Here is a 115343-nt window from a genome sequence, read left to right as displayed (position 1 = left end):
TATTTTGGGATAATCGAGTGCCACTAACACGAAGTTTTTTTCACTTCTTCGAGGGGTCAATTCTTGTTTTCAAAATGACAAACTGGAAATTAGGGTTGAACAGCTCGTCAGCTCGCGCCAGTCTTTTGTCGATTTCAGAAAATTTCAGGTTTTCACGGGAGACTAAGTGGGATGTCGCAAGCAATAGAGTATGAGAAGATAGGTGATGTTGCCGTCCTTGCTGCCAACAATCCTCCGGTCAACGCGCTCGGCTTAGAAATACGTAAGGGGATTATCAACGGTTTAGAGAGCGCCGAGGTGGATGGAGCAAAGGCAGTATTGATCTATGGCAAGGGCCGTACGTATTTTTCCGGCGCAGACATACGTGAATTCGGTAAGCCACCAGTTCGGCCATTTCTGCCGGATGTGTGCGACCGCATTGAATCCTCACCGTTGCTGGTGGTATCCGCCCTGCACGGCGCAGCGCTGGGCGGGGGGCTTGAAGTTGCGCTATCCAGCCACTACCGCATAGCCATTCCCACAACCAGAATTGGTTTCCCCGAAGTCAATTTGGGGCTTATCCCAGGTGCAGGTGGCAGTCAGCGCCTACCGCGTATCTCAGGTGTCAGCGCTGCGTTGGAAATCATTACATCCGGACGCCACGTACTTGCGCCCGAAGCATTAGAATTGGGTATTTTGGACGAAGTTCAGGATGGTGATCCTTGCGAGATCGGTCTGAGTTACGTGCAGGCCCTTTTGCAAAGATCAGCGCCGCGTCGGCCAATTTCGGAGCTGCCTTCGCCTGCCGGGATCGACTTTGACGCAGCCTACGAAGCAATGCTGAAAAAAGGTCGGGGGCAGTTATCCGGGGCGGTGGCCGTGCGGGCGGTGCAAGCCGCTTGCGAAGCCGATAGTTTTGCGGCGGGGCTGGCACGCGAGCGCGAGCTGTTTCTGGAGCTTATGGGCACAGACCAGCGCAAGGGTCTGATCCACGCCTTTTTTGCCGAGCGAGCAGTTGCCAAGCTACCCGAATTGAAAGGTGTCGAACCGCGGATCCTGCATCAGGTTGGTGTTGTCGGCGGCGGCACGATGGGGGCCGGAATTGCATCTGCGGTACTATTGGCAGGCTTACCAGTTGTGATGCTTGAGATGTCGCACGAAGCGGCCCACGCTGCAAAGAACCGAATTGCCTCCAACCTAAACGGCGCGGTTAAACGAGGTAAGCTGAGCCAAAGCGATTTTGACGAAATTCTCCAAGACCGGCTTGTTCTGGCTATAGACTATGGTGCACTCAGCAACGTCGATCTGGTGGTCGAGGCCGTTTTCGAGGACATGGAGGTAAAGAAGCAAGTGTTCTCGTCATTGGATGCGGTTTGTAAGCCAGGTGCGGTTTTGGCGACAAACACGTCCTATCTGGATATTAACGAGATAGGGGCGACCACTTCACGGCCCCAAGATGTAATTGGGTTGCATTTCTTTTCCCCCGCCCACGTGATGAAGTTGCTTGAGGTCGTTGTGGCGGATGAGACGTCTTCGGAGGTTATGGCCACTGGGTTTGCTTTGGGGCGTCGATTAGGCAAAGTTTCCGTTCGCGCAGGCGTTTGCGACGGTTTCATTGGGAACCGCATTCTCAATACCTACAGAGCTTGTGCCGATCATATGGTTTTGGATGGGGCGACCCCTTATCAGATTGACAAGGCGCTGACTGATTTCGGTTTTGCCATGGGACCATTTGCTGTGTCCGACCTTTCTGGTCTGGATATCGGTTGGGCGATGCGCAAAAGGAAAAGAGCAGAAGGGCTGAACCCTCAAGCCCGCGACAGCTCATATGCCGACAAGCTGTGCGAGGCAGGGCATTTCGGTCAAAAGACGGGCAGGGGGTATTACGTCTACGAACCAGGTAAACGGACTGGCACGCCAAATCCTGACGTCATGTCTTTGGTTGAGGCAGATCGTGATGCACGGGGTATCGTTGCGCGCTCATTTTCAGACGAAGAGATTTTACGCCGTTACATGGCCTCGATGGTTAACGAAGCCGCCAAAGTCGTTGGCGAAGGCATCGCAAGTCGTCCGCTGGATGTCGACGTAACATTGCTGTTTGGCTACGGTTTTCCGCGTTTTTTTGGGGGGCCATTGAAATGGGCGGACTTGCAGGGTTTGCCCGGAATACTAGAAGACATTCGGAAATGGTCGAACGAAGACTCGTTTTCCTGGCAACCAGCGCCGTTGCTGGAACAACTCGTATCTGAAGGGAAAACCTTCGAGGATCTGAACGCGCATAACTGAAACTTGCTACGAGCGATAAGTTTCTACTATCAACCCATCTGAAAATTCAGTTTTCACGGGGCTGCAGATAGAAAGAAGTGCACTTTATGACAATGCGCGTTCCGCTGCGGTTCGGATGGCTTGGATATTCTCTCCGTAGATATTCGGGTTTTCTACTGATCCACCTTTGAATACTGCCGATCCCGCAACAAGCACATCAGCACCTGCCTCTGCGACCAGAGGTGCGGTACTAGGATCGACGCCGCCGTCAATTTCGATGTGTATTGGCCGATCCCCAATCATTTCGCGCAGACGGCGCACTTTGTCGGTCATGTCGATGAATTTCTGGCCACCAAAACCGGGGTTTACTGTCATCACGCAAACCAAATCCGCCAAATCCAGCAGGTGTTCTACGGATTCCGCCGACGTGCCAGGGTTCAGCGCAACGCCTGCTTTCATTCCCGCCGCCCGGATCGCCTGCAATGTACGATGAATGTGCGGGCCAGCTTCGATGTGCGCCGTCAGGATGTCCGCTCCTGCATCAGCATAGGCCTGAATGTATGGATCGACCGGCGTGATCATTAGGTGTACGTCCATTACCGTTTTCACATGCGGACGAAATGCTTTGACTGCCGGGGGTCCAAAAGTGAGATTGGGAACGAAATGACCGTCCATGACATCAACATGAACCCAATCTGCCCCCTGTGCTTCGATGGCCTGAATTTCCTGCCCAAAATTTGCGAAATCGGCAGAAAGGATCGAAGGGGCGATCTTGATCTTACGGTCAAAGCTCATTTTGGCCTCATGCAATACATGGATTTATCAGCGCGTATATCCGCGATTTTTAACAAAGTGTAGAGCTTGCGGCGCAATACCGGCATTTACAAAACTTTCATCAAACCGACACATATTCGTTGGCCGCCGTCTATAGCTGACCTCCAAAGTCAATTGGGGGTGGCACGTGCTGCGGATCGAGAAACTGACCAAACGCTTTGGCGGCAATATCGCCGTAGATTCTGCAACGCTGGACGTCGACAAGCCCTGCATGATTGGAATTATCGGTCGGTCAGGCGCAGGGAAATCAACGCTTCTGCGGATGGTCAATCGACTTACGGATGCCAGCGATGGCAAAATTGTTTTTGAAGGCCGCGATGTTACAACATTGAAGGGCCGCGAAAAAAGGGCATGGCAAGCCGATTGCGCAATGATCTTCCAGCAGTTCAATCTGGTTCCGCGCATGGACGTCGTGTCAAACGTGCTGCATGGAACGCTGAATCGGCACTCGACGCTGGCGACAATGTTCAATCTATTTCCTATGGAGGAAATTCATCGGGCAATCGATATTCTTGATCGTCTTGGTATTGCCGAGCACGCGCCGAAAAGGGCCGAAGCCCTTTCGGGAGGTCAGCAACAAAGGGTCGCCATTGCCCGCGCCCTGATGCAGGACCCGAGGATTATTCTGGCAGATGAGCCCATTGCCTCGTTGGACCCAATGAACGCTCAGGTCGTGATGCAGGCGCTGCGTCGTATCCACGAGGAAGACGGTCGCACTGTAATTGCCAATCTGCACACACTGGATACCGCGCGTCGGTATTGTGATCGCGTCGTTGGAATGCGGGATGGTCGCATAGTATTCGACGGGTTGCCTGAGCAGCTCACGACAGGAGTCGCACGCGAAATCTACGGTGCCGATACAAGCTTTTCAGAAGAAGCGACATCAACCGAGATCGATACGCTCGACGCCACGCAAAAGGCTCTTATGGAAGCTGAAGCAACCATTTAAGCCGACAAAAACCTTTCATCACCTGGTCTGATGAGAGGCCGGGGACATCAACCTGGAGAGAGACAGATGAAAAAAATAGTTGCTGCCCTTGTTGCGACCACGGTTATGGCCACACCGGCCATTGCTCAGGAAATCAGCGAGTTTCGCATCGGCCTTTTGGGCGGCGAAAACGCGCAGGATCGCCTAAACAACAATGAGTGTTTGCGTAAGTACACCGAAGAAGAGCTGGGCGTTGAAACCAAACTGTTCGCCCCTGCGGACTATGATGGTGTCATTCAGGGTTTGCTGGGTGGTACAATCGACATGGCATGGCTTGGCGCGTCGGGCTATGCAAAGACGTATCTGAGCGATCCCGAAGCGGTCGAGCCGGTACTGGTTAAAGTCAATGTCGATGGCGGCTATGGTTATTATTCGATCGGTTTTGCCCGTAAGGATAGCGGCATAACCTCGCTGGAAGACATGAAGGGCAAGACCTTTGGTTTCGGTGACCCGAACTCGACATCCGGTTATTTGATCCCGTCGATTGAAATCCCTCAAGCCACTGGCGCGACCATGGACTCTGGTGACTACTTTGGTGAAGTTAAATTCACAGGAGGACACGAGCAGACCATCGTTGCCGTCAACAATGGGGACGTTGATGGCGGCGTGACCTGGGCCGATGGTCTGGGCGATTGGGAAGACGGCTTTAACTCGGGCGCATTGCGTCGCGCGGTTGATGCGGGCTTGGTCGATATGAACGACATGGTCATGATCTGGCAATCAAAGCCGATCCCAGAAGGCCCGATTGTTCTGCGTACGGCCCTTCCAGCTGACGTCAAAGAGAAAATGACAACCCTGATGGCGGGGCTGGCCGTGAAAGATCGTGATTGCTTTTACGGCGTAGCGGCAGGTGAAGCCAAAGCGTTCGAGCCGATCACACATGATGCTTATGAAATCATAATCGAAGCACGCAAGCTGAAGTCAAACTAAGCTAGCAGTTCAATATATTGGGGTCTGGTGTCTCATCAGGCCCCGATTTCCGCGCGGGAGCATTCCATGACAGACCAGACCGCTGGGTTCCTCAGCGTTTCGCAAATCCGCGATGAATATACTTCACTGACGCGACGCAAACGGGTCTATGGTGGCATTCTTCTGATAGTCTTCATAGCCGTTATGGCTTCGGGGTTTCGTATTGCCGACAATCGAAATGCCGGGAGCTTTTTCGATGGCTGGCATCGGATATTAGATTATCCAACTGTGGTGCTCTCAGAAGCATGGGAGAAAATCGCTGAGATGCCTTCGCATCTTGTAGCCTTTTTCCCCGCTTTGGTAGAGACCATCAACATAGCCGCAGCCTCAACTTTGATCGGAACCATCGCAGGTACATTTCTGGCGCTGATGTCAACGCGTGGAATGGCGCTTTGGCCATCTCTGATCCCGCTTTTCAGACGTATCTCGGACATCTGCCGCGCAATACCCGAGATCGTTATCGCCTTGGTTTTGATCTTTGTTCTTGGTGGGGGTCCTGTTCCGGCAATGATTGCAATTGCCATACACACTGCGGGTGCATTGGGAAAATTGTTTTCCGAAGTAAACGAAAACGCGTCACTTAAGCCGGTCGAAGGGTTGCATTCCGTCGGAGCCAATTGGTCTCAGCGGATGTATTTGGGCGTGATTCCTCAGGTGGGCCCGAACTACGTGAGTTATGCTCTGCTGCGGTTTGAGATCAACATTCGAGCTTCGGCCATTCTTGGATTCGTCGGTGCAGGTGGACTTGGTTATGAACTGCGCAACGCGATGTCCTGGGGGCAGGGTCGCTATGACGAAGCTGCGGCAATCTTCATTTTGCTATTCGTGACTATCGTAGTCGTAGATCAACTCTCGGGTTTGCTGCGGGAACGACTGACTCATGGTTCCAATAAAGGGGCACGGGCATGAGCACTTTTGCAACCGATCTGAGCGTCGATGACCTGAAGAACGAAGCGAGCCGATTATTCAATCGCAAGCGCCTGACAAATTTCGGCCTGCCTGCACTGTTGCTTGCTTACCTGACATATGTGTTCTTTGCGTTCGATGTGCCTGGCCTTACCTCACGCGCTGATTGGGAAAACGGTAAAACTCTGGTTTCTGACAGCTACAGCTACAAAACGCACGTTGAAAGGGATAACCGCAACGCCGAGATCGCGATAGCGATCGAGGGCGAACGCAAGGGCACCTATCCGGAAGGAATGACACCTGATTGGGTTACATTGGGCGAAACGACTGTGATCGATCTTGAGGACGGCCACGTCGTACGTTTCGGCCCTGAGACGGTCGAGTATGACATTCCAGGCTATGGAACGGTTCGTGCAACGCCGACGCGGACAGCAGGGGTACAAGCCGAACTGCCTGACGGAGAAATTCCAGAGTGGATAAATTTGTCCAAAAACCGTTTGGCCGTAACAACAGATGCCGGGCGATTAACCGTAACACGAAACAGGTCCGAAGTTTTTCGTTATTTCACCGGATGGGAGCTGTTCTGGTTCACGCTGGATAGCCCTTATTATGGTCAATCCTTTACCGAGCTTGCCGGGCGGGCCGTATCCGGTGAAGCAGGCGAGATATTTAGCGATTTCTGGACAAACAAGATGTGGCGGCATCAGGACGTCGCCTGGGCAATTTTCGAAACAATTCTCATGGCCTTTTTAGGCACATTTGGTGCGGCGATGGTCGCGCTTCCGTTGGCCTTTCTGGCAACGCGTAACTTTAACCCGCTAAAATCAGTACGTTTTTTTACGCGCCGGGTTTTTGATTTCGTGCGTGGGGTGGATGCCTTGATCTGGACAGTAGTGCTGGCCCGCGCTTTTGGTCCGGGACCGCTGACCGGCGCGTTGGCGATATTGATTACGGACACTGGAACCTTCGGAAAAATCTTTTCGGAAGCGTTGGAGAACGTTGATCAAAAACAGATTGAAGGTGTGCAATCCACAGGGGCAAATGCGCCCCAGCGGTACAGGTTCGGCGTGATCCCTCAGGTAACTCCGGTTCTACTCAGTCAGCTACTTTATTTTCTGGAATCCAATACCCGCAGTGCCACGGTAATTGGTGCAATTACGGGCGGCGGCATTGGCTTGCTGTTGACGCAGGCAATCATCACGCAAAAAGATTGGGAGGAAGTAGCATACTACATAATGCTTATTATCCTGATGGTGATGTTGATGGACTGGTTTTCGGGTTGGCTGCGTAAACGCCTGATCCAAGGTAAGACGTAACAAAGCATTAACCGCAAAAACGAAAACGCGGCTGGCGACAGCTAGTTCGCGTTCAGATATCAGAATTGAAAAACAGACAATGACACGCCTCCGTTCCGACAAACCTTTCCTCCATCCCGATTGCCAGATTTCCAACAGTAGTTTTGGGGCTTTTGTAGAAATCGGAGCCGGGACACGGGTCGTAAATTCGGAGTTCGGGGACTATTCGTACTGTGACCGAACTTGTGATATCGCGAATACGAGGATTGGCAAGTTCTCGAATATCGCCAGCTTCACGCGAATAGGTGCAACTGATCATCCCATGGACAAGGCCTCGTTGCACCACTTTCATTATCGGTCGACCAGCTATTGGGACGATGCAGAAGATGATGCGGAGTGGTTTGAATACCGCGCGAGCCGAAGGACCGAAATTGGGCACGACACCTGGATCGGACATGCTGCGATAATCAAGCCCGAAGTCACTATCGGTCACGGGGCAGTTGTCGCATCCGGAGCAATAGTCACCAAGGACGTAGCACCATATACAATCGTTGCAGGCGTCACGGCCGAACCTATACGTCGGCGTTTTTCAATGGATATTTCCGAGCGTATGACAGCGTTGGCTTGGTGGGATTGGAGCCATGACCGCCTTAGAGAAGCTTTATCGGATTTCCGAACTCTGAAAGCCGAGGCATTTCTGGAAAAGTATGAATGAAGCCCCAAAACACATCATCAGACTAGCGCTTTCGTCTAAATCGAGCCTGTGGTTCAGTCCTTGCTTTACCTTCTCAATGATGATCGAAGTGCTCAGCCGTTGCCTGTCTTCATTCCTCGCTCAGCGTTAACGTCACGCGCTCGCCAGCAAAAACTGTCTTGCCGAACTCTACTGGTTGTCCGCTGGAATCCGCGTTGATGCCTAGTGAATGAAGAACCGGGGCGCCTTCGGGTAACTTCAGGTGTAACCCTTGCGTTGCGCTGGCTGCTCTGGCCGTCAATCGCGTCGACACTCGAGTGTAGTCGTCCACGCCGCAGAGCTGTAGTGCGCGCGTGACTGAACCCGTCTGTGTTAGGGCATCCAGAATGCCGGGCAGGCGCTCTGCCGGAAAAAGGCTTTGAAACATAGCGATTGGTTGACCATCGGCTAAGGACAACCCATCGTATACATGCACCGCGTCCCCAGCGGTAAGATTCAGTGCATCAGCTTCAGTTTCGTCAGCAGCTCGAGTAGTCAGTGCAAGGATCTTTTTCCCGGGAATTTTGCCGCTAGCGGAAATACTTTTGTGATACCGGACGCGCTTTCCGATTGGGTAGTCCGTGGGTCGCGCGGCGACAAAAACTCCCGCACCTCGTCGAGGGTGGACCAATCCCTGTTCGGCCAAATCCGAAAGCGCGCGTCTTACGGTGTGTCGATTGACCCCGTGCTTGGCTGCTAATTGCGCTTCGGTCGGCAGGCGGTCTCCGGTTCCGTAACGGCCCTCTGCAATGTCAGAGGTCAGATTCAGGGCGATGCTTTTCCAAATCGGCGTTTTTTTCATGTCACCAAAAATTCACACGGTAGAGGATTGCGCGCACGAAAGCGCAACTGTATTATTTGTCTAGTTGTATAGTATAGGCAGACAACCTGGCCAAGAGGCTTTGATGGCGGAAAATTCGGATATTTCAGCAGAGGCGCGTCGTACGTGGATGGGGCTTTTGGCCCGCGTGCCCCACGATGCGTTAGAGGATGCTTGGACAAAAGCTGCGCTAAGCCCAAAGTTTGAGTGGCTGCGCAGACCCGAGGTGGGCGGTGTTATGATCCAAGGGCGCACAGGAGGCACGGGTGCGCCGTTCAACCTAGGTGAAATGACGGTCACTCGATGTTCGCTGGCGTTGCAGAGCGGACCGATTGGTCATGGATACGTTCAGGGCCGATCGAAGTCCGCAGCTGAAATAGCGGCGCTTGTTGATGCTCTCATGCAAACGGGATCGGCGGATCAGGTGAAAGATCGGGTGATCGATCCGTTAATGCGGCAAATGAATGACACTAAATCTGCCCGAGCAGCAAAGGCCGCTGCCACCAAAGTCGAGTTTTTCACGATGGTGCGTGGAGAAGACACATGACCCAACACGCACAATTTTCTGGCGGATTTCAAAACGCGCCGGTCGACGCCGCCCATGCGTTTCGCGCCGCCATGACCGTCATGGCGCGCCCGGGAAAAATTCGGGAGTTGAAGGGGGTCTTGCCTCCTGGGCCGTTGTCGGTCGCCACAGGCACTTTGCTGCTGACGCTTTGCGATCAGGAAACATCAGTTCACTTAGCAGGCCGAATAAACACGTCGGAAGTTCGGAATTGGCTTGTTTTTCATACGGGTGCCCCGATCACCTCAGCGGCAGAAGCGGATTTTGCGGTGGGAACTTGGGATGAGTTGATGCCCTTAGGTTCATACCGGATTGGAACTCCGGAATACCCTGATCGATCGGCGACACTGATAGTGGAATGCGACGAATTGCTTCCGCAAGGAAGCACTCTGCGTGGACCTGGCATCAAACAAGCCAGTCACCTTTCACTGCCGGACGTCGGGGTGCTGCAGGATAATGCTCGGCTTTACCCACTTGGATGCGACTTTTTCTTTACCAGCAAAGATAAGATCGCGGCGCTGCCGCGAAGCACACAGATTGGGGCGGGGGATTAGACAATGTATGTTGCCGTAAAAGGTGGCGAGAAAGCCATCGAAAATGCCCATGCCTGGTTGGCCGAAGAAAGGCGCGGGGCGATCGATGTAGCTGAGCTGAGTCTGGCACAGATACGCGAGCAACTTAGCCTGGCCGTCAATCGAGTTATGGCCGAGGGATCACTGTTTGACCCTGATCTCGCAGCATTAGCAATCAAGCAGGCTCGGGGTGATTTGATAGAAGCGATCTTTCTGATCCGCGCCTATCGCACGACGCTGCCGCGCTTTGGATACTCAGTTCCGGTAGAGACCGGTAAGATGGCTTGTGACCGACGAATATCGGCAACATTCAAGGACGCCCCAGGTGGGCAGGTTCTTGGCCCAACATTCGACTATACGCACCGATTGTTGGACTTCAAACTGGCAGCTGAGGGCGAGGTTGCTTCGGCGCCAGAGGCCTTACCTAGAACAAATCCAACGCCGCATATTACCGAGTTTCTGACGGGCGAAGGTATCATTCAGGACGAACCGCCAAGCGATGCTACACCCGGTGACCTGACACGCGAGCCAATGGAGTTTCCGTCAAACCGTCCGCTTCGTTTGCAATCCTTGACGCGCGGGGATGAGGGGTTTGTGCTGGGTATGGCCTATTCGACCCAGCGCGGTTACGCACGCAACCATGCGTTTGTCGGTGAGTTGCGGATCGGCAAGGTCGAGGTCCAGATGGACATTCCCGAACTTGGATTTGCAATTGATATTGGGGAAATCGAACTGACTGAATGCGAGACGGTAAATCAGTTCAAAGGCTCAAAAACGGAACCTCCCCAATTCACGCGGGGCTATGGGCTGGTATTCGGGCAATCAGAGAGAAAATCTATTGCAATGGCTCTGGTGGACCGCGCCTTGCGTTGGAAAGAACTAGGCGAGGACAATATGGGCGCTCCTGCGCAGGACGAGGAGTTTGTGCTTAGCCATGCGGACAATATTCAGGCGACCGGCTTTCTAGAGCACATCAAACTCCCGCATTACGTTGATTTTCAATCTGAACTGGAACTGGTGCGCAAACTGCGCCGAGAGGCTGAAGAACGGGTTACAATGAAGGAGGCGGCAGAATGAGGGCAGTCGTCTTCGATATCGGCGGTGTTTTGATAGATTGGCAACCGCATTTGGCATGGACCGAGATCCTTGGTTCAGAAGATGCTGCGCGTGCATTCCTTGAAAGGACTGATTTCAAGGTCCTCAATGCACGTGGAGACAACGGGGAAAGCTTTGTCGATCTGGCACAGGAAATAGACGATCCGCAGGACAGTAACCTGTTCGCTGAATACGTCGCGCTATACACGCGAACTGTTGAAAATCCGATACAAGGAACATGGGACCTTTTGGGCCGGCTCAAAGAGGTGGGAACGCCAGTTCATGCTATAACCAACTGGTCAGCGGAGACTTGGCCCGAGGGATTGAAGGTTCATCCACGATTGGCTGAGGTGTTCGGTACCGTCATTGTTTCCGGACAAGAAGGCGTCATGAAGCCAGACGCGCGAATTTTCCAGCTGCTTTGCGAAAGGGCAGGAATTGCCCCTGAGGACTGCACCTTTGTCGATGATGGGTTGCACAATGTCGAAGGCGCTCGTGCCGTCGGCATGGATGGCATCCATTTCACAACACCGAAGGCGTTGGAGATCGCGTTGATCGAAAGAGGTTTCCTATGAGCGAGTACAATTTTGCATACTTAGATGAGCAGACCAAGCGCATGATACGTCGCGCGATCCTCAAAGGTTTGGCAGTACCGGGTTATCAGGTGCCTTTTGCCAGTCGAGAGATGCCGATGCCCTATGGCTGGGGCACAGGAGGCGTGCAAGTCTCGGCCGCGACGCTCACCCCGGATGACACTTTAAAGGTTATCGATCAGGGCGCTGATGACACGACGAATGCGGTATCAATCCGCAAGTTTTTTGAAAAAACAGCCGGTGTCGAAACGACCGAAGAGACGGAAAAAGCAACGATCATTCAAACCCGTCATCGAATTCCGGAAGCGGCTTTGCGAGAAGATCAGATTCTTGTTTACCAGGTGCCGATCCCTGAACCTTTGCGTTTTCTAGAGCCCCGAGAGACCGAGACGCGCAAGATGCACAGCCTAGAGGAATACGGGCTGATGCATGTGAAATTATATGAGGATATCAGCCAGCACGGCGCTATTTCGACCTCTTACGCTTACCCGGTAAAGGTGTCGGAACGGTATGTGATGGATCCATCGCCTATCCCAAAATTCGATAATCCCAAGTTGGAAATGGACGCGATACAGCTTTTTGGTGCCGGGCGTGAACAACGAATTTACGCTGTGCCGCCGCATACCAAAGCCGTCAGTCTAGACTTTGAGGACTATCCGTTCGAAGCGACCAAGGCTGATCATCCATGTGATTTGTGCGGTGCGGAGAACAGTTATCTGGACGAGGTAATTACAGATGATGCAGGCAACCGCATGTTTGTCTGCTCGGACACAGATTATTGCCGGTCCCGGCGTGAGGCGGGTCACGCAGGCCGATTAGCTAAGGAGGACGCGGCGTGACCCCCCTGTTGCAGGTGAAAGGCATCGAGAAGCGTTATGGAACCCGGATCGGATGCGCTGAAGTGAGTTTTGACCTCTACCCGGGCGAGGTTATGGGCATTGTAGGCGAGAGCGGTTCGGGCAAGTCGACGTTGCTGAACTGCTTGGCAGGCCATCTGGAACCTGATGCAGGGCAGGTGGTCTTTGATACAAAAACCGATGGCCCGATGGACACAGTTACCATGTCCGAACCTGAACGCCGGATGCTGGGGCGGACCGACTGGGCATTTGTGCATCAACATGCGCGCGATGGGTTGCGCATGTCGGTAAGCGCCGGAGGCAATATCGGTGAGCGGCTTATGGCAGTCGGCGAGCGCCACTACGGTAATATCCGCACCAAAGCAATTGACTGGTTGGGCCGGGTCGAAATTGATGAAACCCGTTTAGATGATCGCCCAACTTCTTTCTCTGGCGGTATGCAACAGCGATTGCAGATTGCGCGAAACCTAGTGACCGGACCCCGATTGGTGTTCATGGACGAACCAACAGGTGGGCTGGATGTTTCGGTTCAGGCGAGGCTGCTGGATCTGTTGCGCGGACTGGTGCGTGAGATGGGGCTGAGCGCCATCATCGTCACCCATGATCTGGCCGTTGTGCGACTGCTGGCAGACAGATTGATGGTGATGAAGGATGGCCACGTGGTCGAGGCCGGGCTGACTGATCAGGTACTGGACGATCCGCAGCATGCCTACACACAGCTACTCGTCTCGAGCGTTTTGCAGGTCTGAGGTGGCCAACAATGATTGAACTCAAAAACGTAAGTAAGAGTTTTACGCTGCATAATCAGGGCAGTGTAACGATCCCGGTAATGGAGCGTGCTTCGCTGAAAGTAGAGCCGGGTGAATGTGTTGCGTTAACCGGGGCCTCGGGCGCGGGTAAATCCACTTTGATGCGGGTGATCTACGGAAACTATCTGGCCGGGTTGGGACAGGTCTTGGTCGCCGGGTTGGATGTGGCAAAGGCTGAACCGCGCGAAATTCTAAAGTTAAGGCGTGAAACGCTGGGCTATGTCAGTCAATTCCTTCGCGTTGTTCCAAGGGTGCCGACACTTGAGGTTGTGGCTGAACCATTGCTTGCCACAGGCAGTGATAAGCAAAAGGCTCTTGAAAAGGCTGCGAGTTTGCTAACCCGGCTTAGTATTCCTGATCGGCTTTGGCCGCTCAGTCCGACGACCTTCTCAGGTGGTGAACAGCAACGTGTGAATATCGCTCGGGGATTTGCTCACGACTACCCGGCGATGTTGTTGGACGAACCAACGGCAAGCTTGGATGTAAAGAACCGCGAAACAGTTCTGACACTGATCAAAGAGGCAAAAGCACGAGGAGCTGCCATTGTTGGAATATTCCATGACATTGAAGCCCGCGAAACAGTATGCGACCGAGAGGTCAATGTCTCGGAATTCACACCGGAGATGGTTGCATGAGTCTGGCACCTGTAATCGCGATTGTGGGTCCCTCTGGGGTGGGCAAGGACAGCGTAATTGAAGCTTTAGAGACCCGTTTCCTTGGATATCGGCGCGTAAGGCGAGTAATTACACGGCCCGAAGGAGAGGAAGGCGAAGACTTTGATCGGGTTTCACCCGAGGCATTCGCACAAATGGTTTTGGACGGTGTATTCGCTTTGAATTGGGTGGCCCACGGCTTGAGCTATGGCATACCCAAAGACGTCGAAGCGCAGCGGCAAAACAGTGACGCTGTTTTGGTCAATCTTTCCCGTTCGGTATTGTTAGAAGCACAGCAAACGTTCGGCAATCTGATCGTAATTTCATTGACTGCGGATGCCGAAGTACTGGCGCAACGGCTTTTGAGGCGAGGACGGGAAAGCAACGAAGAACAAAAGCGGCGACTGCGGCAGGCCAAAGCACCATTACCCCAGGGGTTGAAACAAGTTTTTGTCGTCGACAATTCAGGAACTCTCGTCGAAACAGTGGACAAAATCTTGGACCGCCTTCAGTCGGTGAGAGCGTAACGGTGAATCAAATGAAAGCGCCCGTCTTCTGCTTCACCAACCAATGTCAGGTCATTGATCTGAAATGGCACCGGCAACATCGGCGCCAGATCGCGGTCCAGTGTCGTTTTTACGATTTGCAGTATCGACTTGTCCAGCTTGCCGCTAAGGGTGATGTGAAATCGAAACTCGTCCAAGACGTAAGGATATCCCCACTTCAACAGGTTTTGATCCTGTTTGGGGGTCAAGCCGGCAGCGCGGCGTCGATCCAGTTCGCTGGCAGAAGGTGGATGGCGAAACTCGTCAAGCTCTTGGACGCATGCTGCAGCCAAATTGTTCAGTTCGCTCAAATCGCCGATCGGACGCAAGGCAACAAATCGACCAAGGCGGGCAACTTCGAGGCCGTCCAGCCTGATCGGGGTCAGGCGGCTCGCCAGAACCTCACACGCACTTTGCAATTCCGAAAGTGTTTGCCCTTGGCGCAGGTGGAAGGGTGGTTTCATCGTCGCATGAAGACCGTACTTTCGCGGAACGTCCGTGACAGCAGAGACATCGATGCCCTCTGCGACCGGATGCGTGACTTCGACGCCGCGCGCCATGTCCCAACCCAGCCAGCTGGTCGCGAACTGCGCCCACGGAGCATCCGTTGGTGGCGAAAAATAGATAGCGTATCGCGTGAATGTCACATTGGCCTCCTATTGCGTGGCCGTTCCTTAGCTCAAACATTGTGAAGTTCAGATGACAGAAGAATTGATCCTTGCCAATGCGTCGGTTGTATTGACCGACGAGACCATTACCGGCAGCGTTCGAGTCGTTGGTGAAACCATAACCGACATCGCAACCGGATCTGCGATACCAAAGGGCGGAATAGACTGCGAAGGTGATTACATCAGTCCTGGTTTGGTAGAGCTGCACACGGATAACCTGGAACGTCATATCCAACCTCGGCCACAAGTCGATTGGCCGCATGCCGCGGCAATAATCGCGCACGATTCGGAATTAGCGAGCACAGGGATCACGACAGTTTTCGATGCAATGCGGGTTGGATCCATCCCCTCAGGTGCCCGCAGGTATCTGAAATACGCGCGGGGCCTGTCACAGGAGCTGTGGCAGCTGCGAGAGGCAGATGCGTTGAAGATCAGCCATTTCCTGCATCTGCGCGCCGAAGTGTGCTCGGAAACCCTAGTTGATGAGTTGGATGAATTTGGCCCAGATGACCGCGTTGGTCTTGTGTCGATAATGGACCATACTCCGGGACAGCGGCAGTTTCGGGATATTGGTAAGCTGGAAGCCTACATGAAGGGCAAATACGCGATGGATGACGATACATTCATCCAGCATGTATCGCACCTAAAAACATTACGTGATCGGCACGGCGACCAACATGAAATTGAAACCGTCAAAGCCGCGCGCCGCTTTGGGGCCGTTTTAGCCAGTCATGACGATACGACCGAGGAACAGGTCAAAGTATCCGCAGGCCACGGTATTCGTCTTGCCGAGTTCCCGACAACCATTGAAGCGGCACGGGCCTGCCATGATCATGGCATCAAGGTCATGATGGGTGCGCCGAACATCATTCGCGGTGGATCTCATTCCGGGAACGTTGCTGCGCAGGATCTCGCTGAACTTGGTTATTTGGACATAATGTCTTCGGATTACGTGCCTTCCTCACTGTTGCTTTCGGCGGTACAACTGGGGGATATCTGGGGCGGTTTAGCCCGCGGAATCAGAACAGTGACGCAGGCACCTGCGCAAGCCGCCGGATTGAAAGATCGTGGAGAGTTGAGACCTGGGCTGCGTGCCGATTTGATCCGGTTTCGGATACGCGCCGGTGTACCAGCATTGAAAGCTGTCTGGTCACGTGGGCAGCGTGTCGCCTGATCCAGCGCGATAGAACAAATATCGGTCCGGAGCGATTGTTTCCGGGCCTTTAATCTGATCAAGACCCACCAAAGGCTGCCCTGAGATCAATAAACCATCAGGCAGCATTACCTTTGAAATCAAAGGGCTTAGGCGGGCGGCCTCGGCAACGTCTTCGGCCTTGATGCCTCGCCCGAAATCGTAGTGTGCCAAAATAATTCTGCGACCCATACTGGCGAGCTTTTGCAGCATCGGTTCTGCCTCGCCCTGTAGAAAGTCTTGGGCCGGAGGCACACAAGACGGATGACATTGCAGCGCGCGGTCCATTACCCAAATTCGCCGATCTGGCAGAATTTCTCTCAGATGATCATACGTGCGACCATTTCCAAGCCCCATATCCAAAACATCGCCCTCACGGCCGGCAATTTGATTGGCGGCCCAGTTCAGACCATCCCTTTGAGCGGTAAGGCGGCGCAGCATGGAATCCAATCGGCTCATCCATGGTCTCCTTGGTTATTCAGTGTTTCGAGATCGGCCCAGACAGTTGCGGGACCTTCAAGAAGCCTAACTATCAGTTCCCGGGTAAATGCCCAGACAGCTTGATCGTGGACAAGGTGATGCGTCAGCACACCTAAGGGTTCAGAGTTGTCTGCCAGCCCTTCGCGGCGATCGCGCAGCAGGCTCACTACGTCGCCGACAATGATGTCCGGTTCGATCAAACTTCGAGTTCCATGCCAATCAATCGGGTCGATGTGGGTATTTATCTGTTCAAGCCCGGGCGCAATAAATCTGGTTTCGCGTGGCGTGGCAGTCGACAGGAATCGAAAGCCCAGAATAGGCAATTGTTGAACGGTTTCTGCAGCAATTCGGTTCCAAGGTGGGACAAACATGGGGCACAGACGGTCACCAAACAAATTCCCCAATTTGTTTATTCCATTTTTAATTTCAGCTACCATTTCCGCCATTGGCCGATGCAAGCGAAACTCGGATTTCTTTTCAACGTCAGGGGCATGATTCTGATGCGCCCAACCGTGTACAACCGGGATCAGAAAGGGACTGTCGGCACAAAAATCAACCAGCGAAGTTCTAGCTTCCTGAGGAATTACCGCTAGGTGAACGGGTAATTCAAGCGACTCTGAGATTGCCGTAAGAGTTTTAAGTTGATCCGTAACAGAAATTGCGTCGTCGTCCCGCCACCAAAGCGGAAACTCTAAATCATCTGCTTGCCAATGTCGCAGTTCGTTCCGCAAAGGAGTCCAGTCGACGCTCATTGTTTGGCTTTCCAAATTTCTTCTGAAATTTCGACTGATTTATTTGCCCCATCGACTCCATGAGTCATTTTGGCTCGCCTTTTGTTTGACAGCACCGTTTTTACGGCCTTGGCAAGGGTTTGAGCATTCAGGTCGGAGTTGGCGACCGTGGCAAATCCAGATTGATGCGCCAGGCTGCGCGCGCGCAATGTTTGTTCGACCTCGTTACCATCGTCGAATGGGATCAAAACGGCAGGAACACCGGTTTGAAGCAAGTCCATCGCGGTGTTGTAACCGCACATGCTGACCGAAGCGGCTGCCAAAGGCAGCATCTGTCGAAAGTCGGGCCGCACCGATTCAATGGTAACTGGCGCGCCTTCCGCCAATTCCGTCAGATGTGCTATGCGGGCCGGAGCGTCTTGACCGCCAACCAGAAGTCGCCAGCGATGGCCCTGCATTTTCCGAGCGGCCTCGATCGCCGCGTGAAAAATCGGCTGTCCGACCGAACCTCCGCCAGCACTGACCAAAATCTCTCCGGTCCCCAAGCCATCAGGGTGAGGCTCAGGGGAATTTGGAGCAACAAATCCTGTATAACGTAACCGTCGGGCCAGTAAGTCTGATACCGGCCAACTGACGCTTAACTGGGTAATCGAAGGTTCAGAATGTACCAGAACGGCATCATAGAACTGCCCTATAATTTCATCCGTCCTCTCAGCCTTTGATGGCTTGGAAGGTGGCGCCAGAATGTCACGGATCGATGCAAGAATGATCGGTGGTTTTGTCAGAGCGCGAGCTGCTGACAAAACATTGAGAAACTCGGCAGTAAGTGCTCGCCGTCCAAATGGGAAAAGTTCCGTTATTAATACGTCTGGCTGAAACGAAATTAAAGCTTTCTCCAAGGCTTCGGTTCTGGCGTCCATGTAGTTGAGGTCAGCGACCTCACTGTACTGATCTAATAATCGCGTGAAGTGAGTGCCGTCTGACCGGAGAGGCGGCAACCCAAACAATGTTAATCCTGTCGTGTCCAACTGCGGTGCTGGCATTCCACCTGAGACTACAAAAACTTGATGCTGTTTTTGTGAAAATGCCCGGCCCAAGGTCAGCGCCCGGCTCAGGTGCCCTGTGCCCAACAGATGTGTCACGACGATCATGACTTTCATCCGGATACCTCGTGCCTTGGCAAACGGAGCGGGTCAGGCTCGGCCCGCATGGTATCGAGATGTACTATGTACAAACGGTTTCTCTTGATTTTGAAAGGTGCGGGACCTTGAAACTCCCACCCGGATGCCTTCGCAAGAATGACCCGCATTATACCTATGTGACAGACAGCCAAATTTTCACCTTGCAGCATTTGAAGCCAAGGTTTCAATCGCGCCCACAGCTCGGCCGGGCTTTCGCCTTGCGGAGGGCGGTAGTCCCAGCCCCAGTCCTCAATATGACGAAAGGTGCTGTCTGGTTCTGCGATCAAATCCTGACCGCGTTGCCCCTCCCAATGCCCCCAGTCCATTTCGGTAAGAGCATCTGAAATGCGCGGAGAGCGACCCGCAACCAATTGAGCAGTTTCTTTGGCTCGTTCAAGCGGACTTGACCACAACACCGCGCTATTCCAAGGGGCCGGCAGGCTATAGCCGGACAACTCGGAACGAGCCTCGGCATCCAGCGGGATGTCGGTGCGGCCCTGAATTTTGCCAGCGCGGTTCCATTGCGTATGTCCGTGACGCAGCAGTGCAAGACGGTTCATGATCGTGCCTCCAATAATGGTCGAACTGCGGTCCAAAACCGCTTGGTTGCTTTAGGCAAAAGGTGACGTTCTGCCACATACTTCCGCGCACGCGCGCCCTCAGAACGGCGCAAGGAAAGATCGGCCAAAAAATTCTGGATTTGGTCGGCAAGACCCCGGGGTCCGTCTTCGATTCCAGGATAAGAGGACGGCATAAGAACATCGCGTACTCCGGGTCGATCTTGCGCTGAAACTGGCAGCCCTGCCGCCTGCGCTTCAAGATAGACCATGCCATAGGCCTCATTCACGCCCGGCCAGACAAGTATAGACGCACTTTCGTATTCGCGTTGCAATTGGATCCGGTCCAATTGCCCCAAAAATTGAACCTTTTTCCCAAAGGGCTCCATCAACGATAGAACGTCGTGTCGGGCAGGCCCATCGCCAGCAATATTCAGTTTCCAATCACCGGTCAAAAGATTCAGCGTTTCTGCCAGAATTCGGTACGAAGCCAGTTTGTCCCCGCTTCGCATCATCCCCACGGCCAGCATTGGACCGTCATTCAAGGACGCATTGGGCAATTCGTCGATTGGCAGAAAAGGCGGCATTTCAACTAACACCTGACTTTTGAAACGTTCACGTTCCAACGCAATCAGGTCATTTGCGGTGAGATAAAAAATCAGGTCTGCCGCATCGCATGCTTCATGCGCTGCTCGGGCAAAACTTGCCCATGGCCCTGTTAGGCGACTAAGCGCTCTGGTACTTTCAAGCTGAACGTAAGGGATCTCACGAGCTTTGCAGACTTTTGGTCCCAATAGGTCGGGGGCCTTGTAGTAGTTGTGGTAGTTTACCCAAATCTCGGTGTCCCGCGGAAGCTCGTGAATCAGGCGATTTGCCTCAATTTGTGCCCGTTCCAGCAGTTCCGCTTGCGTAGCTGGGTTGCCTAACTTGTCGTAGATTCGCAGTTCCGACGCTAAATCCACCCGATCTCCTTGAGCTTTGATTGCCGCCATCAGGTTTCGGGCCATTTCCCGATCTCCGGACGGTTTTGAACTGTTCGGAGATTTCATAGGCGCGTAAAAAGCAACCCTTGCCATCAGATGAGACCCGCACACATTTCATTTAACCGTTTTGACAACCGGGCAATGCCGGGGGCCATTCGAAATTCGGCAAGCAGACGTGTGTATGCAGCGTCCGCCATGTGTGCGGCGTTTTCGGGGTTTTCTGCGACTTCAATGATCGCGTCCGCCAAAGCCGTTGGTTCGTCCCGGGACAGAATACCATGCGTGCCGTTTTGAATGAATTCGGGAATGGCCGAGACTGGCGTCGAAAGGATTGGTAGACGCTGAGAAGCAGCCTCCATCAGAACATTTGGCAGACCGTCGCGGTCACCATCCGTTGCTATGCGACTGGGTAGTACGAATAGGTCCGACTGGCGCATTTCTGCGACGACCTCGGGTTGATCACAGGCACCTTTCCAAGTGATGCGATCCGACAATCCTCTTGAGCTTGCATAAGAGCGCAGTTCCCGATCCAGCGCGCCGCCACCGATATGCGTCCAAAACCAATCCAGCGATGAAGGAAGAAGGGCGAAAGCGTCCAAGAGCCTGTCAAACCCCTTTTTTTCGACTAATCTACCGACCGAGAGCATACGGAAAGGGCTATTGTTCGCGCGTTCGGTTCTATCTGGCGGCTCCGGAAAACGGCTCAGGTCAAGGCCATGGTAAATCAGATCCACCCGGTCGGGGTCGTCTGCCAGACCTCTCAGGTGGTCGGCACCGATAGCCGTGCAGGTCGCTCCAAACGTGGCTCCGTAAGTGACCGCTTGTAATTTTTCCCGCTTCTCCCAGTCCGGAGATGTCCAAATGTCCTTGGCATGAGCCGAGAAACTCCAAGGTAGATCGCGCATAATGGCGGCGTACCGCGCAACTGAAGAGGGCGTGTGCAGGAAATGTGCGTAAAGCGCCCGTGTTCCCGCGGGTAACTCGGCGGCCAATACGCAAGCCTGCCCGAATCGACGAATACGATTGTGGGTTGGGTCGCGACGCAAATCCTTACGAAAAATCCGGTAGGCGGCTTCATATCCGGGAAGGTGAACCGCAATTCCCCGCGCAGCGTCCAATCGATTTGGTTCGTCGTAAAGATACTCGGGCAGGTAGTGCACCTGCCCACGGAACTTGTCGTGCAGTGGATGGCGTTTGGTGTCCGTTGGATGGCGAAGAGACCAAATATCGAACGAGTGGCCTGCATTCTGCAGCGCAACAAGTTCCTGAGCGATGAAGGTCTCGGATAGGCGCGGCCAGCCTTTGACCAGCACCGCCAGATTGGGGCCTTTAGCGTTCATCCCGTCGCGCGCTCTTGGTCCGGTTCCAGTAATACGTCGATACGGTTTGCTACATAATCGAGCCCGTCCAGCAATCCGCTTTCTATGGCCTCGGATGGTAGCGGTTGGTTCGGCAAATCTCGAATAGCGCGGATCATGGCCTCTGGCGTCAGCCCGTCGCGTTTTTCGTCCAACATCCGGACAAGTCCCAGATCCTCGGCCCGAGAGGCGCGAATCCATTGCTCCAGCCGTGGTGTAGTGCGTGGAACAATGACGGCTCGTTTGTCAAAAGACAGAACCTCGCAGAACGTGTTGTAGCCACCCATACAGACGACACCAGCCGCGCCAGCAAACAGAGTTTCGATCTGGGATTCAAATCCAACCGCCGTGACGCGGCCATTCAATGCGGCAACGCGTGCCTCGAATTCGTCGCGCAGCTCACCTGACAGGAAAGGGCCGTAAACCAGTATTGCGCGCGGCGAAAGATTCTCGTCTTTTTCGTAAGCCGAGAGCACTAGATTCACCATCGCTTTTCCGTCACCACCACCGCCGGGCGTAATTAATATATAGGGCTGTTCGGGCGCTTCACCGATTGGCCCCAAATCGCGTCGCAGATAACCTGTCCAATGAATGCGGGCTTGTGCAGCAGGGCTGAGCGGCAAGCCGATGGTCGGATCGTAGACAGAGCGAAGCCCATACACCCAGATTTCGTCGTAATACCTTTCGGTCGCGATTAGCGCCTCTTTCCGCTCCCATTCAGCGGCCAAAACTTCGGGTTCGTCCAGAACATCACGAAGCCCTAACACCAGCCGTGTGCTGCATGAGTTTTCCAGATATTCAAGCGTCGGCAGCAATTCACCGCGGAAGCCGGTGGGTTCTTTGTCAACGATCAGCACGTCAGGATCAAAATGCTGGACGGCCGTCTTGATAAGATTCGATCGCAACTCGGTCACTTCATCTATGCCCATACCAATGGTCTGCGACGCATATGATCCGTCGGCTCTTTTGGTGACTCCGGGCAATCGCACGTGATCGACACGTTGCGGAAAGGTGAAGCGACCGGCAACTGGCGAACCGGTCAGAATCAGAGCCGATGCGCTGGGATCTGCCTGTGTCAACGCAGAAGCCAAAGCGCGAGAGCGCCGTAAATGGCCCAGACCGAACGTATCGTGACTGTAAAATAGGATGCGCGGTGCGCGGCCTTTATTTTCGTTTGTTTTGCCTAGGCTCATGCCTTTGCCTGCTTCAGGTTTCGATGCAACTCCGCGCGTTTGCACCCTTTATCGTACATCTTCTGCCGCCACTTGCAAAAGAGGCAAATCGCCACTTGTCAATACGCCAGACACTTCGAGTAGGAAAATGCGATCCTTTTGTTTGTCTGACCTATTTATCCGTCGTAGCGCAACATATGACCCCTGCACTCGGCAAGAGCCGGCCACTAATGCCCTTTACTGGCGGTCATATTCAAATTTCATTGGCTTGAAAACCGTTTATGCCAAGCATAGCGTTCGGAACACGGACAAAACACGAATTCGGGAAGCCTTAGCACAAGGTTTGAACCACACCGAAAGCTTATGTACTCTATCCGTCAACTTTGAACTGGATGAAAAAACTATGAAACTGAAACTCTTGGCCGCGTTGGTCTGGGTACTTTGGTCCGTAACACTGGGTCTGCCCACCGAGGCCACAGCGCAGAGTTCTTTGATCCCAGGCTATACTTCTGGAACGAGTGAGGATGCAGCGCCTGAAGGTGATTTGGCCGGAGCGATCCGAGCCGCAACAGAAGCAGGTGCCAGCGTAATAGTTATCGACAGTACGGGACAAGTTGTTTCGGCGACTGGAAATAGTAAACCCGGCGATGAATCATCGTCCGACCCCATGGCGGCCGGTTCACAGTTGATGAAGGCGCAAGAGCGGTTCTCGAAATTCCGTGCGGCTTTGGAGTCCCGGCTTGAGGCGCTGCCTTACTCGATATTCGAGGTGCAATATATCCTGCGCAACACGAGCCCGGATGGCCGTATCCAGTTCTACGTCGAGCTTTTGGGCTGGAACATTCTGTTCCTGCTGGTGGGGCGATGGCTGTCCATCGAAATTTACGGCAAGCGAATTGCCCGTCGCTATGTTGTGTCGCGGATTAAGGAAAACCCGATCGGCTATCGCGAGAAAATGCCGTTTCTGGTGATGCGTTTTTTAACAGGGATCGGGGCGACAATTTTTGCCATGCTCTTTGCCCTTGTGGCTGGTTTTCTGGTTTTTGGCAGAACCGAAGATATTTCGGTTCAGTTTACGGTTACAGCCATTTTTACGGCATATTTTCTGTCGCGCACGGTTTCAGATCTGTGGCGAATGGTATTGTCACCTTATCTAAGCCAGTATCGTTTGCCGCCATTCTCGGACCGGCACGCAAAGAGGCTTTATTTTTGGGCTTCGGGCTTGGCTACTTTTGACATCATCGTGGTGATGTTTTCCACATGGGTGGCGGATTTCGGGCTGAACTATAATGTTTATGCAATGGTATATGGCATCCTGACATTGGTGGGTGCCTTTGGGAACATCCTTATGATCCTGTTCAACGCCCGCGCCATTTCTCATGCAATACGAGGTGGGCGAGCTGCAGACCAGGTTTCTTGGTTGCTGCGGTTTGTGTCTTTTGCCTGGGCACCTGCTTTGATTGTCTATATTGTGTTCAGCTGGTTCAGACTTGCGGTGGATCTGGCGCTGGAAAATCCGATTCCGCTACCGTTAATCGCCAGCACATATCTGATCTTTATGTCCGTGGTCATAGCTTATGGGGCAATGAACTATCTGCTGGAAAGGTACTTCGATCGTTCCCGTATGATCGAAGAGTTGAACTCCGAAACTCCCGAAGGTGAAAGCGAAGTTCTCGAAACTGAAGAAGCTGAATTGCGAAAGCACTATCTTCTGACCTACGAAGACCTTGCCCGGCGTGTGGCAGGAATCCTTGCCTTTGTAGTAGGCGCGTATGCACTGGTGGTGATCTGGTACCCGGATGCCGATTGGAGCCAAGACCTGCCGATCGAACGGGCTCTGGATGTGATGGTGATCCTGTTTATAGGTTATATCCTTTTTCACTTTTTCCGTATTTGGATCGACACGAAAATCGCAGAAGAGTCCGATGACGGCGGTGTCGAAGCAGAGCTGGGCGACGAAGGCGGTGAAGGCGGACAGAGCCGACTGGCCACGCTGCTTCCACTGTTCCGTGGGGCCATTCTGGCGGTTGTTGTCGTCACAATCGCGCTGATCATCCTGATGGAACTAGGCATCAACGTCAGCCCATTGTTTGCAGGTGCAGGTGTGGTCGGTTTAGCCGTGGGTTTCGGTTCGCAAACGCTGGTGCGTGATATCTTTTCGGGTGCGTTTTTCTTGATGGATGATGCTTTCCGCAAAGGAGAATATATTGATATCGGCGACGTAAAAGGCACGGTCGAGAAGATTTCGGTGCGATCGTTTCAGTTGCGCCACCATTTGGGAGCGCTCAACACCATTCCTTTCGGCGAAATCAAAGTGCTGACGAATTACTCTCGCGACTGGGTTATTATGAAGTTGCCGCTGCGTGTGACCTATGACACTGACGTGGAAAAGGTTCGAAAGCTGATTAAGAAGCTTGGTCAAGAGTTGTTGAGCGACCCCGTAATCGGAGAAAACTTTATCCAGCCATTGAAATCGCAGGGTGTGATTGAAATGCAGGATTCAGCCATGATTATCCGCGTAAAATTCATGACCAAACCCGGCGATCAGTGGTTGGTGAGGAAAAAAGTCTACCAGGAAATTCGCGAACTCTTTGCACGAGAAGGTATCCGGTTCGCCCACCGCGAGGTAACGGTTCGACTGGCTGATGAAAAGGAAGCTCAGGATTTGTCACCCAAGCAGCGCGAGGCAGTGACTGGTGCGGTGCAGGCCGCCATCGATGAAGATTACCTTGATGACATTGGCCCTGGTGGAGATGATCGCTAGGGAGTGTCCAAGACGCCTTGGCATCCTTCGTCAATAAAGCTTTTGCTGTTTTGGTGTTTCGGGATTACTTGGCCCAGCGCACAATTCAATCGCCGAGTGAAGCCCATTCCGGGGCAGAAGTGCCCAGCCGACCAGCAGGCAGATTCCAACGCATGTTTGCGGGCCCAACGGTTAAAGCGGGCTTTAGGCGGCGACCGGGCCCCCATCCTGTATCTTCCGGCGTTTGAGAGTAATCCTCAATTGAAGCGGTGGTAATGTTTCCCTCAGTGCCGGTCTTGGCTAAGCTGGCCAACAGTTCGGCAGTCCTAGCCAAGGAAAGGCGTGCTGTCATGACTGTGTGTCCAGACGCAGCTTCGGCCATTGCGGACAGCGCTGCCGCCGCCATCAAATAGCCCGTCGCATGATCCAATGCCTGCACTGGTAGCGGAGTAGGTTTATCAGCGTTAGCCCATTCCATTCCGGCGTGCGCAATGCCTGAGCTCATTTGCACCAAACTATCAAAGCCGCGTCTGTTGGCCCAAGGTCCCTGCCAACCGTAAGCGTCCAGAGTAACTTCGATTCTGTTCGGAGCCAAACCGTCACGTTCGGCTTTAGTCAGGCCGAGCGAATCCAGGGCGCCGGGGCGATAACCGTGAATAAATACATCTGCTTGGGCAAGAAGCTCTCTCAGGCGATCCAGCCCTGATTGCGATTTCAAATCCAGATAGGCACAACGTTTACCCAAAGAAACACCTGTTATGACCCCCGGTTCGTCCCAGCCAGGTGGATCAATACGCAAAACATCTGCTCCGAAACCGGCAAGTGTTCGGGTCGACACAGGCCCGGCCAAAATGCGTGTCATGTCCAAAACCCTTAACCCAGCCAAGGGTCGGCTTACGGATGCTTGTGGTCGATCACGAAGCTTGACGCCTCTTGGAGACTGCCAGCCTATGAGCGGGTCGCGAGAAATTGCCCGGCCCTGAGGATGGTCCTGCCACTCAGCCCGGCTTCGCATGGCGGCGGCGACGCCACCTTCGGCAACGATCGCGCTTTCAAGATCGGCAACGGTCCATCGGCGAATAGCCCTAGCCACAGATTCCCGATCTACTTCGGCTTTAAGAACCCCCAGCGCGGCCGCCCTGTGGTGAGGAAGGTTGGTGTGCAATCTGATCCAGCCGTCCGCTGCACGGTAATCCCCTGCAACGGCGTCCCACAAGCTTGGCATCTGCCAGCCGTCAGGTTTAAAGGATTCGCCGAACCATAGCGAGGCAAGACGATGGTCAACTGACACCGACTGACTATTCGCGGTCAGGTTTGTTACTGTCATCAGACGGGAAAGTTCTTGCCCCACAGCGGCGCAACTCAATGTCGCCAGTTCTGACACAGCAAACGCGCTGGGCAGGTCGCCTGTGCCCGCAGACTCAAAAGTACCGGGGGCCGGGAGAGAGGCAAGAAGGCTCATTGTTGGTACGGATCCAAACTGTCGCGCAGGCCGTCACCAAGGAAGTTGAATGCCAAAACAACAACGATGATTGGCAACATTGGGATTGCAGTCCAAGGGTAAATTTCGATCGACGCTAGGTTCTGCGCGTCGTTCAGCATCACACCCCAACTTACTGCTGGGGCACGCAGACCGAGGCCAAGAAAACTGAGTGCCGTTTCACCTAGGATCATCGCGGGGATAGAAAGCGTGGCCGAGGCGATAAGATGAGACATGAAATTCGGCAGCAAATGTTTTCGGATCACCCGACCCGAACTTGCCCCCATCATCTCGGCGGCACGTACGTATTCTTCTTCTCGCAGCGACAGAAACTTGGCACGAACGGATCGGGCGAGCCCAGGCCAGTCGAGGATGCCCAGAATAATCGATATTATGAAGAACACCGCCACAGGACTCCAGTTCGATGGAACAGCAGCGGATAAAGCGAGCCACAAAGGTAATTCGGGCAATGAGCGGAGGATTTCAATAACACGGTTGATAACCCAGTCGATCTTGCCGCCAAAATACCCGGCCATAGATCCGAAAAGAATGCCTAGAAAGAACGACACCGAAATTCCGATTAGGCCAACTGTCAACGATAGCTGAGCGCCGTATAAAATTCGGCTAAATACATCACGACCAAGGCGATCTGATCCCCAAAGGAACAAAGTCGCACCTTCAGGCGCACAGAAAAGATGGGTGTTCGTCTTGATCAGCCCTGCTAGTTTGTATTCCGATCCTTCGCAAAAAAACCGAACTGGGCGTGGATCTTCGGTATCAGGAACAAACTTCCATTGAAAAGTTTCAAGATCAGCCTCGGCTACAATGGGATAAACAAATGGGCCTACAAATTCCCCTTCGTGGAACCAGTTGACGGATTGCGGCGGTGCATAAAGATGTTCCCCGTTCCGGTCATTGGGCCCATAGGGTGCAATGAACCCTGCAAAGGGCAACATCAGATAGCAAAACAACAGGAATATGCCTGAGATCAAGCCAAGTTTGTGGGTTTTAAACTTCCGCCAAACCAGAACCCAGTTCGGGGCATCAAGATCCGCGCGCTCCAATTGCTGTATGGATGCGTTTGGGTCGAACGGGGCATCGTCTACGAAACGGTCGTCTGGTCTGTCGGTCATGCTTCACGCCCCTCATATCGAATGCGTGGGTCCAGCATGACAAGAAGAATATCCGATATCATTGTGCCGATAAGTGTTAGCAGTGCCACGAACATCAGAATAAACGCTGATAAGAATTGGTCTTGCGTCTTAAGAGCCGTCAATAGGGTCGGACCAATGGTCTGAAGACCAAGGACAACCGAAACCAGAACCGAACCTGAGACCATTGACGGCAAGAGGTTGCCGATGTCCGCGACGAATGGGTTGAAGGCCACACGCAGTGGGTACTTTGTAAGCATCCGCGACGGGGACATGCCCTTTGCAATAGCAGTTTCCACATAAGGCTTACCGAGTTCGTCCAACATGTTTGCCCGCAGGCGTTGCATCATTGCCGACGCGCCAGAAGTGCCAATTACAAATGTCGGGACGATCAAGTGAACCAGAATGGATTTCAGCTTATCCCAACTCATCGGTTGGCCTTCGTATATTGGATCCATCAAGCCACCGATTGGTAGGTTGAAATACCGGTGCCCGTAATAGAACAAGATAAGAGCCAACAAAAAGTTGGGTGTTGCCAGTCCAAGATACCCCACGAAAGCAGAGGTATAATCGATCCACGTTCTGGACCGAGCAGCGGCCAAGACACCAAGAGGAAGCGCAACAGCGTATACAAACAGAATCGCTGCCAGATTAACCACCACGGTTAGCCAAAGCGTGTCGCCTACAATCTCGGACACGGGCCTGTCAAATTCAAACGACCAACCGTAATTTCCCTGCAATAAGCCTTCGAAACCATGCGGTCCCTGCCAGAAACCCATCCAGATCAAATATTGCTCCCACATTGGACGGTCCAGAGCATATTCCTTTCTTAGGAACTCTGCCTTAGCCACACCGGCAGACTGGCCCGAGGCCTGCAATTCCGCGATCTGATTGCTGAGGTAGTCGCCTGGTGGAAGATTGATAATTACGAATATCAGGACCGAGACCACCAACAACGTCAGCAGCATCGTGAAAAAGCGATACACTGCGTAGCGCAGCATGACCATATGGCTGCTCCTGACTCAGTCGGCGAAGAAGAATTCGTCTGGGCGGTGGATGCCAAAATGCGCACCCGGCTCCCATGCCCACATGGCTTGCTCGGGTACGTTGCGCAGTCGGTTCGAAACGACTATGGGCTGCGGAGCCCCATTTAAGATGCCGATCGCGTACAACTGATCCGCGTGAATATCCAGCATTTCACGCCAAGCCGCCGTGCGTTCTTCGTCTGTCGCCGCAATTTCCCAATCGTGTGCAAGTGTCATCAAACGCTCAGCTTCGGGCAAATCTGGCGGTTCACCGGCATCGCCACCTGTTTGGTAGAATTGCCCCCATTTCGGCCAAGCAAGAAAGACTTGATCGGTCGGTGCCAAGTATGCAGGAGACGTGTGCACCTGTGGAATACCATCGTCCCATCCAAACCAGACCGATGCCATCGTATTGCCTGAAAAAACCCGGTTTCGCAGAATGTCCCGATCCAGCGGGCGCATGACCAGTTTGACCCCGACGTCTCGCCAGTTGTCGGTAACAATCTGCAAGGCGTTTTCTACCTCTTGCCGTTCCCCGGCCGTTTCGATCACCAGCTCCATTGGGCGACCATCAGGCAGTTTCCGAATGCCGTTGCCGTCGCGTTGGTCCAATCCAGCCTCATCCAACAGAGCGTTGGCTTGCTCGGGGTCAAATTGGGCCCATGACTGTGCGTTTTCCTCGCTATAGAAAGGCGAGGCTGGCAGAACTGACATCGCCCCGGGTTTGGCCAGTTTGAAATAGAGAGCTTGATTGATTGTCTCCCTGTCAATTGCCAGAGATAGAGCTCGCCTTACGCGGACATCGCGCAGCACATCGCGCCATGCATCGTCTGAGAAATTCAGGTTCGGATATATAGCGATCTGAGAAGCCACCCCGGTTTTCCACAATAGGGTAGTGTAACCGCCCTCTGCCTCGCCTTTCTTGAGGATCGAGGCATCTCGGAATGCGAGACCGCGCCCCTGCAAGTCCGATTCGCCGGCGTTTGTTTTGGCAGCCACCAATCCGGGGGCGACAATCTCCATTTCGACAACGTCGATATACGGCAGTTGCACACCATTCGTATCGATCCTGTGATAATAGGGATTTCGTACAAAGTTGTGCCGGATTTTCTTTCCCGAGCTTGCATTCAGCCATGGCTGCAAAGTCGGTAGTTCGTGATTGTCGAATTTGTAGAGGTTATCCAGCTTGTTGTGCAAAGCCGCCCAGCTTTTTACGCGCGCGTCATCAACAGCAAAAGCCAACTCCTCACTATCAGCGAATTTCTCATGGTATTTTTTCAGGAATTCCGAAGGTCGATAAATAAACGGTGGGCGAGCTTGGGCTAAAGACTGCAAGAAACTCGGGTTGGGGTTTTCCCACTCATAGACAATAGTTCTTTCGTCGGGGAAACTCACCGTCGGAGACTGACCTTCGACAAGCAGAAAATCTGGTGGGCCAGAAGGACTGAGCAGTTCGTTGTTCGCAACGTCCTCCCACCAATAGCGGAAATCTTCCGACGTGAATGGTGAGCCGTCAGACCATTTATGCCCTTCGCGCAACTTGAGTGTAAATTTGCGGTTATCTTCGTTTTCGAACGATGCAAGAATATCGGGAACCAGTTCGTAGTTGTTGTCAAAACCTACTAGGCGGGCATAGCCGTAAACGACCATCTGGCGAATGTCTTTGGATCGCGTGACCATAGTACGCAATGTGCCGCCCGGCGTGCCCAGTTCGCGCCCTTTCTTGGTGAGGTCCACTACTAGTGGTTCGGAAGGAATGCGATCCTGAACCGGCGGCAGGTCGCCACTGTCGACTTCGGATTTCCAGAACGCGCTTTCCTGCAATTCCGAATTGGAAAATGCGTTCGTGGGCAGCATACCCAGCAAGGTCAGCGAAGCGGCAAAAAACGTATCACGGGTAGTCTTAAACATGGCAACGTACCTTATGGCCAGGCTCCATCTCTATTAGTGAGGGTATCATGGAGTCGGAGAAACGGAAGGCATCTTCCCAACTGTCGGGCGAACCTGCGCCTAAAGCAACCAGTTTAAGGTCGATCGGCCTGTTTATGTCAGGTTCTGGTTGCGCTGCGATCAGCGCTTTGGTGTAGGGATGCCGGGGGTTATAAAACAAAGTTTCTGGTGGGGCCTGCTCCACGACCAGCCCCTGCCGCATAACAGCTACTTCGTCGGCAATGCGTGCCACGACAGCTAGATCGTGCGAGATGAACAAATACGACAGGTTCAAGCTGTCCTGCAGATGCTCCAAGAGCGTGAGGATTTGCTCTTGAACAGAAACGTCGAGCGCCGAAGTCGGCTCGTCGCAGACGATCAAGGCAGGGTCCAACATCATTGCTCGGGCAATCGAAAGACGTTGGCGTTGGCCGCCTGAGAATGCATGGGGATAGCGTTTCAGCATGTCTGCATTCAACCCAACCCGCGTGAGCATTTCCGCAGCTTTGTCTTTTTGTTCTGCCACAGTACCCAATTTATGGATCTCAAGCGGTTCAGTCATGGCATCCTGGATACGCATTCGCGGGCTGAGCGAACTATAGGGATCTTGAAAGACCATTTGTGCCTTGCGCTGGAACGCATTTCGTTCTGCTCGCGACATCTGATTTACCGTTGTTGGGTTGGCCTCTTCAGATGAACGGAACAGGACTTGTCCGCCGGGGTCGGGAAGTTCCGCCCCCAAAGCGATTCGCGCAGCAGTCGTCTTGCCCGAGCCGCTTTCGCCTACGATAGCCAGAGTTTTGCCACGCGCCAGTTTCAAATCTACGCCCCGGCAAGCATGGATAAGCTTATCGGCCTTCCATGCTTTGCTGGAACGCATGGTATAAGTCTTTGACACATCGATCATTTCGAGGATCAGATCCTCGCTTGGCATTGGCAGGCCCACGGCGTCTTGTTCCGGGATAGCCGGAGCGGCGTCAAAAAGCTGTTTTGTATAGGGGTGAGCAGGTGCACTGAGTATGGGGCCGGCGGGGCCTGACTCCATAACGCGGCCCTTGTGCATGACCACTACTTGCTCTGCCATATTTGCGACAACTCCCAGATCATGCGTTACAAGGATCAAGGCCATGCCAGTTTCACGCTGCAGTTCTTTTATAAGGCCAAGAACTTGTGCCTGAGTGGTCACGTCCAGCGCTGTAGTCGGCTCGTCCGCAATCAGGAGTTCAGGTTTTGACACCATGGCCATCGCGATCATCGCGCGTTGACGCATTCCGCCAGACAATTCAAATGGGTAAGAATTATAGGCCCGTTCCGGGTCGGGGAAACCGACCCGTTCGAATTGGGTCAGCACTTTTTTGCGGGCTTCCGCTTCTGATGTTCTGTGATGCAGCCACAAAACCTCGCTGACTTGATTGCCTATCTTGTGTAGCGGGGATAGCGACCGCATGGGTTCTTGAAAAATCATAGAAACCCGGTCGCCTCGGATGTCGCGCATTTGACGTTCGCTAGTGGCGATAAGATCAGCAGTTCCTTTTGAATAGTTCAGGGTGATGGAACCGCTGCGTATCTGCGCCGTGCGTGGCAAAATGCGCAGCGCAGCCCGGCACGATATTGTCTTTCCGGATCCGGATTCACCCACAAGAGCAAGCGTTTGACCAGGCTCGACTTCAAAGCTGACGTTTTGGACCACGGACGGACCCGCGCCAAACCCGATGCTAAGATCCTGTACGGACAGCAGCGCGGTCATTCGGGTTTTCCACCCGGTTGGCCGTGGATCAACATCTGCTTTGTGAACTCCCTGACTTTTTGAAGCACTTTCGCGCGGTTGGGGCGCGGTAGTCAAACACCTTCTTTGGCAGAATTGTCGCGGAATTGCTAAATAATGGCATGTTTGCCTACACAATAGGTTGAGATTTTGTAATCAACGGCTCGGTCGGCCCTGCTTTGTCGTGGGCCTGGAAAAAAGAAAGAGGTCTCTTGTGTCCGACAATCAAAGCCGTCTGGATCTGTTTATTGATCGAATGGTGTCGCAACGCGCCTGTCTGGATTTTGCCATTTCTGAAACGTCGGATCTTCCCGGCCCGGTTATCGAGTTGGGTTTGGGCAACGGTCGGACGTACCACCACATGAAAAAACATATTCTGGACCGCCCCATTTACGTGTTCGAACGCGCAGTGGCTTCTCACCCCGATTCTACGCCTCCCGAAAATCGGGTGATTCTAGGCGACGTGCGCGAAACCCTGCCGGCTTCGGTTGATCGTTTCGGCGCTGCGGCCAGTTTGATTCATGCAGATCTTGGCGGCCACAGCCGCGAAAAGAATGATGCCTTTGCCAAGCTGGTTTCGCCACTTGTCCAACCATTGCTGGCTCCGGGTGGATTGATGGTTTCAAGTGACAGAATGTATTTCGACGGTCTGCAGGAACTGCCTCTGCCGCCGGGCGCTGTCGCAGGGCGGTGTTTTATTTACAGACGATGAGCTGCGTTTTAATCACGAATTGAACCTTCTCTTTACGGCCAAAACCAGCGCTCTAAATTCCTGAAATCTGACTCTACTGGGAAACTGGCGATGCTTTTTTATGATTGTTCGACGGCACCAAATCCTCGACGCGCGAGAATGTTCATCGCGGAAAAAGGGCTCGATATCGAAACCCGCGAAATTTCGATTGCGCGCGCAGAACAGCGCGATGCGGCCTTTCTTGCTGTGAATCCCAGGGCCACCGTTCCAGTATTAGTTACCGATCTCGGAACGACGCTAACCGAAAACCTCGGTATAGCAGCCTATTTGGAGGCCAGTTTCCCCGAACCGCCACTTATGGGGAGAACTCCGGACGAAAAGGGAGCGGTCCTGATGTGGAATGCGATTGTCGAACAACAGGGTGGCGCGCCAATAGCCGACGCTCTTCGAAATTCGCATCCGGCGTTTGATGGCCGGGCAATCCCAGGGCGCGTAAACTACGCGCAGATACCAGAATTGGCAGAACGCGGGAAGAACCGTGTGGCGGCATTTTTTGAACTATTGGAGGAAAGATTACAAAACAGCGTCTATGTGGCCAGTAGCGATTTTACTCTGGCGGACATTTCGGCATTCGTCTTTGTGGATTTCGCAAGAGTTATAAGGATGCGTATTCCAACTGAAAACAGTGCCACATTGGCTTGGTTTAAGTCTATTCAAAGCCGACCCAGCGCAAATCTATGATTTTCGCGCGGGTGTAGGTAATCCAACGTTTTACGAACTAGACAGAAATGTCTAGACAGAATTGAACAGTACCACTAGCGTACGCCTCAACATCATCCAGGGGAGGTCGGGATGAAATCCCAATATCGCGTAGTGGTCATTGGTGGTGGCGTGGTGGGCGCCTCGGTTCTGTACCATCTTGCTAAATTTGGCTGGTCGGACGTTGTAATGCTCGAACGACGGCGGCTTGCATCAGGGTCTTCCTGGCATGCAGCAGGCGGCATTCATGCGCTTAACGCCGACCCCAATATGGCGTCTCTGCAAGCCTACACTATCGACCTATTAAGTGAGATCGAAAGAGAATCCGGTCAGAACATCGGGCTTCACATGACTGGCGGGTTGACGCTGGCCGGAACCCCCGAACGATGGGAGTGGTTGCAGGCCAACTATCGAATTTTTCAATCCATCGGCATTGACGATTGCGAACTTCTTAGCCCGGAAGAAGCGCAAAAGCGTTGTCCGATAATGTCCACTGAGGGTGTCTTGGGTGCCATGTGGGCTGATCGCGAAGGGTATATCGACACGACCGGCACGGTTCAGGCTTATGCCACGGCTGCAAGGAAACGCGGCGCAGAATACTACGAGGAAACCAAGGTCGACGAGTTGATCCAGACAGCAGACGGGTGGCAGGTCGTGACCGACAAAGGCACGATAACCTGCGAACATGTTGTCAACGCCGCAGGTCTTTGGGCCAAGCAAGTCGGACGTATGGCCGGGGTCGAGCTGCCGGTTTCACCCCTGAAGCATCATTACTTGATAACGGATACGGTGCCCGAAGTGGCGGAAGCAGACTTCGAAATGCCAATGACCGTGGACCTCGAAGGGTTCACCTATATGCGGCAGGACCAAAAGGGTGTGCTGGTCGGCATTTATGAGGTCGATCACGAACACTGGGCTATGGATGGTGCGCCCTGGAATTATGGAGAGGAGCTGTTTCAGGAACAGCTTGACCGGATTGAGAATGAACTGACACTTGGTTTTGAACGTTACCCCTCGATTCAGAATGTTGGCATCAAAACATGGGTCAACGGTGCCTTTACCTTCTCACCCGACGGCAACCCTTTGGTAGGCCCGGTACCCGGCAAACGTGGTTACTGGTCGGCGTGTGCGGTCATGGCGGGCTTTCTTCAAGGCGGCGGTGTCGGCAAGACACTTGCCGAGTGGATGATCCACGGTGAACCGGAAGCTGACGCATGGCCGATGGACGTGGCTCGTTATGGGGACTTCGCGCAAAACAAACGTTATATCCGAGAAACCACGGGTCAGTTTTATTCGCGCCGTTTCGTGATGACTTATCCAAACGAACAACTGCCCGCTGGTCGTCCGCTCAAAATGGCCCCGGCTCACGATGCGATGACCGAAGTTGGGTGCAAGTGGGGCGTAAGCTGGGATCTTGAAGTTCCTCTGTATTTTGCTCCCAAAGGGTTTGAAGAAACGCCAACTCTAAAACGGTCAAATGCGCATGATATCGTGGCCGAAGAGTGCCGAGTGATCCGCGAAGGCGTGGGTTTAATGGATATCTCGGGCTTTTCTCGCTTTGAAGTCGCGGGGGCGAATGCCCAGGTGTGGCTTGATAAAGTCATGGCTTCGAAGTTGCCTGCGCCGGGAAGGGCAAAGCTGGCGCCCATGCTTGGTGAGAACGGGCGGCTCAAGGGCGATTTAACCGTCCTCAACTGGGGCGATGGGACATGGTGGATCATGGGCAGTTACTACCTTCGCGCCTGGCATATGCGTTGGTTTGACGATCACATGATCGAGGGAGTGAATATTCGTGACCTGGGTGAGGAATATTGCGGATTCGCCGTTGTCGGCCCCAAATCACAACAGGTTGTCGAACGATTGGCCGAACAGGATATCTCGGGCCTGAAGTTCATGGGCTGCGGAGATTTCGACATCGGCCTTGTACGTGCCCGGGTCGCGCGCATGTCTGTCACAGGCGAAAAAGGGTACGAGATCAATTGCCGCTATGGTGATCATATCAAGTTGCGTCGAATGTTGCTGGAAGCCGGGGCTGGCGAAGGTATTCGCGAATGCGGGTTCAATTCGATGCTGTCTACCCGGCTTGAAAAAAGCTTTGGCATCTGGTCGGCCGAGTTCACGCAGCTTTATACGCCAGGTATGACCGGAATGGATCGTTGGATCGATTGGGATAAAGACTTCGTCGGCAAAGATGCGGCAGTTGCCGAGCGCGAAGGCAACGGCCCATCTCAGGTTCAGGTTACCTTGGAAGTGGATGCGATGGATGCGGACGCCAGCGGGTACGAACCGGTTTGGGCCGGAGAAGAACGTGTCGGGTTTGTGACGTCAGGCGGTTACGGCCACTATACCGGCAAGTCGCTGGCGATGGCGCTGGTGGATCGCGACAAAGCGGAACCGGGAACGGAATTGACCGTGCATGTAGTCGGTGTTGAACGGCCTGCCAAAGTAATCGCACCGTCACCTTATGACCCTCAAGGTAAGGTAATGAGAGCGTGAGCACGACGTCTCAATCCCTTTCGCGTGGCAGGCGGCGACGTGGGCGAGGGCCCGATGCATCACCCGCCGTCATTCGAGATGTAAATTACCGCCAGCTGAGAAACCCATTTCCTCTGATGGAGGTGTTCCCGGCCGATCAAATCGCTGACATGCACGAAACAGCGCTTCGAATGCTGGAGGAATTGGGGATCAAAGTTCTGCTGCCCGAGGCGCGGCGTCTTTATGCAAAGGCGGGGGCAAGGGTGGATGAGGACAGCGAAATGGTCTTTATCGGGCGCGACATAGTTGAAACGGCTGTGGCGTCGGCTCCTAAGTCCATCTCATGCCGCGCTGGTGCGCGACATCGAGACTTCACTTTGGAACTTGGCTCGCTGGTCTTTCAGCCGGGTGCAGGGGCGCCGAATGCAACCGATCTCGTTCGGGGTCGTCGGCCCGCGTCTGGTCAGGACTACTTGGAGTTTCTGAAACTTACCCATCACTTCGATGTGTTCCAGATGATTTCGCCACAGGTCGAACCACAGGACGTTCCGACCCATCTCAGGCATTACTTTACAACCAAGGCGCAGATGGAGCTTACGGACAAGTTCCCGTTCTTCTTTTCGCGTGGCACTCCGCAGGTGTCGGACTGTTTCCAAATGCTGGCAATGGCGCGTGGGTTGTCTGACGAGGAGTTTGCCAGCAACGCGTATTGCTACACGATAATTAATACCAATAGCCCTCGTACACTGGACATCCCGATGGCTCAGGGGCTGATTGATTTCGCCCGCTATGGTCAAATGTCTATAATCACACCTTTCACGTTGATGGGCGCTATGGCACCGATCACGGTCGCGGGCGCAATTACGTTGTCTCACGCCGAAGCGATGGCGGCTCTCGCGCTTACGCAGATTGCCAATCCGGGCGCACCCGTTTGCTATGGCACGTTTACCAGCAATGTAGACATGAAATCGGGAGCGCCAGCATTTGGAACGCCCTCGCATTTTCAAGCATCTTTGGCAGCAGGGCAGTTGGCCCGGCATTTGGGTTTGCCTTGGCGGTCAGCGGCGGGGTCGGCAGCAAATATCAACGATGTCCAAGCCGCGAATGAGAACCAGTTCGGCCTGTGGGGTTGCCTGATGGCTGGGGCGACGGTCATCATTCACTCGGCTGGCTGGCTGGAAGGCGGCCTGACAGTGTCATTTGAAAAGATGATCTGTGACGCCGAAGTTTTGAACATGATCGCGGAGTTGTGTGCCGGTGCGCAGGCAGGAACCTCTGAAATAGGTTTTGATACCGCCCTCAGCGAAGTTGAACCCAGTGGTCACTTCTTTGCCTCCAGCCAGACGATGGAACGTTACAACACAGAATTTTACGAGCCTCATTTGCATGACTACGCCAATTTCGGAACATGGACAGAGCGCGGCTCGGTCGATGCCAACCAGCGTGCGACAGGGGTGTGGAGAGGTATTCTGAACGATTTCAAGGCTCCGCCCAGCAACAGCGATCATATCGGTGCGTTGCATGATTTCATCGCGCGCAGAACCGAAGAAGGCGGAGCGCCACCGGAGAGCTAAATGAATACGAAGCCTATTCTGCACCGCGATGATCCCGAAGCCGAACCGTTGGTTGGCAACGTAAAAGTAACACGAGACGATTGGTTGAACGTGGCGATGGACGTTCTGATCTCGGACGGTGTGGACCAGATCAAGGTCTTGAACCTGGCAGAGAGGATGGCTGTTTCGCGGTCGTCTTTTTATTGGTATTTCAAGTCTCGGCAGGAGTTGCTCGACGCCCTTTTGGCTCGTTGGCAGGCTACAAATACCGCAGGTCTGATTAGGCAAGCCGAAGCTCCGGCAGATACGATTACTGCAGCGGTTTGTAATGTACATCGGTGCGTCGTTAATACATCGCTGTTCGACACCGCGCTGGATTTTGCGGTAAGAGACTGGGCCAGAAAATCAGGAAAAGTTCGCCGAATTCTAGACCAATCCGATGCAAAACGGCTGAAGGCTTTGCACGCCATGTTCGCAAGGTATGGCTATCCGGAGATTGAGGCCGAAACACGGGCACGGGTACTTTACTACATGCAGATAGGATACGATCTGGCGCAATTGAACGAGCCGATGGAAACACGGTTATCGATGGTTCCCCATTACCTTTACGTATTTACCGGGGTCGAACCGAAACCCGAAGAAGTGCAAGAGTTTGGAGCCTATTCGCAGCGCCATTGGCAGGGGGACAAGTCATGAGCCAACCGGATGCAATCATAATCGGAACCGGAGTTATTGGCGCCGCAATCGCGTTTGAACTGGCCAAGAAAGGTTGGAAGACCCTTTCGTTGGACCGGAATTCACAGGTTGGGCATGGGTCAACGGCCGGATCTTGCGCAATTATCAGGATGCACTATTCGACTTTTGACGGGACGGCCTTTGCTTGGGAAGGTTACCATTACTGGCGCGATTGGAGCGAGTACCTGGGGTTGCCGGACGACACGCAGTTGGCGCAGTTCCGCGAAACCGGTTGTCTTGTGATGAAGACAGAAGCCAACGGCCTTCTGGACAAGCACAAAGAGTATAGCGCGCAACTTGATTGCCCGTTCGAGGATTGGTCTCCCCAACAGATAAAATCGCGGCTGCCGATTTATGCGTTGGACAGTTATGCTCCGGCGCGACGTATGGACGACCCTGAGTTTGGCCATCCAAATGGCAATCAGATGAATGGCGCGGTTTTTTGGCCAAAGGCAGGTTATGTTACTGACCCGGCACTTTCAGCTCAAAACCTGATGGACGCGGGAAAACAACACGGCGCACAAGTTCGGACTGCATCCGAAGTATCGGAAATATTGACCCAAGATGGTCGGGTGTCCGGCGTCCTTTTGACCTCTGGCGAAGAAATCAAGGCTGGGGTCGTGATAAATGTAGCGGGGCCGGGGTCATCTATCATAAACGGAATGGCGGGTGTTCTGGATGACATGACCATTGAAACGCGTCCTTTGCGACAGGAAGTCGTGCACGTACCTGCGCCAGAAGGATTTGATTTTGAAAACCAAGGTACAATCGTCTCGGATAGTGACATTTCGCTTTATTGCCGGCCTGAACACGGGAACCACATACTGATCGGATCCGAGGATCCCGAATGTGACCTGCATCAATGGTGTGAGGACGACCAGAACTATAATCGAGATTTTACAGATCAATGGACAACTCAGGCGATGCGTTATGCGCAGCGAGTTCCAAGCCTTGGTATTCCGTCCAAAACGCGCGGAGTCGTCGACCTATACGATGCCTCAACCGATTGGATTCCGATCTATGACAAGTCCAGTTTGCCAGGGTTTTATATGGCCTGTGGCACCAGTGGGAACCAATACAAGAACGCGCCCATTGCTGGAAAGATGATGGCAAACCTAATCGAATACTGTGAGGGTGGAGCGGATCACGACTCGCAGCCGATGCAATTCGAATTGCCCTATATCAAGCGGACAATTGACGTTAGTTTTTACTCTCGCAAACGTCCTATCAACGAGGACAGCAGTTTTTCGGTTCTGGGCTAGATTCCTCGTCCGAACGGATTAAGTTTCCCGGAAAAGCGGATGAGAAAAAACTCGTGATGGAACAAAAAAAACCTCATGTACTGATCCTTGGCAGCGCACCAACCGCGCTGACGGCAAGAGGTTGGCCAAGCCATAGCTTCACGCACATCGTCGCGATTAACAACGCGTGGCGCATTAGGGCTGATTGGGATTTCCTTATTCACCCCGAGGATTTTCCAACCGATAACCTGCCTGACCACGTCGGCCCGAACCAGCGTGTTATTACGGCAGAGGATTATGTGCCACTGCAGAACGAATTAGGTGGATTTGTCTATGCGGGCGGGACGATGGCCTTTACTGCAGGGTATTGGGCCTTGGCCGCGTTGAAGCCATCGGTGATGGCCTTTTTAGGATGCGACATGGTCTATCCCCGGTCTGGAAATACGCATTTTTATGGCAATGGGGCAGCCGATCCGTTGCGGCCAGATATTACCTTGCGTTCTCTTGAGGCAAAGTCCGCGCGGCTGGCTTTGTTTGGTGCTACCCAAAATTGCAGTGTTGTCCGTCTTTCCGAGGGGGAAAGTAGGCTGGTGTTTCCTACTGTTTCTCAGAATAATTTGGATTCGGCGCCGCTGCCCAGCTTCAAAGGGATGACACAGGCTCTCAAACGAGAAGCAGAGATGGGCTATTTCGTGCCATCCGGTCGGTATTGGGAATGCCAAAGTCGTTTTGACCCAGTCAAAATAGACGAACTGGATAATCTGTGGCTCAAGACTTACCGGGACTCAATTCTGGCTCATGTGCTCTGATGCGGTAGACCGTTCAATAAGTTGTCTACCTTTGCGCGGGCTAAGGTTGCGGCTCGGCTTCTGACCGGGCCATAACCACGAATTTCATCTGCACACCCGAGAGCTTTGATCCAAACTTCGTGCGTGCTTTCATCGTACTCAGCAATCAGTTTCGCTAGCAATTTTTTGTACCAATCCAGAAGATCCCGGTGCAAACGCGCTTCGGAGTGATAAGCGAATGGGTTCAGGGGCGAACCACGCAAACCCTTCATGTGGGCAAGACCAAATAATATCGGCCGTATCCAAACCCCTAGTTCCCATTTCATCGGGCGTCCCTGTTCATCTTTGCGCCAACTCATCAAAGGCGGCGCCATGTGGTAGGACAGCTTCAAATCCCCTTCGAACTGGTCTGACAGCTCATTTGCAAAGTCGTTGCTGGTCATCAGGCGCGCGACCTCAAACTCGTCTTTATAAGACATGAATCGAAAAAGATTTCGCGCGACGGACCGAACCAACTCTTCATCAGCGTTGGGCAAAGCGTTTCGAATGGCGGAGATCCGGTTTGTATAGTCCTCGCCGTATCTAGTGTTTTGGTAGTGCTTCAAAAATTCAGCCCGGCGGTCGACCATCTTATCCAAAGGTTCTTGATAAGACGGCTGGCTAAGATCAATTTCCAATCGATCAGGATGTTCAGCAAGCACGCGACCAATGGCAAACGCAAGCCGATTTTTTTCAACCGCAGTGCCGTTAAGCAAAAAGGCCTGAGACAGTGCGGTTCCCGAAACTGGAACCAAACCCTTCTGCCACGCGTATCCCAATAATATTACGTTTGCGAATACGGCGTCTCCCAGCAGCTTTTCGGCGGCAGCGTTGGCATCCACGCCCCAAAGATTTTTTGCCCCCACAACTTGCTGGATCGCTTTTTCACGACTTGCGATATTCAGTTTCGCGTCTCGGTGCAGAACCAGGTCACCGGTTGGCATTTCGGCACGGTTCAGAATAACGCGTGTTTTGGTGCTGTAGTGAACGGATGCCTTGGGCCCTGAACTGACTACGGCATCACAGCCGATAACCGCATCGGCGGATCCGCGGTCAATGCGAACCTGGTTCAAAGCTTGCGGCTCGGACCCAAGCCGGATGTAGCTTAGGACAGTTCCGAATTTTTGAGCGAAACCGGTGAAGTCCAAAACCGAAGCGCCTTTGCCCTCAAGATGAGCGGCCATGGTGATCAAAGCTCCTACAGTAACGACACCGGTGCCGCCGACTCCGGTCACGAGCAGGTCAAAGGGTTTGTCCAAGGACGGCAATTTCGGCACTGGCAGCGCTGCCTCTAAGTCACACGGGTTCAGCGCAATTTCTCGTGTACGCCGTTTTGCGCCGGTGACTGTTACAAAACTGGGGCAAAACCCGCTGAGGCAGGAAAAGTCTTTGTTACAAGAGCTCAAATTTATCTTTCGCTTACGGCCAAGCGATGTTTCTCGAGGCTCTACGCTCAAGCAATTTGAAGTGACCGAACAATCCCCACAGCCTTCACACACAAGATGGTTGATCCAGACAAACCTATCGGGGTCTTGCATGCTGCCACGCTTACGTCGGCGGCGTTTTTCCGTAGCGCACGTCTGTTCGTAGATCAAAACAGTCACGCCGGGAACACCGCGTAACTCACGCTGCAGGGCGTCCATTTCGCTGCGGTCGTGAAAGCTGGTTCGATTGGGGAAGTCGGAGTAGTTAAATTTCTTGATGTTATCAGAAACCAACGCGATCCTTTCGACTCCTTCTGCCCTGCATGTCTGGGCGATGCCGGGGACGCTGACAGGGCCGTCTACAGGTTGGCCCCCCGTCATTGCAACCGCGTCATTATATAGAATCTTGTAGGTAATATTCGTGCCAGCCGCGACGGCCTGCCGTATCGCGAGCGAACCAGAGTGATACCATGTTCCTTCGCCCAGATTCTGGAAGATGTGTTTGCCGCCATTGAATTGAGAAGACACCACATGGGGTACACCCTCGCCGCCCATCTGCGCATAACCCACGGTCTGACGGTCCATCCAAGATGCCATTACGTGGCAACCAATCCCGCTGGCTGCGGTCGAACCTTCGGGGATTTTTGTCGAACTATTGTGTGGGCAGCCCGAGCAGAAATATGGTGTTCGAGTAGCTCCGGGCACGTTGAGCAATTGAGGCGGTGTGTCGGTCAGCGCACTAGCTTTCGCAGGCAGGTTTTCTTCTGGAAAGAACGTGTTAAGCCGTTGGGCAATTATGGGGACGAGCATCAATGGGCTGAGTTCACCGGTCCATGGGATCAAAGGCTCGCCATGACTGTCGTATTTTCCCACCATCTTATGCGGCTTTTCACCGGGCCAGTCGTAGAAGTATTCCTTGAATTGGCTTTCAATGATCCCGCGCTTTTCTTCGACAACCAATGCTTCTGACTTACCTTTGACAAAGCGCAGCGCATTGCGCCGGGCGAGTGGCCAGACCATTCCCACTTTGTAGATATCAATCCCCAGACGTCGACAAGCGGCTTCATCAAGGCCAAGCAGTCGCAGTGCTTCCATTAAGTCCAGATGCCCCTTGCCTGTGGTAACAAAGCCAAACTTAGCGTTATCGATATCGTATATCCGCCGATCAATTGGGTTGGCTTCTGCAAAAGCACGCACGGCTCGCAACTTGTGTTGAATGCGCGTTTCAATTTCTGGAGATGGCAAATCAGCTGACCGTACATGCAGGCCATTTTCAGGCAGTTCGATTTGTGGCAGCGAGAAGTTTCGATCTGGCCTTAGTTCAATTGATTGGGCGCTTTCTACTGTCTCTGAAATTGCCTTGAATCCAATCCACGCTCCCGAAAAGCGGGAAAGCGCAATCCCGTATTCTCCGAACTCCAGATACTCGTCCACCGATGCCGGGTTCAGCGTTGGCATAAACCAAGACATAAAGGCCACGTCAGATTGATGGGGCATTGACGAGCTAACGCAACCATGATCGTCGCCTGCCACCACCAGTACTCCGCCCATTGGGGCCGAACCGTAGGCGTTACCGTGTTTTAAGGCGTCACCTGACCGGTCCACGCCGGGTCCTTTGCCATACCACATGGAAAAGATCCCTTCGACCTCGCAATTCGGATCAAGCGAAGCTTGTTGCGCCCCCAAAATCGCCGTTGCAGCCAAATCTTCGTTAACAGCGGGCATAAACTTAATTTGGTTGTCTTTGAGCCTTTTTTGGGCGCGCCAAAGTTCCAAGTCCAATCCGCCCAGCGGGGATCCGCGATACCCCGAGACGAATCCGGCCGTGTTCAGTCCGGCTTTCTTATCGCGACGGGCCTGATCCAACATGATCCGCGCCAAGGCCTGTGTGCCAGTCAGGAAAACCCTGCCGGCTGTCATGTCGTAACGGTCTTGTAACTTGTATGTCCGGGGTGAGGGTTCGTGGTGGCTCATGCTGTCGTCCGAAGTCTGCCAGATTTCTTGGTTATTTTACTCGGATAATCGTGGAAATGCGTACCTTTTTATCAGCCCAAGGAGCATCTAGTCGAAAAATTTGGTCGATTATTGTCAAATATTGACTATTTTATTCGATATGACTTTCATCGAAGAAAAAGATCATCGGATACTGAAGCTGCTGCAGGAAGACAGTCAAATGTCTAATGCGGAACTGGCCGAGGCGGTGGGAATGTCGCCGTCAGCTCTTTGGCGACGAGTGCGCGCGCTTGAGGATGCCGGGATTATTCGGCGCTACGGAGCGGTTGTCGATCCATCTGCTATGGGACTGCATTTCGAAGCGATTGTTCATGTTCACCTTACACGGCACGACCCGGAAAGAATCGTCGAATTCATTCGTGCGGTTGAGCTGAATTCGGACGTTCAAGAGTGTTACGCGACCACCGGTCAGGCAGACTATCATCTGCGTGTTTTGTGCAAGGATTTGGCAGGGTACAACGTATTTCTCGAGGAATTTCTCTTCCGCCTTCCGGCCGTCGCGAGCGCGCAAACCAACGTGGTTTTACGCACGATCAAAAGAAATCGGCCAATTGTTCCTTAGAAACTAGGCCGCGAAAGAAACCCATGCCCAGGCCATCGCGATGTAGGTCAGGTTGTGCAAACACTGATCCAACCCTGCCGCGCGCCAAAATGCCGCCTGATTTGGTTGTAGGCGTTTCTTGTCGGAGTAGCTTGCCTTTGCAAAGTCGATATGAAAGTGAACAATCCATTCCAGAGCCGCGACAATTAGAATGAATTCCACTGGCGCGCGGAACAGAGCAAATATAATCACTGACCCCAAAACATGCACAGCGGCATGCTGGGCCCGCCCGAGATGAAAGTATGTGCCACGCCCCGAAAGCATTTTGGGCGTTTGCAAGTAATAGTCGGCAAACATGTGCTTTATCTGCAGTAGACAGAGCAAAAGCAGCACGGTGCCTATCGTCGCAGGCAAATGAATCCTCCCGATATCGTCCCCGTTAGAAGATTAGGGTGGAAATCCGTGAGGTGCAAATGAACTTGTTCGCACAACGCGAAATTGTCTCGAATCGGAAATTCATTTGCGTATTCGGATATGAATGCGGTAAATTCTTCGTATTGTATTCACGTTCAAATCAATGATTTGACTGACGGATCAGCAGTGGGGCGGGTTCCATAGAACGAACGATTTTTCAGTTCATCTGGAAATACTCCAAACGCGATCAGTTGACCTTGCTGGCCGTGACAGCGACTTTGTTCCCTTTGCTATACCTCACGCTTGAATTGCCCAAGCGCATTATCAATGACGCGATTGGTGCTTCAAGTTCGATCATAAATGTGTTGGGTTTCGATCTGCCACAGACAACGTTCCTGATCATTCTATGCATCGCATTTTTATTCGCGGTCTTGGCCCACGGTCTAATGAAAATGCGCATCAACACCATGAAGGGCATTCTGAGCGAACGGATGTTGCGTCGTTTTCGCTATCAATTGATCAATCGGGCACTCAGGTTCCCACAGCCATATTTTGAGCGGGTCAGCCAAGGCGAAATGGTTTCGATGATCACCGCTGAAAGCGAACCAATGGGCGGGTTGATGGGTGACGCGATCAGTCAGCCTGTCTTGCAAGCTGGTCAGATGATAACCATCCTGTCCTTTCTGTTCCTTCAGAGCTTCTGGTTCGGGCTGGCAGCTATTGCATTGATACCGCTGCAAGCTTGGCTCATTCCTAAGCTTCAACGGCAAATCAACCTGTTGAACAAAACTCGTATTCAAGAGGTTCGTGTTCTGGCTGCGCAAATCGGTGAAAATGCTGCAGGTGCCGCCACTCTGAGGGCCAACGGCGGCTGGCGGTACCGTCGCTCCATGATTTCAGATCAGCTGAGCAGGCTTTTTGCAATTCGTTTCGAGATCTATCAAAAAAAGTTTTTCATGAAGTTTATCAATAACTTCATCTCGCAACTGACACCATTCCTGTTTTATCTGGTTGGCGGATTATTGGTTTTACAAGGGTCCGTTTCGTTAGGGGCATTGGTGGCTGCGCTTGCGGCTTACAAGGACTTAAGCTCTCCGTGGAAAGAGCTTTTGACATATTACAACCAGACCCAAGATATGTCGCTTCGATGGGACGTGGTAATCGAGCGGTTTGCCCCCACTGGAATGCAGGACGAAGCTTTGTTCGAAGGGGAGCCGGAAGATCGGCCGTATTTGAACGGGGACATTGTTTTGGACAGAGTTTCTGTGCGCGACATGGACGGAAATCAGGTGTTGGACGATCTGAACCTTAAGTTTCCCGCCGGAAAAACAATTGGAATAGCGGCCCCAAGCGAAGAAGACCGGCGGGCAATGGCCGAGCTTTTGACGCGTGAAATCCTGCCCGGTTCGGGGCATGTCAAGATTGGCGATCATGATCTTGCATCGTTGCATCAAGCAGTCGTGGCCGCACGGATCGGTTATGCGACCTCGAGACCTGTAATGTTCCAAGGTTCCCTGGGCGATAATGTGATGATGCCGATGCGGTATAGACCTGTTTCGATACCAGAGGCGGATTCGGAGTTTGCCGAAACTCTGCGTGCAGGCAATAGTGACGATCCCTTCCGCGCCGATTGGCTTGACCCCTCGTTGGCGGGATTAAAAAGTCCCGAAGAACTGCGCGATTGGTGGTTGAAGTTAATCGACGGGATGGGGTCGGGGGCAGCATTATTCCAGCGAGGAGCAGACCAAGTCTTTGATCCCGAAGAACATCCAGCGTTGGCCCGAAAGTTGGTTGAACTGCGGCCCATTGTGCAACAGGCAGTGCGACGGGCCGAACTTGACCAACAAGCGTTGATTTTTGATCAAAAGGTTTACAACCCCGCATTGCCTGTCGCAGAGAACCTTTTGTTTGCAACGCCGCGCGTTCCCGTCACCCAAGAGTTGTTGGCCCAGCAGACTGTTTTTCTGGGTCAATTACGGGAATTGGGGTTGGATGAGACTTTGATTGGATTGACCCGTGACGTCATCGATATGCTGCGTCAGATCTTTGGCTTGGACGGTACGGATCACCCGCTGTTTCGCAAACTCGGCCTTCAGGCACAGACTTACGAAGCCGCCGTCGAACTCGTAGAACGCACTCGGCAAGAAGGGGCTTCTGGGTTGGATGACGAGCAACTGGCCAATTTGCTTGCTGTTCCCTTCGTTATATCTGCAGAACAGATTGGCCCCGCATTTACCGATGAATTGAAGAACCGCATATTGGAATTACGAGCCAGTCATTCTGATAAGTTAATGGAGCGTTTGCAGGATGTGTTCGTGCCGCTGAATCAAGCGGAATTTGCTCCTGGGCTCACGGTCATGGAGAATGCGCTATTCGGAAAAGTCAGTCAGATTGGGGGAGGTCGGTCTGACGAGGTTCGCAAACTGATTGCTGACGTTCTTTCGGAAAATGGAGCACGATCACTTGTGGTGGCTCTAATTTACGACATTCCAGTCGCGCTTGGCGGTCAGAACCTGCCCGCCGTCTTTGCCGAGCCGCTCGCATTTACCCGGGCAACAATAAAAAAACCCGACATCCTTATTCTGGAAAATGCGTTGGCTAGCTATGACATGGAAACGCAAGTGGCCGTATATAAAAACTTGCGTGAGTTGCTGCCCGAAACAACGGTCATCTACCTCAATGATCAGTTTCAGAATCCAAATGTGTTCGACATGTACGTTGAAATCCGCCAAGGTCGTGTTGTGACAGACGAAAAACCAGAGGACGTGGAAGAAGACAGTGCCTCTTCTGCTGACCTTGCGCGTAAGCTGCGAGCACTGGAACAGACACCGCTGTTTTCGGGTCTGGACAGGAGGCAGTTACGGCTGCTTGCGTTTGGTGCGCGTTGGTTCAACGCGTCTGCTGGTGAAGTCATTTTTCTTAAGGACGATCAACCAACCGACGGTGCATATGTGGTTCTTGAGGGCGAGGCAGGTTTGTATCTGCCACAACCTGACGGGCCGGATAAACTGATCTTGACTGTTGGCTCGGGGGCTTTGGTAGGTGAACTTGGCTTGATCCGAAAAGAACCCCGCGCGCTTAGCATGATCGCGGAGACAGATCTTGCTTGTTTGCGCATTGGGGAAGAGGAATTCCTGGCCGTGGTCGAAAATGACGCCGCCACCGCATTCAAGCTAATGCAGGTTATTGCTGGATATGTCTCGAACTAATCGGGTTGTGTCGTCGGAACGCAAAACAAACTGTACAGCAGCTCGATAGTCTGCGCAGTCTTCCCGTCACTTAATGCATAGTAGATCGTTTTCCCATCCCGACGGGTTGTGACCATCCCCTCTTCGCGAAGACGGGCAAGCATTTGGCTGACTGTCGCCTGACGCATGTCCAGAAGCTTCTCTAACTCCCCAACAGAGTACTCACCGGCGCTAAGATGGCAAAGGATCATCAAGCGCCCTTCATGGCCAAGCGCCTTGAGGAACGCAGCCGCATTGGCCGCGCTTTCCTTCATGTTGTGCGGCGTCTCGGGGGGTAGTACGTTGGGTCCAGGGTGATGGGCGTTCACGGGAGGTCCAGTCGACAGATTGGAGTTGGCACAATATGCCTTATTCAAGCCAAGTTTGTCACCCCTCTGTCGCGGGTGCGCCGCCCTGAAACGCGTTTCCGTTGACGTAATCACATGGATCTTCCTGCATCTGCAAATGTAGCCCATCCCCAGAATATGGGTGCGCGCGCGCCAACTCCTCGTCGACTTCGATCCCAAGGCCGGGCGCGGTGGCAGGGACCACAAAACCGTCCTGAACCTTGATCGTCCCCTTAATCAATTGATCGTGGAAAGGTGTTTCGATGGTTTCCAGCAACAACAGGTTCGGTATCGACGCTGCCAGGTGAATGTTAGCGGCCCATTCAACTGGCCCCGCGTACAGGTGCGGTGCCATTTGCACGTTAAACACTTCAGCCATGGCGGCCACTTTTTTCATTTCCCATATCCCGCCAGCGCGGCCCAAAGCAGGTTGCAAAATTTCAGCCGCGCCAGCGCGCATAACAGCCCCGAATTCTGCCTTGGTGGTCATCCGCTCGCCTGTCGCCACGGGAATACGTACATTCCGGGCGACACGAGCCATATCCTCAATCATGTCAGGTGGCGTCGGTTCCTCATACCAGAGAGGTGAATAAGGCTCTAATGCCTGGCCAAGACGAATAGCACCGGCTGTATTGAACTGTCCGTGAGTCCCAAATAACAAATCTGCCTGATCCCCGACCGCTTCGCGAATAGCTTTGCAAAATGCGACCGACATTGAGATGTCGGACATTGCAGGCATATGCCCACCCCGGATTGTGTATGGGCCAGCCGGGTCGAACTTGACTGCAGTAAACCCTTTTCGCACCATTTCAGCGGCGCATTCACCGGCCTGTTCCGGAGAAGTCCAAAAGTCGGTCAGGTTATGGTGAGGCAGTGGATAAAGATATGTATAAGCTCTGATTTTTTCATTCATTCGCCCGCCCAACAGCGCATATACAGGACGGCTACGATCCTTACCCAGGATATCCCAACAAGCGATTTCCAAGCCGGAAAATGCGCCCATTACTGTCAGGTCAGGCCGCTGCGTGAAACCGCTTGAATAGACTCGGCGGAACATCAGCTCAATGTTTTCAGGGTTTTCATCGGCCATGTGTCGGTCGAACACGTCGCGGATCACGTGTTGCATGGCTTCGGGCCCGATTGACGATGCATAACACTCGCCCCAACCGGTAATACCTGTGTCAGTAGTTACTTTTACTAGTATCCAATACCGTCCGCCCCACCCTGGGGCTGGCGGGGCAGTGACAATGATATCGAGATCCTGCAGTTTCATTCGCTGTCCTTTCAGGGACTCAATCTTTGCCGAACATGATCACGTTGCGCTTTGCCGAACCAGTTTTTGTGTCTTCGATCGCCTCGTTGATCTGGCTTAGAGACCAACGGCCCGAAATCAATTCATCCAACTTCAACCGCCCTTGTTCATAAAGATCGACCATCCATGGGATATCACGTTGAATGACTACATCGCCCATTTTTGATCCAACCATACCTTGCGCAACCGCGGCCAAAATTACAGGCTCATAGCTGGCTTGCGCTCCGGAATGGGGCATGCCGATCATAACGGCCTTGCCACCGCGTCCAAGGTATCGCGGAGCCTGATCGTAGGCCGGAATCGCGCCAACGGTGATCAGAACGGCATCCGCGCCTCGCCCACCAAAAGCCTTGTAAGCGGCCTTCCACGGCTCGCTCAGAGTCGCTAGGACGCCATGAGTCGCTCCGAACTCTTTAGCGATATCCAGCTTCTCTTCTGTCATGTCTACGGCGACGATGCGACGTGCGCCGGCAATGCGCGCACCCTGAATTGCGTTCAGACCGACACCGCCAGCACCGATCACCACAACATCTTGACCTGGGCGCAGGGCCGCCGCGTTAACGGCTGCTCCAACCCCGGTAATAACGCCGCAGGACAAAAGACTGGCGACGTCCTTGGGCATCGATTGAGGTATTTTTACGATCTGGCGATGGCTAACCACGACTTTTTCAGCAAAGGCACCGCAAGCCATAGCTTGTTCCAGTGGCTCGCCATCAGCCGTACGCAGCGGCCCTTTGACGGTGTCATAAGGCGTTTCGCAAATGGTCGGCTTTCCGCCAGCGCAAGACGGGCAGGTGCCGCAAGCACGGATGAGTGTCACGACCACAGGGTCGCCGACATTGAATTCTCCGGCACCTTCACCCAATGCCGTGATTACACCAGCGGCTTCGTGGCCGTACACTGCGGGTAAAAACCCACCCCAGGCACCACTGGCATATGAAATATCGGAATGGCAAATTGCTACGGCTTCCAACGTGACTTCGACTTCGCCCATACCGGGCGGCGCGATCAGAATATCCTCGATGACCAATGGGTCGCCAAAAGCATGGCAAACTGCGGCTTTGATGGTTTGCATATTTGTCCCCGTTCACTTGTGACGCCACGGTGGACTGTCACGATGCGAGCTGCAAGGCAGTTTCCGTCAAACGCGTGTCGTTTACGTCGCGTTGGTCGTACTTGTCTAATTAACTATAGTCTTGCGGGCATCAGAAAGACGGTCAATAACAAGGCGCGACGGGTATGAAGGGCAGGGTTTGCTGACTGACTAATTTCTCAACGGCATTCTGCAACCGGCGACGCGACTACCGAACGCGCGTTTCGTGCAACCAATCCTTTTTATGCCCTTTGAAAACAGCGGACTGACTACATCTTCCGAGCGGCAAGGGTGATAAACTCAGCCAATTTTTTCGGGTGTGAGAAAAAAGGTGAATGGGAACTGTCGATGGTCAGTTGAAGTTCCGGTTCAGCGCACAGACTCATCTCGGCTTGATATTCTGTTGGTACCGTTTGGTCATTGGTCGTGCGGATATATACTTTGGGAACTTTCGCAAAATTAGATCCAGTTTTGAGCGGCGTTTCCTGTGGCCGGATTGCCTGCGGGCACAATCTGGCTTGGGCATAGCTAACCACCTCGGGCGGACAATCGTGATAAAACAGAGATTGCACCCGGCCAGGTAGCATCCTGTACGAAAGCCCGTCCGCAGATTTTTCAATTGCATCTGCGATCAATTGCCGTGGGGCACGTTTGCGCATTTCGGCCATCGACAGCCCGTCTTTTGGAACATATGCGCAAAGGTAAATTAACCCACGCAGCCCTTTTGGGTCGGCCTCCGCCGCGGCGCTGATTGGAAAACCGCCCCATGAATGTCCTACGATAATTGTTTCCGGGCTTGAGGCATCAAGTATTGCGTCGCGACACAAATCCAAGGAAACATCCGCGATAGGCGTCGGATCAGACCCATGGCTGGGCATATCTATTGCGCGCGCGGAATGACCCATCCCAGTTAGTTCGGGAATAAGGTCGCGCCAGCACCAGGCACCGTGACATGAACCATGGATCAATAAAAAATCTGTCACAGAAGGCTCCTTTAAATGTGACCGATCCGGGTCATGAAATCGCCAAGAATAGTCGCGTATTCCTTGGGACGTTCGACGCAAGGTAAATGACCGGCTCGTCTGATTAGCTCGAATTGGGAACCGGGTACCAGATCAACCGTTTCGCGGACCAGATCGGGTGGGGTCGAGCCGTCCTCACTGCCGGCGATGCCGAGCGTTGGCAAGCGTAACCCGCTAGTGGGTGTGTAGAAATCTGTTCCCGAAATGGCCGCGCAACATCCCAAATAACCATCAACCGGCTGTCGTGTCATCATGTTACGCCAAAGGTTCATTTCCGGTTTTGCGCGAAAATCACGGGAAAACCAACGTTCCATAGTCGCGTCTGCAATTGCTTCGATTCCACCGGATTGCACAGCATTGATGCGATCCTGCCAGATCGAAGGAGTACCGATCTTGGCAGCGGTGTTTGACAAAACTAGCGCTCGTACCGTGTCCATACGTTTGACGGCCAGTCCCTGACCGATCAACCCGCCAACGGAAAGGCCGACAAATACGCAATCTTTGATTTCGAGATAATCTAAGAGCCTTTCTGCATCATGCACTAATGCACCCATGGAATATGGCCCCGGTGGTTCTGACGAAAGTCCGTGTCCGCGCTTGTCGTAGCGAATGACTTTCAATCCATTGGGTAAGAACGGCAACATGAGGTCCCATAGACGCAAATCTGTTCCCAGCGAGTTCACCAGAACCAAAGGGGCGCCATGCGGATCGCCATCAATTCGGCAATGCAACTGTACATCCCCGAGGTCGACAATGTTCATGGTAAATATCCCATCCTGCCTGTTTCCGCCAAACGGACCCGATCTATCAAATATGCACCCCGCACTGCGGGTTGTCAGGTCAGGAAATCCAATGCTTGCGCAAAAACCTGCGGGTCGGCGTTTCCGCCTGAGGCGACGACTATAACCGTTTCGCCCTTGATTTCATCCGCCCGGAACAACGCTGCAGCCAGTGAAACTGCGCCACCTGGTTCCAAAACGATCTTTAACCTAAGAAAAGCCTGCGCCATTGCGCGAAGTGCTTCTGTCTCTGAGACGGCAAGTCCTGGACCGCAAAGCCGCTTCAGGATCGGAAATGTGACATCTCCCGGCTGCGGTGTCAGGATCGCATCGCAGATATTGCCTGAGACGGCATTGTTACTTTGGATGTGTCCTGTCAGCAATGAACGTTTCACATCGTCAAAACCCTCAGGTTCGCATGGGCGGGGCCGCAATCCTGGGGAATGGCCCTCTAGCGCCAGCGAAATACCGGCAGTCAGGCCGCCACCTCCACAGCAGATCAACACATCGGCTTCGGTGACACCCGCATCGCCTGCCTGACGCGCTAATTCCAGACCAACCGTGCCTTGGCCCGCGATGACAAGTGGTTCGTCATAAGGTCGGATCAATGACAATCCACGCTTTGCGGCAAGGGATTCGCCAATTTCTTCGCGGCTTTCATTGGCGCGATCATACAATACGACCTCGGCACCCAAGGCGCGCGTGTTATCGATTTTAAGTTGCGGTGCATCGGATGGCATAACGATGACTGACGCCACCCCATGTTGCGCAGCAGCGTATGCCACTCCTTGCGCATGGTTACCCGACGAGTAGGCAATCACTCCGCATTGGCGCGAAACCTCGGTCAAGGCAGAGATGGCAGACCAAGCGCCGCGAAACTTGAAACTGCCTGTATGTTGCAGGCACTCCGGTTTCACCAGAACCTTACGACCAGCGATTTCATCCAAAAAGGGCGAGGACAGCAAGGGCGTCTCGCGAACATGTCCATTCAACCGTTGAGCCGCGGCTTCGATCATTTCCATCGTGCTCATGATGCGTCCAATACTTTGCGGATGATGGCCAGTGATTGTGGTTCATTCAGAAATGGCACGTGCCCACGATCTGGCACTTCGACCGAGATCAGACCAGGATGCCTCTCATGCATTTTTTGCACTGTATCAACCCCCAAAACGTCCGAGTTTTCTCCCCGGATCACACCGGTCGGGATGTTTCGCAAGGCTTCGAAAAATAGCCACAGGTCAGGAGTTGCGCCAGCCGCGGCTTGTTCAAGCAGCGCTTTTCGTAACGCGCCATCATACCGCAATTCCAATCCACTTTTCGACTTGGCATACTGGATCTCAGCCTGTTGCCTCCAGACTTCCAAAGGGACGCCCGGAAATTTTGGCTCCATTTCTTGTTGGATAAGGGCGGCGGCTTGGTCATAAGTGGCTGCGACTGGTTCTTTGCCGACATAATCCATGATTTTTGCTATACCCACCGGTTCAATGACCGGTCCGACATCGTTCAGAATAACACCAGCCAGACGATCAGGATTGCTTGCCGCTAACGCCATCGCGATTAAGCCACCACGAGATGTGCCCAGTATCGTCACCTTATCAAGGTTCAAATGATCCAATAATTCGATGGCGTCATGTGCTTCTCTAAGTACGTTATAGTTCATGAAATCGGGGTCATAGTCTGATTTTCCCCGCCCCCGATAATCCATCGTGATCATGCGCAAGTCGTTGGCGTGTGGCGCAAAAAACGAGAAATCACGACTGTTTCGGGTCAATCCTGCGAGGCACAACAGAGGCTTGCCCGTGCCACTGTCCTCGTAGTGGATTCGCAGACCATCGGATGTCGTAAAGAACGCCATTAAAGACCTGCCAAAGCTGGGATCGTCGATAGGTTGGGCAGAACATGCGCTGGCGTCCAGGGTAGTCGATCCATAGGTTCATTTGCGCGGTTGACCCACGCAGTAATAAAACCATATCCACTTGCGCCAGCGGCATCCCACCCGTTCGAACTGACGAAAAGCACTTCGTCTCGGTCGCAACCAAACCTTTTTTGCACCAGATCGTAGACACGAGAGTGAGGTTTGAAGACTCCTACGGCTTCAACCGACAGCACATCGTCAAGTAATTCTTCGATCCCCGCCGACTGTACCGCTCCGTCCAACATCGGTGGCGACCCGTTGGAAAGAATGGCCGTTTGCAGGCCTCCGGCCTTTAGAGCCGCCAACATTTCTGGAACCTCAGGGTATGCTTGTAACTCCCAGTACAGGTCCAACAGTCTTTGCCTTAGCCTGTCGTCACCTTGCAGCCCAGTGGCCTCCAGTGACCAGTCAAGGCCGTCCTGTGTCACATCCCAGAAATCTGCGTGGGCATTCGCAACTGCACGCAGCCATGTATATTGCAATTGTTTCAGACGCCAGTGAGCTGCCAATTCAGGCCATTTGTCACGAAGCGCTTCGAACTCTGGCTCGGCAGATGCTTGACGGGCGGCTGCGGTCACATCGAATAGTGTGCCATAGGCGTCAAAAATACAGGTTGTAATAGCCATCGGTTCCTCCCGCGATCGCGCGCAAGGTGACACAAGAATATGAGGCTTTAAAGTGCTTAGGGAATTCTATTCCATTATGTCGGGCCATGCTCTAGTTTAGGCCGCTCATGCCCTGAGGCTGGAGGCCGAATTGACCACTATCAAACAAGGCGACACTGTTCGCATTCATTACACGGGAACACTTTTGGACGGCAAAGTTTTCGACAGTTCCGACGGACGTGATCCTTTGAAGTTCGCGGTTGGTTCAGGCCAAATCATTCCTGGCCTCGACGCCGCCCTTCCGGGAATGGCAATCGGTGAAAAAAAACGTGTCGAAGTTCCCTGCACGGAAGCTTATGGTCCGATCAATCCGGGTATGAGGCAGCAAATTCCAAGAGAGGGGATACCAGACGATATCCCGCTTGATCCAGGCAGTCAGTTGCAGATGCAGACGCCTGATGGGCAAGCTGTACCTGTTACCGTTGTAGATAGTGATGAGGCGACGGTCACCTTGGATGCAAATCATCCGCTGGCCGGTCAGGATCTGATTTTCGACATTGAGATTGTCTCGATAAACTGATCCAGACTTTCAAAGATCGGCAAACCCGTGCAGAAGCGATTCAAAGGCAGAAACGACCTGAGGCTGCGTAAAAAACAAAAACGCGGTCAGTAGGCCAACTAAGGTTACCAGCAAGAGACGCGCGCGACCATTGCGAATCCCGGGTTTCTTCTGAGACGCGAGGGTACGACCATTGCTTGCAAGTATCTGATCAAGTTTGCTCATGCCGCAATCCCTGCATCGGAAACGTGGTGAAATCTTGACACCAACAGGGAAAGATAAGGTCACATTGCGTCTGGTTGCGGCATGCCAAGAATGTGAAATCCGCCATCGACGCGAATAATTTCTCCCGAAGTATACATCCCGGCATCCGAAGCCAGGTAAACAGCAGTGCCGCCTACTGCCTCGAGCGTTGCGTTTGAACGCATCGGCGCATTCTGGTCGCAAAACTTATAGGTCTTGCGCGCACCACCAATAGCGGCACCTGCCAGTGTTTTCATAGGGCCAGGGGAAATCGCGTTTACACGAATACCTTCAGGGCCGAGATCATTGGCCAGATACCGAGTCGCGGATTCCAATGCAGCCTTAGCAACACCCATGACGTTATAATTCGGCACCACCTTGTTCGACCCCTGATAAGTCAAAGTTAGTAGAGTTCCGCCGTTGTCTTTCATCAGCGGATAAGCCCGACGGGCGATCTCGATAAATGAATACGCTGACACATCGAGCGAGTGTTTGAAATTGGCCCTGGTAGTGTTGAGAAACCGTCCGGTCAGCTCTGATTTGTCAGAATAAGCGATAGCGTGAACCACAAAATCGATCGTTGGCCAACGGGCAGCCAATTCTTGAAAGGCGTGATCTAATGAGGCATCGTCAGTGACGTCTGCATCCACCATGAAATCGCTGCCAAGGCTTTCGGCCAATGGTGCAAGGCGCTTTCCGAATGCGTCGCCCTGATAGGTGAACGCAAGCTCGGCGTCTGCCTCATGCATGGCCTTGGCGATGCCCCAGGCAATAGAGCGATCATTGGCCACGCCCATGATCAGGCCGCGTTTACCCTTGAGAAGATCCGACATGTTATTCACCCGTTATATTTTGACAGAACCATGGATCCATTTGTGCCGCCAAAGCCAAAGCTGTTGGTCATGACACTATCCAAGCCTGCGTTTTCAACGACTTGAGTCGCAATTTCACCGGGCTGAATGCCTTCGGCAAGCGTTTCCACGTTGATCGATGGAGTAATGAAGTCGTGGTGCAACATCAAAAGACAGAAAATCGCCTCAAGCGCGCCAGCTGCGCCCTGCGCATGGCCCGTCATTGATTTGGTTGACGAGATCGGTGGAACATTGCCTTCGCCAAAAATACGGCGCACCGCCTCCACCTCACCCACGTCTCCGACCGGGGTCGAGGTGCCGTGAGCGTTGATATATCCGACAGTTCGACCTTCGGGCAGGGTCGACAAAGCCAAACGCATTGCGCGCTCGCCACCTTCGCCAGATGGGGCCACCATATCGTGACCATCCGATGTTGCCGCATAGCCGGTGACCTCGGCGTAGATCTTGGCGCCACGTGCCAACGCGTGCCCGAGTTCTTCGAGAACCACAATGCCGCCTCCACCGGAAATCACGAACCCATCGCGGTTCTGATCAAAAGCCCGCGACGCTTTTTCCGGGGTGTCATTGAACTTCGATGACATTGCACCCATTGCATCAAAAAGACAGGACAGGGTCCAATCCAGTTCTTCGCCGCCACCGGCAAACATAACATCTTGCTTACCCATCATGATTTGCTCGGCAGCATTTCCGATGCAATGCAGAGAAGTCGAACAGGCCGAAGTGATCGAGTAATTGATTCCCTTGATTTTGAAGGCCGTGGCTAAGTTGGCTGAAATAGTCGAGCACATGCACTTGGGTACAGCAAAGGGACCAATGCGCTTGGTCGCGCCGTTTTTCAGAACCGTCTGGTGGGCGGTCAACATCGCGCTGGTCGATGGCCCGCCGGATCCAGCGACAAGTCCAGTACGGGGATTCACGACCTGTTCCAGGCTCAGACCCGAGTCCTCGATTGCCTGATTCATGGCAATGTGTGCGTAAGCGGCGCCTGGACCCATAAAACGAAGAGTGCGCTTGTCCACATGCTCGGTTACATCGATCTTTAGAGTCCCGGCGATCTGGCTACGAAAGCCATGTTCAACCATCTGCTCATTCGCTTCGATCCCGGATTTGCCCGCTTTGAGCGAGGTCAAAACCTCTTCGGCATTGTTTCCGATTGAGGACACAACCCCCAGACCGGTGACGACGACGCGACGCATAAGCGTACTCCTGTGTTCCGTTTAGTGCAATGTATCCGACAGCTGGGGTCAGCTCTCGGATAATGCAACCTTCATGTCCTTGACCTGATAGATCAATTCGCCATCAGCTTCGACTCGGCCATTTGCTACGCCCATGGTCAGGCGACGTGTCTGCACGGCCTTTGTAAAATCCACGTAATACGTCAACATCTTGCGGTCGGGACGCACCATACCAGTCAGCTTGACCTCGCCGACACCCAGCGCATAACCGCGCCCCTGCCAGCCACGCCAGCCAAGGTTGAAGCCAGTTAATTGCCAAAGCCCGTCCAAGCCCAAGCAGCCAGGCATGATTGGGTTGCCCGGAAAGTGACAGTCAAAAAACCAAAGATCGGGAGTGATGTCGAATTCGGCAACGACATGTCCCTTGTTATACTCTCCGCCGTCCTCTGAAACATCAGTTATCCGATCCATCATCAGCATTGGCGGGGCAGGCAATTGCGCGTTGCCTGGGCCGAATAGTTCGCCGCGGGCGCACTTCAGCAGATCGTCCTTGTCAAAACTGCTCGGGAATTGGGCCATTCTGCCGCCTCTCCTGCCAGGGTCCGTTCGTAATATCTGGCCTCGTCTAGCACCCGTATGCAAGGTCCTGCAAGAGTGGCGCGCCACATCATGCTGTGGTTACGACAATCTTTGCGATTGAATTTCATTTGAAATTGCGGGTCGAGAGCACTTATATATGAGTTTAGCGAAAATGGGTATCGGACACATGACACCTCAGAGCCGTGACATAGCGACAGATTGGCTGGTCAATGCCGGGTTGCGACCAACGCGTCAGCGGGTTGCTTTGGCAGAGCTACTGGTTGGCGATGGCCGACACAGACATGTCACTGCCGAAAGTCTGTTCGAGTCTGCAAAAAATAATGGTGACCCGGTGTCGTTGGCTACGGTTTACAACACTTTGCGAGCATTTTGTGACGCGGGCGTTCTGCAAGAGATCACGGTTGACGGTTCGAAAAGTTATTTTGATACCAACACTCATGATCACCCGCACTTTTTCTGGGAAGAACAAGGCCGATTAAGCGATGCGCCGTCTGATGAGTTGGTGATCCAACGGCTCCCGGAAGCGCCCGAGGGCGTTGAGATAGCGTCCGTAGACGTCGTCATTCGTCTTCGAAAGAAATCCTGAAATTGATCTGAATTTCCTTGAGTGCGGAAAATTTTCTGCGGCTCAGATTCATTAAGACGTCGTGTCGCAATTGGAATTGATGGCACGATTCAAATATGAACAGATCAATCGAACGATTTTCCGGAGCCTTTAATGCCTCACAGACTTGTAACCCAGGAAATGATCGACACCTACCAGATGGATGGAGTCGTTTTGGTCAAGGGTTTGTTTGCTGATCATGTGAACGAATTACGTGAGGGTGTTGCCGCGAACATGGCCGCACCCGGGCCTTATGCCTCGGAAAACAAGAAATCCGGAGAGACAGGGCGATTCTTTGACGATTACTGCAACTGGTCACGAATTCCACAATTCCGGGCTGTGATTGAAACTTCGCCTGCAGCAGAAGTGGCTGCCGATCTGATGCAGTCACAATCAGTTCAGATGTTCCACGATCACGTTCTGGTAAAAGACCCAGGTACTTCGATGGCTACGCCTTGGCATCAGGACGGGCCTTATTATTTTGTCGAAGGCCAGCAAACTATCAGTTTTTGGTCGCCGCTCGATCCGGTTAGCCAGGCTACGCTACGTTGCGTGGCGGGATCTCACCGTTGGGAAAAAGAAGTGCTTCCGACGCGGTGGGTATCGGAAGAAGGTTTTTTTGCGGATGAAGGGCAATATATCCCGGTGCCTGACCCAGATGTCGAAGGCATGAGGATCGTCGAATTCGAAATGGAACCTGGCGACGCAGTAGCGTTCAATTTTCGTACATTACACGGCGCACGCGGCAATCAATCTGATATCAGCCGCCGGGCCTTCTCGCTAAGGCTGGTGGGCGACGATGCCCGCTATGTTCAGCGCCCGGGTCGTACTTCACCGCCATTTCCGGGACACGACATGGTGCCTGGCCAACGCCTGCGGGAGGATTGGTTTCCGATGTTGTTGCAACACTGAGTCTGCTTAGAACCACTGCCCAGGTTCCATCAGTCCCAAATCCATCAGTTGTTCCGATTTCCATTCGAACGGAACCGACTTGCACCATCGAAAACTTGGAATGTCAAATGTCGATCCTGAATTGGACTTGAGCGCCTTCGCCGCGCGGAAAGAGCACACAGCGGCGGATAGATTGTGGTGCCAAGGACAGGAGTACGTGTTGTACTCCGGCTCGTTGAAAGTATGGTCCGGCTGCAGCAATAACCCTTTTCGAGCCCTGAACAGAGCGACCCGATCGATGCGTCGGCGCTCGTAAGGAATTTGATCTTCAAATCGCCACCGCAGTCCACCTGACATGTCCAGTTGCCGCTCCAGCGGCTGTCCTTCAGAGTCGTGTCGCGCATGCGCGTAGTAACCTGTACTGTCCAGCATCGCGTGATTTGGCGCTACCCCGTTAGGAAAGACGTCCAAATCATCTGCGTACAAGTCGACAACATGAGCCATCATTGAGTCGCGTCTTTCCTCGGAGTGAAAGGCGAGCAACTCTTCTACGCTTCGTGTCTCGCAAAAGGGGTAAAACAGATATTCGGCATTGTATCCGTAGTAAAACCAAACACCGGGCGCGGCCTTTATGACGCGATTGACCGTGTCAAAGACTACATCGCGTGGCGCGCAGTTTAATGTTATACGATGAATCTTGGCTTCAAGCTCAGCTTCCAAAGCGAACTGATCAGGCAGAAAGACAATAACTGACTTGAAACCAAGCCTCAGATGATGGCGCAGGGTACTGTCCAACTCAACATCATCTTCAGCAAACAACAACGCCACGGGGCCCTGGGCTAAGGTTGATGGTGCCCATTTCTGAAAATGCTCGAGAGAGTCATACCGCACTGTCTGTACCGGTCCCGCTTTGCTGGAAGTTTTCGTCAAACTCGGGTAAATGCGCGGCCATTGCAAGCGGCGTTCGTTGCGTATAGACGACGTCGACCCAGCGAGCGCAAAGGCCTTTCTCATGTCCGAACCCAAAAAGCTGTATATTAAGACCTATGGCTGCCAGATGAATGTCTATGACAGCGAGCGCATGGCCGAGGCAATGGGCGGGCAGGGCTACGTTGAAACGAAGTCCCCGGACGATGCGGACATGATCTTGTTGAACACATGTCACATTCGTGAAAAAGCCGCCGAAAAGGTTTATTCCGAGCTTGGGCGCTTTAAGGGTTTAAAGGCCGAAAAACCGGATTTAAAGATCGGTGTGGCAGGTTGTGTGGCCCAGGCCGAAGGGCAAGAGATTATGCGCCGCCAGCCGTTGGTCGATTTGGTGGTAGGTCCGCAAAGTTACCACCGTTTGCCCGAAATGGAGGCCAAAACGCGGGAAGGCAAAAAGGCGCTGGATACCGATTTTCCTGAAGAGGATAAATTCGAAAAGCTAAAGAACAGACCAAAAGCCAAACGTGGACCAACAGCTTTTCTGACAGTACAGGAAGGGTGCGACAAGTTCTGCGCGTTTTGCGTGGTCCCATATACACGTGGGGCCGAGGTCAGTCGGCCAGCCGATAGAATCCTGCACGAGGCTCGCGATCTGGTTGAACGCGGTGTGCGCGAAATCACATTGTTGGGGCAAAACGTCAACGCCTATCATGGTGCCGGACCGAATGGCGACATGACGCTGGCTGGTTTGATATGGGAACTGAACAAAGTAGATGGTTTAGAGCGCATCCGCTTTACCACATCTCACCCCAATGACATGACCGATGATCTGATCGAAGCACACGGTACATGTGACAGGCTGATGCCATACCTGCACCTACCGGTACAGTCTGGATCTGACCGAATTCTAAAGCGCATGAACCGTAGCCACACTGCGGATAGTTATCTGCGATTGATAGAGCGTATTCGCGAAGCCCGCCCTGACATCTTGATGTCAGGAGATTTTATTGTCGGTTTCCCGGAAGAGACGGATGAAGACTTTAAGGCCACCTTGGATTTGGTGGAGCAGGTTAGATACGGCTATGCCTATTCTTTCAAATATTCAACGCGGCCAGGCACACCTGCGGCAGAACGGCCACAGGTGGACCCGGAAAAGGCGGACAGCCGCTTACAAGAATTACAGGCCGTTATCACTCGGCACCAGCGCGAAATTCAGGACTCAATGGTTGGACGAAAACTACGTGTCCTGTTTGAAAAGCCGGGTCGGCAAAGTGGGCAAATGGTGGGAAAATCCGAGTATCTGCACGCAGTTCACGTCTCTGACGCAAGTTTGAAGGTCGGCGAGCTGCGAGATGTCAGAGTAGTTTCGTCAGGCGCGAACTCGTTGGCCGCAGAACTACTCTAACCTGTGCAACTCGTTCAAATATGACGATTCTAATGAAAAATTAACCCTTGATTTAAGGGTGGAATGTATGGTCCGAGGTATCCCAGTTTTTTCAAGGGTCATGTATTTCCCTTGGCTGTTCGAGTTGCAAGTTGACTAGTTGCTTGAAAAACGCACTGGAGGGTACGAGTAGTGAGCCGAATAGGTCGTCAACGAATGAAACTGAAAGGTTTCCTTTCGGCGACTTTCCCGTTCTTTCTTTCCGCTCTGTTCTCAACATCTTTATATGCCAGTGGCAAAGACGGCGAAGTGGCTGAACCCGATGTTCTTTCGCCTCAGACCGAAGCAAGTGACGTCAGTGCATTTTATCTTGGCGTGAGTGCTGGTTACGGAGCAGGTGGTACCGACCGCTTTGGGCTCGCGGTACCCGGTGACAGAATAAACATTGGAGACCTTGAACCCTCGGGCGGTTATGGAGGCATTCGCGGCGGTTGGCGTGGGATAGTCCCAACCACCGGCGGACGCGACTATGTCTATGGTGTAGAATTAACTTATGATTTTGGCACGTTGGACGACACCGCCTCGTCATTGGTCGGTGGGACGACGGTCGACGCCCAATCTGCTATTTCAGATGTTTTTTCGATCCGATTTCGAAACGGAATCACAAACCGCAGCCGGAGCGTTCTGTACTTTTTTTCCGTAGGTTACGCCCGGGGGGAAGTTACAACTTCGTCCACTCTTACAGGAGAAGATTTGCTGCTTAATTTGGAAGACACCGGCAACCGAAACGGTTTTTCAGCCAGTCTGGGTGCTGAACATCGGTTGAACAAGAATTGGTCAATCACCGGTGAAATCGAATATTTCCAGTTTGAGTCGGAAGAAGTCGACCTAGGGTCGGGTTTTTCCACCAAATCAACTCCGAACTTCGGCGGATTGCGTGTCGGCCTGAACTACACCTTCTAGTTGGCTCGCGCATCAGATTGCGGTATTTCTTAAATTTCACAATGTTTTTTCAAATGACTGTAAAAGGTTAATCCTTTTCATCGCGAATTTATGAAACTCCAGCTTGCGTCTGGCCCAAGATGTTGTCTACGCTCAGGGTGAAACGCCAAGACAGGAGAACGGATTGGCCATCGGTGCCCTGAACCCACCGCAAAGTGACATGCCCCAGCGCGAGGCTTTTGTTGAATTTCCAGACAACCGGTTGTTGATAGATTTATGCGGGGAATACGACCGCAATCTTGCAAGCATTGAGCAGAAGCTGTCGGTTCAAATCGTACGCCGAGGCAATCAATTGGCTGTAATGGGCGACGAAGACGCCCAAAAGCAAGCCATTGATGTTTTGCAGGCTTTGTATACCCGTCTTGAAGGCGGTCGCGAGGTTGAAGCAGCCGATGTGGACCGAGAGCTGAGAATGGGCAATTCTGAGGCGGAAACCGGAGCACGCGACGGCGACCAATTGGAGATGTTCAAAGGCGGCGCGGTTGAAATCAAAACACGCAAGAAACTGGTCGAGCCTCGTACAGATGCTCAGAAGGCCTATGTCCAGTCGTTATTCAACAATGAATTGGCTTTTGGGATTGGACCGGCCGGTACGGGCAAAACATATCTGGCCGTAGCTGTCGGGGTATCAATGTTCATAGGCGGGCATGTGGACCGCATCATCCTCAGCCGTCCTGCAGTCGAGGCTGGTGAAAAGCTGGGGTACCTTCCGGGCGACATGAAGGACAAGGTCGACCCTTACATGCAACCACTTTACGACGCTCTGAACGATTTTCTACCTGGTAAGCAACTGGCAAAGTTGATTGAGGAAAAAAGGATAGAGATTGCGCCGCTTGCCTTTATGCGCGGGCGAACACTAGCGAACGCATTTGTTGTTTTGGACGAGGCGCAGAATGCCACGACTATGCAGATGAAGATGTTCCTAACACGGCTGGGTGAGGGTAGCCGCATGGTGATTACTGGCGACCGATCGCAGGTTGATCTGCCGCGCGGTGTACCATCGGGTCTTGCAGATGCCGAGCGGTTGTTAAAGACTATTCCAAACATCAGCTTCAACTACTTCACCTCGAAGGATGTGGTGCGACATCCGCTTGTCGCCGCCATAATCGAGGCCTATGAAGCTGATGCAGGTCGCGAAACAGGTTAAAAACACACGGCGCGGTCGGGAATGCAGCCTTAGATCATTTTCATGAACCTTGAAATTACCATCGAAGACCTCCGTTGGCATGAGATAGAGCCGCTCATACTTCGCGCTGTCGAAGCCACGCTGGATTATAGGGGAGTCGAGAAAGATAACTGTGAAATCAGTTTTTTATGCTGTGATGACGCCCGGATCGCGGAATTGAATTCTGAATTCAGAGAAAAGCCGACTCCAACAAATGTTCTGAGTTGGCCCACAGCGGAGTTATCTTCTGAAATTCCTGGCGAAATTCCTTCAATGCCTGAAATGGATTTCACCGGCGAGATAGCTTTGGGTGATGTTGCAATTTCCTATGACACCTGCATGCGAGAGGCAATTGAAGCGGGTAAAAATGTGGAAGATCACGTGACACATCTAATCGTTCACGGTGTTTTGCATTTACTGGGGTATGACCACATTCGTGACCCCGACGCCACTCTGATGGAGGGCGTGGAGGTTAAGATACTTGGCAAATTGGGTGTGGATAACCCATATAATACATGAAGTGGGCACTGACCCGATCATTTGGAACAGGAAAATGGGCGATATAGACGGCAGTTCTAGGGCGGCGCAAAGCGCGCGATCCGAGAGCACCAGTAATCTCAACAACGAAAAAAGCGGGTTATTTTCCCGACTTGTCGAAGTGTTCTCTTCAAAAGACGATGAACCTGGTCGGATAAACGGAACTCCTGCAAGCCCTCCCCAATCGCGTGGTATGATGAACCTGCGGCGCATGCGGGTCGAGGATGTGGCGATCCCAACTGCAGAAATCGTGTCGGTTCCATTGACGACGACTAAGGAAGAACTGGCGCAGATTTTCCGAGAAAGCGGTCTGTCTCGAATACCGGTTTATGACGGTACTCTGGATACGCCACTTGGATTTGTGCACCTAAAGGATTTTGCGCTGACCCACGGTTTTAACGGAAATTCGGCGAAGTTTGACTTGAAATCTATGTTGCGGACACTGTTGTTCGTCCCGCCCTCCATGCCAATAGGTGTTTTGTTAACCAAAATGCAGACCGAACGACGGCACATGGCCCTTGTGATCGACGAATATGGCGGGGTCGATGGGCTGCTAACTATCGAAGATCTCATTGAACAGGTCGTCGGGGAGATTGCCGACGAGCATGACGCCGATGAAGATCAGCTGTGGGTTCAAGAAAAACCTGGGTGCTATATCGTCAAAGCGCGCGTTCCATTGGAAGAGTTCGAAGCTGAAATCGGTCGTTCGCTGACCAGTCATGAGGATGTGGACGAGGAAGAGATCGACACACTTGGTGGCTTAGTCTTTATGTTGTCCGGTCGCGTGCCGACGCGAGGAGAAGTTGTTCAACACCCCGAAGGTCCGGAGTTCGAAGTGATCGAAGCCGATCCGCGACGGATTAAGCGTTTACGGGTAATGTTGCCGGACATCGCTCAATGATGCCCATTCAAGGCTGGCCGTTTTGGTTAAGACTTGCACTAGCCGGAATATTGGGGGCATTCGCAGCATTTGGTTTGGCACCTTGGGGATACTGGTTGGCGACGCTGGTCGGACTGGTTTTTATCACGCCATTGTTTTTGGCCTGCGAAACGCCGCGCCGCGCCGCTTGGCTAGGTTGGGTATTTGCCACAGGGTATTTTGCCAACGCCCTTAGCTGGATAACCGAGCCATTTCTGGTCGATGCAGAACGTCATGCTTGGATGGCGCCATTTGCGCTGGTGTTCTTGGCTGGTGGACTAGCCTTATTCTGGTCCTTTGCATTTTGGACAACACGGCGGATCGGTGGATCACCTTTAAAACAGGGTTTGCTGCTGTCGATTTCTCTGACTTTGGTTGAATTCGCCCGAGGATATGTCTTGACCGGATTTCCTTGGGCAGGAGTTGCGCAAGTCTGGGTCGACACGCCAATAGCGCAACTTTTGTCACTTGTAGGACCTTATGGCTTGGCGGCACTGACCTTTGTATCGACGCTGCCGCTTGGTGCGTATCTCTACGGACCTGGGAAACCGAGTTATTTATTAATCCCCGCGTTTTTGACCCTTGGGTCTATGGTCTTGTCCTTAGGTTATGCAACATTTCGCCCCGAGGTGCAGTTCAAGCAGCAAGTCGTGCGCCTGATACAGCCGAACGCGCTGCAACATCAAAAATGGGATCCGGACTTTGCGCCTGTGTTTTTTGCGCGGCAAATTGAATTCACCGCGGCTGAACCCCGACCTGATTTGATCGTTTGGCCAGAAACCTCTGTACCGGCATGGCTCGACAACGCACAACCTTATTTGGAGTCGATAACAAAGGCGGCGCAAGGCACCCCTGTCGTTCTGGGCATTCAAAGGGGGGAAGGACCGCGTATTTTCAACTCGATGATCTATCTTGGGCCAGAGGGTCGACAAGACGGACTTTATGACAAGCACCATCTGGCCCCATTTGGCGAATATGTACCTTTCGGCGATCTAATGGCGCGTTTCGGAATATACGGTATGGCGGCGACCACCGGCAGCGGATTCAGCGCGGGGCCAGGGGCGGCGCTGCTCGATGCTGGGCCTCTGGGCAAGGCGTTGCCGCTAATTTGCTACGAAGCAGTTTTCACGCAAGATGTTCTTTCTGCGCCTGGGCGCGCCGACTTTTTGTTACAGATTACAAACGATGCCTGGTTTGGTACGCGTTCCGGACCGTTTCAGCATTTGGCACAGGCGCGGATGCGTGCGATCGAGCAGGGTTTGCCGATGATGCGGTCGGCGAACACGGGCGTAACAGCGATGATAGATCCGCTGGGTGCAGTTACCCAGTCTTTGGACTTGGGACAATCTGGTTATATCGACGCCGTCCTGCCCATCCCCTTGGCAAAGACGGTTTATGCACGGATTGGGGATATTTGGGTCTTGGCGGCTTTATTGATGCTATTTGTGCTGGTTTGGCGCAACGTTGGGACGCCTCGGGTGCAAATACCAATTGACCCTTCGCCTTAGCACGCGTATTCCCTGGCAAGTTCGTCACAACGGCTTCCTGGCGTGGCGGGGAAATCTTAATGGAGCGCTTTTATGTCCCGACAGAATTACGTTTTTACCTCGGAGTCCGTTTCCGAGGGGCACCCGGATAAGGTTTGTGACCGTATTTCGGATGCTGTGCTTGACGCATTTTTGCGTGAAGAACCCGAAGCACGTGTGGCGTGCGAAACCTTTGCAACAACGAACCGCGTGGTTATCGGAGGTGAAGTTGGGCTGTCTGATCAAGACAAGCTGCATGACTACATGGGGCGTATAGACGAGATCGCGCGCGCCTGTGTAAAGGACATTGGTTATGAGCAGGATAAGTTCCATCACGAAACTATTGAGGTGACGAACCTGCTGCATGAACAATCTGCCCATATCGCGCAAGGTGTAGATGCGTCCCATAATAAGGACGAAGGCGCCGGCGATCAGGGTATTATGTTTGGTTATGCGACAACCGAAACGCCTGAGTTAATGCCGGCACCGATCCAGTACTCGCACGCGATCCTGCGCCGTCTGGCTGAAGTGCGGAAAAACGGTACTGAACCTGCACTGGGACCTGACGCTAAATCACAGCTTTCGGTCGTCTATCGAGACGGCAAGCCAGTAGGGGTGAGTTCGGTTGTTTTATCGACCCAGCATTTGGATGAGTCGCTCACTTCGGACGACATTCGCCTGATCGTTGAGCCTTATATTCGCCAAGTCCTACCTTACGGTTGGTTGTCTTCGGAAACCGCATGGCACGTAAATCCGACAGGTAAGTTTGTTATCGGAGGACCAGACGGTGACGCTGGTTTGACCGGGCGCAAGATTATCGTGGATACATACGGGGGCGCGGCGCCGCACGGCGGTGGGGCATTCTCTGGCAAAGACCCAACAAAGGTGGATCGTTCGGCGGCTTATGCAGCACGCTATCTGGCCAAAAACGTCGTGGCGGCAGGGATGGCCGAGCGCTGTACCATTCAGTTGAGCTACGCGATTGGCGTATCCAAACCTCTATCGATTTATGCTGACACACATAGCACTGGCCAAGTTCCAGATGCTGATATCGAAAAAGCAGTGGGGCAAGTCATGGACCTCACGCCACGCGGTATCCGAGAGCATCTTGCGCTGAACAAACCAATCTATCAACGTACTGCGGCCTACGGCCACTTTGGTCGCCAGCCAGATGAAGATGGTGGTTTCAGTTGGGAGCGCACAGATCTGGTTGACGCACTGAAACAAGCGGTTTGATCCAACGGAAAAAGCGCACCGAAGACGGTGCATTTTTTACATTGGCCGTTGAGTCTTCGCCCTTGAAACGCTTGAACTGCAGCAGTATGGCCACCGCTATGAGCAATCAGCTTTCGCAACGTCCGCACCGGAATTTTTATGGCCGTCTCAAGGGCAAAGCCCTCAAGCCCAGTCAAAAGGCCTATTTGAGCGAGGATTTGACCGCACTTTCCCCCGGTGCGGTCGATTGGCATACTAATCCTGAACGCGTTCCGTTGGATCTTGCGGGTCTGTTCGACAATCGCCCTGTTTGGCTAGAGATTGGGTTCGGAGGAGGCGAGCATCTGGTGCATCAGGCGAAAAGCAATCCGGATATCGGTATTATTGGGGCAGAGCCATACATCAACGGTGTTGCAATGTTATTGGGTAAGATCCGGAAAGCCGGGGTCGAAAACTTGGCAGTTCATCCTGGTGACGCGCGTGATCTGTTCGATGTTTTACCAGAAGCCAGCATCTCGCGTGCATTCCTTCTTTATCCCGATCCATGGCCCAAAAAGCGTCATCACCGCCGCAGGTTCGTCACGCCTGAACATTTGGAGCCGCTTGCTAGGGCGTTGAAGCCCGGATCTGTTTTTCGTGTGGCTACAGACATCCCTGATTACGTGCGCCAAACAATGGAAGAAGTGCCGCGTGCCGGGTTCGAATGGTTGGCCGAAGGCCCCAAAGACTGGCGCGAGCCTTGGGGTGATTGGATTTCCACCCGTTACGAACAGAAAGCTCTGCGTGAGTGCCGCACGCCGCACTACCTGACCTTCCGCCGCAAAGATTGATTGCTGCTGGACCAATTGGTGCCAATTCGCTAATCGGCCATGGATTGACAGCGCATAAGGAGCCCCCATGTCCGGACAAGGCACGCCCATACCGATGACTTCGCATCCCTGCGGACCGCTGAACGGCACAGCCGAAGTACCCGGGGACAAGTCGATTTCGCACAGATCGCTGATTTTAGGTGCTATGGCAGTGGGCGAAACCCGGATATCTGGATTGTTGGAGGGCGAGGATGTTCTGGATACCGCTAAGGCGATGCGAGCTTTCGGGGCTGAGGTAACGGATCTCGGCGGTGGTGAATGGACGGTTCATGGTGTTGGTGTAGGCGGCTTTGCCGAACCGGATCAGGTGATTGATTGTGGCAACTCTGGAACTGGAGTGCGTCTGATCATGGGTGCTATGGCCACCTCGCCAATTACGGCAACCTTTACTGGTGACGCGAGTTTGAATAAGCGTCCAATGGCGCGTGTTACCGATCCACTAGCGCTGTTCGGGGCGCAATCTGTCGGGCGTTCTGCTGGACGGTTGCCGATGACTATCGTTGGTGCCAATGATCCGATCCCAGTTCGATACGAGGTTCCAGTGCCGTCGGCTCAAGTCAAATCAGCCGTTTTGCTGGCGGGTTTGAATGCGCCTGGTAAAACCGTCGTAATCGAAAAAGAAGCCACTCGTGATCATTCAGAGCGGATGTTAGCCGGGTTTGGGGCAGAAATCACGGTAGAGGACACAGACCAAGGCCATGTGATTACCTTGACTGGCCAGCCAGAACTTAAGCCGCAGATCATCGCGGTACCACGTGATCCGTCCAGTGCAGCCTTCCCGGTTTGTGCTGCGTTGATCACGCCCGGTTCAGATGTTTTGGTTCCAGGTATTGGCTTGAACCCAACGCGAGCCGGCTTGTTTACTACTTTGCGCGAAATGGGCGCTGATTTGACCTATGAAAATGAACGCGAAGAAGGCGGCGAACCCGTCGCCGACCTCAGAGCCCGGTATTCACCTGAAATGAAGGGTATCAAAGTACCGCCTGAACGTGCTGCGTCGATGATAGATGAGTACCCCGTGCTGTCCGTGGTCGCTGCAAACGCCGTCGGAACCACGCTCATGGGCGGGGTGCGAGAGTTGCGGGTCAAAGAAAGTGACCGAATCGACGCTATGGCGCGCGGTTTGCGTGCTAATGGTGTCGCAGTAGAGGAAGGTGAAGATTGGTGGTCGGTCGAAGGGTTGGGTATTGGTGGTGTGCCAGGCGGCGGTGTATGCGAGAGTTTCCTTGATCATCGCATAGCCATGTCCTTTATGGTGCTGGGTATGGGTGCGAAAGTTGAAGTTTCGGTGGATGACGGTGGGCCAATTGCCACCTCATTTCCGATTTTTGAGCCTCTGATGGCAGGTTTGGGTGCCAGGGTCGAACGCACATGAGGTTCACTGTCGCGATCGACGGTCCAGCTGCAGCCGGCAAGGGGACAATATCAAAGGGCATAGCGGAGCGCTTTGGGTTTTCACATCTGGACACAGGGTTGCTGTATCGCGCAGTTGGAAGGCGTACTCTTGATGGCACACCAGCCGCCGAGGCCGCCAAAGCTCTGAAAGCCGAAGAACTTGAACAAGGGGATCTGCGCACAGCTGAAATAGCACAAGCAGCATCGAAGGTGGCAGTCATACCAGAAGTTCGGTCCGCACTGGTTGATTTTCAACGCGCATTTGCCTGCAGGGCAGGTGGGGCTGTGTTGGATGGACGCGACATCGGAACGGTAATTTGTCCCAAAGCCGAGGTTAAATTGTTTGTGACTGCCAGCGCCAAGGTCCGCGCCGAACGGCGTTTTCTTGAACTTAAAGCCAAAGGTGCAGACGTGACGCGCGATCAGGTGCTGACCGACGTCAAGGAACGTGATGCGCGTGACGCCCAACGCAGTACCGCTCCGATGAAGCCAGCCAAGGACGCAAGTATGCTTGATACTTCGAGTTTGAGTATTGAAGAGGCGCTTGCGCAAGCTGTGGCAATCGTAGAACGAAAGCTACCAACAGTTCGGTAACCTCGGGCCTTGCTGTTCACCAAGCTTTGTTTGGCCTTTGTTTCACCCGTATTTTATGGTCGAGGCAACGTCTTCAGGAGATTGACCATGATCCGGTACGCACTGGCGCTTATTCTTTTGGCTGGCAGTACACTTGCTCAGGAAGCTGAACCTCCGATGGATTATAAACGGCTGGGTGAGATCATATTTGCGTTGGACCCCGACGCCCAACCAGTTGGGCCGGGGTTTGAGTTATTGGTGTCGGACCAGACGGTGCTAGTGATCACTGACGTCACCGCAGACAGGATGCGAGCGATGGTATCGATTGGCAGCGCCGCGGATTTATCAACCGCGGATTTGCAGCGAATGATGCAAGCAAATTTCGACAGCACGCTGGACGCGCGTTACGCGATCGCCAATGGTATCTTGTGGGCTGTTTACATACACCCGTTGTCTGCTCTGAAAAAAGAGCAGTTTATCTCGGGGCTGGCCCAGACCGTAAACATCTCCAAAACCTACGGTACACTTTATTCAGGCGGCGCTGCGGAATTCGGCGGGGGCGATAGCCTTGATCTGCAGCGCGCCCTGATTGAAGAGCTTCTTAAGAAAGGCGAGGAAATCTAAGCCTCGTCCCGAGTTTATGCCGAAGCTGATGTGAGGCAGACTCAAGAAATCCAATATAGTCTAGAATATACGCGGCGGGGCTCGCATCAGGCGCCCTAGGGTTATTTGCAGACCCGAGGTTACAGGGTTCGTACCCGAGGGCCAAAGATCCCTATGGTTGGCAGAGCATGTAGGCCGGGCGCCACAGTCCTTGGTTCGATGCAGGATAGCGGCAATTCTTCCCCTCGGACCCAAAAAGAATTCTGCTATACAGTCTAAAAACAAAATATGGGAATGTTTGTACATCTCCCCAATAATCAACAGGGACTGAACCAAATGAATAATCGCTTGAGCAAAATCACCATCGTTGGGGGTGGCACTGCAGGTTGGATGAGTGCGCTGATCCTCGACATGGTGTTTTCTCGCACTTCTGCACCCAAAGACCGTCCGCGCATCTGTCTGATCGAAAGCCCTAATATTGCGACTGTTGGTGTTGGTGAGGCCACGGTGCCGCGCATGCCAGTTACACTCCGCCAAGCGGGTATTTCAGAGCAGGATTTTTTTCGTGAAACCAATGCGTCGTTCAAGCTAGGTGTAAAGTTCTGTAATTGGAACAAAGACCCAAAGGGAAACCGAATTGATTATGTAAACCCTTTTGCACACGGACAGCTGTTAGAGGGGTTGGAGGCCGCCGAGTATTTTTTGCGCTTTGGCAACGGAGATCGGGACTTCACTCAGTCGATCTCTCCGCATGACGATCTGGCCCGCCTATGCAAAGGGGCGCGGCAGTTGGGGCAGCCTGAATTCGAACAGCGGTTCGGCTACGCATATCATTTAGACGCTGTAAAATTTGCCGGCATGCTCACCAAAGTCTGCACTAAGCGCGGTGTTGAGCACATCCAGGACGAAGTACAATCAGTCGAACTTGATGAACAAGGCAACGTCAGCCATTTGATGCTGGAGCGTAAGGGTCGCCATGACATTGAAATGGTCATCGATTGCACAGGATTCCGCGGATTGATAATCAATCAAGCTCTGGGCGAACCGTTTATGGATTACTCGGACTATCTGCCAAACGACCGCGCCATGGCGCTGCAGATCGAGCACCCAGATCCAGAGAAGATCGAAAGCGTCACTCGGTCTACCGCACTAGGGGCAGGTTGGACTTGGCGAGTACCGCTCTACAACCGGGTTGGCACGGGTTATGTGTTCTCATCTGCACATCGCACGGATGATCAGGCGGCAGACGAATACCTCGAATGGTTGGGTGACAGCGGCAAGGGTGCAACCCCGCGTGTGATCCCAATGCGTATCGGGCGCGTACGTAACGCATGGGTCAAGAATTGCGTCGCGATAGGTCTGTCCGGCGGATTTATCGAGCCGCTAGAGAGTACAGCGATCCACATGATTGACCACGCGATACGCTGGTTCGCCGAGCACTTGCCCACACGCGATATCGAGCCGTCCCTGCGAACCAGATATAATAGGCAGATGAATAAGCTTTATGACGAGGTTCTGGATTTCATCTGTCTGCACTATCGATTGGGCAACCGTACGGATGATCAATATTGGATCGACGCGCGCACGGAAATGAAGTTACCGGATCGGTTGGCCGAAAACCTAGAGTTATGGCAGCACCGTTTGCCGGTAGAGCATGATATCGAGTTTGCAACGCTATTCAATTTTCGCGTTTATCAGACCGTTCTTTTAGGCAAGCAGGTCTATGATACTGGCTATGGTACCGGCATCCGTGATCGTGTGCGGCCATTGAAGAAGCCGATTTGGTTCCATTGGTGGAAGGGCGCGAAAGTGGATCTTGCGCAGATACTCAAAACGATGCCGGATCACAAAACGCTGCTGCGAGATATCCGGGGTGAGCTGGAACGACCAGCTGTTGGAAAGGCTGCTGCTATGAAACCGGCCGCCGCAATGCCGGGCACCGCACCAGCACCGTTAGCGGTCCTGAATATGCCGAATCTTGCTGAGATCCAAAGCGGCGCGAAGGATTTGCAACTGTTCTAGAAACTCTCTGAGTTGCCGATACCGGGTGTTGCTGAGGTAAGTACGAAGGCTGGAGTGTTGACGCTTAGCCTTCGATACTACGTATGGCGAAACGCTCGATTCCCATTGCACCTCTTGATAAGATATGTAATGTCATCACATTACGAAAATTCTGGAATTAAGCGGTGCTGATTCACGATGTCGCGCAACCTTCGCAGTGAGCTGAAACGTCGTCGTAGGCAGGCGTCACCGATGCAAGCCTATGATGCGCTACCGCAGCCCTTACGGCAGTGGTTGACGCAAGCCTGTCTGCCCTGGAGTCCAGCTTCGGCTTTGAAAATCTGGAGGCAGACTGGCGGCAGCCGCAATCCCGCCGCTGCGATTGGTCGTCTTAATGCGGTCGAGCAGGCGATGTTGCAACAGGACACCAAGGTTTGGGCTCCAAAGAGTTGAGGATGACCCAGTGGCAATATCCGGCCGGGCTTTGGAAATATGGGCTTGGCCCTTGCGCTAGAAGAAAAATCCGCCTATACGCGCGCTGTCGATACAAGGGCGGTTAACGTCCGGGTGACGTTTCTGAGCAGGGCCGGGTTACCTCGGCCCTTTGTGTTTGTTTGTTCAGAGGCGTTCCGGAACACGCTTTAAGGCATCATGAAACAAGACCGGCGGAGACAACCGCTCGGCCAGATAAAACGTATTGTAAAGGAAAACAACGCCACATGGCTAACGCATCCATGGAGGAATTCGAAGCCCTCCTGAATGAAAGCTTCGAAATGGACACGCCCGAAGAGGGTTCTGTTGTCAAAGGCAAGGTTCTGGCAATCGAAGCCGGCCAAGCCATCATCGACGTAGGCTATAAAATGGAAGGCCGCGTTGATCTTAAAGAATTCGCAAATCCCGGCGAAGCCCCTGAAATCGCAGTCGGTGACGAGGTCGAAGTTTACCTGCGCGCTGCTGAAAATGCCAAAGGCGAAGCTGTCATCTCGCGTGAGATGGCCCGCCGTGAAGAGGCATGGGACCGCCTTGAAAAAGCATATGCCGATGACCAGCGCGTCGAAGGTGCAATCTTTGGTCGGGTCAAGGGCGGCTTCACTGTCGATCTGGGCGGTGCCGTTGCATTCCTGCCGGGTTCGCAGGTTGACGTGCGCCCTGTTCGTGACGCAGGACCTTTGATGGGACTGAAACAGCCGTTCCAGATCCTTAAAATGGATCGCCGTCGCGGCAATATCGTTGTATCGCGCCGCGCAATCCTTGAAGAATCCCGTGCCGAACAGCGTGCCGAAGTTATTGGTAACCTGACAGAGGGTCAGACCGTAGAAGGTGTCGTCAAGAACATCACCGAATACGGCGCATTTGTTGACTTGGGCGGCGTTGATGGGTTGTTGCACGTAACCGACATGGCGTGGCGCCGTGTGAACCATCCTTCCGAAATCCTGACGATCGGCGAAACCATCAAGGTTCAGGTCATCAAGATCAACAAAGACACCCATCGCATCAGCCTTGGAATGAAGCAGCTTCAGGAAGATCCATGGGATCTGGTTGCTGCTAAATATCCGCTGGGATCGGTACATCAGGGTCGCGTGACCAACATCACAGACTATGGTGCGTTCGTCGAGCTGGAAGCTGGAGTCGAAGGTCTGGTTCACGTGTCTGAGATGTCTTGGACCAAGAAAAACGTGCACCCCGGCAAGATCGTTTCTACGAGCCAGGAAGTAGATGTCATGGTTCTGGAAATCGACGGTACAAAGCGTCGTGTTTCTCTGGGCCTCAAACAGACCCAGCGCAACCCGTGGGAAGTGTTTGCAGAAACACACCCCGAGGGAACTCAGGTCGAAGGCGAAGTCAAGAACATCACCGAATTCGGGCTGTTCATCGGCCTGGAAGGCGACATCGACGGTATGGTTCACCTTTCGGACTTGTCTTGGGACGAGCGTGGCGAGGATGCAATCCAGAATTACCGCAAAGGCGACGTAGTTCAGGCGGTTGTGTCTGAGGTGGACGTAGAGAAAGAACGCATCTCTCTGTCGATCAAAGCCCTTGGTGGTGACAAGTTTGCCGAAGCCGTGGGCGGCGTTAAGCGTGGCTCAATCGTGACCGTAGAAGTCACTGCAATCGAAGAAGGTGGCATTGAGGTTGAGTATGAGGGCATGAAGTCCTTCATTCGTCGCTCAGACCTGTCACGTGACCGTGCAGAACAGCGCCCCGAGCGTTTCTCGGTTGGCGACAAGGTCGACGTACGTGTCACCAATGTTGACAGCAAAACCCGCCGACTGGGTCTGTCGATCAAGGCGCGCGAGATCGCCGAAGAGAAAGAGGCCGTGGAACAGTACGGTTCTTCCGACTCGGGAGCGTCTTTGGGCGACATTTTGGGAGCAGCTCTGAAGTCAGGCGACTGATCTCAGATTCCCAATAGGAAGCGAATTTCGACCCCGTGCAACCGCGCGGGGTCGTTTTTGTTGCGAATCAACACCTTCTAATTTGCACGCTTAGTTTGCGTCTTGTTCACCCAATAAGTGTGCAAATCGACCTGGCAGGCGAAAAATCGAGCGAGATTGCCTGAATTTTCTACCACATTGGCAAGAGTCTAAGTTCCCCCGAACAGGGTTTTTTCCTATACTGGCCAGAGCAATAGGCTTGGTAAACCAGTCGCCTGGGAGGGTAACACGCATGATCCGTTCAGAATTGATTCAAAAAATCGCCGACGAAAATCCGCATCTCTACCAACGCGACGTCGAACGGATTGTGAATACTGTGTTCGAAGAAGTGACGGATGCAATGTCGCGTGGCGACCGTGTGGAACTGCGAGGTTTTGGCGCCTTTTCCGTCAAGAAACGTGACGCTCGGGTAGGCCGCAATCCAAGAACTGGCGAGACTGTGCAGGTCGAAGAGAAATGTGTTCCGTTTTTTAAAACTGGCAAGTTGCTACGGGATCGATTGAACGGTAAAGCCTGACTTTATGATGCGCTACATTCGCTATGCTTTTCTCGCGATCCTTGGGATCGTGCTGGTTTCGATCTCGCTGGCCAATCGGCAAAATGTCGAACTGAAACTGCTGCCAGATGCCATTTCAGAACTTCTGGGCTTTAACTTGTCCACATCCTTGCCGCTGTTTCTTGTGGTCCTTGGTGGGGTTGTTGCCGGATTGATTATTGGGTTTCTTTGGGAATGGCTGCGCGAGCATAAGCACCGTCGCGATGCAACTGTGAAGAAAAGCGAAGTGCGAAAGCTGGAGCGCGAGGTTAAGAAGCTCAAGAAAAAGCAACATGAAGGTCAGGATGATGTTTTGGCATTGCTTGATGAAGCAAGCTGAGCGCGTATCATGGCAAGCGATATCCGCGTAAAAATCTGCGGTTTGACTGCATCTGAACATGTGAATGCAGCGGTGTTGGCAGGTGCGCGCTATGTTGGGTTTGTATTTTTCCCCAAATCCCCCCGGCATCTAGAGCTTTCTACTGCTGCGGAACTTGCCCATCTGGTGCCAGCGGGCATCGCCAAAGTCGCCCTTACCGTTAATGCGACAGATGAAGAACTAGACCGTATCGCCGCTTCGGTACCTCTGGACATGTGGCAACTGCACGGAACGGAAACGCCCCAGCGGGTTTCTGAGGTTCGAGACAGTTTTGGCCTGCCCGTAATGAAAGCTATTGGGATAGCCGAAGCTGAAGATCTGGCTGCAATTGACCGGTATTCCGAGGTGGCGGACCAACTGTTAATCGACGCAAAACCACCGCGAAGTTCTGAGCTTCCTGGTGGCAACGGATTGTCATTTGACTGGCGTCTGTTGGCCGGGCGGAAATACTGGCAGCTTCCGTGGATGCTGGCCGGGGGATTGACGCCTGACAATGTTGCCGAAGCAATCCGAATGACCGGGGCGCAGCAGGTTGATGTATCTTCCGGAGTGGAACGCGCGCCAGGCGTCAAGGATTCCGGGAAAATTAAAGATTTTATTGCGGCAACAAGGTGATCTGACAGACACATGGTTGCGTATCCTAAGGACATTCGTTTGAATTGGAATGCAACATGCTGGCAGCGATTGGCGGGCTTACCTTAAGAAACTGGTATAACGCGCCTGAATTTTTTTGGAGAGCGAGGCAGGCCTTAAATCAGGCGAAAGGCGATCCTCTTTGCCTGCACGCATCTGTCTTTTCACATGGCGGTCTCTATTTTTCGTTTAGTGTCTGGCATGATATTGAGGCGATGTTGACTTTCGCACAATCCGGTCCGCACCGTCGCGTTCTTGCTGTGTCGGAACGGTTGGCAATCTCACACGGGTTTCACAACTTTCCCTGCATCGCAGTGCCCACCCAGCAGCAGGCGTTGCTGATGTGGAAAGAGCATAGCGGGGCGTCAAATTGATGCGTTTTGCGATGGCAAATCTTGCCGCCACCACCTATTAACGACGGGTACGACGAGGGAGACATCCATGGCCAATGATTTATTCAATTCCTTCATGTCCGGACCGGATGAGCGGGGACGCTTTGGCATTTTCGGTGGTCGTTTCGTCAGTGAAACGCTGATGCCGCTTATCCTGTCGCTGGAAGAGGAATACGAAAAGGCGAAGGATGATCCTTCCTTCTGGGCCGAGATGGATGATCTGTGGGCCAACTACGTTGGTCGCCCGTCTCCGCTGTATTTCGCGGAACGTTTGACCGAGCATTTAGGTGGCGCCAAGATTTATCTGAAACGTGACGAGCTGAACCACACTGGTGCGCATAAGATCAACAATGTGCTCGGCCAAATTATTCTAGCCCGTCGCATGGGCAAGACACGGATCATTGCCGAAACGGGGGCAGGGCAGCACGGCGTAGCAACGGCAACTGTATGTGCCAAATTCGGCCTGAAATGCGTGGTTTATATGGGTGCGCATGACGTCCAACGACAGGCTCCAAACGTATTCCGTATGCGCCTGCTTGGTGCCGAGGTGATTCCAGTAACCAGTGGTCGAGGGACGCTTAAGGACGCTATGAACGACGCGCTCCGCGATTGGGTGACCAATGTACGTGACACCTTTTATTGCATTGGAACAGTTGCAGGCCCACATCCTTATCCGGCGATGGTGCGAGATTTCCAGTCAATAATTGGCAAGGAAGCCAAAGAACAGATGCAAAAGGCCGAGGGTCGTCTGCCGGATACAATCATCGCCGCCATCGGCGGTGGGTCGAACGCAATGGGGCTTTTTTATCCGTTCTTGGATGACAAGTCGGTGGAAATCATCGGCGTGGAAGCGGGTGGTAAAGGCGTAAACGAAAAGATGGAGCATTGCGCTTCGCTGACAGGCGGGCGCCCCGGCGTGCTGCACGGTAACCGGACATACCTATTGCAGGACGAGGATGGACAAATTCTTGAGGGTTACTCGATTTCCGCCGGCTTGGATTACCCGGGAATTGGCCCTGAGCACTCCTGGCTACATGACGTTGGGCGCGCGCAATACGTTTCAATTACGGACAAAGAGGCGCTGGACGCATTCCAGCTTTGCTGCTCGACGGAAGGTATCATTCCCGCGCTTGAACCCTGCCATGCACTGGCCCACGTGATGAAAATTGCGCCCGATCTACCCAAAGATCACCTGATTTGTATGAACATGTGCGGACGGGGCGACAAGGATGTTCAAACCGTTGCAAAATATCTGAACTTTGACATGTCTGATACCGAGGGACGCACGGCGGATTAAATCTGAAAGAAAAGGCAGAGGTAATAATTTGAAGTCTGGCTAACAGGCTTCGATGACTCAGCCTTACTTGTTGGGCCCCGTCAGTTACCACCGCGTACCGATGGAATTTAATTCTCGGCCCGATGCAAGGTCAGGATATCCAACGAGACAACTTCTAGCGCACCTTGATGCGTGGCCTCCAAGTTTACTTTGGGCGCACAGCCTTCGTCATGGGCCTGCAGAAAGCGGCCAGCGCACAGACACCAATTATCACCAGGTTTCAGGCCGGGAAAATCAAACTCTGGCCTCGGTGTGCTCAAGTCATTGCCGACGTATTTTGAAAAGGCCAAAAACTCGGCCGTCATCACTGCGCAGACTGTGTGGCTTCCCTGATCCTCGGGGCAAGTGTTGCAGGCACCGTCGCGAAAGAAACCGGTTAATGGATCGCGTGAACATGGAGCCAGAACATTGCCCAAAACATTAATGCTATCCTGTTTCTGCATAAGGGTATCTTACAGTGTTTGTGCAATCTTGCGGAACATTTCTATGTTCTGGTCGTTGATACCCGGATCGCGGAACTTGCGATCCGCCCCTGTCGTGACGATCAGCACTCCGCGAGGTTGGTCGAAATAGATGTACTGACCGTAGATACCCCGCGCTAAAAATTCACCTTCATGGGCGTTTTTGGGGATCCACCACTGATATCCATATCCTATTTTCCCGGGCTCAGTCGGTGCGCTGGGCCAAGTTGACTCGGCAATCCAATTTTCCGGAACCAGTTGTTTCCCATTCCAAAATCCGTTTTGCAGGATCATCTGGCCAAAGCGGGCAAAATCGCGCGTGGTAAAGTTGAGGCCACCCAGAACAAAGGCAACGCCCGCTCCGTCTGTAATGTAGTACCCGTCATATTCCAGGCCTAGTGGCTCGATTATTCGTTCCGTAAGCAACTCCGTCACGCTGCGTCCGGATGCCCCTCGAACGACCATGCCGATCACGTGTGTATCAATTGACACGTACTGCCAGGTCTCTCCCGGTGCGATAAAGCTGTCCTGCAAAGATGCTGCAAAGTCGTCCAACTCTTGGCCCAACGCCACCACGCGTCCCATCCGGTTGATGTCTGAGTTATAGTCCAAATAATCTTCGTCGAATGTGACGCCGCTGGCCATGTTCAGGACATTGCGGATCGTGGCGCCATCGTAGGCCGTTCCCTTAAGTTTTGGCGAATACTTTACGACCAAGTCATCCAGCGATTCGATCGAGCCTTCGGCCAGGAGGATACCGAGCAAAGCGGATAAATAACTTTTGGCGACCGACCAAGATATCCGGCGGTCATCCGGGCCGGTTTCAAGGTAATATTCTTCAAAACGGATCTGCCCGTTCTGCATCACGACTAAAGAGGTAACCGCACGATCCTCGACCCAATTATCAGTTCCTTCTGGTAATTCGAAACTGGGTCCGTAAGGCAGCTCATGCGTCGGGCCGGTCCCTCTTGGCAGGTTCACAGTAAGAAATGCTTCGTTCATGTGCGAAAAATTATGAACGATTTTCTCTTTGGAAAACAGAGAGTTCACGGCCAAAAGTCGTTGGATTTCTTCGCGTTTCCAAAGGCCTACAATCAGTGCGGCCAAGGCCAGCGTCAACACGATACGCAACAACCATCTAAGCGCAATTCTCATGTGTTTCCTTTCTGTCGCTCAAAATAGGAACAAGAGTTGATGTGTTTCGTATTCCGGAATCGATCAATTCTGTTCATTTACCGGAATTTATCCAATAATTTTTGCATGGGTGAACGATCGTCGGTCGCAGGTTCAGGGCTTTTGGCAGGGGCCTTTTCGGAAGCGGCAGGCTCCGTTTTTTTGGATGAACGTGGCGGAGCGGAGCGCAGGGCAACTGCATTCATGAACTTGCCACCTTCATCCTTGGCTAAATAAGCAGCCCCATCTGAGACGCCACGCAACACCTCCTCCAACCATTCGCTATCGGCTTTGGCGAAATCGCTCAGGACGTAGGGTGAGACTAGTTCTTTCCGACCAGGATGGCCGATGCCCAAGCGCACCCGATCATAGGCTGGACTTATATGTTCGTGGATCGATCGCAATCCGTTGTGGCCCGCGTGCCCGCCACCTGCCTTTACCCGAACCTTACCCGGTGCGAGGTCCAGTTCGTCGTGAAAAACTGTCACATCGGTCGAGTCAAGTTTGTAAAACCGCATCGTTTCACCCACGGCTTGACCAGAGCGATTCATGAAGGTCTGCGGTTTAATCAGCAGCACTCTCTCATCACTCAAACGTCCTTCGGCAATCTCAGCCTGAAACTTGGATTTCCATGGGCTGAATCCGTGATCCGCAGCGATCCGGTCCACGGCCATAAAGCCGATGTTGTGTCGGTTTCGGGCGTATTTTGATCCGGGGTTTCCCAACCCGACAAACAGTTTCATGGCCTCGTCCTCGTGCTGTGCGACATGCGCAATCGGTTGATGGCACGGATCGGCATCCGTTTTCCAGCCCAAGTGCACCAAAAGAAAACGGGGCCCCGTTGGAGCCCCGTCAAAAAGTCCGAAAAACGTTAGTTCGGTTTATTCTTCAGCTTCTTCCTGGCCAACGACTTCAACCTCGTCCGCGGCCACTTCTTCTTCTTCGCCTTCCTCGTCTTCGCTGGTCGACAAGCCTGTTGGCGCCGACACGTTCGCGATCACAAAATCACGGTCGATTGTGGGTTTTGTACCACCGGGCAGGTCGACTGAGGAAATGGTCGCAACATCGTTGATCTCCATGCCGGTCAGATCAACTGTAATCTTCTCGGGAATTTCACCTGCGGTGCACAACAGTTCAACTTCCGGGCGGACAACGGTCAAAACGCCACCCTTCTTGATGCCGGGGGCCGCGTCTTCATTGATGAATTCAACGGGAATGAACAACGCGATTTTGGTTGTCCGGCGCAGACGCATCAGATCCAAATGGGTAGGAAGGTCTTTGACGACGTCGCGCTGCACGTCGCGGCAGATGACACGTACGTCTTCGTGGCCTTCCACCTTCAGGTTCCACAGTGTTGACTTGAACCGGCCAGCTTTCAGACGCTTGAGCAGTTCATTGAACGGAATTTGGATCGGCAGCGGATCTTTGTCGCCACCAAAAACAATGCCCGGAACCATGCCGTCGCGGCGTGCCTGACGAGCGGCGCCCTTGCCTGTCCCCGTCCGTTCCAGAGCTTCGAGATCAGGAATCTCACCAGCCATGATAAATCTCCAATGTTAGGGCGGGCATCCTCCAAGGCTGTATACCCGCGTGAAGCCGCGTCCATAGACCGAATCTGTCGAATTGAAAAGCACCTTTTTGGGTCTTCAATCGTTTCTGCTATTTGTTGATTGAATTGGGCGCATACTATTCCCGCTTGGGCAATTCGTCGTCCACGTCTACTACACGGTTAGCATAGTGAAAGTGGCTGATAGAACTGAGTTCCTCTGGAAGAACTCCGCCGTTGCGCTTGGCGATCAGGTGCTGGGACACCACTTTCCAACCTAGACCATTTGTATTGTACAGAACTTCACCGCAATCCCGGCAAAAGATCTTTTTCATAGACAGGGTTGGATGTTGGAATTCCGAGATTGAATCTTCGCCTTTATCGACTGAGATCTGCTCGGGGTTCCATGCTGTGACGGAGTGGTAAGGGGTGTTGAGAAGTATCCGACAGGCGTTGCAATGACAGTGTCCTCGCACCCTTGGTTCACCCGACAAAGTCAATTGTGTCTTACCGCAGTCGCAACCGATGGAATATTTGGATGGCATTCTACTCTCCTGCGCTGAATTGAAGTTCTGGTACCAAGATCAATCCTCTTGTGACATGATCAGCCCTGCCAGCGGCCTCCAAAATCTTCGGGAACCAGCAGATTGTGCGGTCCTAAGTTTTTAACATTCCGCTCACCGCACAGGGCCATTGTTGTGTCCAGCTCTTTATGAATGACCTCTAACGCGGTTGACACGCCCTGCTGACCCATCGCACCTAACCCATAGATAAAGGCCCGACCAATAAAGGTGCCCGTGGCGCCCAGCGCCAATGCTTTCAACACGTCCTGACCCGAGCGGATACCGCTATCCAAATGCACCTCTATTTCTCCGCCGACTGCTTCCATTATTTCGGGCAACACCCGGATCGAGCTAAGTGCGCCATCCAATTGACGCCCTCCGTGGTTGGAAACCACGATAGCATCAGCCCCTAACTTTGCGGCCATTCTGGCATCGTCGGCATCCAGAATGCCTTTGAGTATTACCTTGCCACCCCATTGCTCCATCAACTTTTCAACTTTGTTCCAGTCGAGACTGGGGTCGAATTGCTCGGCTGTCCAAGTTCCCAGCGAAGACGTGTCGGTGATGGTGTCGACGTGACCAACGATATTGCCGAACTCGCGCCTTTTGGCTCCTAACATTTCGATGCCCCAGGCCCATTTCGTCATGAGATTGGCAATTGTCCTGGGCGTTAGCTTTGGCGGCGCGGACAAACCGTTCTTTATGTCTTTGTGACGCTGCCCAAGAATCTGCAAGTCCAACGTTATGACCAGCGCCGAGCATTTGGCATCCTTCGCGCGTTGGATCAGGCGGCTGACATAATCTTCGTCCTTCATCGTATATAGTTGGAACCAAAAAGGTTTGGTGGTCGCTTCGGCTACGTCTTCGATCGAGTTAATCGACATTGTAGACAACGTAAAAGGTATGCCGAACGCCTCGGCAGCTTTGGCCGCCTTGATTTCCCCGTCGGCGTGTTGCATCCCGGTCAATCCTACGGGGGCCAGTGCCACAGGCATTGAAACATCTTCTCCAATCATCTGGGATGCGGTCGAGCGTCCTGACATATCCACTGCAACCCGTTGACGAAGGCGGATTTTCTCGAAATCCGACGTATTTTCGCGAAATGTCTGCTCGGTCCAGCTGCCGCTTTCTGTATAGTCGAAAAACATACGCGGCACGCGGCGTTCATAAATCCGCTTAAGGTCTTCAATATTTGTAATGGTAGGCATGGCGCAGCCCTTCGCATGATTGGTTAGGATTTCTTACCAATTTTCCGAACCTGGGGCAACGATACAAAATGCGGTCCGTTGCCACGTTCGATATGAAAACAGCCGCAACGGAAGTTTGTCTATTGCGGCGTTCAAGGCTGTTACTTGGTATTTTAAAGGATCAGGTGGAATGAGCCCCGTCCGCAAGTGTTTTCACAAAGTCTAAGACATCGTGCACTGGTTTGCCTGCGCCTATCTGGCTGACTATCGCCGATCCCACAACTGCGCCATCAGCAACCGATGCAATGGCCCGAGATTTTTCAGGGGTATTAATGCCAAAACCAACAATAACCGGTAGGTCGGTGGCGGATTTGATACGAGATACTTCCGGGCCAACGTCAGTGGCCTGAGCCTCTGCAGCGCCTGTAATTCCAGTGATCGAAACATAGTAAACAAAGCCTGACGTGTTCTGAAGAACTCTCGGCAATCTGGCGTCGTCCGTAGTTGGCGTCGCAAGGCGGATAAAATTCAGGCCAGCTGTTTGCGCAGGCAAACAAAGTTCCTCGTCTTCTTCTGGTGGAAGGTCGACAACGATCAGCCCGTCGATCCCAGCCGCCTTGGCATCAATTAGAAATTTATCGACGCCCCTGTTGTAGATCGGGTTGTAGTATCCCATCAAAACAATCGGAGTGGTATCGTCGGTTTCACGAAACGCCCCCGCCAGGTCCAACGTACGTTGCAGGGTCATGCCACCATCCAAAGCCCGCTGCCCAGCGGCCTGAATAGTAGGGCCGTCTGCCATTGGATCGGTAAAGGGTAGTCCCAATTCGATTACATCAACACCCGCACCGGGTAGACCTTTTATCACCTCGAGTGAGGTGTCATAATCCGGGTCTCCGGCCATGACATAGGCGACGAAAGCCTTTTTCCCCTGATCTCTCAGAGCTGCAAATTTGGCGTCGATACGGGTCATTTTCGGTCCTTGTGTAAAGGTTTCGATCTGATGTGCAAAAACTTTGCCTGAAAATCAATCCCGGTTATGTCGCCAACACTAGAACGCGCATAAGCATAGAAGCAGTTACGAGTGAAATCTTTACTAAGATTGTTGGACGCTAACGAGGGATTTGAACCTTCAATCGTCGCGGGCTGGAATTCCGACGGGATTGCCTAGTCCTTCATTTAGTTTACTAGCAACGCAGCAAATAAACACATCGTAGTATTAAAGGATTGCGAGGTCGTTCTCTGATAACTCGTGCGACCATTAACTTGCGCATTCCCCTCGACCTGCATAGAAGCTTCGCTCGAATGGCATCAGGAGACCGTCATGGGTTTTAAAATGGGAATAGTAGGCTTGCCTAATGTCGGCAAATCGACCCTGTTCAATGCGCTGACAAAAACCGCTGCTGCGCAAGCGGCGAATTTCCCGTTCTGTACTATCGAACCCAATGTCGGTGATGTGGCGGTGCCAGATGACAGGCTGGACAAACTGGCGGCGATTGCCAGCTCGAAGCAGATTATTCCCACCCGAATGACATTCGTCGACATTGCGGGGCTGGTTAAAGGTGCATCCAAAGGTGAGGGGTTGGGAAACCAGTTTCTTGCCAACATTCGAGAAACAGACGCCATTGCACACGTTCTACGATGTTTCGAAGACGGGGATGTGACCCACGTGGATGGACGCGTGGATCCCGTGGCAGATGCCGATACGATCGAAACAGAATTGATGCTGGCTGATCTTGAAAGTATTGAGAAACGTCGGGCCAATCTGGTACGTAAGCTTAAAGGCAACGACAAAGAAGCTAAGCAACAAGATCGCCTTCTTGCTGCCGCGCAAGAGGTCCTGGAAAGCGGCAAACCAGCTCGATTAGTCGAAGTGTCTGACGAGGATGCCAAAGCTTGGAAAACACTACAGCTTTTGACGACAAAACCGGTTCTATACGTTTGTAACGTATCCGAGGAAGAAGCTGCCGAAGGCAACGAATACTCGGCTCGCGTGGCCGAAATGGCCGCGGCACAGGGCAACGCCCACGTCATCATCAGCGCCAAGATCGAAGAAGAAATCAGTCTTCTGGAACCTGACGAAGCTCAGATGTTCCTAGAGGAAATGGGGCTTGAGGAGCCAGGCCTCGACCGATTGATCCGCGCTGGATATGATCTGCTGAAACTGGAAACCTATTTCACTGTGGGTCCCAAGGAGGCCCGGGCCTGGACAATCCGAACCGGTACCGCTGCACCGCAGGCGGCAGGAGTTATCCACGGCGACTTTGAAAAGGGTTTTATTCGCGCTGAAACTATTTCTTATAGCGATTACATTGCGGCAAATGGCGAGCAAGGCGCCAAGGAAGCGGGCAAGATGCGGGCCGAAGGCAAAGGATACATCGTCAAAGATGGCGATGTGATGCACTTTCTGTTCAACACGTGACGACTTTGGGTCTTTTCCTGCGGGATGAGCGAGTTATCCTGTCGCATCTGCAGCACCGAGGCTTAAAGTGATCGAAATCCGTGACCTTCAGTTGCTCAGCGCCTTGGCGCGGCATCGCCATTTTGCCAAAGCCGCCGAAGAATGCGGGATTTCTCAACCTGCGTTTTCCATGCGTATTCGTAACCTGGAAGACCGGCTAGGCGTTTCGATTGTAAGGCGCGCAAACCGGTTTCAGGGTCTGACCGAAGAAGGTGAGATGATCGTGCAGCGCGCGCGGCGCATCCTTGACGACACCAAGGCATTGGAACAACAGGTTTTGGCGACAAGGGGGGAAATCACCGGAACCCTGATTTTGGGTGTGATTCCCACTGCGATAGCCTTTACCGGTCGCCTTACAAAGCGTCTCAGGCAGGCGCATCCACGAATTATCACACGTATCGAAACGATGTCGGCCACCGCTATTCAGCATCGCCTGGACGAGGGTAGCCTGGACGCAGGGGTAACTTACGGTGACAGCATCGGTACCGATCTTCGCCGGGTCGAACCCCTGTATGAAGAGACGTATGTACTGTTGGTCCCAGAACATATGACTGACGAAACCGGACCTGTATCTTGGGCTCGTGTGTCGGAGTTCCCCATAAGTCTGCTCGAACCTCAAATGCAAAATCGTCGTATTCTGGACCGTATTTTTACTGAGCAGGGGTTACATCCGGATATTGTCGCCGAGACTAGCGGCTTCACCGCGTCTATGGTCATGGCACGCGAAGGTTTGGCCGCCACAGTTGTTCCTCGGATTTTGGTACGTGCGCTGGGCGAGCTTGAGGGTACCCGTGTGCTGCCACTTGTTGATCCCGTTGTTAGTAAGCCGATTTGTCTGGCGACCCTGACGCGGGATCCAGAGCTTCCAACTGTCGAGGCATTGCGGGCGGTCGTGACGTCTTTTCGGTGATAATCTGTCGTTATCGTGCGATTGCAATTAGCGATTTGACGATATGTTATTCTGATGAGACACGACACCTCAATCGGAGGGTACCATGGCACCATTAGACACCAAGCCATCAGGCGCACCAAAGGGCGTCTGGAAGTCAGGTAAAGGCAAAGGAAGGCATACGCCCAAAGGCCGCCAATTCACAGATGAGGCCCAGGCCGATATTGCTGGCTTGCTGGGCGATCGCCCGCGTCGGCGCGACTTGCTGATCGAGTTTCTGCATCTAATTCAAGATAAACACGGTCACATTAGTGCCGACCACATCGCAGCTTTGGCAGTTGAGATGCGGATTGGTCAGGCCGAGATATATGAGACGGCCACCTTTTACGCCCACTTCGACGTAATCAAAGAGGATGAAACACCTCCACCAGCCCTCACGATTCGAGTTTGTGATTCCTTATCCTGCGAAATGGCTGGAGCACAACAGTTGCAGCAAGCATTGGAAGACGGGCTGGATCCGGCTCAGGTTCGTGTGGTGCGTGCGCCCTGCATGGGTCGTTGTGACACCGCCCCGGTACTGGAAATAGGTCACAACCACATCGATCACGCGACCCCTGAAAAAGTTCAGGCGGCGATCGCAGCCGATGATACTCATGTTCATCTTCCCGAATACGAAACTTACGCCTCATATGCCGATAATGGCGGCTACACCAAGCTAGAAGAGCTGCGCGAGGGTGGTGACTGGGAGAAAGTTCAAGAAGACATCCTTTCCTCGGGGCTGCGCGGATTGGGCGGTGCAGGCTTCCCGTCGGGTAAAAAGTGGGGCTTTGTTCGAATGAACGAAGGCCCGCGCTATCTGGCCGTGAATGGTGATGAGGGCGAACCCGGTACGTTTAAGGACCGCTACTATTTGGAGCGTACACCGCACGTCTTCCTCGAAGGCATGTTGATCGCTGCTTGGGCGGTGGAAGCCGAGACCTGCTTTATTTATATGCGCGACGAATATCCGGCGGTGCTCGAAATCCTACGCCGGGAAATTGCTGCACTGGAAGAGGCCGGGGTCGTAGCCAAGGGTTACATTGACCTTCGCCGAGGCGCAGGTGCCTATATCTGCGGTGAAGAATCCGCAATGATCGAATCAATCGAGGGAAAGCGCGGAATGCCGCGACACCGTCCTCCGTTTGTTGCACAAGTTGGAGTCTTTAACCGCCCAACATTGGTGCACAATGTCGAGACACTCTATTGGGTGTCAAAGATCTGCCGCGAGGGGCCGCAGATTCTAAACTCAGTTGAAAAGAATGGTCGTAAGGGCCTGCGCAGCTATTCGGTTTCAGGCCGCGTGGCAAAACCGGGCGTGTACCTGTTGCCCGCAGGATCGACCATTCTTGATGTGATTGATGCCGCCGGCGGCATGGCCGAGGGTCATGTTTTCAAGGCGTATCAACCGGGCGGGCCGTCGTCAGGTCTTCTCCCCTCAAGCATAGACGACGTCCCGCTCGACTTTGACACCCTGCAGCCACTCGGTACCTTTATCGGGTCCGCTGCTGTTGTGGTTCTTTCTAATCAAGATGCCGCCCGCGATGCAGCTTTGAACATGCTTCGCTTTTTCGAGGATGAAAGCTGTGGCCAGTGCACTCCGTGCCGCGCGGGATGTGAAAAGGCTGTGAAACTGATGCAGGCAGAAACTTGGGACACTGATCTGCTTGAGGACCTTTGTCAGGTCATGGGCGATGCGTCAATCTGCGGTCTGGGGCAGGCGGCGCCGAACCCGATCCGTTTGGTCATAAAACATTTCGCTGACGAAATCTGAGGGAGACTGAGATGCTTGACGCAAGCCCAACCAAAAATGTCACCTTCAACCTGAATGGAGACGACGTCACTGTGCCCGAGGGCACGACAATCTGGGAAGCGGCCAACGGTCGCGGCCTGGTCATTCCACATCTGTGCCACAAACCACAACCGGGCTATCGCCCAGACGGAAATTGCCGCGCCTGCATGGTGGAAGTGGAGGGAGAGCGCACACTGGTCGCCTCATGTGTTCGTCCTGCGGCAGAAGGTATGGTGGTCAAAACCGACACTGATCGCGCCGAAAAATCCCGTGCGATGGTGATGGAACTTTTGGTCTCTGACCAGCCAGAGGTCACCCACGACAAATCCAGCCACTTTTGGGACATGGCCGAATTGACGGATGTCAGCGAAAGCCGGTTCCCGGCGAAAGAACCAGAGATAATCCCGCTGTTGGATGACAGTCATGTGGCAATGCGCGTGAATCTTGACGCCTGCATCAACTGTAACCTTTGTGTCCGTGCGTGCCGGGAAGTGCAAGTGAACGATGTGATCGGCATGGCTGGCCGCGGTCATACTTCGCAGGTGGTGTTCGACCAGAATGACCCAATGGGCGACTCGACCTGCGTGGCGTGCGGTGAATGTGTGCAAGCCTGTCCGACTGGCGCGCTGATGCCTGCAACTGTGCTGGATGAGAAACAAGAGGGCGATAGCAAAGACTATGACAGCGAAACTGAAAGTGTCTGCCCGTTTTGCGGCGTGGGATGCAAGGTCTCGTTGAAGGTCAAAGACGGCAAGGTAAAATATGTTGAGGGCATTAATGGGCCTGCTAACGAAGGCCGCCTGTGCGTCAAAGGTCGCTTTGGTTTTGATTATATCCATCACCCACATCGTCTGACCAAGCCACTAATCCGGCGCGAAGACGCGCCGGCCAAGGGGCTAAACGTTGATCCGGGTGATCTGTCGACCCATTTCCGCGAAGCGACCTGGGAAGAAGCGATGGATTTGGCTGCTAGCAAGCTGATGGCCCTGCGTGACGAAGATCCGCGCAGCGTTGCGGGCTTTGGCTCCGCCAAATGCACCAACGAAGAAGCCTATTTGTTTCAAAAGTTGATCCGCCAGGGTTTCGGCCACAACAACGTGGACCATTGTACCCGCTTGTGTCACGCCTCTTCGGTCGCGGCACTAATTGAAAACGTGGGTTCGGGCGCAGTAACAGCGACCTTTAATGAAATCGAAAACGCAGATGTGGCGATAATCATCGGGGCCAATCCCATCGAGAACCACCCGGTCGCCGCCACCTATTTCAAACAGTTTGCCAAACGCGGCGGCAAACTGATCGTGATGGACCCACGCGGAGTTGGTATGCGTAAATTCGCGACAGAAATGCTGCAATTCCGTCCGGGTGCAGACGTTTCGATGCTCAACGCTATCATGAACGTGATCGTTGAGGAGGAGTTGTACGACAGCCAATACATCCATCGTTGGACCGAGAACTGGGAGGCAGAAAAAGAACATCTGCGCCAGTTTACGCCAGAGGCCATGTCGCAGATCTGTGGTATCGAACCCGATCAACTGCGCCGTGTTGCCCGCACTTTTGCTCAGGCCAAGGCGGGGCTGATTTTCTGGGGGATGGGAGTCAGCCAGCACATACATGGCACAGACAACTCGCGCTGCCTGATCAGCCTTGCACTTATGACCGGTAATGTGGGCAAGTCTGGCGCTGGGTTGCACCCGCTACGCGGTCAGAACAACGTTCAGGGGGCGTCGGATGCGGGGCTTATCCCGATGTTTCTGCCAGATTACAAAACAGTAACAGACGACAATATCCGGGCTCAGTTTACCAAAGTCTGGGGCTCCGATGACTTCTCGAACGAAAAGGGTTTGACTGTCACGGAAATCATCGACCAGATTTACGCGCGGAATATCAAAGGCATGTATATTCTGGGTGAAAATCCGGCAATGTCCGATCCGGATGTGAATCATGCCCGCGAAGCGTTGGCCAAGCTGGACTTGATGATTGTGCAGGACATCTTCCTGACCGAAACGGCGAACTATGCCGATATCATTCTACCTGCCTCGGCGCTTTATGAGAAAAACGGCACCGTTTCGAACACAAACCGCCAGGTGCAGCGGGTGCGCCCCGCTGTCACTCCTCCGGGTGAGGCGCGCGAGGATTGGAAGATCACAGTCGAACTTGCCCAACGGATTGGGTTGAAATGGGATTACTCAGACGTGTCTCAGGTCTTTGCCGAGATGAAGCTGACGATGGGGTCACTCGACAACATAACTTGGGAACGTTTGGAGTCCGAGACGATTACGTACCCGTCACTGAGTGAAACCGATCCGGGGCAGTCAATTGTTTTCGGCGATGGTTTCCCGCGCGCTGACGGCAGGGCGAAATTCACCCCAGCCAGTGTTATCCCACCCGATGAAGCACCGGATGACGAATATCCGATGATCGCAACCACCGGTCGTCAATTGGAGCATTGGCATACTGGGTCGATGACCCGTCGCGCCAAGGTTTTGGACGCTGTAGAGCCCGAAGCCAACTGCTCAATGAACCCGCGTACGCTCAAGCTGATGGAGATCGAGCCCGGTGAAATGATCCGCCTTACCACACGTCGCGGTTCCATCGAGATCATGGTGCGAGCAGACCGAGCGATTGCCGAAAATATGGTGTTTATCCCGTTTGCATATGTAGAAGCGGCAGCGAACATCCTGACAAATTCGGCAACCGATCCATATGCGAAAATACCCGAGTTCAAGTTCTCTGCGATCCGGGTAGAGAAAGCCGGGGAAGCTATCGCAGCTGAGTGACGCGAATCTAATTACGAATCAATCTGAAGGCGATTCAATTTGAATCGCCTTTTTTCGATTCTTTCCCAAGAATAATTCAAATTTTTCGAAAAATGAGGAGAGGCTGAAAATGATTTAATGCCATGACAATAAACGATAAAACTACAAATTTCGTATGCTATAGGTACGAAAAAAATTCTTTCAATAGGCAGAGGAAATTAAATTCAATTGGGGTTAAAAAGTGTGACTTTTGGACAGCAATTTCGAATTTAAATACTCGCATAAGTAATTTAAGAATCTACTTGAGAAAATCATCATTAATTCACAATTTGGATTACATTAATTCGAAAAATAGCCTTAAATATAAGTGTCAATGAGAGCATTAAAAAACACATTCAATTAAACTCTCGGTCGTAGAATTGAAAAACGAAGCGCTTGAAACACGTTGTCAGCGCCTATTCTTCGTGACGTACAAATTTTCAATTACAAACGATTGAGGCGGTTGCCTTGTAGGTGAAACAAAATTGGTCGAAGAGAGCGTGAGCCGAATTAGTGGCTCACTCATTCACACACTTACGGACTAAAGACATGAAAAATGTTCTCCTCGCAACAACAGCACTGATTGCGACAGCAAGCGTTGCGGCAGCAGAAGTTAAACTCAGCGGTTATGCCCGCTTTGGTATCGGTTACGCGGAAGACCGCTCGACTACCAATGATAATATTGACGATACCATTCTGGTTTCGCGGTTTCGCCTGAACATTGACGCCAACGCCGAAACCGACGCTGGTGTAAAATTCTCGGCACGCGTTCGACTGGAGGCTAATGAAGACGAAACAAACGGCAATGCCAAGAAAGCAGAGCTGAGCGGCGCGCGTTTCTCGGTAATCTACGGTGGTCTGCGTGTTGACGCTGGCAACGTATCAGGCGCAATCGACAACCTGGCAGATTATGCCGGTAACGAACCTGGCCTTGAAGCATTCATTTCGCAGAATGCAGGCGTTGATTATAAGATCCTAGCTTTTGACTCGACTAAAGCAGGCTCAAACGCTGCATTCTTTCAGTACGCAGTAGGAGATTTGGCGTTCGGTGCGTCTTACGACACCGATCCGGACAACGGTGCAGACCGCTGGGATGTCAGCGCGACCTATACCTTCAACAACGTCACCGCTGCTCTGGCCTATGGTGAAACCGAGGCAGGGGACACAGCTGGTGCTGAAGACGAAAGCTTGGCAGTTCTGACTTTGGGAGCCGAATTTGGCGACCTGTCGGGCACTCTGTTCCTGGCTGACGATGATGTTGCAAATGACGACCGGGATGGCACCGCTTACGGTTTCTCGCTGGCTTACAACATCGGCGCTGCAACCACTATCACCGCAGCGTACGGTGACGGCTCGGCTGACGATGACGAACAGCAGTACGGTGTTGGCTTCATCTATGATCTGGGAAGCGGTGCCTCGCTGCAGGGCGGTGTCGCGCATTCAGAGCGCGGTGATGAAGACGGCCGAATCCTTGCTGACTTTGGTGCACGTTTCAACTTCTAAGTTGGTCTGAGCGCTAACGATAGGGCCGGTCACAGAACCGGCCCTTTTCAGTTTAAACCAGCGCGCAGTTCAGTAGTCGCGTTCAAAAAAGACGCCAATCCCGGTCTCGCCGCGACCATCTACGGTACCGCGCACTGTGAAACTATCAGTGACGTCCAAGTTGAGATTCACCTCGGTATCCCCTTCGGTGTTTACCGTGAAATCGGTGTACAGGTTATCGCTTAGGTAAGCGCCTGCACCCAGTCGCCCTGCGCCTTCTTCTGTTGTCCCAACATCGACCGTATCAACGCCGGTGGCATCGCGCACACCCTTGGTCGCATCACCGCCAGCACCGCTAAGTTGTGCGAGTGAAGCAGCCATCTGGGCAATGACAAACGGTGAAAGCTCGGAAAACCGGTTTCCGAATAGAAGCATTGCCAGCGCCTCTTCCGTTGGGCGCTCTGGGTCGGAAAACACGTCAACCTGTGGAGAATCCAGCGGCCCGGCGATTTCGATTGTGGCTGTTCCGTCAGATGTGCTGGTTGAGGATTCAAACTCGATATATGGAGTCAGGTCGCCTTGCAACGTGACCAATCCTTTGGTCAAAGCTAAACGACGGCCAAGAATGTCAATATTTCCGCGGATCAACTCGATCTGACCAGATGGTACCACCGAAGCGGTCGTGCCGCCGATTTGAATGCGCCCACCCAGTTCCGCGTTCACGCCACGGCCCCGTACGAACACTGCCTTGGGCGCTAGTAACCCGATGTCCAGTGAAATGCGCGACGTGCTTTTGCTGGCTTTTTCGGTGACCACCAACTGCGCTCTTTCTCGGGTAACAAAGCTGGCATTGCTTTCGTTTACGTGTTCAATGTCTGGTATTGGAGCTGCTCCAACGGCTCCTGCTGCGGCTGCAAGGTTAATGTTCGTCTCACCGAAATTGATTTGGCCGGCTATCGAGCTGTTACCCGCCAACGCGCCGTTCATAACAATCTGACCGTTGAGGGTGGTTTCGTAAAGAAGCTTGTCAGTCAAAACCAGTTCGTTGATTGCGGTTGTGATCTGTGCATTGAACGGAGGTGTCAGGTTGACTGGGCCATTGACTGTAAACCCTCCTCCGGCACGAACGCCACCTTGCATCGCTATAGTAGCGCGGCTTTGATCAAGAGTGACTGAACCTCCTATCCCAGTAATTGTTTGTCCGACACCGGGTAATGCCATCGCTGTTCCCGAGGTGGTTACGGTTCCACTCAGCGCATCCAAAGCGGGGGGACCTTTGAGCGTGAGATCAAAGCTGGCGGTCCCTTCGATGGTGTTGGGTTCGATAAAACGGTTTGCGATCCCGATATTAACGCCACCTTGCATGGTCAGGTCCGCTTCGCCGCTGGCTTCATCAAAGGTTCCAGCAACGGTGCTGTTGATCTGGGCGGGGCCGTCGGCCTTGGCGTCAATAGTCCAAACGCCCGAGGCGCGACGCGCATTGCCCGTGGCGGAAATAGTACCCGGAAACTCGGGCGCAAATCGTTCGATTCTGTTCAGTTGCGCCTCAAAATCTAAATCCGCAGCACCGTCTGTTGTTACAGTCCCTTGCAGATCGGCATATGAACTTTCTGGGCCTTGCAGACGCAGGCTGCCCTCTAATCCTGAACTGGTCGGGGCGACGTTGCCGTCCAGTTTTAGCTGCCCAGAAACAATTGGCGAAACGCGCCCGATGTCATCCAAAGCTGCCGAAAAATCCAATCCCCCTGCGGTTCGATCAAGCTTGCCTGAGGCAGTTGCGGTCAGTGCAGTACCGTTCAATTTAAATGTACGGATGTCTAGACCTTGATCGTCGTTCACGGCATCTACATTCAAAGTTGTTCGCCCTTGAATAAGCGCGTCCACATTGTCGATACCTGTCTTGATGTCATCGGCCGTCACCGTGCCTTGAACGTCGAATGTTCTATCAGATTGGGCTGCTCGCCCCTGAACGTCCGCACGGACCGAACCGCTCAAATCGCGTTTGGCTAGGCCCGAGAACACAGATAGATCAGGGATGTCCACTTGGGCCTTGCCGTCAGCCGAGATATAGTTCGTTGGGTCGTCAATCGTTGCTGCGACCTGCGCCGTCAGCGCGCTTCCATTGACCGTCGCGTTGCGGATAACGACTTGGTCTTTGGTGCGCGCGCCGTCCAGTTCGATTGTAGTCCTGCCGGTCAGCAAAGGATCGATTTCTGCCAAGCCGGTTCGGACGTCATTCGAAACCGCATTCGCAGTGCCGTCAAATTCAAGTGTCTTAACCGTTCCTTTGCCGTCCACCTGAAGCTGCACAGATCCGCCTAAGTCTCGTTTGGCAAGTCCTGAAAACAAAGACAGGTTGGGGATGTCTAACTGGGCCTGGCCATCGGCAGATATATTATTGGTTAAGTCATCGATCGTGGCCGCGACTTGTGCGTTCAACGCATTCCCTTTGACCGTTGCATTACGGATAACGACTTGGTCTTTGGTGCGCGCGCCGTCCAGTTCGATTGTTGTTCTGCCGGTCAGTAAAGGATCGATTTCGGTCATCCCGGTTCGGATGTCATTCGAAACGATATTTGCGGTACCGTCGAACTCAAGCGTCTGTACCGTTCCTTTACCCTCCATCTTAACCTGCACGGATCCGCTTAGATTGCGTTTGGCAAGGCCCGAGAATATTGACAAGTCGTCCGCATTGACGTCGGCACTGCCATCAATTGTAAGGTTTCCAGCGGTTGTCGTAACAACGCCGTCAGCCTTCGCATCCAAAGTCTCGGAAGAGATTGTGAAACTGCGAATTGTTATTCCGTCCGAAGCTCTCTTGGCATCCAGAAAAATGTCAGTTTCGCCAGAGATTACCGGATCGATATCGTCCCGACCTGTGGAAAGGTTTCGACCTCCCACAGTGACTTTGCCATCAAAACTGCGCTCCAGAGGCGAACCAGCTCCTTCAACACTGATCGAGGCCATTCCGCCGAGGTCCAGTTTGGCTATTTGCGAAAACCGCGAAAGGTCATCAGCAAGTACAGTGGCAGCTCCTTCAACTTTCAAACCCGTCGACAATCCGCTGACAATTGCATCAGTTTCCAAAGAATAATCGCGGCCCAAAAGTTCAAAGCCGGATAATTTGACGGTCTGGTCGCTGCCGTAATCGAATTGCCCGTCAAGCGTAATTCGATTTCCAACCGCCGCGTTAAGTGCGGGATCAGACATATCGATCCCATCTAGCGCAACCTGAATATCCCCGTCGGCAGTCAGGCCGCCGTCTTGGGTCAGGGTTCCCTGACCAGCAATTTGCGCTCGTTGCAAATCCAATTGGGCCGCCAGCACGTCATCCGCCGTTAGGCTCAAATCCCAGAGATTACCGTTTTTAACATCGTACAACGCCGACAAGTGTGCCGCACCGACTGAAGTTTCGCCGCCACTGATTGGGAGCACTACGCGATCCCCGTCTGGTGGGGTAATTCGCCCTTGTACAGCAACCATCTGCAAGGCACCGCCTGACGCAAGACTGAACTGCCCTTCGAGCTTTAGCGCCTGTGAGGTAATTTCGATGTCGGAAATGTCCAACGCGCCGTCAGAATGGGTTCTCCCATCTACATACAGTTTTGTGTCTGTTCCGAAGAACGTATCCATCTCCTCGGCGAGAAACGGTGTGAGATCTCCTCCCAGATCGGCAGTAAACGCAATGCCGTCAGCATCGTCGTCGCTCTCCGAAGTGGCCGATCGCAACCGCACTTGACCTCCCAGGCGTTCAACACTGTCGCTGCTCAATCCGATGTCTGCGGTGAAATCGGTTAGGGGGCCGGAACCTTTGGCGGTAAGCCCCAACGGTGGGCTCCCCGGAATTCCCAACGCAGTCGAAATCAAACCGCCAGAAGCTTCTGCAACTGTCAGGTCTAGATCGATCTGGCGGGTGGAGTTCTCAAATCCAGCGACCAAGTCCACAGTGTCTCCGGCCCGGTCAAGTCGATCAATATCCAAAGTGGTGTCCAGTGCCCCGTCCGAAAGGGACAGATCGCCGTTGACTGCTAGATCTGCCGCAACTCCAATGAGCGGTTGACCTAACGAAAGCTGGTCGATGCGCAGCTCGCCGATTTCAATGGAGACGGGCAACTCCGGCAGTTGAAACGGTTCAGTCTCAGCGGATGGAGGCGGTTTTTCTTTCGTTGTGGTTCCAGGCGCTCGGGCAATATCGATTTCCTGCGCCGTAAGTGCGTTGACAGAAAAGCGGCCTCGGATCAATGCCAGCCGGTTCCAGTCCAATACCGCATTCTTGATGGTCAGCCAAACACCTTCATCGTCGGCAACGGTGATTTCCTGAATTCTAGCGCGCGAACTCAGCGCGCCTTCAAGCCCGATAACCCGAACGTTCTGATCTTCGCCGGACAAAGTATCCTGCAAAAAGCGTTCGATCATGCTGCCGCCGTCTTCATCCTGTGCCATCGACGGGATCGGTGCCGTAACAGCGACCATGCAAAGCAGCAGGGGATATCCAACGCGGCGCATCAAAACGCTTGTCCGATCCCAATGTAGAATTGCAGGCCGTCGCCGGTGTCGCCCTGAACTGGAACGGCTAGATCCACACGAAGTGGGCCAAAACCACCCAGATCATAACGGACCCCGAGACCCGCTCCAGAGTGAAACTCGGCGTCTGTACCCACAAACGAAGATGTATCAACCGCACCGTAGTCGTAAAAACCGACCAATGAAATCGCGTCGGTGATTTTTCCGCGAACCTCACCGGAAAAGCCAAGGAATGACTTTCCACCAGCCACCTCGTCCCCGATGGGGATGCCCAGGCTTTCATAAGGTTGGCCGCGAACAGTTCCGGCGCCACCTGAAAAGAACAGGAAATCTGGGGTGACACCATCGGCTGAAGGCCCAATCACCGATCCTATTTGCACGCGGCCGGCCAGTACCAAATTGCCACCTGTTCCAAAACTAGTGTAAGCGCGCCCATCAAAAGTCATCTGAAGCCCTGACTCGGTGCCTGACAATCCGGCAAAAGGCATAACCCGCGAATCCAGATAGAACCCGCGTGTCGCGCTGACTTTGCTGTCGCGTTCGTCCCACTCCGACCGGAATGGAATGATGAAATATCTGAATTTGCGCCCGTCACCGTAGGCGTCGTCAGCATCCGACCATTGAAATCCAGCCGAGGCCTCAGCATACAGGCGATCTGAAAATGTGCGTCTCGCACCGTAGGCAAGCGCCGCGATAGTAACATTGTAATTTTCTGTATTACGTCGTTCCAGAAGGGCGTTCCAAAAAGTGTTGTCGTCCGGTCCTAGCCGGTCGGGTTGATCCAGGCGTAGCCCGATGCGGCCGTCCAAATCTTCAGCCCCGCCGATATTGCGAATAGCGAATTCAAACCTCAACCGTTCGGCCCTTCGAAAAACATTCCGATGGGTCCATGTGGCCGTCAGATCCAAGCCGTCGCGCGAAGCGAGCTCGGCCCCAAAAGTTATCCGGCGAGGCGGGAGGTCCTCGAACTCGGCGTCAAAATCCAAAGTGCCATCCGGATTTGGCTCCTCGCGCTCTTTGATCGAAACAACACTGAACGTACCAGTGCGCCGCAGCCTTGTGCCCACTTTCTGAATTTCTGCTGGGGAATACACTTCACCGGTCGGAAAGCCGGCAATCTTTTCAATTGATCTGCGTCGGACTTTGGTGTCGCCCTTTATGTACATTTTCCCAAATGTCAGTCTTGGCCCCGGCGAGAGACCAATATCAGAATCCAAACGGGCCTGAGCGTGCCGGGCAATGACTCTTTCGCTTGCAACTTCGGCTTTTGCGTGGCCAACGTCCCGCCATGCCTGCACTCCAGCGGATGCAGCCTGCTGAATTGCGCCAGTGGTTGCTGTCTTGCCGGTTGCGTATTCCGCGGGTAACTCGGTTCCGGGCGTAACCGGCTCAACAACAGCTGTACCAAAGGTATAAAGAGGGCCGGGCGTAACAGTAATCGTGGCCCGATTGAACTGCGCTGGTGCCTCTAACGAGTTTATCTCGGCGGCTTCCTGACCGTCTAACTTGATGCTGACAACAGGGGCGAAATAACCCTCGTCATACATGATTTGAACAATCGTGCGATAATCGGACAAGGCGGCCGAGAGAATCTCGAGCGAGGTGTCCAGCCCGCGTGATTCAGCAGTGAAAACTGAAGACGTTTCTTCCAGCCTTGTTACCAGCGTTTCGGGGGCACCAGTTGCCGTCAGGCTGATTTCCAGCGCTGACACAACATTAGGTGCAACAGCCGCCAATGTGGCGACAAGCCAGCTTTTCAGAACGCGCCGCGGACTGCTCCCTGTAATCATCTGGCCCTGACTGCCCCAACTCGAAATCGTTATCGCCGCAGGAACTCAGGTTTTGCGGCTCGTTAAATTCAACTTAGAGCATCTGAATGCCAATAGGGAAAGGATTTATGTTCTTTAGGCAGCCGTTTTGGTCGACCCTGTGATCAGATTGTTTCGGGATTACAACCCAGCATTGCGAACCCAGCGAACAATGGCTTCGCGGTCTTCTTCTTCCATGTAGGTTACGTTGGCCGGCGGCATCGCGTGAGTAACACCCGCTTGCAGGTAAATTTGCTGTGCATTGCGGGCGATGTCAGCCTTCGTTTCAAGCAAAACACCCTTCGGAGCCCAAAGAATGCCTTCCCAAACCGGTTCTCTTGCGTGACACATCGAACATCGACCCAAAACAACGTCGTGTGCCTCATCAAATCCGTCCGCAGCAGCGAAGCGCTGTTCAAAAGGTGTGAGCGGAGTGGCCTCGGCCTCTTCCAATGGTTCATACATCGGGGCGGTCGACAGCCACATAATAGCAATGAACAGCAGTGCGGTTACAAGCCAGGTCCATGTTGGATTGCCGGATCGGGCATGACGCGTATTGAAGTAATGCCGGATTGTAACACCCATCAAGAACACCAATGCGGCAATAATCCAATTGTATTCAGTCGCGAATGCCAACGGATAATGGTTCGAAAGCATCAGGAATACGACCGGCAGGGTCAGGTAGTTGTTGTGAGTTGAGCGCAGTTTTGCGATCTTGCCGTATTTCGGATCGGGTGTGCGACCGTTTTTTAGATCGTCTACTACAATCCGTTGGTTCGGCATGATGATAAAGAATACATTTGCGGTCATGATCGTCGCCGTAAATGCACCCAGATGCAGCATCATCGCCCGACCGGTAAAAATCTGGTTATAACCCCAACCCATCGCCACCAGCAGCGCGAAAAGCAGCAGCATCAGCAGGGTCGGCCGTTCGCCCAAGCCGGATTTGCACAAGTTGTCATAGACCAGCCAACCTACAGTTAGAGAGGCTGCGGAAATAAAAATGCCTTGCCACAGGGCCAGATCAGCCTTTTGGGCATCTATCAAATAAAGCTCTCCACCTAACCAATAGACGATCATCAAAAGGGCCGCGCCGCTTAGCCATGTTGCGTAGCTTTCCCATTTGAACCAGGTGAGGTGCTCTGGCATCTTGTCAGGTGCGACTAGGTATTTCTGGATATGGTAGAAACCGCCCCCGTGTACTTGCCACTCCTCACCATCCGCCGGGCCGTTGATGTCGCGGTTAAGACCGAGGTCCAGCGCAATAAAGTAGAATGATGATCCGATCCAGGCGATGGCGGTGATGACGTGCAGCCAGCGCACACCGAACGCCATCCAGTCCCAGAAAACGGCGAAGTCGTACATGAATGAGGTCTCCGATTACTTGCAGCCACACTAGGCAAGCGGGCTTTTCTTCGGTATTCCCGCATATTGTCAAACTGTATCAAAAAAAAACGAAAAGATGTCCTATCTCGATAATATCCGCACATTTGTCAGGGTCTACGATTTGGGCAGCATGTCTGCTGCCGGGCGCGACATGCGAATTTCCCCAGCCGTTACCTCGGCGCGGATTTCTCAACTGGAAGAGCATTTGGGCGTTCGATTGTTTCAGCGCACCACACGAAACCTCACCCCTACGGAACAGGGGCGCGCCTTTTACCCCGGTGCTGTTGCAGTATTGGACGCTGTGGATGAAGCCGAAGCGCAGGTCATCCACCTGACCGAGTCACCACGTGGATCATTGTTTGTCGCAGCACCTTTGGGGGTGGGCCGTCGGCTGATAGCGCCCCATGTGCCTGACTTTCTGTCAGAATATCCGGAAATCGATGTTCGGTTACGATTGACAGATCGATCAGTCGATCTCACAACCGAAGGTCTGGACCTGGCATTTTTCATCGGTCAACCCGAAGATAGCACGCTACGTATTCGCAAAATTGCCGATTGCCAGCGACTTTTGTGCGCGGCGCCCGAGTACGTAAAGAAGCACGGAATGCCTAATTCGGGTGATGATTTGATTTCAGACAAACACGAATGTCTGAACCTGAGATTCCCCGGCGCTACAGAATTCCAATGGCTGCTGGAAACGCCAGAGGGTCCAAAAAAATTTGCTGTGACCGGGCGTTTCGAGTGTGACGATGGCGACGTTCTAACGGACTGGGCATTATCCGGGCAAGGCATTGCAATGAAACCGGCATTTGAGGTGGCCGAGCACCTCAAGGCAGGGCGGTTGGTTCCAGTGGCTTCAAAGACGCCGCCAGTGCCGGTGCAAATGGCATGCCTTTACACGCATCGCCGTCATCAGGATCCCAAGGCGCGTCTGTTCATGGACTTTATGATTGAAAGGATCAGCAAAGTTGTGCGCCAGTACGAGGATTGATGTGTTAGCTACCGCGATAGGTAGAATATCCATGGGCGGACAATAGCAGAGGGACGTGGTAATGCGACTCTGGATCGGACATGCCGAAACGGATGGGTATTTGATCGAGAAACAGCAGATCCTCGCTAACTTGGTGCGTATCGCGTAAATAGTCGCCGGCAAAAAAGATCAGTTCGTACGTTCCTGTTTTAAAGTGATCCATAGGCAGTATTGGACTGTCCGTACGCCCATCCGTGTTGGTTTGCATTTCCACCAGCTTGCTATGTGAGTTTCCGGACACTTTATACAGAGCGATTTTTAGCCCTTCTGCCGGACAGCCGCGTGCCGTATCAAGTACATGGGTCGTCAGATAACCTGCCACAGGCCTCTCCCTTTAAATTACCTTTTTGTTGGGTCCAGTTTGGAACAAACTTCAAATAATAGGAAATGCCAAAATGGACGGAAGCTGCGTTCGGTTTGATTTGATAATCGTTGTAGCTTTTATGCGGTATGGCAGTACTCAATAGATGAAAGACGGGATGGAAAACACAATGCAGGTACCGCGCTACCCTCGTGATATGATCGGATATGGAGCTAATCCGCCGGATGCGCAATGGCCAGGGGGCGCAAAATTGGCCGTTCAAATCGTGTTGAACTACGAAGAAGGCGGTGAAAACTGTATTCTGCACGGTGATGCCGCGTCTGAGGCTTTTTTGTCCGAGATTGTGGGTGCCGCGCAATGGCCGGGACAGCGCCATTGGAACATGGAGTCGATATACGAATACGGATCGCGGGCAGGTTTTTGGCGGCTGCACCGATTGATGAAGGACCTGCCGATCACAGTCTACGGTGTCGCCACGGCGCTCGCTCGATCACCGGATCAAGTGGCTGCGATGAAATCTGCTGGTTGGGAAATTGCCAGCCATGGGCTGAAATGGGTCGAACACAAGGATATGTCGGAGGAGGAAGAGCGCACACAGATCGCAGAGGCGATACAGTTGCATACCGAAGTTGTCGGGGAACGTCCGCGCGGATGGTATACCGGTCGCTGCTCTGAAAATACCGTGCGTTTGGTGGCGGAAGAAGGTGGATTTGACTATGTCGCCGACGCATACGCCGACGACTTGCCTTATTGGCTGCAAATAGCAGAGGGGCAGGATCAGCTGATTGTGCCTTACACGCTTGATTGCAACGACATGCGTTTTGCTACGCCGCAAGGATTCAATTCCGGTGACCAGTTTCTTTCTTACCTTAAAGATAGCTTTGATGCGCTTTACGAAGAAGGTGAAGCAGGGTCTCCCAAAATGCTTTCAATAGGATTGCACTGCCGCCTCATTGGACGTCCCGGTCGGGTGATGGCGCTAAAACGGTTTCTCGATTACGCGCGCGGGTATTCAGACGTTTGGTTTGCAACGCGGCAACAGATTGCGCAGCACTGGGCCAGATTACACCCACCGCACAAAGCATCGAGACCGTCACAAATGGAAAAAGCAGCATTCATGACGGCGTTCGGAGGTATTTTTGAGCACTCGGACTGGATCGCCGAGCGTGCATTCGAACTGGAGCTGGGCCCGGCACATGACACCGCGGGTGGTTTGCACAATGCGCTGTCGCGGATATTCCGCTCTGCGACCCAAGAAGAACGGCTGGGTGTTTTATTGGCGCATCCAGACCTGGCGGGCAAGCTGGCGCAAGCAAAACGGTTGACCTTGGAAAGTACTTCCGAACAGGCCTCTGCCGGATTGGACGCATTGACTGATGAGGAAAGAGCAAACTTTACCGATCTTAACCAAAAATATTCCACGAAATTTGGGTTTCCATTCATCATTGCAGTGCGGGACCACGATAAAGCCTCGATAATGCAAGCATTCTTGCGCCGAATTGAACATGATCGTGGGACGGAATTTGCCGAAGCATGTCGCCAGGTGGAGCGGATTGCCGAGTTTCGGTTAAGGGATGTCTTGCCATCATGAATTGTCAGATCGAAATTGAACCAATTACGGTTCAAGCTTTTGCGCCATTTGGCGACCTGATTGATCACGCAGGTCAACCAGATAAGATTATCAATCAAGGGCTATGCGGTCGTTATCATGACCGCGCGATATTGGATTTCGCTGATGGGCGCCCGGGGATTAGCTTGTTTAACGCCATTCCCCGTGAATTGCCTTACAAGCTCGAAATGGTTGAGCGTCATCCTGATGGGAGCCAAGCGTTTATCCCAATGACCGAAAACCCTTTTCTAGTAATTGTTGCCCCGGACGAAGATGGTAAGCCCGGGCGTCCCCACGCTTTTTTGACGAACCCGGGGCAGGTCGTGAATTATCATCGGGGTACATGGCACGGTGTGCTTACCCCGCTGCATGAACCGGGCTTGTTCGCAGTGATGGATCGCATCGGCAAGGGTGACAATCTGGAAGAACACTGGTTTGCTTCGCCGTACGAGGTGGTGCAGGCTTGAACTATACCGCTTTTGTCGGGTCCAATCTGTCCACGTGGTCGCGAGATGTTGGTTCAATCCAAAGTCAGCTTGCTGCCATCAGTCGGGCGACGTCCAGCATACGCGCGGAAAATCCCCATTCGTTGTCGTACCAACCGAATAACCTTATTTGATGCTCACCAACCATCCGCGTTTCAGGTCCAGCCAAAACAAGCGATTCCGGTCTTGTTCGCAAGTCCGACGAAACCAATGGCATATCTGTCCAGCCGAGAACTGAAGAGTCTTGAACTCTTTGTTGTAAGGCGGCGATGAACTCATTGAAACTCATAGCGCGTTCCAAAGACACGACCAGATCCACTGCGGAAACGCTGGCTGTTGGAACGCGGACTGCCGCTCCTGAAATGCGGCCTTTCAGATGCGGCAGGACGACATTGATAAGATCTGTCGCGCTGGAGGTTGTGGGAACCATGGAAAGCGCTCCGGCACGGGAGCGTGCGAGATCACCCCGCGGCGCGTCGACCATTGGCTGACTATTCGTATAACAGTGAATCGTCGTCATATGCGCCGTTGAAACGCCTCCGATCGTATCCAGCAATTTGACCAGAGGTGCCAGCCCATTGGTGGTGCAGGAAGCGTTGGACACTATGCGCGCTGTCCCCAGCTGATCTTCATTGGCACCCAAAACGATCGTCACTTCTGCAGCGGGAGAGGGGCCAGAAATCAATACCTTACCCGCCCCAGCACTCAACCCGCGTCGAGCCACATCCGAAGTGCGAGCGATACCGGTACAGTCCAGTAGAACGTCGACACCACTTAGGTCCACATTCGCCAAATCGGTGCTGTGTGTCATGGGGATTGACTGCCCGTCCACGTGCAGATTGCTATCTTTGTGCACTACGTTTCCGGGGTAGGGGCCAAATGTACTGTCGTATTTGAATAGATAGGAGCAGGTTTCAATTGGGGCGATATCGTTTATTAAAACCAGTTCGATATCGGTGTTCTGCGGCTTGGTAAGTACCTGCCGCAAAATCGTGCGGCCGATACGGCCGAATCCATTGATCGCGAGTTTCATTCGCAAGCTATGGCAGGCGGATCAAGGGACCTCAATGCCTGAAGATTGCGATTTTAGCTGCAGCTTACCTGTGAGAAGAATTGACCAGACATATTCTGATACATGCTGGAGTAAATCACCTTGCAGCCGGTTGCTTGTTGGATTGCCGCCATAGCCTGAATAGTACGAAGACGCGGAGGAGGCCCGAACGGGTTAAGGTTATTATTATCGCGGGTAGCGCGATAAATTACCGGCTCTTCCGACACCTGAGTAACCGCCCAAGTGCGGCTCATAACAAACACCGATTTGGTTTCTTCCTTGGCTGCAACCGGAGTTGCGTCGAGGGCAGTAAGGCCAACAAAACCCACAATGGCCAAAATCGTTCCGCGCAGTAACATGGAAATTCTCCAGTGCTGAAATTCTGGTCGTATTTCAACAGATTCAGCAGCTTCTGTGAAGCCCTAAGCTGGAGCAAGGCAGTGCGCTTTCAGCGATTGGATAACTTCAGTGGCATATGTCGGTTCACATCCTTGTAAAGCAGATAACGAAACCGACCGGGTCCTCCGACATAGCAAGCTTGCGGGCAGAACGCGCGCAACCACATATAATCACCCGCTTCGACCTCGACCCAATCCTGATTAAGGCGGTAAACTGCTTTTCCTTCAAGCACATACAGGCCGTGTTCCATCACATGGGTTTCGGCAAATGGGATAACACCACCGGGTTCGAAATTTACGATATTTACATGCATGTCATGTCGCAAATCCAGTGGGTCAGCGAAACGGGTTGTGGACCAGCGCCCATCAGTATCAGGCATTTCATTGGGAGTTATGTCATTCTCGTTCGTAATGATTGCCTCGGGAGACGGTAGGCCAGGAACGGCTTCGTACGCCTTGCGCACCCAATGAAAACGAGCAACCGTGTCGCCGGAATTGCGCAGGGTCCATTCGGATTCTGGAGGGATATAGGCGTAGCCTCCGGTTTCCAGTACGTGCATTTGCCCAGATAGCGTCAGTGTTACCGAACCTTCGACAACAAACAATACAGCTTGTGCGCTAGGGTCAGTCTCAGGGTGATTGCTCCCACCGCCCGGCTGAACTTCCATGATATATTGGGAAAAGCTCTCGGCGAACCCGCTGAGAGGGCGGGAGAGAACCCAAAGTCGCGTTTGATCCCAAAAAGGCAGATGGCTGGTGACGATGTCCCGCATGGTCCCTTTTGGGATCACTGCATAAGCCTCTGTAAACATGGCGCGATCAGTCAAAAGTTGATCTTGGCCCGGATGCCCGCCAGTTGGCGCGAAGTAGTTTGATTTTGCCATCAGATGCCTCTGGTTGGTGGTTCGGGCACTATGCGAAGAAAGACCTCATAGTCCTAGCGTTGGCCTTCCAATAGGAATGTTCTGAAAATTTTGAAGATATGGCGGCGGGTATTGGCCCAGTGCGAGACGAGGTATAGTGTTGATCCCAATGATTTTCAGCTTTGCGAGGCTATCATGAAGGCTTTTGGTTCTATTGCTTTGGCTGCTGCCGTCACTTTGGGACTAGGAGGAGTTGTTTTGGCAAAACCGCTTTCCCGCATAATTTCAGAGACGGGTTTGAGTCCAGAGGACTTCGAAGTGCTAAGCGCAACATCTGATTCGATGTTAGCCAGTGGTACGCCCAGAGCAGGAAAGGAACGTGAATGGATCAACGAAAGCACTGGTTCAAAGGGCACAATTCGCGTCCTCGAAGTGCGCGACAATTGTGCGAGCCTTCAGCACTTCATTCGCCCCGCAGGAGTGAGCCAAACTAGGCAGATCAGAACCCGCAGATGCCGTGATGCAAACGGCAACTGGATTCTCACCCCGTAAAGCTCTTTTTCTTTAATATCCTCTTTCTCGATCGACTTCGTGCAATATTGGTTTGCCGGAACTCAACCGTTGAAAGTTTTCTGCCACATCAGCCAGTGCCTCGCCGAGATGCCAGCCTGATACATGCGGTGTTATTGTAACGTTGGGATGTCGCCAAAGCGGGCTTGAAGCAGGCAGTGGCTCTTCGCTTGTGACATCCAGAACGGCGTGGCTCAAATTTCCGTTGTTTAATGCGGTCACAAGGGCGATCTCATCAATCAGGTCACCCCGGCCTGCATTCAGCAATTGGCTGCCGGGATTTATCTTCGACAGCATTTCTTCATCGAACAAACCGCTGGTCAGAGGGGTGGACGGCAGGATCGCGCAGATGTGGTCGCATTGGCCCAATAACACAGTCAGCGCATTTTCACCGTGAAGACATACGACACCTTCGATGGATTTTGGTGAACGGCTCCAGCCGATGACCTGAAAGCCAACGGCGCGAAGCATTTCCGCCGTACGCGCGCCTATGTGACCTAATCCCAGCACTCCGACCTTTGTTTCGGGTGAAAAAAGCGGCGCTTTGGGGATCCATTCTGACCGACGCTGCGCGGACTCATGAAAAGCCATGTGTCGTTGTCTGCGTAGGATATAGGCCAGAAACCATTCTGCGATACCTTGGGCAGGAGCGTCAGGCTTTAGTCGTGCAATACGAACATTCGAAGGAAGGATTGGGTTGCTTACAATCGTTTCGACCCCAGCGCCAAGTTTTTGTACCAGCTGCAAGTTCGGTAATCGGCTAGGGTGATCATCCTTTAAAGCGACCAGAGCTATCATAGTGATTTCCGACGCATCGCCAATCGTGTCAGGTGTTCTGACATCTGCGTTAGGCGCCAGACTTCGAATTTCCTCGGCGATTTCGTCATCGCTCATCCAGTCGGACAGTCCGGTTTCAATCAATAGCGCCACTATTTTGTTCCCACGCAATTAGTTTGCAATTTACGTCCCGTCACGCGGCTGGACATAGTCACGGCAGCTAAGTCATTCTCGAACCCAAGGTAAAGACCGGTTCCCTGAGCTGAGGAGAGAAGTTCATGAATATGTCGTTCGGGTTACGCGATGAAAACCGTGATCTGCTGAACCGTGTGGCGGAAATGGTCCGAGACGAAATCATGCCTTTGGAGGAAGAATATCAAGCCGAAATTAACAAAGGCGACCGTTGGCAGTACACGGAACGTCAATCAGAGATTTTGGAAAGTTTGAAAGCCAAGGCCAAAGCTGCCGGTTTGTGGAACTTTTGGCTGACTGACAGCGATAAGGGATTGGGCCTGACGACAGTAGAATACGCCTACTTTGCCGAGGAAATGGGGAAAACCCCATTGGGTGCTGAAGTGTTCAATTGCTCTGCCCCCGATACGGGAAACATGGAGGTGTTTGAGCGTTATGGAACCGAAGCCATGAAGGAAAAGTGGCTGAGACCACTTCTCAATGGTGAGATACGCTCGGCCTATCTCATGACAGAGCCGGATGTTGCTTCATCTGATGCCACCAATATCTCGATGTCCTGTGTGTGGGACGGCGAAGCTTACGTGCTGAATGGTGAGAAATGGTGGTCGTCTGGCGCGGGCGACCCACGCTGCAAAGTCTATATCGTCATGGTGAAAACCGCTGGCGAAGACCAACCCAAACACAAGCGTCAATCGATGATTGTGGTACCTGCCGACGCCCCCGGGATCGAAATTTTGCGTCCAATGGAAGTGTACGGCCACGACGATGCTCCGCACGGCCATATGCATATCAGGTTCACAGATGTAAGGGTGCCCGCTGAAAACATTCTTCTGGGTGAGGGTCGCGGGTTCGAGATAGCCCAAGGTCGCCTTGGGCCCGGACGCATTCATCATTGCATGCGGGCCATTGGGCAAGCTGAGGCGGCACTAGAACTGATGTGCAAACGTTCCCTTCAACGCGAGGCGTTTGGCAAAAAGCTGGCACAACTCGGAGCGAATTTTGACATTATCGCTGAATGCCGCATGGAAATCGAAATGGCCCGATTACTTTGCCTCAAAGCCGCATGGTACATGGATCAAGGCGATGCGCGCGCAGCTGCCCCATGGATTAGCCAGATCAAGGTCGTCGCGCCACGCGTTGCGTTAAAAGTAATTGACGAGTCAGTGCAAATGTTCGGGGCGCAAGGCATCAGTCAGGACACTTCTTTGGCTGCTGCCTGGACGCATGTGCGGACACTTAGATTGGCAGACGGCCCAGATGCCGTTCACCGCCGGCAGGTGGCCAGGGCAGAGTTAAAGAAACACACTCAGGAAAAGGTCTGAGAACGCTTCCATGAAAATCGATTCCAAACCGGCTTTTTTTCATGTCGGAGCCGATGGCGCTTTTGTGGGAAACGATCCAGCCCGCGGACCTTGGTCAGCAGAGCATTGTCATGCGGGACCCGTTTCCAGCCTGATTGCGCGGGCAGCCGAGACAGAAGTCGGGCCAGGTAAAATTTTGACCCGGTTAACAGTTGACCTGCTGCGCCCGTTACCACTGACAGGTCTTCGAGTTGTTGCAGAAACAACCCGCCACACAAAGACTTTGGCGACGACACGAGTGACAGTACATGATCTGAACGACACATTGTGCGCGACTGCGTCTACAATGCATCTTCAGAGCAGAGACTTGGGTCCGGTGCCGGACGCTCCTAACGATCCGATTCTGTTCGAAGATCTGGTCGACGGCCCGTTTCCGATTGGTGAGATGCGCCATGGTCTACCTTGTTTTGCGCACTATGCGGATGTGCAGTATCCGAAAGGAGGCAATCAGGGGGCGGGTCCAAAAACAATCTGGATGCATACCCCGGCTATTCTTGATGGCGAAACCCCTTCGCCCGTTCAGGCGCTATGCCCCCTGGCGGATTGCGGGAATGGTATTTCGTGGAACGCGCCGACAAGCGAAATGGGCTTTATGAACACGGATCTGACGGTTCAAATCCACCGTGAGCCTGTTCCGGGCTGGTTTGCATCGCAGTCTGTTTCGCATTGGCAACCGACAGGTATAGGTATGTCACAATCTGTTTTGTACGATATTAAAGGACCTGTCGGCACCGCTTTGCAAACCTTAGTGTTATTTCCGCCCGGCTAGCGTCAGTTTGCTTGTTTCTGTGTTTGCTAACGAAACGGCATTGCCGTTGGTGTGCTGGCAACCTATCTTTGCCAAATGCGTTGGTTGGCTATTACACTAACTTTCTGTTTGCCTGTTCCGGCAATGGCTCACCCTCATGTCTTTATCGACACGGGTTTGGAATTTATCGTCGATGAAACTGGTGCTCTCACTCATGTCAGGGTCACTTGGGCCTACGATGAGTTTTATTCGTTGTTGGTATTGGAAGATCTGAAGTTGGATCAGGACGCTGACGGAGTACTGAGCAAAGACGAAGAGAAGTTTTTGGCTGGCTTTGATGCGCAATGGGTAGAGGGATACAATGGTGATCTGGTGGTTCGCTCAGCCGGGCAGCCGGTGCTGCTGTCTGGCCCGCAGCAGGCCACAGCCACTACTGAGGATGGGCGGATTGTAACCACCCACCTGCGAACTGTGGAAAGCGGAAGGATTCCAGCGAATTCCCTGTCTGCTAAGGCATTTGACGAAACCTATTATACCGCTTACGAGGTTACCCGGCCTGTTGTAATATCGGGTCCTGTTTCTTGTGCTATTGAGCGCATCGAACCTGATATCGACGGGCAGCTGGCTCAGATGCAGGCATTTTTGAAAACGCTGGATGCCGATTATGATCTGGAGGAGAACGATATCCCTCTGATCGGTGAAAACTTTGCGACAGAGATTTTCGTTTCATGTCCAGATACCTGATTTTTCCGGTTGCGTTGGCCTGCGGCCTGCTGATTTGGTTCTGGGGAAGCGGTGGTTTTGATCACCTGGCAGCTTGGGCAGCGGGCGAGCAACGAGAGTTTCAGAACCAGATTGCACGATCCTTGCGGGCCGCGCGGGCCGAGCAACCACAAGCAGTCGCGACTCTGCTTACCGTGTGTTTCGCGTACGGATTTTTTCACGCGATCGGTCCTGGTCACGGCAAGGTTTTGATTGGCGGTTATGGTCTTGGCCGCCAAGTTGCTTTTTGGCGTCTGTCGGCGATCAGTGTATTGTCTAGTTTGGGGCAGGCGGTAACGGCCGTTGTGTTGGTTTATGCGGGGGTTCTAGTTTTTCAGATGTCCCGAGAAAGCCTTGTCGGCACCACTGAACAGATTATGGCGCCGATAAGTTACGGTGCCATAGCGATAATTGGCCTCTGGTTGGTAGTCCGCGCGTTGCGCAGTTTTGCCAAACGGCATCGAAGCGTGTCTGCGCACGAGGATCACCACGATCACGACCATCACCATAACCACGACCACCATGATCACGATGCTTGCTCAGAATGCGGCCATCGGCACGGCCCAAGCGTTGAAGAGGTGGCCAATGTCGGCAGCATACGCGAGGCTTTGATCCTGATCGCGGGTATCGCCGCGCGCCCCTGCACCGGTGCATTGTTCGTTCTGATCCTTACATGGCAGATGGGTATTGCGTTGGTCGGAATAGCTGGCGCGTTCGCGATGGCACTGGGGACAGCAACCGTAACAACCTTGGTTGGTTGGACTTCTTTCGGACTGCGCGGAGGGCTTTTAACGTCGGCTTCAGCCACGAGGTTTGCAGCGGTTCTTGCGCCTACTATCGAGTTGGTAGCAGGGCTTTTGATTGCGGTTATAGCTGGCGGCTTATTGCTGCGGACGTTTTGAACTACTCGAAAACTGGATCAGGATATCTGACTGCTGCAAGGTACAACCCTTGGGGCGGACAAACAGGCCCGCAAGCGGCGCGATTTTCTGCCTCAAGCGCGTCCTTTACATCCTGTGGTGACCAAGCGCCTGCTCCGACCCTTTCCAAAGTACCGACAAAGCTGCGAACTTGATTGTGCAGAAACGATCTGGCGCGAACATGGAAATGAACTTCGGGGCCAGAAAACCCCTGAACCTCTTCCACCCTTAACTCATCCAAAGTTTTTGTAGGACTGGCAGCCTGACAAATGGATGAACGGAAGGTTGTAAAGTCGTGCCGCCCAATCAGCATATCCGCTCCGGCCTGCATTGCAGCGACGTCCAGCTGGTGGTTGATCTGCCAGACCTGACCTTTGTCATGCGTCGCTGGCGCGCGCCGCATCAGGATTCGAAATAGATACTGCCGCTCAACCGCGGTAAATCTTGCGTGCCAGTCGTCAGCGACATGAACGGCTTTCAAGATGGCGACCGGATGAGGCTTTAGATGATGGTTCAATGCTTCGGATAGGCGAAACGGGTCCCAATCTTTGTTTAGATCGCAATGCGCCACCTGCCCCAATGCGTGAACACCTGCGTCGGTACGTCCAGCCGCCGCAATTGTATGTTGGCCCGGTTGAATTCGGGACAAAGCCTGTTCGATCGCGCCTTGAACAGATGGAAGCTCTTTTTGCCGCTGCCATCCGGCAAACGGTTCTCCGTTGTATTCGATTTTCAAAGCGTACCTAGGCATAAGCCGCTCGTATCGCGCGACGCGCGAGCGGGCAAGAGGCTGTAAAATCTCTGGCAAGTGCGCGATCTGCTACCTATCTTGGATGAAACGATAAATGCGGGGCGACAGCTTGGTCATTTCATCACTGGCAGACGGTCTTGTCCGAGGCGTGGAATCCATCGGCGATACCGTGTCCGAGACTTTTTTTGAGCCGGTCATCCGACTGGGGGTCACAGGTTTGGCGCGCTCGGGCAAAACAGTGTTTATCACATCCCTTGTGGCAAACCTGTTGGACCGGGGTCGAATGACGGCGCTTGCTGCCCAACAAGAAGGTCGGATCACAGCCGCATATTTGCAGCCCCAACCAGATGACACGGTGCCACGGTTTGATTACGAGTCTCATTTATCCGCGCTGACAGGGGCAAAACCATACTGGCCGGAAAGCACCCGCTCAGTGTCAGAGCTGCGTCTTTCGCTTAAGGTGCGGCCAGCCGGTCTTTTGTCAGGGTTGCAGGGGCCACGCAAGATTCACTTGGATATTGTCGATTACCCTGGCGAGTGGCTGCTGGACCTTGCGCTGTTGGAAAAATCCTATGCGGATTGGTCGAATGAAACCTGGCTACGTATCGAAAGGCGTCCGGAAGCGTCGGAATATGTTGCTGCCGCTTGCGCGTCGGATTCTGCAGCGGTCCATGACGAACCAACCGCACTAAATCTGGCCCGAAGCTTTACTGACTATCTAAACGCAGCGCGGGATTTAGGGTTTTACGACTGCACGCCAGGGCG

107 protein-coding genes and 1 riboswitch (1 of these 108 cut by a window edge) are annotated in these 115343 nt (G+C 53.1%); of the genes, 61 read left to right on the top strand and 46 right to left on the bottom strand.

Annotation, left to right across the window (positions count from 1 at the left end):
- Positions 1 to 171 precede the first annotated feature (171 nt).
- The gene (locus tag GOV45_RS02995) at positions 172 to 2265 is read left to right on the top strand and encodes a 3-hydroxyacyl-CoA dehydrogenase NAD-binding domain-containing protein (RefSeq protein WP_170474011.1); all 2094 of its coding nucleotides are present in this window, start codon (positions 172 to 174) and stop codon (positions 2263 to 2265) included.
- An 84-nt stretch (positions 2266 to 2349) separates the two neighbouring features.
- On the opposite strand, the gene rpe is transcribed toward GOV45_RS02995, so the two are convergent.
- Positions 2350 to 3039 (bottom strand): ribulose-phosphate 3-epimerase, encoded by a 690-nt coding sequence (rpe, locus tag GOV45_RS02990; RefSeq protein WP_170474008.1) that lies wholly within the window; start codon positions 3037 to 3039, stop codon positions 2350 to 2352.
- 166 nt (positions 3040 to 3205) lie between these two features.
- Here rpe and phnC point away from each other — a divergent pair, with 166 nt between their 5' ends.
- The 5 genes from phnC to GOV45_RS02965 all read left to right on the top strand — a co-directional run bounded on the left by phnC (position 3206) and on the right by GOV45_RS02965 (position 7951).
- Entirely contained in the window at positions 3206 to 4027 is an 822-nt protein-coding gene (phnC, locus tag GOV45_RS02985) for a phosphonate ABC transporter ATP-binding protein (protein ID WP_170474006.1), read from the top strand.
- A gap of 66 nt (positions 4028 to 4093) precedes the next feature.
- On the top strand, positions 4094 to 4996 hold the full coding sequence (gene phnD / locus GOV45_RS02980; RefSeq protein ID WP_170474004.1) for a phosphonate ABC transporter substrate-binding protein: 903 nt from the start codon (positions 4094 to 4096) through the stop codon (positions 4994 to 4996).
- 66 nt (positions 4997 to 5062) lie between these two features.
- Positions 5063 to 5944 carry a phosphonate ABC transporter, permease protein PhnE gene (gene phnE / locus GOV45_RS02975; protein ID WP_170474001.1) on the top strand — a complete coding sequence of 294 codons (882 nt, stop codon included), beginning with the start codon at positions 5063 to 5065 and terminating at the stop codon, positions 5942 to 5944.
- On the top strand, positions 5941 to 7257 hold the full coding sequence (phnE, locus tag GOV45_RS02970) for a phosphonate ABC transporter, permease protein PhnE (protein WP_170473998.1): 1317 nt from the start codon (positions 5941 to 5943) through the stop codon (positions 7255 to 7257). The genes phnE (GOV45_RS02975) and phnE (GOV45_RS02970) overlap by 4 nt, the downstream gene beginning before the upstream one ends.
- Before the next feature lie 79 nt (positions 7258 to 7336).
- Positions 7337 to 7951 (top strand): chloramphenicol acetyltransferase, encoded by a 615-nt coding sequence (locus GOV45_RS02965; RefSeq protein ID WP_170473995.1) that lies wholly within the window; start codon positions 7337 to 7339, stop codon positions 7949 to 7951.
- A gap of 109 nt (positions 7952 to 8060) precedes the next feature.
- On the opposite strand, the gene phnF is transcribed toward GOV45_RS02965, so the two are convergent.
- A complete protein-coding gene (phnF, locus tag GOV45_RS02960; protein ID WP_170473993.1) occupies positions 8061 to 8771 on the bottom strand; it encodes a phosphonate metabolism transcriptional regulator PhnF in 711 nt (236 codons plus the stop codon).
- A gap of 103 nt (positions 8772 to 8874) precedes the next feature.
- Here phnF and phnG point away from each other — a divergent pair, with 103 nt between their 5' ends.
- Genes phnG through phnN form a run of 8 tightly spaced genes read left to right on the top strand, consistent with a single transcriptional unit; the run spans position 8875 to position 14460 of the window.
- Positions 8875 to 9336, top strand: a complete 462-nt coding sequence (phnG, locus tag GOV45_RS02955; RefSeq protein ID WP_170473989.1) for a phosphonate C-P lyase system protein PhnG — start codon at positions 8875 to 8877, stop codon at positions 9334 to 9336.
- Positions 9333 to 9908 carry a phosphonate C-P lyase system protein PhnH gene (gene phnH / locus GOV45_RS02950; RefSeq protein WP_170473987.1) on the top strand — a complete coding sequence of 192 codons (576 nt, stop codon included), beginning with the start codon at positions 9333 to 9335 and terminating at the stop codon, positions 9906 to 9908. Before phnG ends, phnH begins: the two co-directional genes overlap by 4 nt.
- Positions 9909 to 9911: 3 nt before the next feature.
- Entirely contained in the window at positions 9912 to 11003 is a 1092-nt protein-coding gene (locus tag GOV45_RS02945; RefSeq protein ID WP_170473984.1) for a carbon-phosphorus lyase complex subunit PhnI, read from the top strand.
- Positions 11000 to 11596: an HAD family hydrolase gene (locus tag GOV45_RS02940; RefSeq protein ID WP_170473981.1), complete on the top strand. Its 597-nt coding sequence runs from the start codon at positions 11000 to 11002 to the stop codon at positions 11594 to 11596. Before GOV45_RS02945 ends, GOV45_RS02940 begins: the two co-directional genes overlap by 4 nt.
- Positions 11593 to 12453 (top strand): alpha-D-ribose 1-methylphosphonate 5-phosphate C-P-lyase PhnJ, encoded by an 861-nt coding sequence (locus GOV45_RS02935; protein WP_170473978.1) that lies wholly within the window; start codon positions 11593 to 11595, stop codon positions 12451 to 12453. The genes GOV45_RS02940 and GOV45_RS02935 overlap by 4 nt, the downstream gene beginning before the upstream one ends.
- Entirely contained in the window at positions 12450 to 13220 is a 771-nt protein-coding gene (gene phnK / locus GOV45_RS02930) for a phosphonate C-P lyase system protein PhnK (RefSeq protein ID WP_170473976.1), read from the top strand. Before GOV45_RS02935 ends, phnK begins: the two co-directional genes overlap by 4 nt.
- A gap of 11 nt (positions 13221 to 13231) precedes the next feature.
- Positions 13232 to 13915 carry a phosphonate C-P lyase system protein PhnL gene (gene phnL, locus GOV45_RS02925; protein ID WP_170473973.1) on the top strand — a complete coding sequence of 228 codons (684 nt, stop codon included), beginning with the start codon at positions 13232 to 13234 and terminating at the stop codon, positions 13913 to 13915.
- Positions 13912 to 14460, top strand: coding sequence for a phosphonate metabolism protein/1,5-bisphosphokinase (PRPP-forming) PhnN (gene phnN, locus GOV45_RS02920; RefSeq protein WP_170473971.1), 549 nt, complete (start codon positions 13912 to 13914; stop codon positions 14458 to 14460). Before phnL ends, phnN begins: the two co-directional genes overlap by 4 nt.
- Here phnN and GOV45_RS02915 read toward each other — a convergent pair.
- Complete coding sequence (locus tag GOV45_RS02915; protein ID WP_170473968.1) at positions 14442 to 15125, bottom strand: DUF1045 domain-containing protein; 684 nt, start codon at positions 15123 to 15125, stop codon at positions 14442 to 14444. The two genes, phnN and GOV45_RS02915, sit on opposite strands and share 19 nt — an antisense overlap.
- A gap of 52 nt (positions 15126 to 15177) precedes the next feature.
- Between GOV45_RS02915 and GOV45_RS02910 the strand changes: the two genes are divergently transcribed.
- Positions 15178 to 16320, top strand: a complete 1143-nt coding sequence (locus GOV45_RS02910; RefSeq protein ID WP_170473966.1) for an alpha-D-ribose 1-methylphosphonate 5-triphosphate diphosphatase — start codon at positions 15178 to 15180, stop codon at positions 16318 to 16320.
- On the opposite strand, the gene GOV45_RS02905 is transcribed toward GOV45_RS02910, so the two are convergent.
- From GOV45_RS02905 to GOV45_RS02875, 7 genes are read right to left on the bottom strand one after another with little or no spacing between them, the layout of a single operon-like run.
- Entirely contained in the window at positions 16297 to 16797 is a 501-nt protein-coding gene (locus GOV45_RS02905) for a class I SAM-dependent methyltransferase (protein ID WP_170473964.1), read from the bottom strand. The two genes, GOV45_RS02910 and GOV45_RS02905, sit on opposite strands and share 24 nt — an antisense overlap.
- Positions 16794 to 17570: a polysaccharide deacetylase family protein gene (locus tag GOV45_RS02900; protein WP_170473963.1), complete on the bottom strand. Its 777-nt coding sequence runs from the start codon at positions 17568 to 17570 to the stop codon at positions 16794 to 16796. The genes GOV45_RS02905 and GOV45_RS02900 overlap by 4 nt, the downstream gene beginning before the upstream one ends.
- Positions 17567 to 18709, bottom strand: a complete 1143-nt coding sequence (locus GOV45_RS02895) for a glycosyltransferase family protein (RefSeq protein ID WP_170473961.1) — start codon at positions 18707 to 18709, stop codon at positions 17567 to 17569. Before GOV45_RS02895 ends, GOV45_RS02900 begins: the two co-directional genes overlap by 4 nt.
- A complete protein-coding gene (locus tag GOV45_RS02890) occupies positions 18706 to 19290 on the bottom strand; it encodes a histidine phosphatase family protein (RefSeq protein ID WP_170473959.1) in 585 nt (194 codons plus the stop codon). Before GOV45_RS02890 ends, GOV45_RS02895 begins: the two co-directional genes overlap by 4 nt.
- A complete protein-coding gene (locus GOV45_RS02885; RefSeq protein WP_170473956.1) occupies positions 19287 to 20363 on the bottom strand; it encodes a glycosyltransferase family 4 protein in 1077 nt (358 codons plus the stop codon). Before GOV45_RS02885 ends, GOV45_RS02890 begins: the two co-directional genes overlap by 4 nt.
- Positions 20363 to 21610: a glycosyltransferase family 4 protein gene (locus tag GOV45_RS02880; protein ID WP_170473953.1), complete on the bottom strand. Its 1248-nt coding sequence runs from the start codon at positions 21608 to 21610 to the stop codon at positions 20363 to 20365. Before GOV45_RS02880 ends, GOV45_RS02885 begins: the two co-directional genes overlap by 1 nt.
- The gene (locus GOV45_RS02875) at positions 21607 to 22821 is read right to left on the bottom strand and encodes a glycosyltransferase family protein (protein WP_170473950.1); all 1215 of its coding nucleotides are present in this window, start codon (positions 22819 to 22821) and stop codon (positions 21607 to 21609) included. The genes GOV45_RS02880 and GOV45_RS02875 overlap by 4 nt, the downstream gene beginning before the upstream one ends.
- Positions 22822 to 23203: 382 nt before the next feature.
- Between GOV45_RS02875 and GOV45_RS02870 the strand changes: the two genes are divergently transcribed.
- Complete coding sequence (locus GOV45_RS02870; protein ID WP_170473947.1) at positions 23204 to 25564, top strand: mechanosensitive ion channel domain-containing protein; 2361 nt, start codon at positions 23204 to 23206, stop codon at positions 25562 to 25564.
- Positions 25565 to 25649: 85 nt separating this feature from the next.
- On the opposite strand, the gene GOV45_RS02865 is transcribed toward GOV45_RS02870, so the two are convergent.
- Genes GOV45_RS02865 through GOV45_RS02845 form a run of 5 tightly spaced genes read right to left on the bottom strand, consistent with a single transcriptional unit; the run spans position 25650 to position 32875 of the window.
- Complete coding sequence (locus tag GOV45_RS02865) at positions 25650 to 27005, bottom strand: CoA transferase (protein WP_170473944.1); 1356 nt, start codon at positions 27003 to 27005, stop codon at positions 25650 to 25652.
- Positions 27002 to 28156, bottom strand: coding sequence for an ABC transporter permease (locus tag GOV45_RS02860; protein WP_170473941.1), 1155 nt, complete (start codon positions 28154 to 28156; stop codon positions 27002 to 27004). The genes GOV45_RS02865 and GOV45_RS02860 overlap by 4 nt, the downstream gene beginning before the upstream one ends.
- Positions 28153 to 29181 (bottom strand): ABC transporter permease, encoded by a 1029-nt coding sequence (locus tag GOV45_RS02855; RefSeq protein ID WP_170473937.1) that lies wholly within the window; start codon positions 29179 to 29181, stop codon positions 28153 to 28155. Before GOV45_RS02855 ends, GOV45_RS02860 begins: the two co-directional genes overlap by 4 nt.
- Before the next feature lie 15 nt (positions 29182 to 29196).
- Complete coding sequence (locus tag GOV45_RS02850; protein WP_170473934.1) at positions 29197 to 31110, bottom strand: ABC transporter substrate-binding protein; 1914 nt, start codon at positions 31108 to 31110, stop codon at positions 29197 to 29199.
- Entirely contained in the window at positions 31103 to 32875 is a 1773-nt protein-coding gene (locus tag GOV45_RS02845) for an ABC transporter ATP-binding protein (RefSeq protein WP_170473931.1), read from the bottom strand. Before GOV45_RS02845 ends, GOV45_RS02850 begins: the two co-directional genes overlap by 8 nt.
- Before the next feature lie 232 nt (positions 32876 to 33107).
- Here GOV45_RS02845 and GOV45_RS02840 point away from each other — a divergent pair, with 232 nt between their 5' ends.
- The 7 genes from GOV45_RS02840 to GOV45_RS02810 all read left to right on the top strand — a co-directional run bounded on the left by GOV45_RS02840 (position 33108) and on the right by GOV45_RS02810 (position 41156).
- Complete coding sequence (locus GOV45_RS02840) at positions 33108 to 33605, top strand: class I SAM-dependent methyltransferase (protein WP_170473928.1); 498 nt, start codon at positions 33108 to 33110, stop codon at positions 33603 to 33605.
- Between the two features lie 90 nt (positions 33606 to 33695).
- Positions 33696 to 34325 (top strand): glutathione S-transferase, encoded by a 630-nt coding sequence (locus GOV45_RS02835; RefSeq protein WP_170473925.1) that lies wholly within the window; start codon positions 33696 to 33698, stop codon positions 34323 to 34325.
- Positions 34326 to 34436: 111 nt separating this feature from the next.
- The gene (locus GOV45_RS02830; protein WP_170473922.1) at positions 34437 to 36839 is read left to right on the top strand and encodes a GcvT family protein; all 2403 of its coding nucleotides are present in this window, start codon (positions 34437 to 34439) and stop codon (positions 36837 to 36839) included.
- Positions 36836 to 38392 carry a trimethylamine methyltransferase family protein gene (locus tag GOV45_RS02825; protein ID WP_170473919.1) on the top strand — a complete coding sequence of 519 codons (1557 nt, stop codon included), beginning with the start codon at positions 36836 to 36838 and terminating at the stop codon, positions 38390 to 38392. Before GOV45_RS02830 ends, GOV45_RS02825 begins: the two co-directional genes overlap by 4 nt.
- Positions 38393 to 39067, top strand: a complete 675-nt coding sequence (locus GOV45_RS02820; protein ID WP_170473916.1) for a TetR/AcrR family transcriptional regulator — start codon at positions 38393 to 38395, stop codon at positions 39065 to 39067.
- Positions 39064 to 40368: an NAD(P)/FAD-dependent oxidoreductase gene (locus tag GOV45_RS02815; protein ID WP_170473913.1), complete on the top strand. Its 1305-nt coding sequence runs from the start codon at positions 39064 to 39066 to the stop codon at positions 40366 to 40368. The genes GOV45_RS02820 and GOV45_RS02815 overlap by 4 nt, the downstream gene beginning before the upstream one ends.
- 56 nt (positions 40369 to 40424) lie before the next feature.
- Complete coding sequence (locus tag GOV45_RS02810; protein WP_170473911.1) at positions 40425 to 41156, top strand: hypothetical protein; 732 nt, start codon at positions 40425 to 40427, stop codon at positions 41154 to 41156.
- Here the strand turns inward: GOV45_RS02810 and GOV45_RS02805 are convergent.
- A complete protein-coding gene (locus tag GOV45_RS02805) occupies positions 41144 to 44572 on the bottom strand; it encodes an indolepyruvate ferredoxin oxidoreductase family protein (RefSeq protein ID WP_170473908.1) in 3429 nt (1142 codons plus the stop codon). The genes GOV45_RS02810 and GOV45_RS02805 overlap by 13 nt on opposite strands.
- 139 nt (positions 44573 to 44711) lie before the next feature.
- On the opposite strand from GOV45_RS02805, the gene GOV45_RS02800 reads away from it, so the two are divergent.
- Positions 44712 to 45173: an Lrp/AsnC family transcriptional regulator gene (locus tag GOV45_RS02800; RefSeq protein ID WP_170473905.1), complete on the top strand. Its 462-nt coding sequence runs from the start codon at positions 44712 to 44714 to the stop codon at positions 45171 to 45173.
- A gap of 3 nt (positions 45174 to 45176) precedes the next feature.
- Here the strand turns inward: GOV45_RS02800 and GOV45_RS02795 are convergent, their stop codons facing one another.
- A complete protein-coding gene (locus GOV45_RS02795; RefSeq protein ID WP_170473902.1) occupies positions 45177 to 45566 on the bottom strand; it encodes a DUF3307 domain-containing protein in 390 nt (129 codons plus the stop codon).
- A gap of 212 nt (positions 45567 to 45778) precedes the next feature.
- Here GOV45_RS02795 and GOV45_RS02790 point away from each other — a divergent pair, with 212 nt between their 5' ends.
- Positions 45779 to 48775 (top strand): ABC transporter transmembrane domain-containing protein, encoded by a 2997-nt coding sequence (locus GOV45_RS02790; RefSeq protein ID WP_170475356.1) that lies wholly within the window; start codon positions 45779 to 45781, stop codon positions 48773 to 48775.
- Here GOV45_RS02790 and GOV45_RS02785 read toward each other — a convergent pair.
- The 8 genes from GOV45_RS02785 to GOV45_RS02750 all read right to left on the bottom strand — a co-directional run bounded on the left by GOV45_RS02785 (position 48772) and on the right by GOV45_RS02750 (position 55887).
- Complete coding sequence (locus tag GOV45_RS02785) at positions 48772 to 49068, bottom strand: ArsR/SmtB family transcription factor (RefSeq protein ID WP_170473899.1); 297 nt, start codon at positions 49066 to 49068, stop codon at positions 48772 to 48774. The two genes, GOV45_RS02790 and GOV45_RS02785, sit on opposite strands and share 4 nt — an antisense overlap.
- Before the next feature lie 112 nt (positions 49069 to 49180).
- Positions 49181 to 50413, bottom strand: coding sequence for a mandelate racemase/muconate lactonizing enzyme family protein (locus tag GOV45_RS02780; RefSeq protein WP_170473896.1), 1233 nt, complete (start codon positions 50411 to 50413; stop codon positions 49181 to 49183).
- 19 nt (positions 50414 to 50432) lie between these two features.
- Positions 50433 to 51527 carry a zinc-binding dehydrogenase gene (locus GOV45_RS02775; RefSeq protein WP_170473893.1) on the bottom strand — a complete coding sequence of 365 codons (1095 nt, stop codon included), beginning with the start codon at positions 51525 to 51527 and terminating at the stop codon, positions 50433 to 50435.
- Between the two features lie 287 nt (positions 51528 to 51814).
- Positions 51815 to 52528 carry an alpha/beta fold hydrolase gene (locus GOV45_RS02770; RefSeq protein WP_170473890.1) on the bottom strand — a complete coding sequence of 238 codons (714 nt, stop codon included), beginning with the start codon at positions 52526 to 52528 and terminating at the stop codon, positions 51815 to 51817.
- 11 nt (positions 52529 to 52539) lie between these two features.
- Complete coding sequence (gene pcaD, locus GOV45_RS02765) at positions 52540 to 53328, bottom strand: 3-oxoadipate enol-lactonase (protein ID WP_170473887.1); 789 nt, start codon at positions 53326 to 53328, stop codon at positions 52540 to 52542.
- 74 nt (positions 53329 to 53402) lie between these two features.
- Complete coding sequence (locus tag GOV45_RS02760) at positions 53403 to 54377, bottom strand: threonine ammonia-lyase (RefSeq protein ID WP_170473885.1); 975 nt, start codon at positions 54375 to 54377, stop codon at positions 53403 to 53405.
- The gene (locus GOV45_RS02755) at positions 54374 to 55201 is read right to left on the bottom strand and encodes an alpha/beta fold hydrolase (protein ID WP_170473882.1); all 828 of its coding nucleotides are present in this window, start codon (positions 55199 to 55201) and stop codon (positions 54374 to 54376) included. Before GOV45_RS02755 ends, GOV45_RS02760 begins: the two co-directional genes overlap by 4 nt.
- Complete coding sequence (locus GOV45_RS02750; protein WP_170473880.1) at positions 55201 to 55887, bottom strand: haloacid dehalogenase type II; 687 nt, start codon at positions 55885 to 55887, stop codon at positions 55201 to 55203. The genes GOV45_RS02755 and GOV45_RS02750 overlap by 1 nt, the downstream gene beginning before the upstream one ends.
- A 130-nt stretch (positions 55888 to 56017) precedes the next feature.
- Between GOV45_RS02750 and GOV45_RS02745 the strand changes: the two genes are divergently transcribed.
- Positions 56018 to 56446: an FKBP-type peptidyl-prolyl cis-trans isomerase gene (locus GOV45_RS02745; RefSeq protein ID WP_170473878.1), complete on the top strand. Its 429-nt coding sequence runs from the start codon at positions 56018 to 56020 to the stop codon at positions 56444 to 56446.
- A gap of 9 nt (positions 56447 to 56455) precedes the next feature.
- On the opposite strand, the gene GOV45_RS02740 is transcribed toward GOV45_RS02745, so the two are convergent.
- Genes GOV45_RS02740 through fabA form a run of 4 tightly spaced genes read right to left on the bottom strand, consistent with a single transcriptional unit; the run spans position 56456 to position 59294 of the window.
- Positions 56456 to 56650: a hypothetical protein gene (locus GOV45_RS02740; protein WP_170473876.1), complete on the bottom strand. Its 195-nt coding sequence runs from the start codon at positions 56648 to 56650 to the stop codon at positions 56456 to 56458.
- 59 nt (positions 56651 to 56709) lie between these two features.
- On the bottom strand, positions 56710 to 57501 hold the full coding sequence (locus tag GOV45_RS02735) for an enoyl-ACP reductase FabI (protein WP_170473874.1): 792 nt from the start codon (positions 57499 to 57501) through the stop codon (positions 56710 to 56712).
- Between the two features lie 5 nt (positions 57502 to 57506).
- On the bottom strand, positions 57507 to 58736 hold the full coding sequence (fabB, locus tag GOV45_RS02730) for a beta-ketoacyl-ACP synthase I (protein WP_170473872.1): 1230 nt from the start codon (positions 58734 to 58736) through the stop codon (positions 57507 to 57509).
- A 48-nt stretch (positions 58737 to 58784) separates the two neighbouring features.
- Positions 58785 to 59294, bottom strand: a complete 510-nt coding sequence (fabA, locus tag GOV45_RS02725; RefSeq protein ID WP_170473870.1) for a bifunctional 3-hydroxydecanoyl-ACP dehydratase/trans-2-decenoyl-ACP isomerase — start codon at positions 59292 to 59294, stop codon at positions 58785 to 58787.
- Between the two features lie 187 nt (positions 59295 to 59481).
- Between fabA and irrA the strand changes: the two genes are divergently transcribed.
- Together irrA and GOV45_RS02715 are read left to right on the top strand one after the other, a co-directional pair.
- The gene (gene irrA, locus GOV45_RS02720; RefSeq protein ID WP_170475354.1) at positions 59482 to 59901 is read left to right on the top strand and encodes an iron response transcriptional regulator IrrA; all 420 of its coding nucleotides are present in this window, start codon (positions 59482 to 59484) and stop codon (positions 59899 to 59901) included.
- Between the two features lie 132 nt (positions 59902 to 60033).
- Positions 60034 to 60831, top strand: coding sequence for a phytanoyl-CoA dioxygenase family protein (locus tag GOV45_RS02715; RefSeq protein WP_170473867.1), 798 nt, complete (start codon positions 60034 to 60036; stop codon positions 60829 to 60831).
- Between the two features lie 6 nt (positions 60832 to 60837).
- Here the strand turns inward: GOV45_RS02715 and GOV45_RS02710 are convergent, their stop codons facing one another.
- Entirely contained in the window at positions 60838 to 61701 is an 864-nt protein-coding gene (locus tag GOV45_RS02710; RefSeq protein WP_170473864.1) for a glycosyltransferase family 2 protein, read from the bottom strand.
- A 121-nt stretch (positions 61702 to 61822) separates the two neighbouring features.
- On the opposite strand from GOV45_RS02710, the gene miaB reads away from it, so the two are divergent.
- From miaB to trpB, 19 genes are all read left to right on the top strand, one after another.
- A complete protein-coding gene (miaB, locus tag GOV45_RS02705; protein WP_170473861.1) occupies positions 61823 to 63142 on the top strand; it encodes a tRNA (N6-isopentenyl adenosine(37)-C2)-methylthiotransferase MiaB in 1320 nt (439 codons plus the stop codon).
- Positions 63143 to 63337: 195 nt separating this feature from the next.
- Positions 63338 to 64084, top strand: a complete 747-nt coding sequence (locus GOV45_RS02700; protein WP_170473859.1) for an outer membrane protein — start codon at positions 63338 to 63340, stop codon at positions 64082 to 64084.
- 163 nt (positions 64085 to 64247) lie between these two features.
- Positions 64248 to 65270: a PhoH family protein gene (locus tag GOV45_RS02695; protein ID WP_437436508.1), complete on the top strand. Its 1023-nt coding sequence runs from the start codon at positions 64248 to 64250 to the stop codon at positions 65268 to 65270.
- Positions 65271 to 65312: 42 nt separating this feature from the next.
- A complete protein-coding gene (gene ybeY, locus GOV45_RS02690) occupies positions 65313 to 65807 on the top strand; it encodes an rRNA maturation RNase YbeY (RefSeq protein WP_170473857.1) in 495 nt (164 codons plus the stop codon).
- Positions 65808 to 65841: 34 nt separating this feature from the next.
- Positions 65842 to 66726: a hemolysin family protein gene (locus GOV45_RS02685; RefSeq protein WP_170473855.1), complete on the top strand. Its 885-nt coding sequence runs from the start codon at positions 65842 to 65844 to the stop codon at positions 66724 to 66726.
- Positions 66723 to 68252: an apolipoprotein N-acyltransferase gene (lnt, locus tag GOV45_RS02680; RefSeq protein WP_170473853.1), complete on the top strand. Its 1530-nt coding sequence runs from the start codon at positions 66723 to 66725 to the stop codon at positions 68250 to 68252. Before GOV45_RS02685 ends, lnt begins: the two co-directional genes overlap by 4 nt.
- A gap of 18 nt (positions 68253 to 68270) precedes the next feature.
- A riboswitch (SAM-SAH riboswitch) is annotated at positions 68271 to 68319 on the top strand.
- Positions 68320 to 68324: 5 nt separating this feature from the next.
- The gene (gene metK, locus GOV45_RS02675; RefSeq protein ID WP_170473851.1) at positions 68325 to 69506 is read left to right on the top strand and encodes a methionine adenosyltransferase; all 1182 of its coding nucleotides are present in this window, start codon (positions 68325 to 68327) and stop codon (positions 69504 to 69506) included.
- A gap of 98 nt (positions 69507 to 69604) precedes the next feature.
- Positions 69605 to 70315: a tRNA (guanosine(46)-N7)-methyltransferase TrmB gene (gene trmB, locus GOV45_RS02670; RefSeq protein WP_170473850.1), complete on the top strand. Its 711-nt coding sequence runs from the start codon at positions 69605 to 69607 to the stop codon at positions 70313 to 70315.
- Between the two features lie 67 nt (positions 70316 to 70382).
- A complete protein-coding gene (gene aroA, locus GOV45_RS02665) occupies positions 70383 to 71729 on the top strand; it encodes a 3-phosphoshikimate 1-carboxyvinyltransferase (RefSeq protein WP_170473848.1) in 1347 nt (448 codons plus the stop codon).
- A complete protein-coding gene (locus GOV45_RS02660) occupies positions 71726 to 72343 on the top strand; it encodes a (d)CMP kinase (RefSeq protein ID WP_170473847.1) in 618 nt (205 codons plus the stop codon). The genes aroA and GOV45_RS02660 overlap by 4 nt, the downstream gene beginning before the upstream one ends.
- 87 nt (positions 72344 to 72430) lie before the next feature.
- A complete protein-coding gene (locus GOV45_RS02655; protein WP_170473845.1) occupies positions 72431 to 72946 on the top strand; it encodes a hypothetical protein in 516 nt (171 codons plus the stop codon).
- Between the two features lie 315 nt (positions 72947 to 73261).
- Positions 73262 to 74947 carry a tryptophan halogenase family protein gene (locus GOV45_RS02650; protein ID WP_170473843.1) on the top strand — a complete coding sequence of 562 codons (1686 nt, stop codon included), beginning with the start codon at positions 73262 to 73264 and terminating at the stop codon, positions 74945 to 74947.
- Between the two features lie 177 nt (positions 74948 to 75124).
- The gene (locus GOV45_RS02645; protein WP_254442476.1) at positions 75125 to 75379 is read left to right on the top strand and encodes a DUF6525 family protein; all 255 of its coding nucleotides are present in this window, start codon (positions 75125 to 75127) and stop codon (positions 75377 to 75379) included.
- Positions 75380 to 75645: 266 nt separating this feature from the next.
- Positions 75646 to 77322 carry a 30S ribosomal protein S1 gene (gene rpsA / locus GOV45_RS02640; protein WP_170473840.1) on the top strand — a complete coding sequence of 559 codons (1677 nt, stop codon included), beginning with the start codon at positions 75646 to 75648 and terminating at the stop codon, positions 77320 to 77322.
- Positions 77323 to 77593: 271 nt separating this feature from the next.
- Positions 77594 to 77878, top strand: a complete 285-nt coding sequence (gene ihfB / locus GOV45_RS02635; protein WP_008758048.1) for an integration host factor subunit beta — start codon at positions 77594 to 77596, stop codon at positions 77876 to 77878.
- 7 nt (positions 77879 to 77885) lie between these two features.
- The gene (locus GOV45_RS02630) at positions 77886 to 78236 is read left to right on the top strand and encodes a lipopolysaccharide assembly protein LapA domain-containing protein (protein WP_170475348.1); all 351 of its coding nucleotides are present in this window, start codon (positions 77886 to 77888) and stop codon (positions 78234 to 78236) included.
- A gap of 9 nt (positions 78237 to 78245) precedes the next feature.
- Positions 78246 to 78890, top strand: coding sequence for a phosphoribosylanthranilate isomerase (locus tag GOV45_RS02625; RefSeq protein WP_170473837.1), 645 nt, complete (start codon positions 78246 to 78248; stop codon positions 78888 to 78890).
- A gap of 56 nt (positions 78891 to 78946) precedes the next feature.
- The gene (locus tag GOV45_RS02620; RefSeq protein ID WP_170473834.1) at positions 78947 to 79282 is read left to right on the top strand and encodes a hypothetical protein; all 336 of its coding nucleotides are present in this window, start codon (positions 78947 to 78949) and stop codon (positions 79280 to 79282) included.
- Between the two features lie 67 nt (positions 79283 to 79349).
- A complete protein-coding gene (gene trpB, locus GOV45_RS02615; RefSeq protein ID WP_170473832.1) occupies positions 79350 to 80597 on the top strand; it encodes a tryptophan synthase subunit beta in 1248 nt (415 codons plus the stop codon).
- 107 nt (positions 80598 to 80704) lie between these two features.
- Here trpB and GOV45_RS02610 read toward each other — a convergent pair whose 3' ends face one another.
- The 7 genes from GOV45_RS02610 to trpA form a co-directional block, all read right to left on the bottom strand.
- Positions 80705 to 81079 (bottom strand): DUF2237 family protein, encoded by a 375-nt coding sequence (locus GOV45_RS02610; RefSeq protein ID WP_170473829.1) that lies wholly within the window; start codon positions 81077 to 81079, stop codon positions 80705 to 80707.
- Positions 81080 to 81088: 9 nt separating this feature from the next.
- Entirely contained in the window at positions 81089 to 82252 is a 1164-nt protein-coding gene (locus GOV45_RS02605; protein WP_170473826.1) for a serine hydrolase domain-containing protein, read from the bottom strand.
- A 77-nt stretch (positions 82253 to 82329) separates the two neighbouring features.
- Positions 82330 to 83013 carry an aminoacyl-tRNA hydrolase gene (pth, locus tag GOV45_RS02600; protein ID WP_170473823.1) on the bottom strand — a complete coding sequence of 228 codons (684 nt, stop codon included), beginning with the start codon at positions 83011 to 83013 and terminating at the stop codon, positions 82330 to 82332.
- A gap of 138 nt (positions 83014 to 83151) precedes the next feature.
- A complete protein-coding gene (locus GOV45_RS02595) occupies positions 83152 to 83811 on the bottom strand; it encodes a 50S ribosomal protein L25/general stress protein Ctc (protein WP_170473820.1) in 660 nt (219 codons plus the stop codon).
- A gap of 145 nt (positions 83812 to 83956) precedes the next feature.
- Positions 83957 to 84361, bottom strand: coding sequence for a GFA family protein (locus GOV45_RS23435; RefSeq protein WP_170473817.1), 405 nt, complete (start codon positions 84359 to 84361; stop codon positions 83957 to 83959).
- A gap of 59 nt (positions 84362 to 84420) precedes the next feature.
- Positions 84421 to 85587, bottom strand: coding sequence for an alpha-hydroxy acid oxidase (locus GOV45_RS02585; protein WP_170473814.1), 1167 nt, complete (start codon positions 85585 to 85587; stop codon positions 84421 to 84423).
- A gap of 160 nt (positions 85588 to 85747) precedes the next feature.
- The gene (gene trpA, locus GOV45_RS02580) at positions 85748 to 86539 is read right to left on the bottom strand and encodes a tryptophan synthase subunit alpha (RefSeq protein WP_170473811.1); all 792 of its coding nucleotides are present in this window, start codon (positions 86537 to 86539) and stop codon (positions 85748 to 85750) included.
- 351 nt (positions 86540 to 86890) lie between these two features.
- Here trpA and ychF point away from each other — a divergent pair, with 351 nt between their 5' ends.
- From ychF to GOV45_RS02555, 5 genes are all read left to right on the top strand, one after another.
- Positions 86891 to 87988 (top strand): redox-regulated ATPase YchF, encoded by a 1098-nt coding sequence (gene ychF, locus GOV45_RS02575; RefSeq protein WP_170473809.1) that lies wholly within the window; start codon positions 86891 to 86893, stop codon positions 87986 to 87988.
- Between the two features lie 67 nt (positions 87989 to 88055).
- Positions 88056 to 88937, top strand: coding sequence for a LysR family transcriptional regulator (locus tag GOV45_RS02570; protein ID WP_170473806.1), 882 nt, complete (start codon positions 88056 to 88058; stop codon positions 88935 to 88937).
- An 85-nt stretch (positions 88938 to 89022) separates the two neighbouring features.
- On the top strand, positions 89023 to 90726 hold the full coding sequence (locus GOV45_RS02565) for an NAD(P)H-dependent oxidoreductase subunit E (protein WP_170473803.1): 1704 nt from the start codon (positions 89023 to 89025) through the stop codon (positions 90724 to 90726).
- 11 nt (positions 90727 to 90737) lie between these two features.
- Complete coding sequence (gene fdhF / locus GOV45_RS02560; protein ID WP_170473800.1) at positions 90738 to 93521, top strand: formate dehydrogenase subunit alpha; 2784 nt, start codon at positions 90738 to 90740, stop codon at positions 93519 to 93521.
- Positions 93522 to 94088: 567 nt separating this feature from the next.
- Entirely contained in the window at positions 94089 to 95042 is a 954-nt protein-coding gene (locus GOV45_RS02555; RefSeq protein WP_170473797.1) for a porin, read from the top strand.
- A 69-nt stretch (positions 95043 to 95111) separates the two neighbouring features.
- Here the strand turns inward: GOV45_RS02555 and GOV45_RS02550 are convergent, their stop codons facing one another.
- From GOV45_RS02550 to GOV45_RS02540, 3 genes are all read right to left on the bottom strand, one after another.
- Complete coding sequence (locus GOV45_RS02550) at positions 95112 to 99527, bottom strand: translocation/assembly module TamB domain-containing protein (protein WP_254447885.1); 4416 nt, start codon at positions 99525 to 99527, stop codon at positions 95112 to 95114.
- Positions 99527 to 101335: an autotransporter assembly complex protein TamA gene (locus tag GOV45_RS02545; protein WP_174823564.1), complete on the bottom strand. Its 1809-nt coding sequence runs from the start codon at positions 101333 to 101335 to the stop codon at positions 99527 to 99529. Before GOV45_RS02545 ends, GOV45_RS02550 begins: the two co-directional genes overlap by 1 nt.
- Before the next feature lie 159 nt (positions 101336 to 101494).
- Positions 101495 to 102718, bottom strand: coding sequence for a urate hydroxylase PuuD (locus tag GOV45_RS02540; protein ID WP_170473794.1), 1224 nt, complete (start codon positions 102716 to 102718; stop codon positions 101495 to 101497).
- A 97-nt stretch (positions 102719 to 102815) separates the two neighbouring features.
- Here GOV45_RS02540 and GOV45_RS02535 point away from each other — a divergent pair, with 97 nt between their 5' ends.
- Positions 102816 to 103730, top strand: a complete 915-nt coding sequence (locus GOV45_RS02535) for a LysR family transcriptional regulator (protein WP_170473791.1) — start codon at positions 102816 to 102818, stop codon at positions 103728 to 103730.
- Between the two features lie 4 nt (positions 103731 to 103734).
- Here the strand turns inward: GOV45_RS02535 and uraH are convergent, their stop codons facing one another.
- Positions 103735 to 104091: a hydroxyisourate hydrolase gene (gene uraH / locus GOV45_RS02530; protein ID WP_170473788.1), complete on the bottom strand. Its 357-nt coding sequence runs from the start codon at positions 104089 to 104091 to the stop codon at positions 103735 to 103737.
- Between the two features lie 169 nt (positions 104092 to 104260).
- On the opposite strand from uraH, the gene puuE reads away from it, so the two are divergent.
- A complete protein-coding gene (gene puuE, locus GOV45_RS02525) occupies positions 104261 to 105682 on the top strand; it encodes an allantoinase PuuE (RefSeq protein WP_170475342.1) in 1422 nt (473 codons plus the stop codon).
- Positions 105679 to 106167 carry an ureidoglycolate lyase gene (locus GOV45_RS02520; protein WP_170473783.1) on the top strand — a complete coding sequence of 163 codons (489 nt, stop codon included), beginning with the start codon at positions 105679 to 105681 and terminating at the stop codon, positions 106165 to 106167. Before puuE ends, GOV45_RS02520 begins: the two co-directional genes overlap by 4 nt.
- Before the next feature lie 64 nt (positions 106168 to 106231).
- On the opposite strand, the gene GOV45_RS02515 is transcribed toward GOV45_RS02520, so the two are convergent.
- From GOV45_RS02515 to GOV45_RS02505, 3 genes are all read right to left on the bottom strand, one after another.
- Positions 106232 to 107218 carry a type I glyceraldehyde-3-phosphate dehydrogenase gene (locus GOV45_RS02515; RefSeq protein WP_170473780.1) on the bottom strand — a complete coding sequence of 329 codons (987 nt, stop codon included), beginning with the start codon at positions 107216 to 107218 and terminating at the stop codon, positions 106232 to 106234.
- A gap of 53 nt (positions 107219 to 107271) precedes the next feature.
- Positions 107272 to 107595 carry a hypothetical protein gene (locus tag GOV45_RS02510; RefSeq protein WP_170473777.1) on the bottom strand — a complete coding sequence of 108 codons (324 nt, stop codon included), beginning with the start codon at positions 107593 to 107595 and terminating at the stop codon, positions 107272 to 107274.
- An 89-nt stretch (positions 107596 to 107684) separates the two neighbouring features.
- On the bottom strand, positions 107685 to 108518 hold the full coding sequence (locus tag GOV45_RS02505) for a bifunctional allantoicase/(S)-ureidoglycine aminohydrolase (RefSeq protein ID WP_170473774.1): 834 nt from the start codon (positions 108516 to 108518) through the stop codon (positions 107685 to 107687).
- Between the two features lie 174 nt (positions 108519 to 108692).
- Here GOV45_RS02505 and GOV45_RS02500 point away from each other — a divergent pair, with 174 nt between their 5' ends.
- Positions 108693 to 109049: a hypothetical protein gene (locus GOV45_RS02500; protein ID WP_170473771.1), complete on the top strand. Its 357-nt coding sequence runs from the start codon at positions 108693 to 108695 to the stop codon at positions 109047 to 109049.
- Positions 109050 to 109061: 12 nt separating this feature from the next.
- Here the strand turns inward: GOV45_RS02500 and GOV45_RS02495 are convergent, their stop codons facing one another.
- On the bottom strand, positions 109062 to 109997 hold the full coding sequence (locus GOV45_RS02495) for a 2-hydroxyacid dehydrogenase (RefSeq protein ID WP_170473768.1): 936 nt from the start codon (positions 109995 to 109997) through the stop codon (positions 109062 to 109064).
- A 125-nt stretch (positions 109998 to 110122) separates the two neighbouring features.
- Between GOV45_RS02495 and GOV45_RS02490 the strand changes: the two genes are divergently transcribed.
- The 4 genes from GOV45_RS02490 (at position 110123) to GOV45_RS02475 (ending at position 113809) form a co-directional block, all read left to right on the top strand.
- Positions 110123 to 111358: an acyl-CoA dehydrogenase family protein gene (locus GOV45_RS02490; RefSeq protein WP_170473765.1), complete on the top strand. Its 1236-nt coding sequence runs from the start codon at positions 110123 to 110125 to the stop codon at positions 111356 to 111358.
- Positions 111359 to 111368: 10 nt separating this feature from the next.
- Positions 111369 to 112166: a thioesterase family protein gene (locus GOV45_RS02485; protein WP_170473762.1), complete on the top strand. Its 798-nt coding sequence runs from the start codon at positions 111369 to 111371 to the stop codon at positions 112164 to 112166.
- A 75-nt stretch (positions 112167 to 112241) separates the two neighbouring features.
- Positions 112242 to 112889: a DUF1007 family protein gene (locus tag GOV45_RS02480; protein ID WP_170473760.1), complete on the top strand. Its 648-nt coding sequence runs from the start codon at positions 112242 to 112244 to the stop codon at positions 112887 to 112889.
- Entirely contained in the window at positions 112874 to 113809 is a 936-nt protein-coding gene (locus GOV45_RS02475) for a nickel/cobalt transporter (RefSeq protein WP_170473758.1), read from the top strand. Before GOV45_RS02480 ends, GOV45_RS02475 begins: the two co-directional genes overlap by 16 nt.
- A gap of 1 nt (position 113810) precedes the next feature.
- Here the strand turns inward: GOV45_RS02475 and truA are convergent, their stop codons facing one another.
- Positions 113811 to 114578, bottom strand: coding sequence for a tRNA pseudouridine(38-40) synthase TruA (truA, locus tag GOV45_RS02470; RefSeq protein ID WP_170473755.1), 768 nt, complete (start codon positions 114576 to 114578; stop codon positions 113811 to 113813).
- Positions 114579 to 114687: 109 nt separating this feature from the next.
- On the opposite strand from truA, the gene GOV45_RS02465 reads away from it, so the two are divergent.
- Positions 114688 to 115343 carry the 5' portion of a YcjX family protein gene (locus tag GOV45_RS02465; protein WP_170475340.1) on the top strand. The gene runs 760 nt beyond the window's last position, so the window shows 656 of its 1416 coding nt (coding positions 1-656); it begins with the start codon at positions 114688 to 114690; its stop codon lies off the right edge, out of view.

Source organism: Ruegeria arenilitoris (genome assembly GCF_013035425.1).
Lineage (GTDB): Bacteria > Pseudomonadota > Alphaproteobacteria > Rhodobacterales > Rhodobacteraceae > Ruegeria > Ruegeria arenilitoris_A.
This window is presented reverse-complemented; position numbering and strand designations above follow the sequence as displayed.

Excerpts from the sequence above, each read along its gene's own strand:
- GOV45_RS02860 (WP_170473941.1), bottom strand. The coding sequence starts at position 28,156 with ATGACCGACAGACCAGACGACCGTTTCGTAGACGATGCCCCGTTCGAC.
- rpe (WP_170474008.1), bottom strand. The coding sequence starts at position 3,039 with ATGAGCTTTGACCGTAAGATCAAGATCGCCCCTTCGATCCTTTCTGCC.
- phnF (WP_170473993.1), bottom strand. The coding sequence starts at position 8,771 with ATGAAAAAAACGCCGATTTGGAAAAGCATCGCCCTGAATCTGACCTCT.
- GOV45_RS02750 (WP_170473880.1), bottom strand. The coding sequence starts at position 55,887 with ATGGCTATTACAACCTGTATTTTTGACGCCTATGGCACACTATTCGAT.
- GOV45_RS02805 (WP_170473908.1), bottom strand. The coding sequence starts at position 44,572 with ATGAGCCACCACGAACCCTCACCCCGGACATACAAGTTACAAGACCGT.
- GOV45_RS02625 (WP_170473837.1), top strand. The coding sequence starts at position 78,246 with ATGGCAAGCGATATCCGCGTAAAAATCTGCGGTTTGACTGCATCTGAA.
- metK (WP_170473851.1), top strand. The coding sequence starts at position 68,325 with ATGTCCCGACAGAATTACGTTTTTACCTCGGAGTCCGTTTCCGAGGGG.
- irrA (WP_170475354.1), top strand. The coding sequence starts at position 59,482 with ATGACACCTCAGAGCCGTGACATAGCGACAGATTGGCTGGTCAATGCC.
- GOV45_RS02735 (WP_170473874.1), bottom strand. The coding sequence starts at position 57,501 with ATGTCGGATCTTCTCAAGGGTAAACGCGGCCTGATCATGGGCGTGGCC.
- GOV45_RS02945 (WP_170473984.1), top strand. The coding sequence starts at position 9,912 with ATGTATGTTGCCGTAAAAGGTGGCGAGAAAGCCATCGAAAATGCCCAT.
- phnG (WP_170473989.1), top strand. The coding sequence starts at position 8,875 with ATGGCGGAAAATTCGGATATTTCAGCAGAGGCGCGTCGTACGTGGATG.
- GOV45_RS02545 (WP_174823564.1), bottom strand. The coding sequence starts at position 101,335 with ATGATTACAGGGAGCAGTCCGCGGCGCGTTCTGAAAAGCTGGCTTGTC.
- GOV45_RS02935 (WP_170473978.1), top strand. The coding sequence starts at position 11,593 with ATGAGCGAGTACAATTTTGCATACTTAGATGAGCAGACCAAGCGCATG.
- GOV45_RS02875 (WP_170473950.1), bottom strand. The coding sequence starts at position 22,821 with ATGAGCCTAGGCAAAACAAACGAAAATAAAGGCCGCGCACCGCGCATC.
- GOV45_RS02550 (WP_254447885.1), bottom strand. The coding sequence starts at position 99,527 with ATGCGCCGCGTTGGATATCCCCTGCTGCTTTGCATGGTCGCTGTTACG.
- pth (WP_170473823.1), bottom strand. The coding sequence starts at position 83,013 with ATGAAACTGTTTGTCGGGTTGGGAAACCCCGGATCAAAATACGCCCGA.
- phnL (WP_170473973.1), top strand. The coding sequence starts at position 13,232 with ATGATTGAACTCAAAAACGTAAGTAAGAGTTTTACGCTGCATAATCAG.
- GOV45_RS02760 (WP_170473885.1), bottom strand. The coding sequence starts at position 54,377 with ATGAGCACGATGGAAATGATCGAAGCCGCGGCTCAACGGTTGAATGGA.
- GOV45_RS02655 (WP_170473845.1), top strand. The coding sequence starts at position 72,431 with ATGATCCGGTACGCACTGGCGCTTATTCTTTTGGCTGGCAGTACACTT.
- GOV45_RS02965 (WP_170473995.1), top strand. The coding sequence starts at position 7,337 with ATGACACGCCTCCGTTCCGACAAACCTTTCCTCCATCCCGATTGCCAG.
- GOV45_RS02890 (WP_170473959.1), bottom strand. The coding sequence starts at position 19,290 with ATGAACCGTCTTGCACTGCTGCGTCACGGACATACGCAATGGAACCGC.
- phnE (WP_170473998.1), top strand. The coding sequence starts at position 5,941 with ATGAGCACTTTTGCAACCGATCTGAGCGTCGATGACCTGAAGAACGAA.
- GOV45_RS02605 (WP_170473826.1), bottom strand. The coding sequence starts at position 82,252 with ATGAGAATTGCGCTTAGATGGTTGTTGCGTATCGTGTTGACGCTGGCC.
- phnE (WP_170474001.1), top strand. The coding sequence starts at position 5,063 with ATGACAGACCAGACCGCTGGGTTCCTCAGCGTTTCGCAAATCCGCGAT.
- GOV45_RS02555 (WP_170473797.1), top strand. The coding sequence starts at position 94,089 with ATGAAAAATGTTCTCCTCGCAACAACAGCACTGATTGCGACAGCAAGC.
- GOV45_RS02535 (WP_170473791.1), top strand. The coding sequence starts at position 102,816 with ATGTCCTATCTCGATAATATCCGCACATTTGTCAGGGTCTACGATTTG.
- GOV45_RS02645 (WP_254442476.1), top strand. The coding sequence starts at position 75,125 with ATGTCGCGCAACCTTCGCAGTGAGCTGAAACGTCGTCGTAGGCAGGCG.
- pcaD (WP_170473887.1), bottom strand. The coding sequence starts at position 53,328 with ATGAACATTGTCGACCTCGGGGATGTACAGTTGCATTGCCGAATTGAT.
- GOV45_RS02595 (WP_170473820.1), bottom strand. The coding sequence starts at position 83,811 with ATGGCTGGTGAGATTCCTGATCTCGAAGCTCTGGAACGGACGGGGACA.
- fdhF (WP_170473800.1), top strand. The coding sequence starts at position 90,738 with ATGCTTGACGCAAGCCCAACCAAAAATGTCACCTTCAACCTGAATGGA.
- GOV45_RS02485 (WP_170473762.1), top strand. The coding sequence starts at position 111,369 with ATGAAAATCGATTCCAAACCGGCTTTTTTTCATGTCGGAGCCGATGGC.
- GOV45_RS02490 (WP_170473765.1), top strand. The coding sequence starts at position 110,123 with ATGAATATGTCGTTCGGGTTACGCGATGAAAACCGTGATCTGCTGAAC.
- GOV45_RS02800 (WP_170473905.1), top strand. The coding sequence starts at position 44,712 with ATGACTTTCATCGAAGAAAAAGATCATCGGATACTGAAGCTGCTGCAG.
- GOV45_RS02895 (WP_170473961.1), bottom strand. The coding sequence starts at position 18,709 with ATGAAAGTCATGATCGTCGTGACACATCTGTTGGGCACAGGGCACCTG.
- GOV45_RS02715 (WP_170473867.1), top strand. The coding sequence starts at position 60,034 with ATGCCTCACAGACTTGTAACCCAGGAAATGATCGACACCTACCAGATG.
- GOV45_RS02620 (WP_170473834.1), top strand. The coding sequence starts at position 78,947 with ATGCTGGCAGCGATTGGCGGGCTTACCTTAAGAAACTGGTATAACGCG.
- trpA (WP_170473811.1), bottom strand. The coding sequence starts at position 86,539 with ATGACCCGTATCGACGCCAAATTTGCAGCTCTGAGAGATCAGGGGAAA.
- GOV45_RS02830 (WP_170473922.1), top strand. The coding sequence starts at position 34,437 with ATGAAATCCCAATATCGCGTAGTGGTCATTGGTGGTGGCGTGGTGGGC.
- trpB (WP_170473832.1), top strand. The coding sequence starts at position 79,350 with ATGGCCAATGATTTATTCAATTCCTTCATGTCCGGACCGGATGAGCGG.
- GOV45_RS02700 (WP_170473859.1), top strand. The coding sequence starts at position 63,338 with ATGAAACTGAAAGGTTTCCTTTCGGCGACTTTCCCGTTCTTTCTTTCC.
- truA (WP_170473755.1), bottom strand. The coding sequence starts at position 114,578 with ATGCCTAGGTACGCTTTGAAAATCGAATACAACGGAGAACCGTTTGCC.
- GOV45_RS02820 (WP_170473916.1), top strand. The coding sequence starts at position 38,393 with ATGAATACGAAGCCTATTCTGCACCGCGATGATCCCGAAGCCGAACCG.
- GOV45_RS02835 (WP_170473925.1), top strand. The coding sequence starts at position 33,696 with ATGCTTTTTTATGATTGTTCGACGGCACCAAATCCTCGACGCGCGAGA.
- GOV45_RS02940 (WP_170473981.1), top strand. The coding sequence starts at position 11,000 with ATGAGGGCAGTCGTCTTCGATATCGGCGGTGTTTTGATAGATTGGCAA.
- GOV45_RS02740 (WP_170473876.1), bottom strand. The coding sequence starts at position 56,650 with ATGAGCAAACTTGATCAGATACTTGCAAGCAATGGTCGTACCCTCGCG.
- GOV45_RS02845 (WP_170473931.1), bottom strand. The coding sequence starts at position 32,875 with ATGACCGCGCTGCTGTCCGTACAGGATCTTAGCATCGGGTTTGGCGCG.
- miaB (WP_170473861.1), top strand. The coding sequence starts at position 61,823 with ATGTCCGAACCCAAAAAGCTGTATATTAAGACCTATGGCTGCCAGATG.
- GOV45_RS02855 (WP_170473937.1), bottom strand. The coding sequence starts at position 29,181 with ATGGTCATGCTGCGCTACGCAGTGTATCGCTTTTTCACGATGCTGCTG.
- ihfB (WP_008758048.1), top strand. The coding sequence starts at position 77,594 with ATGATCCGTTCAGAATTGATTCAAAAAATCGCCGACGAAAATCCGCAT.
- GOV45_RS02565 (WP_170473803.1), top strand. The coding sequence starts at position 89,023 with ATGGCACCATTAGACACCAAGCCATCAGGCGCACCAAAGGGCGTCTGG.
- GOV45_RS02865 (WP_170473944.1), bottom strand. The coding sequence starts at position 27,005 with ATGAGCCTTCTTGCCTCTCTCCCGGCCCCCGGTACTTTTGAGTCTGCG.
- GOV45_RS02810 (WP_170473911.1), top strand. The coding sequence starts at position 40,425 with ATGGAACAAAAAAAACCTCATGTACTGATCCTTGGCAGCGCACCAACC.
- phnN (WP_170473971.1), top strand. The coding sequence starts at position 13,912 with ATGAGTCTGGCACCTGTAATCGCGATTGTGGGTCCCTCTGGGGTGGGC.
- GOV45_RS02510 (WP_170473777.1), bottom strand. The coding sequence starts at position 107,595 with ATGTTACTGCGCGGAACGATTTTGGCCATTGTGGGTTTTGTTGGCCTT.
- GOV45_RS02995 (WP_170474011.1), top strand. The coding sequence starts at position 172 with ATGTCGCAAGCAATAGAGTATGAGAAGATAGGTGATGTTGCCGTCCTT.
- GOV45_RS02660 (WP_170473847.1), top strand. The coding sequence starts at position 71,726 with ATGAGGTTCACTGTCGCGATCGACGGTCCAGCTGCAGCCGGCAAGGGG.
- GOV45_RS02785 (WP_170473899.1), bottom strand. The coding sequence starts at position 49,068 with ATGAAGGAAAGCGCGGCCAATGCGGCTGCGTTCCTCAAGGCGCTTGGC.
- fabB (WP_170473872.1), bottom strand. The coding sequence starts at position 58,736 with ATGCGTCGCGTCGTCGTCACCGGTCTGGGGGTTGTGTCCTCAATCGGA.
- GOV45_RS02870 (WP_170473947.1), top strand. The coding sequence starts at position 23,204 with ATGAAACTGAAACTCTTGGCCGCGTTGGTCTGGGTACTTTGGTCCGTA.
- GOV45_RS02630 (WP_170475348.1), top strand. The coding sequence starts at position 77,886 with ATGCGCTACATTCGCTATGCTTTTCTCGCGATCCTTGGGATCGTGCTG.
- GOV45_RS02880 (WP_170473953.1), bottom strand. The coding sequence starts at position 21,610 with ATGAACGCTAAAGGCCCCAATCTGGCGGTGCTGGTCAAAGGCTGGCCG.
- fabA (WP_170473870.1), bottom strand. The coding sequence starts at position 59,294 with ATGGCCCAATTCCCGAGCAGTTTTGACAAGGACGATCTGCTGAAGTGC.
- GOV45_RS02850 (WP_170473934.1), bottom strand. The coding sequence starts at position 31,110 with ATGTTTAAGACTACCCGTGATACGTTTTTTGCCGCTTCGCTGACCTTG.
- ybeY (WP_170473857.1), top strand. The coding sequence starts at position 65,313 with ATGAACCTTGAAATTACCATCGAAGACCTCCGTTGGCATGAGATAGAG.
- rpsA (WP_170473840.1), top strand. The coding sequence starts at position 75,646 with ATGGCTAACGCATCCATGGAGGAATTCGAAGCCCTCCTGAATGAAAGC.
- GOV45_RS02885 (WP_170473956.1), bottom strand. The coding sequence starts at position 20,363 with ATGGCAAGGGTTGCTTTTTACGCGCCTATGAAATCTCCGAACAGTTCA.
- aroA (WP_170473848.1), top strand. The coding sequence starts at position 70,383 with ATGTCCGGACAAGGCACGCCCATACCGATGACTTCGCATCCCTGCGGA.
- GOV45_RS02475 (WP_170473758.1), top strand. The coding sequence starts at position 112,874 with ATGTCCAGATACCTGATTTTTCCGGTTGCGTTGGCCTGCGGCCTGCTG.
- trmB (WP_170473850.1), top strand. The coding sequence starts at position 69,605 with ATGAGCAATCAGCTTTCGCAACGTCCGCACCGGAATTTTTATGGCCGT.
- GOV45_RS02540 (WP_170473794.1), bottom strand. The coding sequence starts at position 102,718 with ATGTACGACTTCGCCGTTTTCTGGGACTGGATGGCGTTCGGTGTGCGC.
- GOV45_RS02685 (WP_170473855.1), top strand. The coding sequence starts at position 65,842 with ATGGGCGATATAGACGGCAGTTCTAGGGCGGCGCAAAGCGCGCGATCC.
- GOV45_RS02610 (WP_170473829.1), bottom strand. The coding sequence starts at position 81,079 with ATGCAGAAACAGGATAGCATTAATGTTTTGGGCAATGTTCTGGCTCCA.
- GOV45_RS02480 (WP_170473760.1), top strand. The coding sequence starts at position 112,242 with ATGCGTTGGTTGGCTATTACACTAACTTTCTGTTTGCCTGTTCCGGCA.
- puuE (WP_170475342.1), top strand. The coding sequence starts at position 104,261 with ATGCAGGTACCGCGCTACCCTCGTGATATGATCGGATATGGAGCTAAT.
- GOV45_RS02775 (WP_170473893.1), bottom strand. The coding sequence starts at position 51,527 with ATGCAAACCATCAAAGCCGCAGTTTGCCATGCTTTTGGCGACCCATTG.
- phnH (WP_170473987.1), top strand. The coding sequence starts at position 9,333 with ATGACCCAACACGCACAATTTTCTGGCGGATTTCAAAACGCGCCGGTC.
- GOV45_RS23435 (WP_170473817.1), bottom strand. The coding sequence starts at position 84,361 with ATGCCATCCAAATATTCCATCGGTTGCGACTGCGGTAAGACACAATTG.
- GOV45_RS02905 (WP_170473964.1), bottom strand. The coding sequence starts at position 16,797 with ATGAGCCGATTGGATTCCATGCTGCGCCGCCTTACCGCTCAAAGGGAT.
- GOV45_RS02815 (WP_170473913.1), top strand. The coding sequence starts at position 39,064 with ATGAGCCAACCGGATGCAATCATAATCGGAACCGGAGTTATTGGCGCC.
- GOV45_RS02780 (WP_170473896.1), bottom strand. The coding sequence starts at position 50,413 with ATGAAACTGCAGGATCTCGATATCATTGTCACTGCCCCGCCAGCCCCA.
- GOV45_RS02520 (WP_170473783.1), top strand. The coding sequence starts at position 105,679 with ATGAATTGTCAGATCGAAATTGAACCAATTACGGTTCAAGCTTTTGCG.
- phnD (WP_170474004.1), top strand. The coding sequence starts at position 4,094 with ATGAAAAAAATAGTTGCTGCCCTTGTTGCGACCACGGTTATGGCCACA.
- GOV45_RS02505 (WP_170473774.1), bottom strand. The coding sequence starts at position 108,518 with ATGGCAAAATCAAACTACTTCGCGCCAACTGGCGGGCATCCGGGCCAA.
- GOV45_RS02500 (WP_170473771.1), top strand. The coding sequence starts at position 108,693 with ATGAAGGCTTTTGGTTCTATTGCTTTGGCTGCTGCCGTCACTTTGGGA.
- GOV45_RS02515 (WP_170473780.1), bottom strand. The coding sequence starts at position 107,218 with ATGAAACTCGCGATCAATGGATTCGGCCGTATCGGCCGCACGATTTTG.
- GOV45_RS02900 (WP_170473963.1), bottom strand. The coding sequence starts at position 17,570 with ATGAGCGTCGACTGGACTCCTTTGCGGAACGAACTGCGACATTGGCAA.
- GOV45_RS02585 (WP_170473814.1), bottom strand. The coding sequence starts at position 85,587 with ATGCCTACCATTACAAATATTGAAGACCTTAAGCGGATTTATGAACGC.
- lnt (WP_170473853.1), top strand. The coding sequence starts at position 66,723 with ATGATGCCCATTCAAGGCTGGCCGTTTTGGTTAAGACTTGCACTAGCC.
- GOV45_RS02910 (WP_170473966.1), top strand. The coding sequence starts at position 15,178 with ATGACAGAAGAATTGATCCTTGCCAATGCGTCGGTTGTATTGACCGAC.
- GOV45_RS02650 (WP_170473843.1), top strand. The coding sequence starts at position 73,262 with ATGAATAATCGCTTGAGCAAAATCACCATCGTTGGGGGTGGCACTGCA.
- GOV45_RS02755 (WP_170473882.1), bottom strand. The coding sequence starts at position 55,201 with ATGGCGTTCTTTACGACATCCGATGGTCTGCGAATCCACTACGAGGAC.
- ychF (WP_170473809.1), top strand. The coding sequence starts at position 86,891 with ATGGGTTTTAAAATGGGAATAGTAGGCTTGCCTAATGTCGGCAAATCG.